Source organism: Longitalea luteola (assembly GCF_017356035.1).
In the GTDB taxonomy this organism is placed as follows: domain Bacteria; phylum Bacteroidota; class Bacteroidia; order Chitinophagales; family Chitinophagaceae; genus Niastella; species Niastella luteola.
Genome location: NZ_JAFIQX010000010.1, coordinates 202,542 through 284,480, shown reverse-complemented (window position 1 = coordinate 284,480; position 81,939 = coordinate 202,542). Strand labels below are relative to the sequence as shown.

At 45.7% G+C, this 81,939-nt stretch carries 57 protein-coding genes and 1 tRNA gene; 39 read left to right on the top strand and 19 right to left on the bottom strand.

Translation table 11 applies throughout. From position 1 onward, the window contains the following. Positions 1-121: 121 nt before the first annotated feature. Positions 122-182 (bottom strand) — tRNA-Phe (locus JUB15_RS22175). A 189-nt stretch (positions 183-371) separates the two neighbouring features. On the opposite strand from JUB15_RS22175, the gene JUB15_RS22170 reads away from it, so the two are divergent. The 8 genes from JUB15_RS22170 to JUB15_RS22135 all read left to right on the top strand — a co-directional run bounded on the left by JUB15_RS22170 (position 372) and on the right by JUB15_RS22135 (position 13,719). Continuing rightward, positions 372-941 (top strand): RNA polymerase sigma-70 factor, encoded by a 570-nt coding sequence (locus tag JUB15_RS22170; protein WP_207514837.1) that lies wholly within the window; start codon positions 372-374, stop codon positions 939-941. A gap of 137 nt (positions 942-1,078) precedes the next feature. Continuing rightward, complete coding sequence (locus JUB15_RS22165) at positions 1,079-2,209, top strand: FecR family protein (protein WP_207514836.1); 1,131 nt, start codon at positions 1,079-1,081, stop codon at positions 2,207-2,209. Positions 2,210-2,375: 166 nt separating this feature from the next. Next, complete coding sequence (locus JUB15_RS22160; protein WP_207514835.1) at positions 2,376-5,774, top strand: TonB-dependent receptor; 3,399 nt, start codon at positions 2,376-2,378, stop codon at positions 5,772-5,774. 17 nt (positions 5,775-5,791) lie between these two features. Beyond that, on the top strand, positions 5,792-7,309 hold the full coding sequence (locus JUB15_RS22155; RefSeq protein WP_207514834.1) for a RagB/SusD family nutrient uptake outer membrane protein: 1,518 nt from the start codon (positions 5,792-5,794) through the stop codon (positions 7,307-7,309). Positions 7,310-7,319: 10 nt separating this feature from the next. Continuing rightward, positions 7,320-8,792, top strand: coding sequence for a glucoamylase family protein (locus JUB15_RS22150; RefSeq protein ID WP_242696465.1), 1,473 nt, complete (start codon positions 7,320-7,322; stop codon positions 8,790-8,792). 59 nt (positions 8,793-8,851) lie between these two features. Then, on the top strand, positions 8,852-10,729 hold the full coding sequence (locus JUB15_RS22145; RefSeq protein ID WP_207514833.1) for a family 43 glycosylhydrolase: 1,878 nt from the start codon (positions 8,852-8,854) through the stop codon (positions 10,727-10,729). Between the two features lie 66 nt (positions 10,730-10,795). Further along, the gene (gene bglX, locus JUB15_RS22140; protein WP_207514832.1) at positions 10,796-13,072 is read left to right on the top strand and encodes a beta-glucosidase BglX; all 2,277 of its coding nucleotides are present in this window, start codon (positions 10,796-10,798) and stop codon (positions 13,070-13,072) included. A gap of 35 nt (positions 13,073-13,107) precedes the next feature. Further along, the gene (locus JUB15_RS22135; protein WP_207514831.1) at positions 13,108-13,719 is read left to right on the top strand and encodes an HAD family hydrolase; all 612 of its coding nucleotides are present in this window, start codon (positions 13,108-13,110) and stop codon (positions 13,717-13,719) included. A gap of 383 nt (positions 13,720-14,102) precedes the next feature. On the opposite strand, the gene JUB15_RS22130 is transcribed toward JUB15_RS22135, so the two are convergent. Next, complete coding sequence (locus tag JUB15_RS22130) at positions 14,103-14,360, bottom strand: hypothetical protein (protein ID WP_207514830.1); 258 nt, start codon at positions 14,358-14,360, stop codon at positions 14,103-14,105. Positions 14,361-14,642: 282 nt separating this feature from the next. Between JUB15_RS22130 and JUB15_RS22125 the strand changes: the two genes are divergently transcribed. The 9 genes from JUB15_RS22125 (at position 14,643) to JUB15_RS22085 (ending at position 30,148) form a co-directional block, all read left to right on the top strand. Then, the gene (locus tag JUB15_RS22125; protein ID WP_242696464.1) at positions 14,643-15,158 is read left to right on the top strand and encodes an LSm family protein; all 516 of its coding nucleotides are present in this window, start codon (positions 14,643-14,645) and stop codon (positions 15,156-15,158) included. Between the two features lie 43 nt (positions 15,159-15,201). After that, a complete protein-coding gene (nusA, locus tag JUB15_RS22120) occupies positions 15,202-16,449 on the top strand; it encodes a transcription termination factor NusA (RefSeq protein ID WP_207514829.1) in 1,248 nt (415 codons plus the stop codon). Positions 16,450-16,634: 185 nt separating this feature from the next. Then, positions 16,635-19,835 (top strand): translation initiation factor IF-2, encoded by a 3,201-nt coding sequence (gene infB, locus JUB15_RS22115; RefSeq protein WP_242696463.1) that lies wholly within the window; start codon positions 16,635-16,637, stop codon positions 19,833-19,835. A 177-nt stretch (positions 19,836-20,012) separates the two neighbouring features. Then, a complete protein-coding gene (locus JUB15_RS22110; protein WP_207514828.1) occupies positions 20,013-21,386 on the top strand; it encodes a peptidylprolyl isomerase in 1,374 nt (457 codons plus the stop codon). A gap of 295 nt (positions 21,387-21,681) precedes the next feature. Next, the gene (locus tag JUB15_RS22105) at positions 21,682-25,563 is read left to right on the top strand and encodes a PAS domain S-box protein (protein ID WP_207514827.1); all 3,882 of its coding nucleotides are present in this window, start codon (positions 21,682-21,684) and stop codon (positions 25,561-25,563) included. A gap of 15 nt (positions 25,564-25,578) precedes the next feature. Continuing rightward, a complete protein-coding gene (locus tag JUB15_RS22100; RefSeq protein ID WP_207514826.1) occupies positions 25,579-26,220 on the top strand; it encodes a response regulator in 642 nt (213 codons plus the stop codon). Between the two features lie 445 nt (positions 26,221-26,665). After that, positions 26,666-28,513 (top strand): amidophosphoribosyltransferase, encoded by a 1,848-nt coding sequence (locus JUB15_RS22095; RefSeq protein WP_207514825.1) that lies wholly within the window; start codon positions 26,666-26,668, stop codon positions 28,511-28,513. A gap of 246 nt (positions 28,514-28,759) precedes the next feature. Beyond that, entirely contained in the window at positions 28,760-29,395 is a 636-nt protein-coding gene (locus JUB15_RS22090) for a response regulator (RefSeq protein WP_207514824.1), read from the top strand. Positions 29,396-29,656: 261 nt separating this feature from the next. After that, the gene (locus tag JUB15_RS22085; RefSeq protein ID WP_207514823.1) at positions 29,657-30,148 is read left to right on the top strand and encodes a SixA phosphatase family protein; all 492 of its coding nucleotides are present in this window, start codon (positions 29,657-29,659) and stop codon (positions 30,146-30,148) included. A 112-nt stretch (positions 30,149-30,260) separates the two neighbouring features. Here the strand turns inward: JUB15_RS22085 and JUB15_RS22080 are convergent, their stop codons facing one another. Further along, positions 30,261-31,337, bottom strand: a complete 1,077-nt coding sequence (locus JUB15_RS22080) for a glycosyltransferase (protein ID WP_207514822.1) — start codon at positions 31,335-31,337, stop codon at positions 30,261-30,263. A 253-nt stretch (positions 31,338-31,590) separates the two neighbouring features. Between JUB15_RS22080 and JUB15_RS22075 the strand changes: the two genes are divergently transcribed. Further along, a complete protein-coding gene (locus JUB15_RS22075; RefSeq protein WP_207514821.1) occupies positions 31,591-31,839 on the top strand; it encodes a hypothetical protein in 249 nt (82 codons plus the stop codon). A gap of 103 nt (positions 31,840-31,942) precedes the next feature. Here the strand turns inward: JUB15_RS22075 and JUB15_RS22070 are convergent, their stop codons facing one another. Next, entirely contained in the window at positions 31,943-33,199 is a 1,257-nt protein-coding gene (locus JUB15_RS22070) for a pyridoxal phosphate-dependent aminotransferase (protein WP_207514820.1), read from the bottom strand. Positions 33,200-33,370: 171 nt separating this feature from the next. Here JUB15_RS22070 and JUB15_RS22065 point away from each other — a divergent pair, with 171 nt between their 5' ends. The 3 genes from JUB15_RS22065 (at position 33,371) to JUB15_RS22055 (ending at position 37,530) form a co-directional block, all read left to right on the top strand. Next, on the top strand, positions 33,371-34,810 hold the full coding sequence (locus tag JUB15_RS22065) for a DUF5106 domain-containing protein (RefSeq protein WP_207514819.1): 1,440 nt from the start codon (positions 33,371-33,373) through the stop codon (positions 34,808-34,810). A 4-nt stretch (positions 34,811-34,814) separates the two neighbouring features. Next, the gene (locus tag JUB15_RS22060; protein WP_207514818.1) at positions 34,815-36,761 is read left to right on the top strand and encodes a peptidylprolyl isomerase; all 1,947 of its coding nucleotides are present in this window, start codon (positions 34,815-34,817) and stop codon (positions 36,759-36,761) included. A gap of 70 nt (positions 36,762-36,831) precedes the next feature. Next, positions 36,832-37,530, top strand: a complete 699-nt coding sequence (locus JUB15_RS22055; protein WP_207514817.1) for a porin family protein — start codon at positions 36,832-36,834, stop codon at positions 37,528-37,530. A 158-nt stretch (positions 37,531-37,688) separates the two neighbouring features. Here the strand turns inward: JUB15_RS22055 and metF are convergent, their stop codons facing one another. Further along, entirely contained in the window at positions 37,689-38,642 is a 954-nt protein-coding gene (metF, locus tag JUB15_RS22050) for a methylenetetrahydrofolate reductase [NAD(P)H] (protein WP_207514816.1), read from the bottom strand. 270 nt (positions 38,643-38,912) lie between these two features. Between metF and lptB the strand changes: the two genes are divergently transcribed. The 3 genes from lptB to fabG all read left to right on the top strand — a co-directional run bounded on the left by lptB (position 38,913) and on the right by fabG (position 42,310). Then, a complete protein-coding gene (lptB, locus tag JUB15_RS22045) occupies positions 38,913-39,698 on the top strand; it encodes an LPS export ABC transporter ATP-binding protein (RefSeq protein WP_207514815.1) in 786 nt (261 codons plus the stop codon). Between the two features lie 161 nt (positions 39,699-39,859). Beyond that, positions 39,860-41,362 (top strand): GH3 auxin-responsive promoter family protein, encoded by a 1,503-nt coding sequence (locus JUB15_RS22040; protein ID WP_207514814.1) that lies wholly within the window; start codon positions 39,860-39,862, stop codon positions 41,360-41,362. Between the two features lie 192 nt (positions 41,363-41,554). Next, positions 41,555-42,310, top strand: coding sequence for a 3-oxoacyl-[acyl-carrier-protein] reductase (gene fabG / locus JUB15_RS22035; RefSeq protein WP_207514813.1), 756 nt, complete (start codon positions 41,555-41,557; stop codon positions 42,308-42,310). Between the two features lie 101 nt (positions 42,311-42,411). Here fabG and JUB15_RS22030 read toward each other — a convergent pair whose 3' ends face one another. From JUB15_RS22030 to JUB15_RS22020, 3 genes are all read right to left on the bottom strand, one after another. Continuing rightward, complete coding sequence (locus JUB15_RS22030) at positions 42,412-43,179, bottom strand: enoyl-CoA hydratase/isomerase family protein (RefSeq protein WP_207514812.1); 768 nt, start codon at positions 43,177-43,179, stop codon at positions 42,412-42,414. A gap of 150 nt (positions 43,180-43,329) precedes the next feature. Then, positions 43,330-45,375 (bottom strand): phenylacetic acid degradation bifunctional protein PaaZ, encoded by a 2,046-nt coding sequence (gene paaZ, locus JUB15_RS22025; RefSeq protein ID WP_207514811.1) that lies wholly within the window; start codon positions 45,373-45,375, stop codon positions 43,330-43,332. Positions 45,376-45,419: 44 nt separating this feature from the next. Further along, complete coding sequence (locus JUB15_RS22020; RefSeq protein ID WP_207514810.1) at positions 45,420-45,944, bottom strand: hypothetical protein; 525 nt, start codon at positions 45,942-45,944, stop codon at positions 45,420-45,422. A 125-nt stretch (positions 45,945-46,069) separates the two neighbouring features. On the opposite strand from JUB15_RS22020, the gene JUB15_RS22015 reads away from it, so the two are divergent. After that, entirely contained in the window at positions 46,070-46,555 is a 486-nt protein-coding gene (locus JUB15_RS22015) for a hypothetical protein (protein WP_207514809.1), read from the top strand. An 88-nt stretch (positions 46,556-46,643) separates the two neighbouring features. Further along, positions 46,644-47,639 (top strand): S1C family serine protease, encoded by a 996-nt coding sequence (locus JUB15_RS22010; protein ID WP_207514808.1) that lies wholly within the window; start codon positions 46,644-46,646, stop codon positions 47,637-47,639. 234 nt (positions 47,640-47,873) lie between these two features. Here JUB15_RS22010 and JUB15_RS22005 read toward each other — a convergent pair whose 3' ends face one another. Beyond that, positions 47,874-48,455: an adenylate kinase gene (locus JUB15_RS22005; protein ID WP_207514807.1), complete on the bottom strand. Its 582-nt coding sequence runs from the start codon at positions 48,453-48,455 to the stop codon at positions 47,874-47,876. Between the two features lie 290 nt (positions 48,456-48,745). On the opposite strand from JUB15_RS22005, the gene msrB reads away from it, so the two are divergent. The 6 genes from msrB (at position 48,746) to cysS (ending at position 55,984) form a co-directional block, all read left to right on the top strand. Next, entirely contained in the window at positions 48,746-49,339 is a 594-nt protein-coding gene (gene msrB, locus JUB15_RS22000; RefSeq protein WP_207514806.1) for a peptide-methionine (R)-S-oxide reductase MsrB, read from the top strand. Positions 49,340-49,717: 378 nt separating this feature from the next. Continuing rightward, positions 49,718-51,142 (top strand): 23S rRNA (uracil(1939)-C(5))-methyltransferase RlmD, encoded by a 1,425-nt coding sequence (gene rlmD / locus JUB15_RS21995; RefSeq protein ID WP_207514805.1) that lies wholly within the window; start codon positions 49,718-49,720, stop codon positions 51,140-51,142. Positions 51,143-51,359: 217 nt separating this feature from the next. Continuing rightward, positions 51,360-52,055 (top strand): rhomboid family intramembrane serine protease, encoded by a 696-nt coding sequence (locus tag JUB15_RS21990; RefSeq protein WP_242696462.1) that lies wholly within the window; start codon positions 51,360-51,362, stop codon positions 52,053-52,055. 137 nt (positions 52,056-52,192) lie between these two features. Continuing rightward, positions 52,193-53,119 carry a rhomboid family intramembrane serine protease gene (locus tag JUB15_RS21985; protein ID WP_207514804.1) on the top strand — a complete coding sequence of 309 codons (927 nt, stop codon included), beginning with the start codon at positions 52,193-52,195 and terminating at the stop codon, positions 53,117-53,119. An 8-nt stretch (positions 53,120-53,127) separates the two neighbouring features. Then, positions 53,128-54,264 carry an endonuclease/exonuclease/phosphatase family protein gene (locus JUB15_RS21980; RefSeq protein ID WP_207514803.1) on the top strand — a complete coding sequence of 379 codons (1,137 nt, stop codon included), beginning with the start codon at positions 53,128-53,130 and terminating at the stop codon, positions 54,262-54,264. A gap of 223 nt (positions 54,265-54,487) precedes the next feature. Then, a complete protein-coding gene (cysS, locus tag JUB15_RS21975; protein ID WP_207514802.1) occupies positions 54,488-55,984 on the top strand; it encodes a cysteine--tRNA ligase in 1,497 nt (498 codons plus the stop codon). A gap of 185 nt (positions 55,985-56,169) precedes the next feature. On the opposite strand, the gene mnmC2 is transcribed toward cysS, so the two are convergent. Continuing rightward, the gene (gene mnmC2, locus JUB15_RS21970) at positions 56,170-56,853 is read right to left on the bottom strand and encodes a tRNA (5-methylaminomethyl-2-thiouridine)(34)-methyltransferase MnmC2 (RefSeq protein ID WP_207514801.1); all 684 of its coding nucleotides are present in this window, start codon (positions 56,851-56,853) and stop codon (positions 56,170-56,172) included. Here mnmC2 and JUB15_RS21965 point away from each other — a divergent pair. Then, positions 56,852-57,568 (top strand): DNA-3-methyladenine glycosylase family protein, encoded by a 717-nt coding sequence (locus tag JUB15_RS21965; protein WP_242696461.1) that lies wholly within the window; start codon positions 56,852-56,854, stop codon positions 57,566-57,568. The two genes, mnmC2 and JUB15_RS21965, sit on opposite strands and share 2 nt — an antisense overlap. 52 nt (positions 57,569-57,620) lie before the next feature. Here the strand turns inward: JUB15_RS21965 and JUB15_RS21960 are convergent, their stop codons facing one another. The 3 genes from JUB15_RS21960 to JUB15_RS21950 form a co-directional block, all read right to left on the bottom strand. Continuing rightward, entirely contained in the window at positions 57,621-59,132 is a 1,512-nt protein-coding gene (locus JUB15_RS21960) for a reverse transcriptase family protein (RefSeq protein ID WP_207514800.1), read from the bottom strand. Positions 59,133-59,495: 363 nt separating this feature from the next. Further along, the gene (locus JUB15_RS21955; protein WP_207514799.1) at positions 59,496-61,157 is read right to left on the bottom strand and encodes an SWIM zinc finger family protein; all 1,662 of its coding nucleotides are present in this window, start codon (positions 61,155-61,157) and stop codon (positions 59,496-59,498) included. A 133-nt stretch (positions 61,158-61,290) separates the two neighbouring features. Further along, a complete protein-coding gene (locus JUB15_RS21950; protein WP_207514798.1) occupies positions 61,291-64,605 on the bottom strand; it encodes a hypothetical protein in 3,315 nt (1,104 codons plus the stop codon). Positions 64,606-64,870: 265 nt separating this feature from the next. Here JUB15_RS21950 and JUB15_RS21945 point away from each other — a divergent pair, with 265 nt between their 5' ends. The 3 genes from JUB15_RS21945 to JUB15_RS21935 all read left to right on the top strand — a co-directional run bounded on the left by JUB15_RS21945 (position 64,871) and on the right by JUB15_RS21935 (position 70,516). Then, positions 64,871-66,370: a DUF3375 domain-containing protein gene (locus JUB15_RS21945; RefSeq protein WP_242696460.1), complete on the top strand. Its 1,500-nt coding sequence runs from the start codon at positions 64,871-64,873 to the stop codon at positions 66,368-66,370. A gap of 5 nt (positions 66,371-66,375) precedes the next feature. After that, a complete protein-coding gene (locus tag JUB15_RS21940; RefSeq protein WP_207514797.1) occupies positions 66,376-67,008 on the top strand; it encodes a DUF4194 domain-containing protein in 633 nt (210 codons plus the stop codon). Positions 67,009-67,105: 97 nt separating this feature from the next. Further along, positions 67,106-70,516 (top strand): ATP-binding protein, encoded by a 3,411-nt coding sequence (locus tag JUB15_RS21935; protein ID WP_207514796.1) that lies wholly within the window; start codon positions 67,106-67,108, stop codon positions 70,514-70,516. Positions 70,517-70,609: 93 nt separating this feature from the next. On the opposite strand, the gene JUB15_RS21930 is transcribed toward JUB15_RS21935, so the two are convergent. Then, the gene (locus JUB15_RS21930) at positions 70,610-72,958 is read right to left on the bottom strand and encodes a family 10 glycosylhydrolase (RefSeq protein WP_207514795.1); all 2,349 of its coding nucleotides are present in this window, start codon (positions 72,956-72,958) and stop codon (positions 70,610-70,612) included. A 206-nt stretch (positions 72,959-73,164) separates the two neighbouring features. Here JUB15_RS21930 and JUB15_RS21925 point away from each other — a divergent pair, with 206 nt between their 5' ends. Continuing rightward, positions 73,165-73,590, top strand: coding sequence for a hypothetical protein (locus tag JUB15_RS21925; RefSeq protein ID WP_207514794.1), 426 nt, complete (start codon positions 73,165-73,167; stop codon positions 73,588-73,590). A 154-nt stretch (positions 73,591-73,744) separates the two neighbouring features. Here JUB15_RS21925 and JUB15_RS21920 read toward each other — a convergent pair whose 3' ends face one another. From JUB15_RS21920 to JUB15_RS21910, 3 genes are all read right to left on the bottom strand, one after another. Then, the gene (locus JUB15_RS21920) at positions 73,745-74,791 is read right to left on the bottom strand and encodes a nucleoid-associated protein (RefSeq protein WP_207514793.1); all 1,047 of its coding nucleotides are present in this window, start codon (positions 74,789-74,791) and stop codon (positions 73,745-73,747) included. A 107-nt stretch (positions 74,792-74,898) separates the two neighbouring features. Further along, positions 74,899-75,987: a 1,2-phenylacetyl-CoA epoxidase subunit PaaE gene (gene paaE, locus JUB15_RS21915; protein ID WP_207514792.1), complete on the bottom strand. Its 1,089-nt coding sequence runs from the start codon at positions 75,985-75,987 to the stop codon at positions 74,899-74,901. A gap of 19 nt (positions 75,988-76,006) precedes the next feature. Further along, positions 76,007-76,606: a TetR/AcrR family transcriptional regulator gene (locus tag JUB15_RS21910; RefSeq protein WP_207514791.1), complete on the bottom strand. Its 600-nt coding sequence runs from the start codon at positions 76,604-76,606 to the stop codon at positions 76,007-76,009. Between the two features lie 431 nt (positions 76,607-77,037). Here JUB15_RS21910 and JUB15_RS21905 point away from each other — a divergent pair, with 431 nt between their 5' ends. Beyond that, positions 77,038-77,961 carry a PfkB family carbohydrate kinase gene (locus JUB15_RS21905; RefSeq protein WP_207514790.1) on the top strand — a complete coding sequence of 308 codons (924 nt, stop codon included), beginning with the start codon at positions 77,038-77,040 and terminating at the stop codon, positions 77,959-77,961. 63 nt (positions 77,962-78,024) lie between these two features. Here JUB15_RS21905 and JUB15_RS21900 read toward each other — a convergent pair whose 3' ends face one another. Then, complete coding sequence (locus JUB15_RS21900) at positions 78,025-79,764, bottom strand: lamin tail domain-containing protein (protein ID WP_207514789.1); 1,740 nt, start codon at positions 79,762-79,764, stop codon at positions 78,025-78,027. Between the two features lie 389 nt (positions 79,765-80,153). Between JUB15_RS21900 and JUB15_RS21895 the strand changes: the two genes are divergently transcribed. Further along, the gene (locus tag JUB15_RS21895) at positions 80,154-81,161 is read left to right on the top strand and encodes an aspartate-semialdehyde dehydrogenase (protein WP_207514788.1); all 1,008 of its coding nucleotides are present in this window, start codon (positions 80,154-80,156) and stop codon (positions 81,159-81,161) included. A gap of 73 nt (positions 81,162-81,234) precedes the next feature. Here JUB15_RS21895 and JUB15_RS21890 read toward each other — a convergent pair. Then, on the bottom strand, positions 81,235-81,939 hold a 705-nt coding region (locus tag JUB15_RS21890), incomplete at its 5' end, for a DUF2461 domain-containing protein (RefSeq protein WP_369411577.1).

The window sequence follows — 81,939 nt, the reverse complement described above, 5'->3', positions numbered from 1 at the left end:
ATCGAACCAACGACCCTCCCGACTTTTAGTCGGGATGCTCTAACCGTCTGAGCTAAGGATCCAATCCGACGTTAGTCGGGTAATTATATCAATAAAGAACTTCAATTTAATCAGTCTAATTGGTTAGGGATCGAACCAACGACCCTCCCGACTTTCAGTCGGATGCTCTAACCGTCTGAGCTAAGGATCCAATCCGACGTTAGTCGGGTAATATTTTAAAATAAAGAACTTCCGTTTCAAAGAGCAGCAAAATTAGAAAAATTCATTCAGTACCCGGCAGAAATCTTATTTAATTTTTTAAATTACCTTGCGCAGCAGCTTTCATCTGACCTGTTTGGTCTTTTTTTCTGAACGTTTTGTGGTTTTTTATTATGCTTGCTAGCCTTCACATCCAGGAACTGCAACAGCGTATTGCGCTATATGACGACCAGTCAGCTTATAAGGAATTGTTTGCCCTTTTCTATAAGTCTCTGCAGCAATTTGCCATCTCCTTTGTTCGCTCACCAGAAACAGCCGAAGAGATCGTCTCCGATGTATTTATAAAGGTGTGGAAAAAACGGGCAGGCCTTCACCGCATCCAGAATCTCAAACTCTACCTCTTCGTAAGTACCAAGAACGGAGCGCTGAATTATCTCCGCACGCAAAAAAAGGTGTTCCTGCAACCTGAACAATACTTCATTCAGCTGCAAAGCATCTATTTTGATCCGGAAAAACTCATGCTCACTGCCGAAATGATGAACCGGGTTCAGAAAGCGATTAACGACCTTCCGCCACGTTGTCAACTCATATTTAAGCTGGTAAAAGAAGATGGATTAAAGTACCGGGAAGTAGCCGACCTGTTACAGGTCTCCCTGAAAACCGTTGAGAATCAAATGTCAATTGCTATCCGTAAGATCGGGCTGGCCATTCATTTCGATATTCGTACCACCTTGTCTTCATAAATAAAGCGGGGTACCATTTTCCCCATGGTGGAAATTACGACCCTATTGATAGCCAGCTACATAAAAAATCTTTCACTGCTTTAGGGGTATGACTTTTATAGTAGTGTCCTTATGGGTATATATTATCTATTATACACATGAGTAAGGATAGAATCTGGTTTTTAGTTGGCAAAAAACTGGCTGGTGAGGCAAGTGCAGAAGAATTGGAAGAACTGGAAGGACTGTTGCGTAGCGACCCCGACATGCATTATGCCCTTCAAAATATAACTGACTTATGGAACCTGCCAATACCTGCTAATAACGAGGTAGAAGCTGCATTCAACCGGCATGTTAACCGGTTGAAAGAAGCTGGTACCGACTGGAATCATACAGCAGATGCAGCACCTCAACCTTACTTCATACCTGCTCAAAAGCGTTCCGGAAAAAAATTAATGATCATAAGTGTAGCGGCCGCTATACTTGTGGCAGGCGGTATCTATTGGTATTACTCCATAACTGATGGGGCTGCTTCAGCCCGCCCTTTTGTGGCCGGCACAACCGGCGAAAAAAATGAAGTGAGTACCCGCAATGGTTCCAAAACCACCATCACCCTGCCCGATGGGTCCAAAGTATGGTTGAATGCAGGTAGTGTACTCACCTATAACAAAGATTTTGGCGGTGTAATACGGGAAGTGACGCTGAGTGGTGAAGCTTTTTTTGATGTGAAGCCTGCTGTATCACCGTCAACCCAGGAAAAAATTCCTTTTGTCATCCATACCCAACATCTCGATGTACGTGTGCTGGGTACAGCTTTTAATGTGAAATCGTACCCCGGCGACAAACAAACTGAAACGAGCCTGGTGCATGGCAAAGTGCAGGTGTTGATCCATAACCGCCCTGAAGAAATATTCACCTTGCGCCCCAATGAAAAACTGGTAGTAATGAATGAGGAGATGAATACGCCGGATACCGGAAGAACGAGTGAGGCAAAACATGAACCTTTTGTTTCGCTGAGTAAATTGAACTATACCGAAGCCGACAGCCTCCTCATAGAAACAGCCTGGGTGCAAAACAAACTGGTCTTTGACAATGAATCTTTTCTTGAAGTGGCTGCAAAAATGGAACGCTGGTACAATGTGGAGATTGAGTTCAAAGACGAAAAAATGCAGGAGCTGCGCTTTACCGGCGTGTTTGAAAATGAAACCATACAACAGGCACTGGATTATATGGCTATAACTGCTCCCTTCCATTATTCAATGCAAGGGAATAAAATAACAGTAGAAAGATGATTTTTTAATCAAAACGATGCCAAATGAATAACAATAGTTCCTAGGCCTGAAACAAAAAGCGGAACCTCATTGCAGTGAGATCCCGCCAGGTAAATACAGGCTGAATTACGATTTCCTGTTTGAGCCACAGGAAACACCTATTATTTAACCTTCCAATTAACAAAGTATGAAAAAAAACGGAATTCTGCTGAGTTTCGGCAGTGACCCGCTTTTGTTAAAGTTCATCCGGATTATGAAGCTTTCATTTGCTATAATACTGCTTAGTTGTCTTCATGTTGCTGCCGGTGGCTTTTCCCAGAACAGGATTAGCGTCGACTTTCAATCAATACAATTGAAGCGCGCGTTATCATTAATCGAAAAGAAAAGCGATTTCAGGTTTTTGTACAACGAAAGCCTGGTTAGCAATGCGCCTCGTATCACCCTTACCATGGTGAATGCCGAAGTAACTGATGTCCTGAACCGTATTCTGAACAATTCAGGATTATCGTATCAATTAATGGCCAATAAACTCATCATCCTCAAAACAGGCATCTCGCCCGTTCAGGATATCAGGGTCTCCGGCCGCGTTACCAGCACTACCGGAGAGCCGGTGGCAGGCGTTTCTGTCCTTGTAAAAAATACCACTATTGGTACAACCACCGATGGCGCCGGGAACTATGCATTAACAGTTCCCGATAGCGCTGTGCTTGTGTTTTCATCGCTGGGCTTCGAAACCCAGGAAATTCCTGTTAACGGCCGCACTACCATCGATGTCAGCTTGAAATCTGCCGACGCATCATCACTGCAGCAGGTGATAGTGATCGGTTACGGTACCAGCTCACGGCGAGACCTCACCGCACCTATCGGTGTAGTCAATACAGAAGAGCTGAATAAAAGAACCACAGCCAACCCAATGCAGGCATTGCAGGGCAATGCACCCGGAGTGCAGGTTGTTACCAACGGAACACCGGGTGGTTCACCTACCGTTCGTGTCAGAGGGGTGGGTTCTTTCAACAATACAAATCCCCTGTACGTGGTGGATGGCATGTTCGTAGATAATATCGACTTCCTCAATACCAACGATATCGGTGAAATGTCAGTGTTGAAAGACGCTTCTGCGGCGGCAATTTATGGCGTACGCGCTGCCAATGGGGTGATCATCATTAATACGAAAAAAGGCCGGTATAACATGAAGACCCGGGTAACGTACAACGGTTACTTTGGTGTGCAAAGACCTTCCGGCGAATTCAAACTGGCCAATGCCGCTCAGTATTCGGCTATGCAACTGGCCAAGGGCACAGCTACCGATACGGCCAGGGTGGCTTTATCAGTTTCAAGATTTGGAGGTTCGGGATTGAATCCAACTACAAACACCGACTGGTATGAAGAGATCCTGAAAAGCTCGGCCCTCATGCATAACCACAGCATCGATCTGGCAGGAGGCGCCAGTAAAGTGAACTATACCCTGGGATTGAATTACCTGTACCAGGATGGCATTCTGGAGGTGGAGAATAATTATAAAAGGTATAATATCCGTTTTCAACTCGAAGCAAAACCGTATGAATTCTTAAAGCTGGGCCTAACCACGCATTTAAGCAATTTTACCCAGCGGAATCCCAACATTGGCGCCTTTTCACTGGCTTACATGGCTTCGCCGCTATACCCGGTGTTTGACGAAACCAATACGCTTGCAAGACCCGAGAAATACGCATCTTCATCTACCCTGGGTTTTGCGAATGGCGTATTCAATAACCCGGTGGCTGCTTCCAACTACTGGTTCGATAAAACCAAGGGTTTTCAATTATTGCCTACGCTCTATGCAGAAGCAGATATCATAAAGAGCAAGTTGTCCTTCAGGTCGCAGCTTAGTCAGCGATATGGTTCTGACCTGAATCAGAATTACCTGCCGGAGTATTATGTAGATAATATTCAACGCCAGCAGGCTTCTGTTTTAACCACTACCGAAACCAGGACGGAAAATTACATCCTGGATAATTTAATAACCTATAGAGATAAAATCGGCAACCACGGCTGGACCTTGCTGTTAGGGCATTCCGTCCGGGATGAACGGTTCAGAAGTACCCAGGTAATTACCGACAGTGTGCCGCCGCAGCAGACTTTCTGGTATGCCGACCAGGGCATCCGCCGTACCGATGGATACAACGAAACCGGTTTTAGAAATACTTCAACAAGTCTGTTTGGCCGCATCAGTTATGATTTTGCCGACAAATATCTGCTCACCGCCACTTTCCGTGCCGATGGTACTTCCAAATACCAGGACAAATGGGGTTATTTTCCATCCATTGGCGTGGGTTGGGTCATTTCCGAAGAAGGCTTTATGAAAGGCCAGCAATTATTCGATCAGTTGAAGATCCGCGGATCCTGGGGTAAACTTGGTAACGATAATGTGCAGCCCAGCACCGGTTATGCAGTAGTTTCCAGCGGTAACGAATTTTCGGGTGTGTTTGGAAGCACCCCTGCATCTAATGGCGTTATAACACCCGGCTATCGCATACAACCCGTCTTTGGCTCTGTGAACTGGGAAGTGGTTACAGAATGGGATGGTGGTATTGATTTCTCCATGCTGAACAAACGGCTGAAAGGATCCATTGATTATTATCACCGCCAAACCGATAAACTGGCTTATGAACGAAGCCTGCCCTTCACCGGCATCCGCCAGTATGGCAACTGGGGTAAGGTAAACAATAGCGGAATTGAAGTTGATCTTACCTGGGATGACAAAGTGGGTGACCTTGGCTATCGCATCAGCGGTAACCTCACCACCTTGAAAAATGAAGTGGTTGACCTGCACACTTTGAAAAATCTGCCGGGGGGTGTTGCCGAATTTCCTACCCGCTCGCAACCAGGCGATCCGTTTAATTTCTTTTATGGGTATGAAGTAGCAGGTATTTATCAAAACCAGGCGGAAGTAGATGCAGATCCAATTGCCGTAGACAATGATGTAAAGCCTGGTTATTTCAAATATGTAGATCAGAATGGGGATAAAGTGCTCGATGAAAATGACCGGGTGAACCTGGGCAACTACCTGCCAAAGATCACCTATGGCTTTACGCTTGCGATGGATTATAAAAATTTCGACCTGAGCATTTTCTTCCAGGGCATAGGCGGTAATTCAATTTTAAATTATAACCGCGCATTAAGGCAGAAATTCCCTGACATGAATGGTGATGAAGAATTCGTAACCGGCTTATGGACCGGCGAGGGTTCTACCAACAAATTCCCTTCTGCTGAAGCCATTACCCAGTCATGGAATAACAATGCCAGTTCTTTTTATGTAGAAAATGGCTCGTATTTGCGTCTGCAGAATGTTCAGCTTGGTTACAACTTTAAGATTGGCAAAAATGAGGGTCCATCGTTCAGGGTTTATGCAACTGCCGACAGGCCCCTCATCTTTACCCGCTACAGTGGCGTAACCCCCGAAGTAACGGCGCCCACCCAGTTACCGAAAGACCGGGCTGCGATACCATCCAATACACCGGCAACATTTATTTCGGGAACCGGGTATGACAATAATGTATATCCTACCACCGCCGTCTATACGATCGGCGTAAGGATCACTTATTAATTTTAATACTTCGCATCATGAATACGATAAAAAATATTTTTCTTCTCTTATTAGTGATAGAGGTAGCGGGCTGTAGTAAATACCTTGACCGCGATCTGGAAGACCAGCCCAGAAGCACTGTCGTTGATTATGCCAATTTGAACTTGATGTATACCCCGGTTTCTGGGATGTACAGGGCCGCCGCCGGCGATAATCCGGGACTGGTTCACTGGGTAGATGCAGGTGTGCGCACCGTACGCGGTGATGATGTGGCCAAAGGTTCTGCGCCCAATGACCAGGGTACGCTGTCTGATATTAAGAACTTCCAGAACAATAACCCGGGTGTTGTTTCTTTCTGGGGCAACAATAACTATTGGAACGACCATTTCGGACTGATGTTATTTTGCAACGAAGCGTTGATCGAATTGGCCAAGTTTGCAGAGAACATCCCTGATGGCGATAACCAGAATATTGCTCTGTATAACCAGTACAGGTCTGAAGTGCGGGTGATCCGCGCCTGGGCCCTGATGCTTGCTTCACGCGTGTTTGGCGATGTGCCAATTGTTATTAACAACCAGGAGCTCACTACGGTGGGTAAAAGTACCGTTGCAGAGGTCAGGCAATGGATCATCAGTGAAATGGATACCGCAATTGGTTTCCTGGAAGATGCCAGGCCCAATCAGTCTGTGCACAGGGGAGCCGTTACAAAATATACGGCGTTGTTGCTGAAAGCGAAAGCAGCCGCCGACCTGGCCGGCAATAATAATGGAAGCCAATACTGGGATGTTGTGCTTGCTGCCACCAATGAAATTATCAATAGCAATAAGTTCAGCCTGTTCCCCGATTTTTATCAATTGTGGAAGATCCCGGGCAAACTGAGTGATGAAGCCTTGTTTGAATTGCAGTATACCGATTTCGGAACAAGCACCGGCACAGCCATAAAACCCGGCGCCTTCTGGGATTTTCAGGGACCTAACGGCGACCAGCGCGGCAGCCCGGTCGCCGGTTGGGGCTTTTTGTCGCCGACGCAGGCAATAGTTGACTTTTTCAATAGCCGGAACGATTCTGTTCGCCTGAAAACAAGTATACTTTTTGCAGGTACTTCAGAGGATAATTTTGTTACTACGCCCAGCGGCGATAACATTTATGGCAATACAAACGGGCAAACCCGGTTTATGGGGAAGGCTTACCTGCCCACCAGCCAGATGCCATCAGGAAGAAGAGATTATGGAACCAATAACAATGTAAGAGTACTTCGCTATGCCGATGTGCTGTTATTGAATGCGGAAGCAAAGGTGCGCAAAGGCCAGAATGGCGATGCGCCGTTTAACCTGGTTCGCCAGCGGGCAAAGCTGAATCCGATCACAGGTGTTACCTTACAACAGGTGTTGGATGAGCGCCGCGCCGAGTTTGCCTGCGAATGGTGGGGTGAACGTTACAATGACCTCATAAGAACAGGTCAGGCTGCTACCGTATTGGCGCCGCAAGGTTTTAATCCGGGAGAAGAATACCTGCCTGTGCCGATAACACAGCGAGATCTGAATCCGAATTTGTAAAGCTAATCTAATGGTAAGGTCAGCTGATCTGATGGTTGGAGCTTCAGAAGCGCCAGCCATCAGATCATTTACAGGAAGGATGATCCATACCCGCACATGTACCGAAACCAAACGAAACGCCGCAATGATACGTTACAGGTTAACCCTAATTACGATTGTTTTTTCTTTTTTATTGATCCGTTGTACCAATACGCAAAAGTCCGTAAACCATGAGGTCAAGTTTACTGCCGAAGACGAGGAGTTGTTCACCCTTGTGCAGCAACAAACGTTTCAATATTTCTGGGACGGTGCCGAGCCCGTCAGCGGTATGGCAAGAGAACGCATTCACGTTGATAATATTTATCCCGAGAAAGATAAGAATGTCGTCACCAGCGGTGGCAGTGGCTTTGGTGTAATGGCCATTCTGGTAGGCATCCACCGCGGTTTCATAACCCGTGACCAGGGCCGGGAACGGATCGAAAAAATGGTTCAGTTCCTGAAAACGGCCGACCGTTTCCATGGCGCCTGGCCCCATTGGTGGCATGGCCAAACCGGTAAAGTAAAACCCTTTGGCCGAAAAGACAACGGCGGCGACCTGGTGGAGACTTCGTTCATGTTACAGGGGTTATTATGTGCGCGCCAGTATTTCCAGAACGGCGATTCAACAGAACAGGTGCTGGCAGCAACTATCGATACCTTATGGCGCGAAGTGGAATTTGACTGGTACCGGAAAGGGGAGAACGTATTATACTGGCACTGGAGCCCCAACTACAAATGGGAAATGAATTTTCCGGTACGGGGGTATAACGAATGTTTGATCATGTATATACTGGCCGCTTCTTCGCCAACACACGGCGTGCCGGCCGAAGTATATCACGAGGGCTGGGCTCAGAACGGCCGCATTGTTTCACCATGTCCGGTTTATGATTACTCCCTGCAGTTGTATCACCAGGGCGATTCGCCCTACGGCGGTCCGCTGTTTTGGGCTCATTATTCTTTTCTCGGACTCGATCCCCGCGGATTGAAGGACCGCTATGCCGATTATTGGGCTGAAAACAGGAACCAGACCCTGATCAATTTTACCTGGTGTGTTAAGAATCCTAAACACTATATAGGGTATGGCCCTGATAACTGGGGGCTCACTGCAAGTTATTCGGTACGCGGGTATGCTGCGCATGCTCCCGGTAACCTTACGGATCACGGCGTTATATCGCCAACCGCCGCTTTATCCTCTTTTCCCTATACACCACAGCTATCCATGCAGGCCATGCGCCACTGGTACAACGATATGAAAGATCGCCTATGGGGACCGTACGGTTTTTACGATGCGTTCAGTCAAACCGCCAACTGGTATCCCGAGCGTTACCTGGCCATCGATCAGGGGCCTGCGGTTGTAATGATGGAAAACTATCGCAGTGGTTTGTTATGGAGATTGTTCATGAGCTGTCCCGAAATAAAGGCCGGACTGAAAAAACTGGGCTTTACAAGTCCGCATTTTAAGTAGCCTGAACGCATATCCGATGGGCGTTAAAGGTCTACGCCTAATAAAAAATAATCTGAAAAATGTTTACAAGAATTCTTTATATAATCTTTCTGTTTATTGTTATAGTACAAGCACCACAGGCGTTCCCTCAAAGCAAGGTTGATAATAAAGGTGGGTCTCTTTCTGACAGGGGGCCCACCTTACATGCTTCTCCCCGAACTTATTGCAATCCCCTGAATATTGACTATGGCTATACGCCCATACCGAATTTTACGCAATGGGGCAAACACCGGGCTACCGCAGATCCCGTGATCGTGTTATATAAAGGCGACTACTATTTATTCAGCACCAATCAATGGGGCTATTGGTGGAGCGACGATCTCAGCAACTGGCATTTCATTTCCCGTTTGTTCCTGAAGCCATACCACAAGGTGTATGACGAGCTTTGTGCGCCTGCCGTTTGGGTGCAGGGTGATACCATGTTTGTATTTGGCTCCACTTATACATCCGATTTTCCGATATGGATGAGCACTAATCCCAAGGGCAATGAATGGAAAGAAGCCGTGGACTCCTTTGAGATCGGCGGCTGGGACCCGGCTTTCTTCCTCGATGACGATGGAAAATTGTACATGTATAACGGCAGCAGCAACCGCTACCCGTTATACGGCATCGAAGTTGACCGCAAAACATTTGACCCCAAAGGCACCCGCAAGGAAATGTATTTGCTGGAACCGTGGCGCTACGGCTGGCAGCGATTTGGGGAATATCACGACAATACATTCCTTGACCCCTTCATTGAAGGGGCCTGGATGACAAAACATAACGGTAAATATTACCTGCAATATGGCGCGCCGGGCACCGAATTCAGCGGCTATGCCGATGGCGTGGTGGTAGGTGATCATCCCCTGGGGCCGTTTACCCCCCAATCGCTGCCCTTTAGTTTTAAACCTGGTGGTTTCGCCCGCGGTGCCGGTCATGGCGCCACCTTCAAAGACACATACAACAACTGGTGGCATGTATCTACCATTGCTATTTCAGTCAAAAATAATTTTGAACGGCGAATAGGCATCTGGCCTGCCGGTTTCGACAAGGATGATGTAATGTATATGAATTCGGCCTTCGGCGATTATCCTTACTATTTACCGGGAAGGGGCCCTTCCGCCTCATCTTCTGAAGCGGGCGGCGAGGGGGCTGCAAACACCTCCCGCACCGGGGGAGGCCTCGAGGGGGCTCAAGCCGCAGGCTTCACCGGCTGGATGCTGCTGAACTACAATAAACCGGTTACAGTTTCATCTACCCTTGGCAGTTACTACCCTAATTTTGCCGTGGATGAGGATATAAAATCATACTGGAGCGCAGCTTCGGGCAATAAAGGAGAATGGATAACAACCGACCTGGGCAATACCGCTACTGTACGCGCCATTCAGATCAATTATGCCGACCAGGATGTAGAATTCCTGGGTAAGACAAAAGATGTGTATCATCAGTATAAATTGTACCATAGTACCGACGGTAAAAAATGGAAATTGCTGATCGATAAAAGCAATAACAAAACCGATGTACCCCACGATTATATTGAACTGGAAAACCCTGTTCAAACCCGTTACCTTAAATTAGAAAATATCCATATGCCGGGCGGAAAATTTGCGCTCAGCGGACTGCGGGTATTTGGCAATGGCAACGGCAGCAAGCCCGACACGGTAAAGCAGTTTATTGTATTGCGAACAGAAAAGGACAAACGCAGCGCCTGGTTGAAATGGTCGCCGGTTGATAATGCCTACGCCTATAATATTTACATGGGCATTGAACCTGATAAATTATACAATTGTGTAATGGTGTATAGCAGCAATGAGTATTACTGCAAAACCATGGATAAAGAAAAGCCTTACTATTTCTCTATTGAAGCTATCAACGAAAACGGCGTATCGGCAAGAAGCAAGGTTGTAAAAGTGGAATAATGATAAAAGGGCCGTAACGCAGTCCTGTAGAAAAGATTTAACACAAAAGACTCAAAACACACATATATGCCGAGGATAATTTTAACGGTTGTAGGTTTATTCTTCCTTATAAAGCTGTCTGCACAAACCCCCGATGCCAAAATGAAGGCATACGTGGCCAGTCTCATGAGTAAAATGACCCTTGAAGAAAAGATCGGGCAGTTAAACCTGGTAACACCGGGTTGGGGAGTACCTACCGGTTCCGTTGTTAGTAAAGGCGTTGAAGACAATATCCGCAAAGGCCGGGTCGGTGGCTTGTTTGGCATTTTCGGTCCCGATAAAGTACGCCAGGCACAAACACTGGCAGTGAAGGAAAGCCGGCTGCATATTCCATTGTTATTTGGCCTGGATGTAATTCATGGTCATAAAACCATTTTTCCCATTCCCCTTGCCATCTCCTGTTCCTGGGACACTGTGTTGATCGAACGAAGCGCGCGCATTGCAGCAATAGAAGCCACGGCAGATGGCTTGTGCTGGGTGTTTTCACCGATGGTAGATATCGCCCGTGACCCCCGCTGGGGCCGCATTGCAGAAGGCTCAGGGGAAGATGCTTACCTGGGATCAAAGATCGCACGCGCGATGGTAAAAGGATACCAGGGCAATGACCTGTCGAAAGATAATACCGTCTTAGCCTGTGTAAAACATTTTGCTTTATATGGCGCCGCTGAGGCCGGACGTGATTACAACACTACGGATATGAGCCGCATCAGGATGTACAACGAATACCTGCCGCCGTACAAAGCAGCAGTCGACGCCGGGGTGGGCAGCGTGATGAGCTCTTTCAATGAAATTGATGGAATACCTGCTACCGGTAACCGGTGGCTGCTCACGACTTTGTTACGCAATCAATGGGGTTTTAAAGGAATGGTGGTTTCCGATTACACCAGTGTGAATGAAATGACGGCTCATGGTCTGGGCGACCTGCAAACCGTTTCGGCTCTGGCATTGAATGCCGGCCTGGATATGGACATGGTTGGCGAAGGCTTTTTAACTACTTTACAAAAATCATTGAAAGAAGGAAAGGTTACCACAAAACAAATTGACGATGCCTGCCGCCGTATCCTGGAAGCTAAATACAAGCTCGGTTTATTTGACGACCCCTATCGTTATATTAATGATGACCGGCCGGCAAAAGAAATTTTAACCGAAGAGAACAGAAAAGCAGCCCGCGAAATAGCTGTCCGCTCCATGGTATTGTTGAAAAACGATCGCCAGGTATTGCCATTAAAAAAGACCGGCACCATTGCGTTGATCGGCCCGCTGGCCGACAACCATTCGGAAATGCTGGGCACCTGGGCCGTATCGGGCGATAAAACAAAAAGCGTAACCATAAAGCAGGGCCTGCAAAATGTAGCCGGCAATGCCGTTCAGATCTTATATGCAAAAGGGGCGAACATTACTGATGACACGGCTTTTGCCAAACGGATCAGTCCGTTTGCAGAACCTACCGAGATCGATGCCCGCTCACCCGATGCCCTGATCCAGGAAGCGGTTGAGACCGCGGGCAAAGCCGATGTGGTGGTGGCAGTAGTTGGAGAAGCGGCAGAAATGTCGGGCGAATCGGCCAGCCGTACCAGCCTCGATCTGCCGGGCAGCCAGCGGAGATTAATAGAAGCCCTGGCAAAAACGGGCAAACCGCTGGTGGTGGTACTGATGAATGGCCGTCCGCTGGCTGTTCCCTGGCTGCATGAACAGGTGCCAGCCTTGTTGGAAGCCTGGTTTGCAGGCACAGAAGCGGGCAATGCCATCGCTGATGTACTGTTTGGCAATTACAACCCATCGGGCAAACTCACGACTTCATTTCCACGCAATGTTGGTCAGATCCCGGTTTACTATAACCACAAAAATACCGGAAGGCCGTATGAAGGCGGAAGTCCCAAGTTCAAATCGAATTACCTCGATGAAGTGAATGAACCGTTATATCCTTTCGGTTATGGACTCAGTTATACGACATTCACTTATGATACGGTTAAATTGAGCCAGACTGTCTTGCGGCCGGGTCAGTCGATAACCGCATCCATCATGGTTAAAAATGCAGGAAATGTGGCTGGCGAGGAAACCGTTCAATTGTACATCCGCGACCTGGTAGGTTCGGTTGCCCGGCCGGTGAAGGAGTTGAAAGGCTTCCAGAAAATACAATTGAATGCCGGAGAACTGAAAAAAGTGGAGTTCACCATTACGGAGAATGACCTTAAGTTTTACAACAGCGAGCTGAAATATGTAGCAGAACCGGGCGATTTCAAAGTCTTCATCGGCACCAACAGCCGGGACGTCAGGGAAGCCGCCTTCCGGTTGGTAAAATAATTTTGAGCCGTAACTTGCGCCCAAATCAACGATCAATGGCACCTGTGAAAAGTATAATTTTTGATTTGGGCGGAGTTTTGCTCAACCTCGATGTAGCTAAAACCAGCCAGACATTCAAAGAACTGGGCATTACGCAAATAGATGAACTGTTTCGTATAGGCTATGCAGCCTCATTTTTCAAAGACTATGAAAAGGGCACAATTTCAGATGAGGAATTTGTAAAAAGAGCCCTGGAGCTAACATATCCCGGCACTACAAAAGAGCAGGTCATCGATGCGTGGAACGGGATGTTGCTCGATTTTCCCGCTGAACGGGTCGGGTTCCTCAAAAAACTGAAAACTAAATACCGCCTGTTTTTATTCAGTAATACCAATCACATTCATTTGCTGTCTTTTCATAAAACGTTCCGGGAGGTATATGGCAGCGAAATGGATGAGTTGTTTGAAAAAGCATATTACTCACACCTCATTAAATGGCGTAAACCCGATGTGCCGGCCTTTCAGTATGTGATAAACGACAGCGGCGTAAACGCGGCGGAAACGCTTTTTATCGACGATGCACTCGTGAATGTGGAAGGAGCCCGGCTGGCCGGTTTACAGGCCGTTCATCTTACTGATGGCAAAACGATCCTGGATCTGGGTCTTTAAGTAGTCGTTCCTGTACTTCCTTTAGGTTGTGGTTTGGTTATGGTTTGGTTGTGGTTTGGTTAGGTTAACCTTTTCTTTACCCCTTAGGTAAGAAAAAGCAAATAAAAAGGTAAAGGCAACTAGACGCTAATATTGGCAAGACCAGAAGGAAAGGTAACCGGGAAGTAAAGAAGGGGTAAAGCAGGGGTAAACAAAAGGTAAGGAATACCTGCAGAACAGGTAACCAGGAGGTAAAGAATAGGTAAACAGGAGGTAACCACGGGCCCAAGACGAAAAGTGTACGCCATTGTGGATCTGGTGATTGCGACCCAAAAAGACCTCACCAGGTAAGAAAAGCCCTGCCGCGCCTGAACTTTAAACTTTGAACTTTGAACTTTGAACTATTACTCCTTTACTTCCTCAAAATCAATGTATTCGCCCGATTTAGATGTTGACGCTGTGGCGCCGTTGGCCGAAGATGGCCGGCCGGTATTGCCATTTTGTTGCAGCGGGTCCTCCTGCTGTTGCTGCTGACGTTGAAACTCTTTTATCTGACGGCGAACACGCCACGACATTTTGAGTACGGGCACCAGAAAGTTAAATACAAATTTGTACAGGAAGATGGCAAGAAATATATAGAATAGAATGCGGAAAATACTCATATTATAAAAAACTAAAGGTACAACCACAGCACCTAACAAATTGTTAAGGTAGCTGCTAGAAATTTGATCAGGCTGCAAATAACAGGCCCCTGTTTACGGGAATCCGGCAAAACTATATCAAATGAACAAGTGTGGCAGACTGAAAGTTCAGCAATGGCAATTTTTCGGTTCAGTCACCGTTTCCTGACGGTCGTCATGTGATATAATTTTCGTTTATCCAAAATTAACAACCAGTATTTTGGAAGTAATTGTCTATTTACCTTACCTTTGCCAAGGCAAAAGATGTTTAGAAAGGGAACGGAAATCGTTCCCTTCTTTATTTCCCATAAGGACATGGAAACACCAGTACAGGCAATTGAAAAAATGGTACAGGATATGCTGGCCAATGATCCGGCATACTTCCTGGTTGAGATCAAAGTAAAACCTACCAATAACGTAAAGCTTTTTTTGGATGGCGACCAGGGAGTGACCATAGAGAAGTGTATCTCCTGGAACCGGGCTTTATACAAGAAAATCGAAGAAGAAAATCTATTCCCTAATGGAGACTTTTCGCTTGAAGTATCCTCTCCCGGCGTTGATGAACCGTTAAAATTGTTACGCCAGTATAAAAAGAATCTGGGCCGCACGGTTGAGGTCATCCTCAAAGATGGCATTAAAATTACGGGTAAAATGATTGAGGTAGGCGAAGAAACCATTACTGTGGAAGAAACAAGAGGAAAAAATAAAAAGAAAGAGGTGATAACTCACCAAATTCAATTTGATCAAATAAAATCAACAACAATTCAAACCGTATTTTAATTGATCCCCGACGGGTAACCATTGGGGGAAAAAATTGTAGTATATGGCAAGCATAAACTTGATAGAGGCCTTCGCAGATTTTAAGGAAGCGGAAAATATTGATCGCCCTACCATGATGAAAGTGGTAGAAGATGTTTTCAAAACCCTGCTGCGTAAAAAATATGGCAGTGACGAGAATTTTGACGTAATTGTGAATGCGGAGAAAGGTGACCTTGAAATTATGCGCCGCCGGACGATTGTTGAAGACGGAAATGTAATGGATCCCCTGGCCGAAATAGCTTATAGCGATGCCATAAAAATTGAACCGGACTACGAAATTGGCGAAGATCTGTATGAGGAGGTAAATATCCTCGATTTCGGCCGCCGTGCCATCCTGGCAGCGAAACAAACCCTCGCCAGCCGTATCAGCGACCTGAAAAAGAACGTGTTGGTAAAGAAATATGGCGACAGGATCGGCGAAATCATCAGCGCCGAAGTATACCAGGTTTGGAAAAAAGAAATTTTATTGCTCGATGAAGAAGGGAATGAGTTAATATTGCCTAAGTCTGAGCAAATTCCTCAGGACTATTTCAAGAAAGGTGAAAATATCCGCGCCGTTGTAAAAAAAGTAGAATTAAAAAACAATTCTCCGGTCATTATTTTATCCCGTACCTCTCCCTCTTTCCTTGCAAAACTGCTTGAAATTGAGGTGCCTGAAATATTTGATGGTTTAATTGTTATTAAGAAAATAGTTCGTGAACCAGGTGAAAGGGCCAAAGTAGCGGTAGAGTCGTATGACGACCGTATTGACCCCGTTGGCGCCTGCGTTGGTATGAAAGGTAGCCGTATCCATGGCATCGTACGGGAATTGAAAAATGAAAATATCGATGTTATAAACTGGACCAACAACATCCAGCTGTTGATCCAACGGTCATTAACACCGGCCAAGATCACCACCATGGAGCTTGATAATGATAAAAAACAAGCCAATGTGTACCTGAAGCCCGACCAGGTGTCGCTGGCGATCGGTAAAAAAGGCGTCAATATCAAGTTGGCACAGGAATTAACAGGATTTAGCATCGACGTTTATCGCGATACTGAAGGCGAACCCCAGGAGTTCGATATCGATCTGGAAGAATTCAGCGATGAAATTGAAACCTGGATCCTTGATGAGCTCAAACGCGTTGGTTGCGATACAGCCCGCAGTGTGCTCGATCTCACTGCCGAAGAGCTGGAAAGAAGAACTGACCTGGAAAGAGAGACCATCAACGAAGTACGCCGGATACTGAACGAAGAATTTGAAAAAGGATAGGCAGAAAAGTCAGTTTGGTTATAGGCTGTAAGGATAAAGCAAGTCACAACCTTAAAGGTTATAGCAAGGTTATGAAACCGGCTTGCACGTATGGCTTTTAAATTGAATGTGATCAAAATGACTTTTTACAAGTAATTTGCTTATCCAAACAGCGAACAAAACAAAAAATTGTCTTACAATAACGAATGGCAGAAACAACAACACTTAGATTAATGGCCGCAGCCAAAGAGTTTAATATCGGCAAGGAAACGCTGGTAGACTTTTTGGTAGGAAAGGGATTTAGCAAAGACGATCTCAAACCCACGTCAAAGCTGACGGAGGATATGTATCGTGCTTTGCAGCAGGAATTCCAGAGCGATAAAGTGGCCAAGTTAAAAAGCGACCAGATAGATCTGCCGAAGGGAAGCCTGGAAGCAAAGAAGAAAAAAGAAGACGACGCTGCGGCTGTTAAGAAAGAGGTGGTTAAAAAACAGGAGCCAGCTCCGGTTGTAGAAGAGAAAAAAGAGGAAAAGGTTGAAAAAGTTGAGAAGGTTGAAAAAACCGAGAAGGTAGAAAAAGTAGAGAAACCGGAAGAGGTAACACCGGTACCGGAAGTTGTGCAGCCACCTGTAGTTGCTGAAACAGTTGTAACTCCGCCTGTAGAAGAAAAGCAGGAAGTGATCGAAGAGCCCAGGGCAGAAGAGAAACAACCTGAGATCACGAAGGTTGAAACGCCGGAAATAGAAGGGCCTAAAATACTTGACAAGATCGATCTTTCAGCAATAGACTCTTCGACAAGACCGAAGAAAGCTCCTATTGTTGTAAAGAAGAAGGAACAGGAACCACCGGTAAAGGCGAAAGAAGAACCAGCACCGGTGAAGGAAGAAAAGAAGGCGCCAAAAGAAGTACAGGAGCCAAAAGAAGAGCCCGCCACTACTCCCACGCCTGTAGCTGAGGAAAAAGTAGAAAAGCCAAAAGAAGAAGTGCCGCAACCTCAGCAACAGCAACCTGCCAAACAGGTGGTTGTTGAAAAGAAAAAAGAACAGGAGCCGGTAAAGGAAGTGCCAAAAGAAAAAGAACCGGAGAAAGAAGAAGCACAACCGCCGGTTATTGAAAATATTAAAGCCGATAAACTTACGGGACCAAAAATTCTGGGCAAAATAGAATTACCGGTTGGCGACGAAGCCCGCACCAAACCGAAGCCCAACGAGGAAAAGAGGAAGCGCAAACGCATTCCCATTGAAAAGAAGGACCAGCAGCAGCAAACTGCGCAGGAACGGGCTCAACATCTTTTCAAAAAACGAGACGGAGGTGGTCAGCACGGAGGACAACAAGGTGGTCATCACGGCGGACATCATGGTCAGGGACAGCAAGGTGGTGGCGGTCAGCACCGGCAAGGTGGTGGCCAGCAACAGGGCGGCGGCTTCAGAAGGGATAATCGTCCCAATAACCGTCCGGGTCAAAACCGCCATGTATCGCGCGAACCCAAAGAGATCAACGAAAAAGAGATCCAGGATAAAATACGTGAAACACAGGCCAAGCTGTCGGGTAATAAGGGCGGTAAAGGCATAAAAGCCAAACGCCGTCACGAAAAACGCCAGGGCATGGCCGAACGGGAAGGTGCAGAAGGACAAGACAACAAACTGCAGGTGACCGAGTTTATCAGCGTAAGCGAACTGGCCAACCTGATGGATGTAAGTTTTGCCGAAGTGATCAGCAAATGTATGAGCCTCGGTCTCATGGTGTCTATCAACCAACGTTTGGATGCGGAAGTAATTGAACTGGTGGCCGGTGAATTTGGTTACGAAGCCGAGTTCATTGATATGGAAAAGCAGATGGAAATGGAGGAAGAAGAAGAAGTGGATGCCGAAGAAGATCTGCAACACCGCGCGCCTATCGTTACCATCATGGGTCACGTTGACCACGGTAAAACTTCATTGCTCGACTATATCCGCAGTGCGAATGTGGTTGCCGGTGAGGCCGGTGGTATCACCCAGCACATTGGCGCTTACGAAGTAACACTCCCCAATGGTAAAAAGATCAGTTTCCTCGATACACCTGGTCACGAAGCGTTTACCGCCATGCGTGCCCGTGGTGCCAAAGTAACCGATATCGCGGTTATTGTGGTAGCTGCAGATGATGCAGTGATGCCCCAAACCAAGGAAGCCATCAGCCACGCACAGGCCGCAGGCGTACCCATGATCTTCGCCATTAACAAGATCGATAAAGAAGGAGCCAATCCGCAAAAAATATATGAACAGCTGGCCGGTATGAACCTGCTGGTGGAAGAATGGGGCGGTAAATACCAAAGCCAGGAATTGAGCGCCAAAAAAGGATTGAATGTAGACAAACTGCTCGAAAAGATCCTGCTGGAAGCCGAATTACTGGAACTGAAAGCCAACCCCGATCGCGAGGCTACTGGTACTATCATTGAAGCTACGCTCGATAAAGGTCGCGGCTATGTGGCCACTGTACTGGTTCAGAACGGAACCCTGAAACATGGCGATCTGGTCGTATCAGGTCAGTTCTATGGCCGTGTTAAAGCCATGTTCAACGAGCGTAACAAACGGGTAGACGAGGCACCTCCTTCTACACCGGTACTTATTCTGGGCTTGAACGGCGCCCCGCAGGCCGGTGAGAAGTTCAAAGTATACGAAGATGAAGCAGAAGCAAAAGAAGTAGCTAACCGTCGTGCACAGATCCTGCGTGAACAGGGTATTCGTACGAAGAAACATATCACGCTCGATGAAATTGGCCGCCGTCTGGCATTGGGTAATTTCAAACAATTGAACCTGATCCTGAAAGGCGACGTGGACGGTTCTGTAGAAGCCCTGAGCGACTCATTGCAGAAATTATCAACTGAAGAAATTGTTGTATCAGTAGTACATAAAGCCGTAGGTGCCATTAGTGAAAGCGACGTCATGCTGGCAACCGCATCAGATGCCATCATCGTTGGTTTTAACGTACGTCCTTCTACCCAGGCTAACCGCCTGGCCGAAAGCGAAGGCGTTGAGATCAAGCTGTACTCCATCATCTATAACGCCATCGAAGAAGTGAAGAGCGCGATGGAAGGTATGTTGGAGCCGAAGATCACTGAAAAGATCGTGGCCAATGTGGAAGTACGCAACGTGTTCAAATTCGATAAAGCCACAGTGGCTGGTTGCTATGTACTCGACGGCAAAATTCAGCGTAACTCCAAGATCCGGGTTATCCGGGATGGTATCGTTGAATATCCTAAAGGTGAAGGACAAAGCGCTGAACTGCAGTCTTTGAAACGCTTTAAGGACGACGTGAAAGAAGTACCTTCAGGCATGGAGTGCGGTTTAACCGTTAAGAACTTTGCAGATATCAAAGTAGGCGATATTATTGAAGCATTTGAACTGGAAGAAGTAAAGAGAACATTATAAAGGCATACAGGCAACGAGGCAACGAGACATAAAGTTATGTCCCAATGCCTCGTTGCCTTTTTGAGCCTTGCGCCTTCAGCCTTGCGCCTGCTTATTCTTTTGTTAAATAAACCATGCCTTACTGTAAATGGTATGGTAACGAGTAAATTTGAACCGGTCCCTTATAAAAATATTCAGATGAAATCTGTCTTTACACTTGTAACCGCCCTGTTTTTAGGCGCCATGGCCATGGGCCAGGCTACCCGAAAAGTAGTAGCCGATAAGATCGTAGGCATTGTGGGCGATAAGATCATTTTAAAATCTGACGTGTACAACGATATTCTCGATCGTCAGCGGCGCGGGGAACCCGTTCCCGAAAATGCCGATTGTTCGATCATGGAGCAGATCCTTACCCTGAAAGCATTGGTGCTGCAGGCCGAAAAAGACTCTATAGAGGTGGGTGATGATGAAATTGACGCCCTGCTCGATAACCAGATCCGCGGATTCGTTCAGATGTACGGTTCTAAAGAAGCGCTGGAAGAAATTGCAGGCCGTACCGTTTATCAGATCAAGGAAGATTTTCGGCAGACCTTCAAAGAAAGAAAGCTGGCCGAACGCATGCGCGATAAGATCGTAGAATCCATCAAGATCACGCCACAGGAAGTAAAGGAATATTTCCTCAAGAAAGATCAGAATAATTTGCCTTTTTACGAATCTCAACTGGTGATCGGCGAAATTGTATCATATCCTAAAGCAAGCCGCGACCTGGAAAAACTGACCATCGATGAGTTGAATGATTTCAAAAAGCAGGTAGAAGCCGGCACCCAAAAGTTTGAGACCCTCGCCCGTTTATATACAGATGATCCCGGCAGCAAAGAAAGCGGCGGGCAATATTCCATCAACCGCACTGAAAAGACCTGGGACCCCGCCTTTTTGAACAACGCATTCCGGCTTAAAGAAGGACAAATTTCCCCGGTGTTCAAATCAAAATTCGGTTACCATATTATTCAAATGGTAAGCCGTGCGGGTGACGATGCCATCGTTCGCCATATTTTACGTATTCCGAAGATCACCGATGAAGAAATTAACGAATCTATCAACAAACTGGATTCAGTGCGTGCTAAACTGATGGCAGGTACCATTGAGTTTGGAGAAGCGGTTGCCAAATACAGCGATGATGAGAATGCAAGATTCACCGGCGGTATTAAGCAGGGGCAAAATGGTTCAACATTCCTGGAATTAAGTCAGCTGGATAAAGACCTGGTTGAATTACTGGCCAGCAGCAAGATCAAACCCGGGGAGTATTCAAAACCTACTCCATTTACTGACGAAAGAGGTAAAAAAGGCGTGCGGATCATTTATCTGAAAACACGTACGGAGCCTCACCGTGAAAATATTAAAGATGATTATGACCGTTTGGCCAAAGAAGCGTTGGAATTGAAAAAGCAGCGGGCACTGGAAAGCTGGTTTGCTTCTAAAATTCCTTCCTATTACATTATGATAGATAATGATTTCAAAAGCTGCGGTACACTTAGTAAATGGATGCAATATGCATCTACAGGCAGCAAGTAAGGGTGTATAAAATAATTGTCAATATAACGTGCCCCGACGGTTTTGTCGGGGCTTTTTTATCAGGGTAATTGGGTAGAAATGACGGGATTCCTACATAAGCAGCCTGGTTATCTGCCTTTGAAAGAAGACATTACTCATTGCAATTAATAGTCATTTAAATGTAAGTGTAAACCCTTAAATGGGTTAGAAACGCATGCACGATTCTTGGCATGAAGCAGCTTTTAAGTATTTTGTATAAGTATTTACATGTAAATATGACGTAAATGCATACCATGTAATTGCTGCAAACTGCTGTATGTTAAAACAGTCGAAGAAATCCATCCCTGAAGTAACAACTGATTATACCGCCCTCAGCCTGCAAACAGATAAGGCGGGTATTATCATATCAGCTTCAGCTGACCTGCTTTCTTTTACTGGAAAGCATCAGGAGGAACTGATAGGCAACTCCTTTAAAAAAATCATTGACGCTGCTGATAAGACCAAACTGCAGGCCCTGCTGAATACCGGTATCGATGCCGGCCTCATCATACAATTAGCAATAAAAGGAAGATCAGGTGTTCACCACATCGGGTTCACCGCTAAATATCAATCTAACAGTCACAAAGCAGGTGAAATTATCAACTGGAATGCCGTTCCGGTATATAAGCCCACTCCCATTGCGGCATCGAAAAACAGTCTGCTTGACAATTTTTTCCGCTATTCCAATGATCTGTTATGTATTATTGATGGCGAAGGAATGGTGAAGCAGGCGAACACGCATTTTGCGCAACTGCTTGGCTACCGGACAGAAGAAATGTTTGGGCTACAGTTCATACAATTGGTGCATCCCGATGATCGGCCGTCATTCCTGCGCTCAGGGCTTTTACCCATAAGCACAAACAACAACGAATTTTTTGAAGCCAGATTCTGTGGTAAAGATGGCAGGGTAGAAGAACTGTCCTGGTCAACATCATATATTGATGAAGATTACCTGGTACTGGCAATAGGCCGTGCGGTAACAGCTAATGACGGGTTTGCCACCGATTTAAAAGAGGTTCGCCAGGAACTACAGGAAGTAAGCGACCGCTATAAAGCATTTGTACAACAAAGTTCCGAGATCATCTGGCGCTGCGAATTACAAACACCCATCGATATTAACGACCCGGAAGAAAAGCAATTACAACAATTGTTTGAAGGCTATCTGGCTGAATGTAACGAACAGATGGCCCATTTTTACGGGTTTGAAACCACTGCCGGTATAATCGGGCAGAAAGTATCTGTGTTCTTTGATCCAAATGAGCCGATAACGGAACAGGTTGTACGGGAGTTCATTCAACAGGGATATAAAATATACCGCCGCCTGTCAATGCACATCGATCACCAGGGCAACAAAAGATATTTCCTGAACAACCTGGTAGGAATAGTGGAAAACGGCAAACTGTTACGCGTTTGGACCACTCAAAACGAAATTACCCAGCTGCGAATGGCTGAAAAGGCCAATCGATACCAGGCCAGTGTATTGGAAAATGTGTCTGATGCAATATATTCTACCGATCGTGATTTCCTGATAAAGAGCTGGAACCATGCCGCTGAAAAACTATACGGGATCAGCGCAGAGGAAATAATGGGTCATACCATACAGGATTTTTTCAAATACGACTATCATAATACCAGCTTTGAAAAGCTGTTGGAAGAATTATACGCCTCGGGTACATGGAGTGGTGAGATCTCTTTTACCAGACCTTCAGACAGCAAAAAGATAATCTTATCGTCATCCATCTCTTTGTTAAGGAATAAGAAAGGCCATATAACGGATATTATTGCCATCAACAAGGATATTACCGAAGCCCGCCTGTCGCAGGAAAACCTGCGCATTAACGAAGAAAGATACCGGTCGGTCGTACATGCCCTGGGCGAGGGCATTTTGATGTACGACAAAAATGGTCAGATCATTGCCTGCAATCGCAGTGCAGAAATGATATTAAAAGTGCCCGCGAGCTACCTTAATGGTAAACCAACAGGCGTGGGTAACGCCTGTATCTACGAAGATGGCACACCTTTTCCGCCGGATCAATATCCGTCATTGGTCACCCTGAGAACCGGTAAATCGTTGCAGAATGTGATCATGGGGTATCAGCGATCAGATGGCAGCCTCGTTTGGATCTCGATCAACACCGAACCGGTTTATTATACCGAGCAGCGCGTGCATCCTGACGCCGTTGTCGCTTCCTTTGTAGACATCACGCAAAAAAAAGCGGCCGAAATAGAACTAAAACAAAGCCAGCAGCAGTTAAAAGAATATTCAGAACGCATTACAAATATATTAGCCAGTATCACCGATGGTTTTATTGCGGTAGATAAGAACCTGAAGATCTTTTTATGGAACCACGCGGTTGAGAATATAACGGGGTTGGATGCAAAACAGGTGATTGGTACGAGTGTTGAAAAGATCTTCCCCGATTTTATCGGAACAACGGCCTATCAGCAATATATAGAGGCTATTAATAAAGGTACTTCTTCGACCTTTGAACATTTTCTGCCAGCCTTTGCCCGCTGGCTGGAAACCAGTGTATACCCTTTTTCACAGGGCGCATTCATCTACTTCAGGGACATTACCGACCGGAAGAAGCAGGAACGCTTACTGGAGCTGGAAAAAGAAGTATTAGCTATCAATGCACAGCCCACTGCTTCGTTAAAAACGACCATCGATTATTTCCTCAATGGTTTGGAAAAAACGTATCCCGGCATGGTTTGTTCGGTGGTCATGCTGAATGAGGATAAACAAACCATGCGGCATTTGTCGGCGCCCGGCCTTCCCGATGAATTTGCTGCTGCAGTCAATGGCGTTAAAACAGGGCCCGCTGTGGCTGCCTGTGGTACGGCCATTTATAGAAAAGAGACTGTGATTTCGGTAGACATTGAGACCGATCCGCTCTGGGAAGGTTACAGAACACTCACCCGTAAATTCGGACTTCGGTCCTGCTGGTCTTTTCCTATTGTGAGCGCCGGCAATGAAGTGCTTGCCACCATTTCGGTGTATCATACGTATCCGGCTACACCCACTGATGCGGAATTACAATTATTTGACCGGGTGAACAGCCTGCTGCGGATCATTATTGAAAACAAGAATGCTGAACTGAAGATCAGGTTAAGCAATGAACGGTATTTGTTGGTAACCAAGGCAACCAACGATGCCATTTGGGACTGGGATGTTAATACCAACTCCCTGTATTGGGGAGAAGGCATTTATACGCTGTTTGGCATTAAACCCGGTTATGTAGAGAATGCCGGTCTCTGGGAGCACTGCATTCACCCGGAAGACCGTGACCGGGTGGTGAACGGAATAAACAAGTTCATAAAAGACAGCACCTCGAAAATATGGGAAGATGAATACCGGTTTATAAAACCCAATGGCGAATACGCATTGGTGTTCGACCGGGGCTTTTTGATCTTTGATCATTCCGGTAAAATAGCGCGAATGGTGGGAAGCATGCAGGATATTACCGGTAAAAAGGAACTGGAAAAGAAATTACTGAAACAGGAAGTTGATAAACATAAAATCATAGCCCAGGCAGTTGTGAATGCCCAGGAAAAAGAGAGGGCTGAAATCGGGAAAGAGTTGCACGACAATGTGAACCAGATCCTGTCAACGGCTAAATTGTATCTGGAACTGGCTCAGACAGACGATGACAGCCGGCTCGATCTTATTAACAGAAGCACCAAAAATATTTCAGATGCCATCAATGAGATCAGAACCATATCGCGCTCGCTGGTGCCGCCGAGTATCGGCGACCTGGGATTGATCGATTCGGTGCAGGACCTGGTTGAAAATATCAAAGCGACGAAGCGATTACACGTTGAGTTTTATTATTCAGGAACAATTGACAGCGTACTGGATGAAAAAAGAAAACTGATGCTTTTCCGCATCATCCAGGAACAGGTGAATAATGTGTTGAAGCATGCTTCGGCCAAAAACCTGGTAATTGAATTGATCGCAGACAGCGAAGGCTGTGCTGTAGACCTTACCATCAGCGATGATGGCCAGGGTTTCGAGCTGGATAAAGTGCGGTCGAAAAAAGGTGTAGGGCTGTCGAATATTGCCAGCCGTGCGCAGTTATTCAATGGCAGCGTACATGTAGTTACTGCATTGGGTGAAGGGTGTAAACTGAAAATAAATGTCCCTATTTCAAATATCTAAACCCCCTTATTGATTATGGAAAAAATCAGTGTACTGATCGCAGATGATCACAAATTGATACGGGAAACCTGGAGTTTTATCCTGAACAACGATCCACGTTTCACGGTAGTTGCCGAATGCGGCGACTCTGAACAGGCGGTGGAAATGGCAAAAAACAAAAAGCCCCAGATCGTGCTCATGGATATTAACATGCTGCCTATTTCGGGTTTTGAAGCCACCGAAAAGATCAGGAAGGTTTCACCTGCTTCCCGCATCATCGGCATTTCGATGCATTCGCAGCCGGCCTATGCCAAAAAGATGCTGCAGATCGGCGCCCGTGGCTATGTTACCAAGAATTCATCCAAGGAAGAAATGATTACGGCTATTATGGAGGTGCATGGCGGCAACAAATACATCTGCGATGAAATAAAGAATAATATTTCGGAACTGGTGCTGGAAGAAAATAAAGATGTCCCAAATGTAAATGCGCTCACTGAGCGGGAAATCCAGATCATCAATTTAATTAAGGAAGGGCAGTCATCGAAAGAGATTGCGATGACCCTGAACATTTCGTTAAAAACAGTAGAGGTACATCGTCATAATATTCTGAAGAAGCTGAAGCTGAAGAATTCAGCCTCACTGGTGAATTTCATCAACAATGTAGCTACCAGTATGTAAACAGGTAATTATATGTAATTAATGACTAATATTTATTGTTAGGCATACAAGGGACATTAATAATCAATTTGGGGGAAATACAACCTGCACCTAGGGGTAAACCTTTATTTATGGCTGAGAAAATTCATTAAGTGTTTAAAAGACATTGAATAAATTAAGATTTCTTTCAGAAAAATCGTCAATTTAGCGCTACCAATATCTATAGTTAAACAATTAAAATCCAACGTCCGAATCCAGATCCTACAGAAAACCGAACCGTCCAATGCCCGTTTAAATTAAAAAACAAACAGGCGCAGATATTGATCCAATGTCCTGATGAGGAACAACCCCCATACCTATGAAGACTGGGGGTTTTTTTCATTTTTCTCCTTTAACTTTCCGTTGTTTCTTCTTCTCACATATTCCTTGTAACTTTGCGCTTTCTTTTTATAATCGGGAGTAATACATGAGTGATGCAATCAAGCATGAATGTGGGTTAGCATTCATCCGTTTAAGAAAGCCGTTCTCCTACTATTTGCAACAATACGGTACAGTAATGTGGGGCCTTAACAAGCTGTACCTGCTCATGGAAAAACAACACAACCGTGGCCAGGATGGTGCTGGTTTGGCAGCTGTGAAGCTGAATGTTGAGCCCGGTTACCCGTTTCTGCAACGTGTTCGCAGCAGTGCTAACCAACCTATAGCAGACATTTTCTCAAAAGTAAGTCAGGAAGTGAAAGAGCTGGAGAAATACCAGCCCGATGTAATGAAACATCCCGGTTTAATGAAAGGGCATATTTCATACCTCGGCGAGCTGTTATTGGGCCATTTACGCTATGGAACACAAGGCAAAAATAATGTCGAGTTCTGTCATCCCTTTATAAAACGCCACACGATCCCTGCACGGAACCTGGCGCTCGCGGGCAATTTTAATCTGGTTAACACGGATGAGCTGTTCAACCTGATCAATATTGAGCCCGGCGAATTTCAAAAACAAAGCGATCTCGCTGCCATGATGGAAGTGATCCATCATTTCCTGGTAAAAGGTGATGAACAATCACCCAGTGATATGGATGTGTTGAATGTATTGCGCAAAGCAGTACCGCTTTTTGATGGTGGATTTACAGTTGGTGGTTTGTTAGGCAATGGGGATTCATTCGTGTTCCGGGATGCCCATGGCATTCGCCCTGCCTATTATTATATTAGTGAAGATGCAATTGTAGCGGCATCTGAGCGGTCGGCCATCCGTACCGTTTTCAATGTTGGTGAAAATGAAGTGAAGGAACTGATGCCCGGCATGGGATTGATCGTTAAAGCGAATGGCGACATCACCATTGATAAAGTAACAGAGGCCAAAGAACGCAGGGCCTGTAGCTTTGAACGTATCTATTTCTCCCGCGGCAGTGATGAAAAGATCTACCGCGAGCGCAACGCCCTGGGTTATAACCTGAGCCCGCAGATCCTGAAGGCCATTGATTATGACCTGAAACACACCATATTTTCCTTTATTCCGAATACAGCTGAAGTCGCTTTTTACGGTTTATGGAAAGGACTGGATGATTATTTGAAGCAGGTTAAAATTCAACGTATTTTATCCTGGGGCAACGATATCACGGAAGAGAAGTTGTCTGAAATGATCAATCGTAAAATACGTATTGAGAAGATAGCGATTAAAGACGTTAAGATGCGTACGTTCATTACGGAAGATGTAAGCCGTAATGAAATGGTGCAACACGTTTATGATGTTACCTACGGTACGGTGGAGAAGGGGGTTGATACATTAGTGGTGATAGACGATTCTATCGTTCGGGGTACTACATTAAAAGAAAGTATTGTGCGTATGCTGGCCAGGCTGGAGCCGAAAAAGATCATCATTGTTTCATCGGCGCCACAGATCCGCTACCCGGATTGTTACGGTATTGACATGAGCAAACTGGGCGATTTCATAGCATTCAAGGCAGCTATAGAATTAATGAAAGAGCATGGCAAAGAAGATTGTTTGAAAGAGTTGTACGACAGATGTAAAGAATTGCAACGATTAGACCAGCTACATACGGAAAACGTGGTTCAGCACGTTTATAAACCATTCACAACCGAACAGATCTCAGATAAAATTGCTGAATTGATTACCCCTAAAGGGCTTAATTTGCCAGTACAGGTAATTTTTCAGACAATAGAATCCCTTCATCAGGCATGCCCAACCAATACAGGCGACTGGTATTTTACCGGTAATTACCCAACCCCCGGTGGCAACCGTGTGGTAAACAAAGCATTTATTAATTATATTGAGGGTAAAAACGTAAGAGGATATTAATAAAGCTATTGGCTTGACAATTACCTAATTATTAATGCATTTTTAATCTTAAGTTTGATTATATCAGAAAAAATGCTTAATATCAGGTACGGGATTATATGTAACCTCTTCTATACCCCTAGGAAAACAAAGGTATAAGACTCATCCATTAGTAGTTGCACAAAAGCGCAAAAAACGGCTTTGGCTGTTTGGCGTGCGTTGTGCAGAAACTAAGCGCATTCTCACACTAATGAAAAAAAAATTCGTATGAGTAAAATTACCATCATGATTGTTGATGATCACACTTTGATCCGCGAAACCTGGTCGTATTTATTAGGAAGGAATGAAGATCTGGAGGTTATTGCAGAATTAGGGGATGGTCAACGAGCCATTGAGCTTGCAAGGGATAAACGCCCTAACATTGTATTGCTCGATATTAATATGTCGCCCCTCAATGGCTTCGACATACTGAAAATGATCCGTAAACTATCACCCGGTTCAAAAGTAATTGCCGTGTCAATGCACTCGCAGCCTGCGTATGCTAAAAAAATGCTTCGCCTGGGCGCCCGTGGATATGTAACCAAAAATTCACCCCGCAAGGAAATGTTGGATGCTATTCATCAGGTGACTGCCGGCAATGTTTATATATGCCAGGAGGTGAAGAACATTTTATCTGAACAGATGATGAGTGAAGATGAAGGTGGAGACGGACTGAATCAACTTTCCGAGCGCGAAATTGAAGTGATCAATCTCATCAGGAACGGTTTGTCATCGAAAGAGATCGCCGATAAACTGGCTATATCAATAAAAACAGTGGAAGTGCACCGCCACAACATTTTAAAGAAATTAAAAGTAAAGAACACAGCATCCCTGATCAACTATATAAATTCCAGCGGACTGTAAATTCACGCGATTACCCTATTCATAATATACAGAATTTAAACGTATTTTCCACGATGGATATATGCGTTTGGCAAAGTATTTGTGACAAATGAGCTTGCCGACCGTTTAGCTTCCTATGGGGAACCAATTTAACACAGGCCTGTTAAATTTCTGATTCCTTTGATCGAACTCATTATTTTTAGGGGGATTAATCCCCCTATTATTTTTTTATAACCTCCAGTCCGGTCGGGCATCTGGCCGAAAACAAATAATAAAGCTCAGATGAAATCAGTCATAATCGTAAGACATGCGAAAAGTAGCTGGGAGCACACAGATGTAAGTGATTTTGATCGTCCGTTAAATGACCGCGGTAAAGAAGATGCGCCTAAAATGGCCAACCGGTTATTGGAACGGAATATTAAAATAGATGCTTTCATTTCCAGCTCAGCGAAAAGAGCCCGAAAGACAGCCGCCCTCTTTATTAAAGAGTTCGGCGGTCATAAAGACGAGATCATACTGGTTCCTGAATTATACCTAGCGGGTCCCGATGCCTTTTACAATGCCATTGCGCAGGCGCCTGCAAAAGCAAACACCATTGCCCTGTTTGCGCATAATCCCGGGATTACTGAATTTGCCAACGAACTGACCGGCGTACGGATACACGACATGCCTACCTGTGCCATTTTTGCCGTCAAAGCTGATATTGATGACTGGGCAGCCTTTAAGGATGCTGAAAAACAATACTGGTTCTTTGATTATCCAAAGGCGAAGTAGGACCGGGATAAATGGGATTTATGTGGATGGGATGATGGACTGGAATAATTGGGATTAGGGGATGAACGGATGATGATGATGGATGAGAATGCCTATTTATTGCTGCTTTGGTCTAACGCCCTGCGTTCCTGATCTGCCCGATCAAACTTCCAATGGTTTTTTTATATACTTCCATATCAAATGAATGTAACTGGTAAGCAAAGGCCTTGGCTGCTGCCAGCACGTCGGGCAAAGAGAAATCGGTTTGTGAAACCGAGAAAGCCAGCTGTTGCTGGTGAAGATGCGCTGCTACATATTCCTGTTCAGCCTGGCCGGGCGTAGGCACCATAATACTTTTTTTGCCAAGCTTTAGCAGGTCCATGACAGTTGTATAACCCGAACGGCTGATCACCAGTGCAGAATCGCAGATCAATGTATTCAGCAGGCTGGCCGGCGCATGGTCGTAAATGGTAACATCAGCTGTTGAAACCAATGAATTCCCACCCTCCGGTAATCCCCGCACCAATACCGTTTTCCCTGGCTGATGTTTCAACGCTTTTAGTAGCTGGTCTTCAAACAGGCTACGCTGGGGCTCTGGTCCCGAAAGAATGATCAGTAGATCGATCGTTGCAGTACGGTCTTTACAGGTATTGAACCGGCTTAGGCCGCCTATGTATTGCACAGGAACAGCCGGTAAGTTGCCGGGGTTTGATAAACGGCCGGCAAGTGTTTTTTCTCCTTTGTAGTCGGGTATCCAGCAGGTGGAGAAATTTTTTATGCGGCGGTAATTGAACCATTGTGCCAGGTGGTCGGTAAATTTACCAAGCCCGGTTCTTATATTTAATTGATGCGTAATGAAAACTGAAGGAATGCCGGGCGCATAAAAACCGAACCGGTTATCTGAAATGATGAGATCAACGGCTTGCGATTTCAGGAAAATATTTATCCAGGTGTTTTCGGTATTGATTTTGGTCAATATTTTTGGTGTCTGGAGAATGATCCGGACAATAGTACCCCACCTGTTCTTGCCGTATTTCAAATTATACCCTGTTAAAGGCTCGTAAGTAAGCTGCGGAAACTCCCTGATCAATAAAGCTTTTTGCGTTGAATTACAGGCTATAATAACATCGCAACCCTGGTGTAGCAGTTCGTGGATGATGGGAATGCAGCGGGTGGTATGCCCTAGGCCCCAATCCAACGGCGATAGCAATACGATGGGATTTTTTCGAGTGGTGTTAAAATTGTTGCTTTCCCGCAATTTGAAATACTAATTTGTTCGTAAAATAGTTTAATTTAGTAAGAACCGAGTATATGAAGAAAGTAAGTTATTCTGTGATCCTTTTGTTAATTATTAGCCTGGTTATTGCCAGTTGCAGTTCAGGTAATCGCATTGGCGGTTCATCCAAAAAATGCGGCTGTGGTTTAAACAGGGGATTTGTAGGTTATTAAAGCCGAACCAGACAATGAAAAACTCAAATCGTGATCTGCTTGTCCTTGTAAAGGATGCCTATACAAATAAAGAAGCTATGCAATACGAGCTTCAGCAGTTGAATACGCTGTTGGTGAATTTTGAGACACTCGAAAGTTTTTGCATAGCACATGAAGTATTTGATATTCAAAAGTACCGGATACTCACCAGGCGATCACAATTGCAGAAGATCATTGAAAAGGATTCATTGAAGCCCTTTGTGTTTATCTGCAATAAGAATTAGAGCCAGTTTTTTCTCCATAAAAAAGAGAGATAGAGGATGCCCTTTATCTCTCTTTTCTTTTATAGCAGGTGTGCCGCACTTTCAAAGTGTGGCACACCTTGCATTAGCTTAATTTCTTCAGGGCGTTCCTCAGCTGATCGATCATTTCACCGATCTCTTCTTTTTTGCAGGTGCCAACACTCAAGCGGTACCAGGGCGAAGACCTGTCGGCGCCAAAGGCATAAAACGGCACCACGGCCAGTTTGGCTTCATTCAGCAGATAAGCGGTAACATCACTTTGTTGGGTGAGCTGTTTGCCGTCGGCTGTTTTTTTGCCAGTGAGGTCGATCTTGATAGTGAGGTAAATCGCTGCCTGTGGCGCAATGGCGTCTACCTGGAAGCCCTCGGTCTTCAGTTGTTGAAAGCCGGCATAAATATCCCGCAAACGCACTTCCACATCGCCTTTGAATTGTTTGAGGTAGCTGTCGATAGCTTCTTTATTGTACAGGAAACGGGCAACGGCCTTCTGTTCAGCCATAGGCGCCCAGGCGCCCACATGGCTCAGGATAGCCTTCATTTTATCGAGGATCACCTGCGGACCAAATGCCCACCCTACGCGTACGCCGGTGGCGGCAAACACTTTGCTGATAGCATCGATGAAAATGGTATAAGCATGCATTTCGGGCCGCAGCGATACGGGGTTGTAATGCACTATATCGCCGAAAGTAAGCTGCCAGTACATTTGGTCGTACATTACATACAGCTTTTTTTCTCCTTCGCCCCGCCGGCTATTCTCTTCCAGCACCATGTCGCAGATCGCCTCCAGGTCGTGTTTGGTAAAAGTAGTGCCGGTAGGGTTTTGCGGTGAGCACAGGGCCAGCAAACTTGCCCCTTTTAAATGCGGGCGGATGTCTTTGGCAATGGGCATAAAGTTATTTTCCGCCCTGGCTTCTATCACTACATGCTCGGCGCCTACAAAATGTGTATAATGGTTATTGTTCCAGGAAGGAACGGCATAGATGACCTTGTCTTCCTTATCACATATTGCCCGGTATAAAGAATAGATGAGTGGCCGGCCCCCCGAAGCTACCAGTATTTCAGGAACAGCATAATTCAGCTGTTCACGCTCTTTTAAGAAATGAGCAATGGCTTCCCGCAGGTCAAGATTCCCCTCTGCGGCGGGATAATTGGTGAAATGATTCCGGTAGGCTGTAATAATCTCTCCTTCCAACGCTTTAGGAATAGGAAAGATAGCAGGATCAAAATCACCCACAGTAAAATTATAGATCTTTTCTCCTCCCCGGATCTTATCGCGTATTTCGCCGCCCAGTTTTACAATTTCCGATCCAATCAAAGTTTCTGCAAGATGGCTGAGTTTCATCTGTAAGTATTAGTTAGTGCAAAAATAGACTATCATAATCAATCCCTTACTACCGTAACATGTAAGTTTTCACCCATGTTAACATCTATAACCCGTTAATTTTGCAAGTGATTAACAACTTAGCCGTTTTTATTTTCAATAATTCATCAATTTTTCTGTTATTGCAATACTATGAAAAGACTATTATCACTGGCTATACTATTGATAAGCTGTACGTTAGCTGTAGCGCAAGGTGGTTACAATATTCCTATAACCTTAAAACCTTATAAAAACGCCTATATCTATCTGGGTTATTATTATGGCAAGATGAAAGCCCTGGCCGATTCAGCCTTACTGGATGCGAATGGGAAAGGCGTATTTACGGGTAAAAAACCGCTCGACGGCGGCATTTACTTCATTGTTTCACCCAAAAAAGAGATCCTGTTCGAAGTACTTATCGACAAACAACAGCAGTTTGCCATAGCTGCCGATTCGGCAACCCTGCCCAATAATGTAGTATTTACAGGCTCTGCGGAAAACTCCCTGTTCCAGCTGTACACCCGGTTTACCAATCAAACAGGAAGCGAGATCAATTCAATAAATGCCAGTTTAAAAACAGCAAAGAATGACAAGGATTCTGCCAGGTTGAGAGCCCGGTTAAAACAACTTAGTGACAGAATGCAATTGTATCGCGACAGCATGATCGCTAAAAATCCCAATTCTTTTTTAACAGCCCTCTTCCAGGCAATGAAAGAACCGGTAATACCGCCTGCGGCGAAACATCCGGGCGGAAAATATGATTCCATGTATGCTTACAGATACTATAAAAAGCACTATTGGGATGGCGTATCGTTCAGCGATGGCCGGCTGGTAAGAACCCCCTTCTTTGAAGCAAAGCTGGAAAAATATTATAAAGAGCTTGTGGTACCTAATCCCGATTCAATAAAGAAGGAAGTGGATCATATGCTGCTGTACGCAAGAAGCAATACCGAGATGTTTAAATTCCTGATGGTGCACTTTGTTCAGAAATACATTAACCCCGAGTACATGGGCCAGGATGCGGTCTTTGTGCATCTGTTTGAAAAGTATATAAATACCGGCCAAACCGCGTTCTTTACAGAAAAATATAGAGAACACATCAACAAAAGGGCGTATAGCCTGATGGCTAACCTCATTGGACAACCGGCTGCCAATCTCGAGCTGGTAGACACACTGAACAAACCGGCTTCCCTGTACGATATCAAGAGCAATTTTACCGTGATCTGTTTCTGGGACCCTACCTGCAGTCATTGTAAAGAAGTGGTACCCAAAGTTGATTCCATTTACAAAGCCAAATGGAAGAACGAAGGTGTTGCCGTGTACGGTGTAATGGTAGATGGCGGCGTAGACCTTTGGAAAAAATTCATCAACGATAACAAGCTCACCGGTTGGACACACGTTCATCAATTACCGGCTCAGCAAAAAGAAGAAGAAGCTGCCGGCAGACCCAACTACCGCCAGTTATATGATGTGTACCAGACCCCTGTTTTGTATTTGTTGGATAAGGATAAACACATCATAGCCAAGAAGCTTACCTACCTGCAATTAAATGAAGTGATAGATCTTAAACTTAAAAATAAAAACTCCAATTAGCATTATGACTGTTATCAGTAAAGCGGCGGTTGCTTCGTTATTGATCTTCATGACTGCCACCGGGAACGCCCAACAGTTGTTCACTTACGGCGGAAAAACGGTTACGACCAGTGAATTCCTGAAGGCATACAATAAGAACAATTCAGACAGCAAGCCCACCGAAAAATCGTACAGGGATTACCTGGAACTGTACATCCGCTTTAAGCTAAAGGTGCAGGCGGCCCTCGATAGTAAGCTCGATACCACCAATAACCAGCGCGTAGAGCTGCAGGGTTTTCGCAACCAGATCATGGATAGTTATGTGCGCGATGAAGCGAGTATCAATGAACTGACCTCACAGGCCATTACCCGTAGCAGGAAAGACATTCAAATTGCACATATTTTTGTAGCTACCCCTAAAGAAGCAACAGAGGCAGACATTAAGAAAGCCCAGGAAAAGATCAATGCGGCCTGGAGCCAGTTACAAAAAGGACAGGACTTTGGAAAGGTAGCCATCAACTATTCAGATGACCCTTCCGTTTCTACAAATAAAGGCGAAATCGGCTACATTACGTCCTTGGTATTACCACACGAATTGGAGAATGCTGTTTACAACACCCCAACAGGAAAATATTCGGCTCCCGTTCGCAGCAAAGCAGGATTTCATATTTTCAAAAAGCTGGGTGAGCGCGAAGGATTGGGCAGAATGAAAGTGGCCCAGATATTACTGGCATTTAAGCCTGACGACACGGATGCGCTGAAAGAAGCAACCCGGAAAAGAGCCGATTCAATATACAATGTGTTGACCAATGGCAGCGATTTTAAAGTACTGGTAACACAGTTCAGCGATGATAATATTTCCTGGCGTACGGGCGGCGAAATGATGGAGTTTGGCGTGGGCGAGTATGAACTTCCGTTCGAAAATGCGGTGTTTGCCTTAAAAAAAGATGGCGACATCAGTAAACCGCTGTTGACGAGTTATGGCTACCATATCGTTAAGCGGTTGCAATGGAAGCCGGCCACCGGGGATACGGCCGATGCCCAGCTGCGGGATGAATACAAACAGCGCATATTGCAAAGCGACAGATTTCACATCGCGCAAAAAATGTTGTTGAAGAAAGTGCTGCAGCTCACCGGCTTTAAAAGGAATAAATTCAACGAGCAACATCTTTTTATTTTCGCCGATAGTGTTTTAGAAAAAAAGCGCATTCCCGTATTTGCAGATCTCAATGCAAAAACGCCCCTGTTCTCATTTGCTAAAAGAATGGTTACAGTAAAGGATTTTCAGGAGAACCTGGAAAATATCCGCAGTTTTGAAAGCATGAGATTTGGTAAGACCAAAGCCCAGCTGTTTGAAGAATTCATTGAAGTAAGCGCCTTTGATTATTACCGCCAGCACCTGGAAACGTTTAATAAAGAGTTTGCCCACCAGTTAAATGAGTTCAAAGAAGGCAACCTCTTGTTTGAGATCATGCAGCGGAAGATCTGGGATCCTGCTTCAACAGATTCAGCAGGGTTAATGAAGTATTATACCGCACACAAAGATAAATACTGGTGGGATGCCAGCGCCGATGCCGTTATTTTCACGGCTACCAATGAGCAGGCCGCCGAAGAGTTCAGAACTAAAATAAAAGAGAATTACAGGGACTGGAAAAAACTAATCGACAACAGCGGCGGGCAATTGCAGGGTGATTCTGGCCGGTATGAATTGGCACAAATACCTGTTGCAGGAAGAACCAATTTTACAGAAGGCCTGGTAACTGCCAATGTAAAGAATGAAACAGATAACACAGTGGCATTTGCTTATATAATTAAGGTATATCCCAACCGTGAAATGCGTGGCTTTGCCGATGCCCGTGGTTTTGTGATCAATGATTACCAGCTTGACCTGGAAGAGAAATGGATCGCTGAACTTAAAAAGAAATATCCGGTTAAAATAAATGAGGCGGCTTTAAAAGGACTTGTTAAATAACGATTAAACCTCATACAATTTATTTGGTCAAAAGTCAGTTTTATTCCTATAACCCTGTAAAACAAGCACAATGATCACAAAGCAATTGGTTTCTTTGTTTATTACCGGATGTATTAGTGTAACCTCTTTTGCTCAAACGGACGCAGCCTGGTTAAAAGGCGGAGCGAATTTCGCAAATGTGTCCTATAACAGTGATGGAGAAGTAGATGATGCCAGCCTGCTCACCTCTTTTCATGTGGGTATTATGGGCGACATTACCATTGCAAAGGTCTTTGCCATTCAGCCCGGCATCCTGTTCACCGGTAAAGGCGCCAAAATACAGAGTGGCAATCCAAGTGATATTACTTATTACAAAGCTACCACGAACCCTAAGTATATTGAGGTGCCGGTGAATGCGGTGATAAAACTTCCCCTCGCATCATCTGAATCAAATTTCTTTTTTGGTGCAGGCCCATACATAGCAATTGGCGTTGGCGGCAAACGTAAAATAGAAGGCAAATACCTGAATGTGGCCTTCAGCAGCAAAGAAAAGATCGAGTACAGCAACGATGACCCCGCTACCTTTGATAATGAAGAAGGCGCAGGCCTTGGCGTTATGCGGAGATTTGATTACGGATTGAATGGCACGGCCGGATTCCAACTTAAAAATGGCATGATAGCGCTTAATTATGGTTATGGACTTGCCAAATTGCAATCGGGTTCAAACAGCTCAGAAGACAACAGCAACAAGCACCGGGTATTAAGTATATCGGTGGGCTTTAAATTATAAAGGTATTTATTTGCAAAACCAGGGCTTCGGATCACTCCGGAGCCTTTTATTTTTTTCGATTATTGATACAGGAAGGTGTTTTCATGTATTAAAAGAAGAAAGGTTTAGCAAAGTAATAATACCAGCTAAACCCTTCTGGATAAAAAACGTTTTTTGATCTATCTGATCTCTTTTACCACATTATAGATCACTTTCGGTTTGCCAAGTGTGTAATAATGCAGTACCGGCACGCCGGCCTTTTTCAATTCTTTCGATTGCAATAACAACCACTCAGTGCCTACTTTTTCTACATCTGCATCTGTTTTACAGTTCATGATCTCGTTGCTGAGGTCATCGGGAATATCCACATGGAACGTACGGGGAATAACCGACAGTTGTTTTTTGCTGGTAATAGGTTTCAGTCCCGGAATGATCGGAATATTAATATCGTTCTCACGGCAACGTTTTACAAAATCAAAATATTTCTGGTTATCGAAGAACATTTGTGTTACTACATAATCGGCTCCGGCTGCAACCTTGGCTTTTAAAAAGGCCAGATCGGTTTGCAGGTTGGGCGCTTCAAAATGCTTCTCAGGATACCCGGCTACGCCAATGCAAAAATTGGTGCGGAAACCATCTCTTATATCTTCTTCAAGGTAAATGCCGGTATTCAGGTTTTGAACCTGTTTCAGCAGGTCCAGGGCAAACTGGTTCCCGCCTGGTTCTGGTTCAAACACAGTTTCATTCTTGGCTGCATCGCCCCGTAACACCAGTACATTATCGACACCAATGAAATGCAGATCGATGAGGGCATCTTCCGTTTCGCGCTTGTTAAAACCACCACAGATGAGGTGTGGAACCGCATCAACCCGGTAATGGTTCATCAGGGCAGCACAAATACCAACGGTTCCGGGGCGTTTACGCACCTCCACCTTCTCGAAAGTACCATCTGCTTTTTTCTTGAAAACATGCTCACTGCGGTGATAGGTAACGTTGATAAAGGAGGGTTTGAATTCCATCAATGGATCAAGGTGTTCGTATATCGAGTTGATGGTTTTTCCCTTTAACGGTGGCAATATTTCAAAGGAAATAAGTGATTCTTTTGCCTGACGAATGTGGTCAATGACTTTCATGTAAATTAAGACAGTTTTTCAAAGGCCTCACCATTATTCCCTGTTAACAGAACACCGGTGCACCTTGCATGTATGCTATTTATTAAGTTAATAACCCAATTTGTACCATTGAGAATTAGCACATTAGTAAAAATGCGCCGTTTTATGCCGTAAAACCGGCCTGCAAACATAACGCAGGAAATCCGGATGGCAAATACCTGTTAAATTACGGTACCGGAATCCTTCTATTTAAATTAGTTCTGGTATTTTTGCCGGAAACCTTAATTACAATTGGTCAGCGAGATTAATACACAGGAACTTGTAAAAATTTACCGTAACCGTACCGTGGTAAATCATGTTTCGGTAAACGTAAAACAAGGTGAAATAGTAGGGTTGCTGGGTCCGAACGGAGCCGGAAAAACCACTACGTTCTATATGGTAGTTGGCTTGATAAAACCTGATGAAGGCAAAGTATTCCTTGATCAGGAAGAGATCACCAAGCTGCCTATGTATAAACGGGCACAGTTGGGTATTGGCTACCTGCCGCAGGAAGCCTCCGTATTCCGTAAGCTGAGTGTGGAAGATAACATCAAGGCCGTGCTTGAAATGACAAAGCTTACCAAAGCCCAGCAACGCCAGAAACTGGAAAGCCTGCTCGATGAATTTCGCCTGCACCATGTTCGTAAGAACAATGGTGATTCGCTGAGTGGTGGCGAACGCCGCAGAACAGAAATTGCCAGGGCATTGGCTGTTGATCCCAAGTTTATCTTACTGGACGAACCCTTTGCAGGGGTTGACCCCATTGCCGTGGAAGACATTCAGGCAGTGGTAGCCCGCCTGAAATATAAGAACATTGGTATTTTGATCACCGACCACAACGTAAACGAAACACTCTCCATTTGCGACCGTGCCTATCTGCTGATCGATGGAAAGATCTTCCAGCACGGTACCGCCGAAGAGCTGGCCGAAAATGAACAGGTTCGCCGCCTGTACCTGGGCCGCAATTTCGAATTACGACGCAAGGATTACCTGCACGAAGAAGCGCTCCGCGGAATGGACCTTACTTCGAACAAATGATCCGGGGTTGGTCCATTAATTGCATAAAAGTTAGTACATCAATCAATTATTAAGAATTTAGGTCATATTAGACGGTTTAGGAAGTATATTCTCATTGTACTTCCATGACCTGACTTTTATTCCTTCAAATTCTTTATTTTGCCAGTGTTGAAACTCCTATTGTGAAACTATTATCGCCTGCCATATCATCTTTGGCCCGCATGCGTTTGTGGCGCATAGAGGGATGGAAAAATAATCCTGCAGATGCTCAACGTGAAGTGTTACAGGACCTGGTCACTTCTGCCCAATACACAGAATTTGGCAGAAAATACAATTTTTCCGGATTGTTCAATGTGAAGACCTTCAAACAAACGGTGCCTGTTCATGAGTATGAAGACCTGCAGCCCTATATCCAGCGCATCATGCAGGGCGAACAGAACCTGCTGTGGAATACGCCGGTGTACTGGTTCGCCAAAAGCAGCGGCACTACCAGCGATAAAAGCAAATTCATTCCGGTAACCGACGAAAGTCTGGAAGACTGTCATTACAAGGCCGCCAAGGATGTGCTTACATTGTATTACCAGTTCAATCCCAATTCAGACCTGTTAACGGGTAAGGGATTGGTGATAGGCGGAAGTCATACCATTAATCCCGTAAATGCAGAAGCCCAGTACGGTGACCTGAGTGCTGTATTGCTGCAGAATTCACCTTTCTGGGGGCATTGGCTGCGGGTGCCCGATCTGAGCATTGCCCTCATGGATGAATGGGAAAGCAAGATCGAAAAACTCGCCCACAGTACCATCAGGGAGAATGTTACCTCTATCTCAGGAGTACCTACGTGGACGCTGGTTTTGTTCAGGCGGATCCTCGAGCTGACCGGTAAAAGCAACATGGCCGAAGTATGGCCCCACCTGGAATTATACATGCACGGCGGCGTAGCTTTTACCCCTTACAGAGAACAGTTTGAAAAAATAATAGGCAAGCCCATTCATTACCTGGAAATGTACAATGCCAGTGAAGGCTTTTTTGCCGCACAGGATATTCCGGGAGAAGAAGGTATGTTGCTGTTTACCGACCATGGCGTATTCATGGAGTTCATGCCCCTGGAAGAATATGGAAAACCGCATCCCAATACCATTGGTTTGCAGGAAGTGGAGCTCGGTAAGAACTATGCGATGATCATTAGTACGAATGGTGGCTTGTGGCGGTATTTATTAGGCGATACTGTTCAATTTACTTCATTAAACCCGTTCAAGATCAAGGTAAGCGGGCGTGTGAAGCATTTTATCAATGCTTTTGGTGAGGAAGTGATCGTAGATAACAGCGATAAAGCCATAGCGGTTGCCAGTGAAAGAACAGGCGCCATAGTGAATGATTATACCGCTGCTCCGGTGTACTTTAGCGATAGCGGCAACGGCGGTCATGAATGGCTGATAGAGTTTGAAAAAGAACCGGCCGATCTGAATCATTTTGCTGATGAGCTCGATAACGCTCTGAAAAGTGTGAACAGCGATTATGAAGCGAAACGCCATAAAGATATAGCCCTGTGCAAGCCATTGGTAAGATCCCTGTCGAAAGGGGTGTTTACGAACTGGTTAAAAAGCAAGGGCAAACTCGGGGGCCAGCATAAAGTGCCGCGGCTGAGCAATGACAGGAAATATATTGAAGAGATCCTTTCATTGTAAGTCTGAAGTCGGAAGTCTGAAGCCAGAGGTCTGAAGTCTGAAGATTTCATGTATGCGAGCCTTAAAATTATTAGCCGCCTCAGGCATAGTATTTCATACTTCCGACTTCGTACTTCTGACTTCGTACTTCCGACTTCCGGCCTCCGATTTCCCGCTTCATTTCAGTACTTTTGCTCACCCAAATACAATACTATGAAATTATTAGAAGGAAAAATTGCTATTGTAACCGGTGCGGCCCGTGGCATTGGTGAAGCTATCGCTTATAAACTGGCTGAACATGGCGCTCATGTGGCATTTACTTACGTTAGCGACAGCAGTGCTGAAAAAGCGGCTCAGTTGGAGCAAAAGATAAAAGCACTGGGCGTGAAATCCAAAGCCTATAAAAGCAATGCCGGTAATTTTACCGAATGTGAAGCGTTTGTAAATGATGTGGTGAAAGAATTCGGTACGGTAGATGTTTGCGTGAACAATGCAGGTATTTCAAAAGATAACTTATTACTGCGCCTTACACCGGAACAATGGGATGAGGTAATGGATATTAACCTGAAGAGCGTTTATAATATGACCAAGCAGGTTATCCGCCCCATGATGAAAGCCAAAAAAGGAAGCATCATAAATATGAGTTCGATCGTTGGCATACGCGGTAATGCAGGCCAGGCCAGTTATGCTGCCAGTAAAGCCGGTATTATTGGTTTTACGAAATCGGTAGCACATGAACTGGGCAGTCGTAATGTACGTTGCAATGCCATTGCCCCTGGCTTCGTTGAAACCGATATGACCCATTACCTTAAAGATGGAGAGGGCGCAAAGGCATTCCTCGAAAAAATACCTTTAGGCCGCTTTGGAAGTGCAGAAGAAATTGCCAACACGACTTTGTTCCTGGCTTCTGATATGAGCTCTTATATTACCGGACAGGTGATCAGCACATGTGGTGGTTTAAATATCTAATTCGTTCATTGCCTCCGGGAGGCCGTGTTTAAATATCGTATCTTAAAGTAAATGCCTTCTGTAAAGAAGGCATTTTTTATCTGAGCAGTTCATGTTGACTCTTATTTCGTTTTTGCTTTGAATTTTTCAATAGCCATCCGGGTGAAGGAGCTCAATACAAGTTTACCACTGATGGCGGCTCTTTGCAGCAGCAGCTGGTCCCAGTTTTCGGTGCCCTTCCAGAACATTTTTTTCATTTCTTCCATGGCCTGTGGGTTGCTATGCGCAAGGGTATAAGACAAACGGTCTACCGATTCATCCATATCCTCAATGGACGCATGCAGTTCGGAATACAGTCCTTTTCTTTTTGCCCACTCGGCATTGCGCCACATGGTGGCATCGATGGCCAGGTTGTTGAATGCTGCCAGTCCTATTTTCCGTTCTACGGCAGGGCCCACTACAAAAGGCCCTATGCCAACAGCAAGCTCACTTAATTTAATATCGGCGCCTTCGGCGGCAATGGCGTAATCGGCGGCAGCCGCAATACCAACACCACCACCTACACATTTGCCCTGGATGCGGGCTATAATGAATTGCGGGCATTTGCGCATGGCGTTGATCACATGGGCAAAACCACTGAAGAATTCAAGACCTTCTTCCTCGTCTTTTATGGCCACCAGTTCATCGAAGGAGGCGCCGGAACAAAATACTTTTTCGCCCCCGCTGCGCAGCACGATCACTTTGGTGTCGTCATCGTTACCTGCACCGTGAATGGTTTGTGCCAGTTCTTCCAGCAGTTTACCTGGCAGCGAGTTGCTTTGCGGATGGAAGAATTCTATGGTGTTAACGCCATTATGGTCGATATGCGATTTTACATAACCTGAAGACATACAATTATTTTTTGCTGTAGGGTGAACGAAAAGAAAGGTGTCTGATATCAGCAGTGTTCCCTATATAAAGTTATTAAATACCGGGATAAAAAAGAGCATGTGTTAAGCCCTTGACTAACTGTTATCAAACACCTTTAAGCTGCTTTGAGTCTATTGATTCTTTTTGGCAACCATGGTGAGGATGGTGGCAATGGCTACGGGTTCGCCGGTTTCATCAGTTACCTGAACCAGCCATTTTACAATGCCTTTGGCAATGTCGTTCTCATCTTTCTTTTCCTGCTCTATCTTTTCTTTACACGTGAGTTGAACACCGATGGTTGTACCGGCATATACCGGTTTTAGGAACCGGCATTCTTCGAGTCCGTAATTCAGCATGACAGGTCCTTTTTTAGCGTCTACGAACAAACCTGCGGCAGCGCTTAAAATAAAATAACCATGCGCAACCGGTTTTTCAAAAACGGTTCCCTGTAAAGAAGTATGGTCGGTGTGCGCATAAAAATGATCCCAGCTTACATTGGCAAAGTTTACAATGTCGGCTTCGGTAACGGTTCTTTTATGAGTAATGATGGTATCGCCGATCTGCAGTTCTTCGAAATATTTTCTGAACGGATGTTTTTCTTCTTCCCTGGTTAATGCGCCGGTTTGATAAACATTGGTAATAGCAGTAATGGCTGTTGGTGATCCCTGCAGCGCTACCCGTTGCATATAATGGTGTACACCTCTTATGCCGCCCATTTCTTCACCGCCGCCGGCACGACCGGGTCCGCCATGTACCAGCATGGGTAACGGTGAACCATGTCCGGTATTCTCTTTGGCGCATTCATTATTCAGCACCAGTATTCTGCCGTGGTAGGTAGCAGCGCCCAGTACAAATTCGCGGGCAATGGAATAGTTTGCAGTAACAATAGAACAAACGAGTGAACCTTTTCCTTTTTTAGCCAGTGCAATAGATTCATCGATCGTGCTGTAAGGCATAATAGTGCTTACAGGGCCAAAGGCTTCTACGCTGTGCGCAGCTTCGTTATCGAATGGGTTTTCACTTTTTAACAGCAGCGGGCTCATGAAGGCGCCTTTTTTGGGGTCGGCATCAATGACCTGAACGCTGTCGAGCGAACCGTATACGATCTGGGAGGAAGCCAGTAATTTTTGTACCTGGGCGAATACTTCCTCGCGCTGGCTTAGCCCGGCCAGGGAGCCCATGCGTACTTTTTCATTTTCAGGATTGCCGATGGTTGTCTGGCTGAGGGCTTTACCCAAAGCGATCCATACGTCTTCCATTTTATTCTGCGGAACGAAGATGCGGCGGATGGCTGTACATTTTTGTCCGGCTTTCGTGGTCATTTCCCGGCGAACTTCCTTGATGAAAATATCCCACTCAGGCATGTTTGGCGTTACATCTTCTCCCAGGACGATGCAGTTCAGCGAGTCGGCTTCCATGGTGAAGGGCACATTTTCAGCCAGGATGCGGGGGTGCGATTTCAATTGCAAACCGGTGGAGGCTGAGCCGGTAAACGTAATTACATCCTGCGCCGTAACATGGTCGAGCAGGTCGCCGGCAGAACCACACAGCAGCTGCAAAGCGCCTTCCGGTAAAATGCCCGAGGCAATGATCTCCTGCACTACCGCTTCGGTAAGATAAGAAGTGATGGTAGCTGGTTTTACAATTGCCGGAACACCTGCCAGCAGGTTTACGGCGATCTTTTCCAGCATCCCCCAAACGGGAAAGTTGAAGGCATTGATATGAACCGCTACGCCTTCTTTTGGCACCAGGATATGCTGGCCCATAAAAGTGCCGCCTTTACCGAGGGCGTGCGCTTCGCCGTCGATGCAATAACTTTCATTGGGAAATTTGCGGCGCAGCGAGGCATAGGAGAACAGATTGCCTATGCCGCCTTCAATATCAACCCAGCTATCAGCTTTGGTGGCGCCGGTTTTATAACTGATGGAATAGAATTTATCGAGGTGATTGCGCAGGTGTAAGGCCAGGGCCTTCAGCATCAGGCCCCGTTCGTGAAAGGTAAGCTTACGCAGCGCCGGGTTACCTGTTTTTCTTCCGTAGTCGAGGATGGCTTTGAAATCGAGCCCGCGGGTAGAAGCATAACCAATCGTTTCGCCGTTCACGGCATTGTATAATGCCTGACCGTCGCCGTCGCCGGTGATCCAGCGGCCGGTAACATAATTACCCAGTTTTTTCATGCAAAAATGTAGTTTTTGTATTTTTCAAATGGCAGCGATCGACCCTATTTGATGATGATCGCTGCTGCTAATGTAGCATATCCGCGGCTAATACCATCATAGGGAAAGCCGGTATACGCCAGCTGAACGTTCAGGCGGTTGTTTTTTTTGGGCAGGTTGATGCCACCCGATAAACCATAGCCCAACCGCACGCGCGGTGATGACATATTGTTCAGCAGAAAGTAAACGGCGCCGGTCCGTAGTGAGGCGTAAATATTCGAGGTAGGATACGCTTTTATGCCGGCGAGTAGCGGAATGGCGTACGACTTATTTTTTGCATCAGCATATATGGTTTTGTCGCCTGTGAAGTAGTTATAGGAGGCTTCGGTTTCAACAGCGAAGTATTTTGAGACCATTTTTTCGGCGCCAACAAGTCCGCCAATGCCAACATGGTTAGATGTAAGATTTGATAATCCAAACGAAACGGTTGCGCCCAGCCTGAAGATGGGAGGCGCTGGTCTTACTTGAGCAGTACCGGTTTTTATAAGCAGGATGAGTGCTAAAAAGGTAAGCCGGACACAATTTACCATTGTTCTGCATGATTAATGGTGCGAAAATAGGTAAACCCGATTATTAAACGGATTTAAAACACCGTAGCGTATAAAAGAAGTTAACTTTGACCGGATTTTTTAAATAGCCAAAAACAAACATACTTATGTCGCGGTTTATTATAGCAGTTGTAAGCATGGGCCTGCTGGCCATCGCCTGTAATAATGGTGCTTCACAGAACGAAACTACCGATCGCAAAAACGGGTTTGCACCTGCATTAAAGACCCGGGAAGATTCATTATTTCACGATGTAATGCAGGGGCACGATGCCGGTATGGCCAAAGTAGGTGCACTACGCAGAAATATAAATGAAACGAACCGCCGGCTCGACAGCCTCAATAAATTACCGGCCGGTAAGGTCAATGCTGCTTATAAACAATCCTTAACCGATCTGCAGGCTTCCCTGAACAATGCCAATAATGAAATGAACAGCTGGATGGAATCATTTAAACTGGATTCAGCTTCTGATAACAAGGAATTGCGTATTCAATACCTACAGGGCGAAAAAGAAAAAGTAACTGTGGTAAAAGAACACATCTTTGCTGCCCTGCAGCAGGCTGATTCAATATTGAATCGTAAAGCCAATAAGTAACAGGCAAAAGCATTAGCATATTAGCATATCGGTTTCCGCCATTGTGTCACAAAACGCCTCCGGCAAATTATTTGCCGCATAGCTGTCTATGGAAACCATTGAAACACCTCCCGTTCAATTAATACAGCATACCGACCATGCGTTGTTGGATGCTTATTCAAAAACGATTACCGGCGTTGTAGGCAGTGTAGCTGAATCGGTTGTACATATAGAAGTATCAAAAAAAGTAATGGACAGGCGTACCCGTCAGGAACGGGTAGCCCAGGGCAGTGGTTCTGGCTTTATCATTTCTTCGGATGGTTTTATCGTTACCAATCATCACGTTATTGAGAACGCCAGTGCTATTAAAGTATCCCTGGCCGATGGACGTAAGGTAAGTGCCGAATTAAAAGGCAGCGACCGCAGCACTGATATAGCCGTTCTTAAAATATATGAGAACAGCCTCAAAGCCTTATCCTTTGCCAATAGTGATCAACTGCACGTAGGCCAGATCGCTATAGCCATTGGTAATCCGTTAGGTTTACAACATACTGTTACCGCTGGTGTAGTAAGCGCCCTGGGCCGAACACTGCGTGCTTCTGATGGAAGGCTGATCGATGATGTCATTCAAACAGACGCTTCGTTGAATCCCGGTAATTCTGGCGGTCCGCTCGTGAACTCGTTAGGGCAGGTCATTGGCGTTAACACAGCCATGATACCCACGGCACATGGCATCTGTTTCGCCGTATCATCGAACCTGGCTGCCTATGTAAGTGGCAAACTCATTATGCAGGGAAGGGTAAAACGGGGCTACCTGGGCCTGGCCGGACAATTAGTAAACCTCACTGAACGGATGGTGGCGGCCAACCGGTTGCAACGCCGTACAGGGGTTTATATCTCAGAGATAGAGGCTGATATCCCGGTGTATAACAGTGAACTTCATGTGGGTGATATTATAGTCGGATTTAATGAGCATCCCGTTGCTAGCATCGATGACCTGCATAAACAGTTGAACGAAAAAACCATCGGCCAACGGATCGCCTTGCAGGTATTACGTGGTGGGCATAAGGCAACCGTTACCGTTATACCGGGGGAAATGAGGTAAAGCTAATGTGATAATGTGATAATGAAATGCCTGGCCGCTTCAATAGTAAATACTTTTTCATGTTTTGCCGGTATTAAAATAAACAAGGCGCGCTTCGGTGGTAACCGAGCCGCGCCTTGCAATTATATTGGTAAATGTTCGAGCCGAAATTTCAAGAAAGCAGCAAAACCATTGCTTAACACAAAGCTGAAACAGCAGTGAACTTAGAACTTAAAACTTAGAACGTTAAACTCTTCACGCCGGTTGTTTGGCTTCAATTTCAGCTACCAGCGATTGAAAAATGTCATCGATGGTGCCTTCGCCTTTGATCCGGGCCACTTTGCCGAACTTAGCGTAGTAGTCAGCAACAATGGCGGTTTTGTTATGGTACTCCTGCAAACGCTTGCGAATAACATTCTCATCGCGGTCGTCGCTTCGTGAAGAAGTTAAACCTCTGTTCAACAACCGGGCTACCAGTTCTTCCTCACCTACTTCCAGGGCCAGCACCAGGGTTATTTCACTGCCTTTGCCGGCGAGTAAAGCATCCAGCGCTTCGGCCTGGGCTTCTGTTCTTGGAAAACCGTCGAACAAAAAGCCTTTGGCATTTGGGTTTGCGTCCAGCGCAGAACCGATCATGCCTATCACTACTTCATCAGGCACCAGTTGGCCTTTGTCGATAAAAGCTTTTGCTTCCAGCCCAAGCTGGGTGGCATTGGCTATTTCTTTACGCAACAAATCGCCGGTTGACAGATGGATCCAACCAAATTTTTCGATCAGTTTTTCTGATTGAGTTCCTTTTCCGCTTCCCGGAGGTCCAAATAATATAAGATTAAACATGTTTTCTGAGTCCCTTTGTGAGGCGGCAAATATAAACCAACCACAGAAATAATCCCTTTAGAATATGGGCTTTCTGATTAAAAATTATTTAATGAGAATGGTGTTTTTTTGCGTTCAATGCCGCCAACCCTGGCGGTTAACCTCTTTTTAGTTAATATGTTAGCCCGTAGGCAGGCGCCGGTTTTTGCAACTATCGTCTGAACAAAATGTTAAGCTCATAGAAGGTGTCGTTCAGCAGGCATCCAAACGGTACGCCGGCTACGTACATTTGGTAAATACAATCAACAGTTATGAAGCGTGTTCTACAGTGCCTGTCGTTATTGATGCTGACCGTTACTTTACAGCAATGCACTTATTCTCAACCTAATACAACGAAAAAAGAAAATATGGATACATCAAAAAAGAACCCGGTCTATTCCCGCACCGATTCGGCAAAAGTGAATATCAGCGAAGAAGAATGGAGAAAGATCCTGCCGGCGGATGTGTATGCCATTGCCCGCCAGAAGGGAACGGAAAGGCCCTGGACCAGCAAATATGAAGAGTCGAAGGAAGTAGGAACGTATTATTGCGCGGCCTGTGGCAATGCGCTGTTTAAAAGTGATACAAAATTTGAAAGCGGCTGTGGCTGGCCAAGCTTTTATCAGCCCATTACCAAGGGCAGTATTATTTATGCTCCCGATAATTCGCATGGCATGAGCCGCACCGAGGTAATGTGCGGCCGTTGCAAGTCGCACCTGGGCCATGTTTTTGAAGACGGCCCCCCGCCCACGGGCCTGCGGTATTGCATAAATGGCGTTGTACTTGACTTTGAAAAAGCTCAGGCTGCAGAAATAAAGTACAATGAAGGCGGCCAGCAAAAAAGTGGCGACAAAAAGGGTGAATAAAAGGCTGGTTCTCAATCTAAATTTTCCCCCAATTCGTCCGTAGGGGGAAAGATCTACCAAATATAAAATAATAAGCAAAAATGAAAATAACAGCAACCTTATACAACCGGTTTTTGTTATTTAAATAGCGACTGTGGTTCTTTAACCACTGGTCTATTTTTGCTTGTAATAATAGCGTGAAGGTGGCAGCCCTGGTAATTCAGGGCTGCCTTTTTTTACTCCGAAGCCGGAAGTCTGACACATAAGTCGGATGATTTTCGATATACTTGAATTCAGGCGAAGCATTTCAGCCTGCCGCACGCAGGTGCAGTATGAATTAGTAATTTTTCAGGCTGCTGACTTCAGGCTTCCGACTTCCGACTTCGTTATCTTTGCGCAATGAATAAAAAGAAGATGGTGTTACAACAGGTTACTGTTGAAGATTATGCGGCAGAAGGCAAGGCGCTGAGCAAAGTAGACGGTAAAGTGATCTTTATTGAGGGTGCAGTTCCCGGTGATGTGGTAGACGTACAGTTAACAAAAAGTAAAAAAGAATGGGGCGAAGGAAAAGCCGTTCGGTTCCATTCATGGAGCCCCGACCGGGTATCCCCGTTCTGCCAGCATTTTGGTGTTTGCGGCGGTTGTAAATGGCAGATGCTGCCCTATGAAAAACAATTGCTATATAAGCAGAATGAAGTGGTGCAGAACCTGAAGCGCATCGGCAAAGTGCAGTTGCCCCCGATTCAACCTATTATTGGTTGTACAGAAACGGCCCGCTACCGCAATAAGCTGGAATTTACTTTCAGCAACCGCCGTTACCTGTTGCCCGAAGAAATAGCGGCCGCGAAAGAAACGGTCATAGAGCAGGAGAACGCCCTGGGGTTTCATGTGCCCCGCCTGTTCGATAAAGTGATTGATATAACCACCTGCCATTTAATGGCCGAGCCGGTAAATGCCATCAAGAATACCATTCGCGAATATGCCCGCCAGCACAATTTGGCTTTTTATGACATCCGTTTTCACCAGGGCTGGTTGCGCACGCTGATCGTTCGGGTGGCCACCACCGGCGAAGTGATGGTGAATGTGTGCTTTGGCTACGAAGATGAAGCAGAAAGGATCCGTTTGTTCGATCACCTGTTACAACGGGTGCCGGGCATTACCACTTTGCTGTTTACCATCAATCCGAAAAAGAACGATACTATATACGACCTGGAACCAAAGGCTTATTACGGCAAAGGGTATATTATTGAAACCCTCTCGCGGGGAACTGTTGCCGAAAAACTGCAATTCAAGATCGGGCCCAAGTCATTTTTTCAAACCAATACCCGGCAGGGTGAGCGCCTGTACCAGGTAACCCGCGAGCTGGCTGAATTAACCGGTCAGCAAACAGTGTACGACCTGTATTGCGGTACCGGCAGTATCGGATTGTTTGTAAGCGATAAAGCCAAAAAGATAATCGGGGTTGAGACGGTTCAGGAGGCCATTGCCGATGCGAAGGAAAATGCTGCCCTCAATAATATTCAACATGCCGAGTTCTTTGCAGGCGATGTGATAGACGTTTGTACCAGCGAATTCTTCCAGCAGCATGGAAAACCAGATGTGGTCATTACCGATCCGCCACGGGCGGGCATGCATGAAAAACTGGTACGTAAGATCCTGGAAACCGCCGCACCGCTGGTAGTATATGTAAGCTGCAATCCGGCAACGCAGGCAAGGGATCTGAACCTGCTCGATGAAAAGTATGAAGTGACCCGGGTGCAACCGGTAGATATGTTCCCGCACACCCATCATATAGAGAATGTTGTTCAATTAAAGCTGCGATAATTGACAGAAAGAAACCTGAATAAGAAAGCTGAAGTACGAAGTAAGAAGTACGACGGGAGCGGTATGAAACAGTGATCAGGTTTGAAAAAAGGGAATTTTCATACTTACCGAATCTTACATCTTACTTCACAAATTATTCGCCCGGGCTTAAAAATAACAAAGCCGCTATCCTTTATTCAAAGAAACATACCGAAATTCACGTAATAAATTTAGAAGAATGGCAGATATCCGAATGCGGGGATTTCAATCAATTCCACCGGTAATTAAGAATCTGGTAATTATAAACGTTTTATTCTGGCTGGCAGAGTTAACCTTTAAAGAACCATTTATAAACGCTCTTGCGCTTCATCATCACGGAAATCCTTCTTTTGGAATATGGCAGTTGGTGTCGTACATGTTCCTGCACAGTCTGGCTCCTTTTCATATAATCATGAACATGTTTGTGCTGTGGATGTTCGGATCGCCGCTCGAAGATATCTGGGGAAGCAAGCGTTTCCTAATTTTTTACCTGATCTGCGGCGTTGGCGCCGCCCTTGTGCAACTGGGTGTTTTGGCCATTAGCATGAATGTGCTACAGGATAAATTAGCCAGCGGCAGCATATCATTAGAACAATTCAGGGAACGCGGCTCTGTTGTTTACTATACGACTGTTGTTGGGGCCTCGGGAGCTATCAATGGTGTAATGGCAGCTTTTGCCTATCTTTTTCCGAACACACCGCTGTTCATTTTTCCGTTACCGGTTCCGATAAAGGCAAAATACGTTGTCATCGGATATTTCCTACTCGACCTGTTCGGCGGAATTAACCCTTCGTACGGCGACAATGTAGCCCATTTTGCCCACGTGGGTGGCGCAATAGTTGGTTTAATTTTGGTAATGACTATGAACAGATCGAACCGGCGCACCTTTTATTGATCGTTTGCAACTTTAACACCTCTTTAGCTGTTATTATACCGGAATGGAGATAAAGGGAACGTAATAAATTCAGGAAGGCGGGGCTCGACGGATTGACCGAACACGAAGGAATTTGTAAATTCACTAAAATATATTCCGTGCTAAGAGAAGATAGGTATAAGAAAAAAGTAGGTCTGGGCCAGGATGGAAATTCACTGGTCCTGTTAATTGGTGCCATTGCCATCATCTTCTGTATTTTCAAATTCATCTGGCTGGTGTACAAAATAGCCGATAAGGATCTATCGGCCTATGACCAGAATATCTTTAACTGGCTGGTGGTACCCGGCGATTTCGAGAAAATGATGACCCGCCCGTGGACGCTGCTGTCGTTCATGTTCATGCACAGCAATCCCTGGGAGATGATAGGTAATTTATTATGGCTATGGGCTTTCGGCTATATTTTCCAGGAGATCACCGGAAATAGGAAACTGATCCCCCTTTTTATCTACGGAAGTGTAGGGGCCGGCATATTCTTCACTTTGTGTTACAATCTTATTCCAAAGCTGGTACCCATGGGGCCGGCTGTTACCCTGGTAGGCGCATCCGCCGGCATTTGGGCCATTGCAGTGGCGGCCACTACCATGGACCCCGATTACCGCATTTTTCCCATGATCAACGGCGGCTTTCCGTTATGGATAATGACTGTGATTTATTTGATCATTGATTTTGCACTCATCGCAGCACAAAAGAGTCCGCCCGGGTATTTTGCCCATCTCGCCGGCGGCTTTGTTGGATTTTTGTTCATTTATCAATTGCGGCGTGGGCACGACTGGAGCAACTGGATGAATAATTTCTTCGACTGGTTAGGCAATCTGTTCAATCCCGACAGGCAAAGCTGGAAAAAAACCGCAAGAACCGACCTGCATTACAATGCGAGGGGAACCCAGCCTTACAAGAAGATACCGAATATTACCCAGAAAAGGATTGATGAAATATTAGACAAAATCAATCAACAAGGCTATCGTTTTCTCACCGATGAAGAAAAAGATATTCTGAAACGGGCCGCAGAAGATGAAGAATTGTAATTTTAAATATGGCCCGGTTTGTTAGAACATTCACAAAGCGGTTATGCATTATATTGAACGTGGTTGTCGCCGGTCTGTTCCTGATAGCCTGCGCCAACGCCTGGCTGCATCCATCTAAATGGTGGTTTTTTTCAATTCTGGGCCTCGGATTCCCCGTGTTGCTGATCTTTTTATTTGCCTTCCTGGTCTTCTGGCTCATCTTTCGATCAAAATGGGCCCTCTTACCTGCCCTCGTACTGCTGATTGGCTTCAGTAATATCCGGGTTTTTCTGGGACTGCATTTCGCTACTTCCTTCACACCGGCAAAAAAAGAAAACGCCATTCGCGTGCTGACGTGGAATGTGCACTGGTTCGACGAACATAACCGGAAACTCAAGGAACATAAGGATTACCGCAAAAAAATGATCGCTTTCATCAAAGAGCAGGATGCGGATATCCTTTGCTTTCAGGAATTCCTGGAAATGGGAAAATCGTTCACTAACAGTAACACAAACGCCATTGTACAGCTAAATTATCCCTACTATTACCGGGTCATCGATTACGGCGCGGCCAGTGGCCGCTTTCAGTCGGGGGTGGCCATTTTTTCACGTTTTCCTATTGTTGACACCCAGCGGGTACGGTTTCCGGAATCAGGCAAAGTACGGGCGGCAGCAGAAAGCCTGATAGGAGTTGATGTACTGGCGAATGGTAAAAAGATCAGGGTATATTCTACACATCTGCAATCGGTTCTGTTCCAGAAGAATGATTACCGGAATATCGAGATCATAAAATCGGCCGACGATAGCATGGTCACCGCCTCCCGTTCTATTTTAAAAAAGCTGCGGAATGGTTACGCATCGCGCGGGTTCCAGGCCGACCTGGTACGCGGAAAACTGGATAGCTGTCCGTACCCCGAGATCATTTGCGGCGATTTTAACGATGTCCCCAACTCATATACTTATTTTCGAATAAAAGGAAACCGGCAGGATGCTTTTGTGAGAAAAGGCAGTGGCATCGGGCGCAGTTTTACGGCTATATCACCTACCCTGCGCATAGATTATATCCTGGCCGATAAAGCATTCGACGTGCTCCAATACAATCGTTTCGTGGTGCCCTATTCGGATCATTACCCGGTGGTGGCAGATCTCAGGTTGGCAGACGATTAAACGGGTGTTATTTTGGTGCTGAGGCCGAAGTTGGAAGTCGGAAGTCGGATGTACGAAGTACTAAGCCTGAGGCGACTGTTAATTTTGAGGCTGAAATCTGTAAAAGCCTCAGACCTCAGACCTCAAACTTCAGACCTCAGATTCGCCGTTCTGGCAGGATACATTTACTTTTGCAGTTACCGGCTTTAATTTAATTATCATCAGACTGATTTAATGAATTTTTATGAGTGAACTGAAAGTGCTCAACTCTTATACAAGGCAAAAAGAAGTATTCACACCCATTACACCCGGTCACGTGGGGCTGTACGTGTGCGGACCTACCGTTAGCGGCGAAAGCCATCTCGGGCATGCACGGCCGTATGTTACCTTCGATGTGATATACCGGTACCTGATGCACCTCGGTTACAAAGTACGGTATGTACGTAACATTACCGATGCCGGTCATTTTGAAGAAGAAGGAAGGGAAGCCGAAGATAAAATTGCCAAAAAAGCGGTACTGGAGAAGCTGGAGCCTATGGAGCTGGTTCAAAAATATACCAACCTGTTCCATTGGGGGATGAAACAGCTCAACAACCTGGATCCCAGCATTGAACCTACCGCAACCGGTCATATCGTAGAACAGATAGAAATGATCAAAAAGATCATGGAAGAAGGGTATGCCTACGAGATGAACGGCTCAGTTTATTTTGATGTAAAAAAGTATGCGGAAAGTTATCCATACGGCAAACTCAGCGGCCGCGTAATGGATGACCTGCTGGAAACCACCCGCGACCTGGAAGGACAGGAAGAAAAACGGAACAAGCAGGACTTTGCGTTGTGGAAAGCGGCCCCGCCAGAACACATCATGCGCTGGGTAAGTCCCTGGGGCGAAGGTTTTCCCGGCTGGCATATCGAGTGCTCGGCCATGAGCAGTAAATACCTGGGGGCTGAATTTGATATTCACGGGGGCGGCATGGATCTGCAATTCCCGCATCATGAAAGTGAAATTGCCCAAAGCACCATTTGCAATAAACATGTGCCTGCCCGGTATTGGATCCATAACAATATGATCACGATCAATGGCCGGAAAATGGGTAAGAGCTACAACAACGTGATCAAGTTAACGGAGCTGTTCAGTGGAGAACATCCATTGCTCGAAAAGGCCTATAGCGGACAAACCATTCGCTTCTTTATTCTGCAAACCCATTACCGCAGTACGCTCGACTTCAGCAATGAAGCATTACAGGCTTCTGAAAAAGGATTGAAGCGGTTATGGGAAGCCTATGAAGTCTTGCAGAAAATAGACGTTGGTGCATTTAAATCAAGCGCCGGTGATGCTGAATTGGAGAATAAGATCAAGACCTTATTGCTTGAGCTGGATGAATTCATGAACGATGACTTCAACACCGCAAAAGTGCTGGCCAATATCTTCGAGCTGGTGCCGGTGATCAACTCCATAAAAGATAAACATATTACCCCTGATGCCATCAGCGCAGATACGATGAAATTGTTGCAGCAGTATTTCAAGCAGTACCTCGAAGATATACTGGGGTTGAAAGGCGACGTAGAGAAGGAAGATGGCAAACTGGAAGGGGTGATCGGTCTGCTGATAGAAATAAGAAAAGAAGCCAAGGCCAGAAAAGACTATGCTACTTCAGATAAGATCCGCCAGCAATTGCAACAGCTGGGTATTTTATTGAAAGATGAAAAAGACGGCGGCATAAGTTATTCTTTTGCGTAATACGCTGAACGCTCAACGCAAAACGCAGAACGCTCAACCCTGAACGCTGAACCTGCCTGCCGGCAGGCAGGCGCAAAACACAAAGCGCAGAACGCAAGGACCTGTAAGGTGCCCCATTTAAGCTTGCCAGGGTAGTAAGTTTATGTGCACCTGACAGGTATTTGTCTGGCCTGAAGCCTTAGGCGTTAAGCATTCAGCTTTTTTGCTCTCAGCATTTCCCTTTTTCCGGGCGGCCCGGGGATTTTTTCTACATGGAATCCAGCAGCTATCATGGCCCGCCTAACATCCCCCTTGCTGCAATAGGTCACCAGGATGCCATCCGGCGCCAGCATGTTCAGCAATTGTTCAAACACCTCGCTGGTCCATAGGTCGGGTTGCGCGCCCGGCGCAAATGCATCGTAATAGATAATATTTACAGGTTCAACAGGGGTATAGTTGGCCAGAAGTGTATTTACTTTTCGTAAGGAAAACAGATCCGTAATCGGTTCCGTTGTGTTCCATTCGCTCGAATGCAACAATGCAAACACTGGTTGAGAAGCGGGTTGCTCCAGCGTTTTGCTATAATTCAATTGTTCTATTATTGACTGTTCGAGCGGAAAAGCCTCCACCGTTTCATACATTATTCTTACTTGCAGCCGTTCGGCCTCCAGGGCCGTAAGCAAGGCATTGAGGCCGGTTCCAAAACCCATTTCAAAGATTACACAGCGGCTGGCAGTCTTGTTCTGGTTGCGCCAGTACCGCAAGCCGGCTTCAATAAATACATGCAACGACTCCTGTACAGCACCATAAACCGAATGGTAAGCGACCTGCCACTCAGGAACAGCTATGGAATGGGAGCCATCTTTGGTAACGATCAAATTTCGTTGCATGGGAACAAAATTAACAGGTAAATTGCAAAGAGGCCGGAACAAACGCGTTATCAATCATCAGGGGTACGGCCTTAAAACAAATCAGCAAGCTATGGCCAGCGAATACACGGTACACCTTTCAAAAGATAAAAAACTGAAAAAGCTTATTGAACAGAATGGTGTTTTTACCCTTAAAAAGCAAAAGAATGTATGCACCTGGTTGTGTGCATCCATTATGAGCCAGCAGCTTTCCGCCAAAGTAGCCGACGTGATCTATAAACGGTTTTTGAACCTGTACCAGGGCATTGAACCAACGCCTGAGCAGATCATTGCTACACCGCCGGAAACCTTACGCAGCATCGGCCTGTCTAACGCCAAAGTAAGTTATGTGCAAAATGTAGCCCGCTTCACTGTGGAGCAGGGCATGGACCATCGCAAGCTGCATAAAATGAATGATGAAGAAGTTATAGAGTACCTGACGCAGATCAAAGGGGTTGGCCGCTGGACGGTTGAAATGCTGCTCATCTTTGCACTTCGCCGGGAAAATGTATTTGCTATAGACGACCTGGGTATACAGAATGCCATGATCGCCCTGTACAAGCTCGACCGTACTGATAAAAAACAATTCCGCGAAGACATGTTACGTGTTGCTCAAAAATGGAGCCCATATCGCAGTTATGCGTGTATGTATCTTTGGCGTTATAAGGACAACGCACCGCCGTTAAAGAAAACGTAGCCGGTTCATTAGGCCATTAGCACATTAGCTAATTAGCAAATTAGCACATTGGCTATACCACATTCCACCACGGTTTATCGTCATCTTCCTTTTTAGGAGTGTTATTATTTTGAGCAGGAGGTGTTTGCGGTTTAGTTTCGGGTTTGGCGGTAAGGGTAACAGGGTACTGCAGCCGGTTGGTTTGCAGCAGGGCCGCAATTTGTTGTTGAAAAGCAGCGCCCTGAACGGGTTTCACCATTTTTACAAAATTGGCGTAACCGGTTACAGCACTCGCCAGATTGCCATGACCCCAATGTATCGTTTCTGCTTCTTTTGTTTTTAACTGGTGCAGCACCGCTCTGAACCGACGCAGCTTTTTACGGGAGATACCTGCTTTTTCATTCACCACAATTCCGGTCACTTCCTGGCAGGTACCTTTTCGCATTATGCGGATCTTGTCGGGATGAACCGTAAAGCCTTCATCAGTGAGTATTTTTTTAATGCGCCAAACCAGCTGCTGTGCGTTGGTAGCAGCATCATTGAAAGAGAAAGTGATATCATCGGCATACCGGGTAAAACTGCATTGGTTTTTGGCAGCCAAACCCTGTAATCTTTTATCCAGCTGATAGCAAAGGATATTCGTAATGGCCGGACTTGTAGGCGCTCCCTGTGGCAATACCCGCTCGCCTTTCTGAACAAAATAATTTTTGCCGTCAATGCTCACTTCCTCAGTAACTGCTTCTGTGCATAACAGCGCAAGGATAACCGCTATCTTTTCAGAAAAGCCTAATTGCTGTAATAAACCTTTTACTCTTTTATAATGAATGGAGGGGAAGAAATCTTTCACGTCGATGTTCACTACTACTTCTTTGCCGATATGCGGCTGCGCATTGCTGATAATTGACCGTTGTAAAGCAAAACCATGTACGGCCGGGTGAACAGCTATTTTGTTGAAAATGTTTTCCAGGATCCAGTATTGTACCTGCTTTAACCGCGGCATGGGCGCTGAGATCAATCTTCTGCCGCCAGATTTTTTTGGAATGTAAAATTTACGGTAGTGTGAAACACTTGATACTTTGCGGGAAAATGATAAAAAACGCAGTTCTTTTAATGGGATGCCCATGGCCAGCGCCAGTTCATTTTCATTTTTAAAAACAGGCAGCTTGTGTTTTTGTAAAGCCGCTACATTGTTCGCGATATTGTTCAGTCCCACAGAAACCCCTTCACCCAGATAAATGATCTCTTTTTCTTTTTGTTTTTTCCAGGCTTCCGCTTTCTCGAAACGTTCTTTTTCTTTTTTCTTTTTATTTTCCTCGCGTTTCAATTTGGTTTCCGCCATCCGCTTCATGCGCATTTCCTTCAATACGGCTTCCTTGTTCTCGTATTTCCGCTTTTCTTCATAGAGTTTATTGAGCTCTTTGTTAAGCTCACCTTCTTTTTTGATCAGCAGCTCCGGAACGGTGGGCTGATCATCGCTCTTGCGCCAAAAGCCCATACGCTTCATTTCTTCCAGTATCACTTCGTCTCTTGATGTTGCGCGGATGCGGTCGTATAACTCCTGACGGATGTTTCTGTTATCTGCCATGTTGGGTGAGGAAAGGAGATCATGTTCTAACAGAGGGGAAACATGCTGCCTTCGTGCCTGCTGGTGACCAGATTAATCAACGCAAGGCATATGTGTACTACCGTACTATTTAGGCACATAGTGCCCGTACTGAAAATAGTACGGTAGTACATATATGCCATAGTAAAGATTACATTTGGTGATGCATGAAATATTCATGTTGCATGAGCGACGAAACATCGCTCTTTCCTTTCGGAAGCAAGGTGCATGTAATTATTTCCCCTCTGTCAAAGAACACGAAATGTGGTTAACAAATATAATTTCCTATTTTTTAATTTCTAAATAATTCGGGATTCTTTTTTTATTACTTATTCACGTTGGACCTTACCTGAAACCTTCTGTAATTCTTGTTTTGTTATACAGCTGGCGAATGGCCAGCATATGCTCACAAGGTCCTTTATATAACTTATTCTCGATATAATAACTGCAATCGCAACTGGCCGATCTTATTTTCTCATCGGCATCTATTAGTAATTGTGCTTTATACGTTTTACGGCTGGCTTTTACCGTACCGCTTAGCTGCAGGCTGCCATCGGCCTGGGGCTGTGCATTGAATGTTATTTCCTGAGATTTCAACAGTGCTGCCGCCATTTCTTCACGCGGGTTATCGAAACGCAGCTTATCAAAAGGCAATGGCTCCCGGCTTAATTCCCGCAGGCGGTAAACATTCCGGTTCAGATCATAAATGACGCGGCCGGCCTGCGTGTAAGCGCTTAAAGCGCCGGATACCTGGGCCGTATCCAGGTTCAGTTGTTGGGCGAATTGCTGCGAAGTGCCAAACAACTCTTTTTGTATGGCGGTAAATACTTTTGTTTTGATGGCATCATCTACGTGGAGTCGGGGCGCCAGCAGATCGAAATTGCCGGCATGACTCCAGTCGTTGGTCGTCCAGCCGCTTAAACCTAACGTGAAATTCATATCGCCCAGGTCGGCTATATAAAAAGAAGGTAAACCGGTACCCAGCAGATGCACGGTGAATTTTCTGGCAACCGGGATCAGTCTTTCCAGTATCAGTAACCGCCTTCTTCCCCAGGTCCTTACCTCCTGCCTGGTTGGCCCCGGATAAATGCTGCGCGCACAGATAATTTCCTTGCCCCAGGGCTCCAGGATGATCTTTACCGGTTGGCCGGGTTCCAGCACATAACGCAGCGAACGCGGGCCTCTCTTTTCTTTGAAGCGGCGTAACAATAAACAGATATTGTAAATATCCATCGGGTGCAGATCGAACTCGATGGTGGGCAGGGTCATGGCGCTGCTCACCTGTAAAAAGCCGCGTACCCAGCTGTCGGGCAGATCGATCTTTTTTTCCTTGTATAAATCCTCGTGGGTGGTTTGAACGGTAAATCCGGTCGGGTCCACTTTCAATTCTGTTTCTTTATAATCCCGGATCTTCTGAAATTCTTCGTACAGAGCGGAAGAGTAATCGACGTTAGTGGTTCCGCATTTATAATCGTCAATTTCCCTGAACACATTGTAATTGCAGCCCAGCTTGCCATAGGTAGATTCATCCTGGCTAAAGCATTCGAAGAATAGCTCATCGGGATGAATGGTGATCACCGGGTCAAACACGATCCAGGCGTCGCGGTCCTTTTCGTATAGATAGTTGAAATATTTGGACCGGGCAGTATAAAAGGGCGCCATCACCTTTTCTTTCTGCGTACGTACTTCGTTCAGCTCCTTCCATATTTGCTCGATGCGGTTGTTAGCTGCATTGGCGTCATATCCGGCCATATATTCGGCCAGGAATAAAGCTTCATTTTGCGCCACCCATTCTTTGTAGGCGGTTTTGTCTTTTGGCTTGAACCGCAGATCGCTTATCACCACATCGTGCAGGGCAGAGATAGCTTCGCGAAAGGCGAGCTTTTTATGCAGCTTGCCTACAAACCAGGCGCTTTCCCGCAGGGTATCGGGCGCAAACGACAATCCCGTCTTTCGCAATGTACTGGTTACAGTACTGTTACCGGCAAACCTGTAATTAAATAACATGGGAACCTTTTATTTTGAGAGTTCTGGATTCAATCGAAGCGTTTGTTGTTTATGGTTTGCGGTTTATGGTTCTCAATTTTCCAGGTTCACTACTGTCTTCTGCCTTCAACCGCCAACACAGCAAACCGATTAACTAACCTCTAAGTTCAATTTCCTTAACCGTCAGGGGGCTTTCTACTTCATATAAAGACTTCAGTTGCAGCAATATCTCAATACATTTCGCCTTATCGCCAATAGCTGCAATGGCCGATACATCGGAGAGCAGCGCGCCGATCAGTTTGGCGGCGGCTTCTGATTTACGGCCTTCGGTTAACAGGAACTGGTACAGCCTGTTCTTGGCAATGCGGCTTTTATTTACCCGCGTTAATACCGAGCGGAAGTAGAACTCCAGCGATTGTAACCTTTCTATATCATCAGCCGCAAATCGTTCAAGGTAATTGGTGGCGAACAGCTGCATACGTTCGCTGGGGTGTTGACTTAATTTCAACAAATAGGTGGTGCCATGTTCACTGGTAAAGAATTTAGTGATCAGCTCGCGGCCATACGCTTCAACATCGGGTTTAACAGAATCGGCAAGGGCGATGAGCGCCTCGGGCGACCAGTCATCAGCGGTGAATTGCTCGCGGAAGTATTGCATGGCAAACTGCCGGCTGTCGTTCCATTTACTGTCAAGTAGTTTAACAGCAGCCTCTTTTTCAAATTTGACGCGCGCTACCTGTTCTTTATAAAATTTCCAGCACCAGGAACGTACATTCAGGTTCTCGTGGCCACCCAGGGCAACTACCTGTGGTATGGTCAATTGAGAAGGTTCAGTATATTTTTCCAGAATAACAACACCCACATTCTGTGCAGCCGCATAATTACCGTACAACAGGTTTAGCGCTGTTTCTTTATTGGCATTCTGTAAGTAGTTGCTTAGTTCGTGGCATAACAGGTTGCTTATATCATCGTGCAGGCCTTCACTCGTTTCTTTTCTCAACAGGAATGGCATCAGCAGACCGGCCGCCTTTTCACCGAAAGTTCTGTTGTTTTGCGCCATGCGATAAACAACAGGGGCTATACCCCGCCTCACCTGCTGGTAGGGAGATGTGCAGCAAAGGATGACCTCATCAGCATATTTGAACAGGGTATCGTCTGGCAGGTCGTGCAGCAAAGAGAGCCCTGCATCGCGTACCGGTGCGTAACTGTGTTGCAGTAAACCGAATAACAACGAACTTTTCAATTCCTGCAGGTTGATGGATTGTTGTCTGGCTTTTAACAATTGCAAGCCGAACACCAACACCGGCGGTACATTGTGCTGCAGCAGATCGGCAATTACGGTCATCGATACCTGTTGCAATTCCTGTCCGAATAATTCAACCAGGTTTTCAGAAACCCGTTGAATGATGGGCTCATTTTCGCTGGTCATGCCTTCAAACGCCATGAGCTTCGCAATTGCTTTACCGATCACCGAATTTTTGATATCGCTGCCCAGATTGTAGTTCTTCAGAAGTCCTTTTCCCCAGGCTGCTATATCGGCGTCGACAGCGAAGATGAGGTCTTTGATAAAATCACTTTGCTGCAGGTAGTGCTGCAGGTATAAAGTGGTCCATTCTTTTCCTGTCTGGCGGGCATTTGCATTAGGCGAATTCAGCAAGGCCATGACCAGGTCCGCATCGGCCTGTTTGCCTGCAAATTTTTCTGCCGTGAGCCGTAAACCAAAAGCAGCCGGTATGTCGAACGGCGATAACAATAATTTTATGCAGGCATGTTTATCCAGCTTTTCTTTGATCTCATTCCATTGCGGATGGCTGGTTAAGCCGCCCAGTGCAAATTCATGGATCTCTTCCAACTGCGCTTCCATGAGCAGTTGTACATACGACTGCGGCAGTTTGTTCCATAAATGCAGGAATGGCGTTCCATTTTCATTCATGGGTGAAGTTGCTGGCTCAGCCGTGTTACCGGAAATCGTTTGTGCCGTTTCTTTTTTCTTTCCAAATAGACCCGACAGCTTTTTTAACAGACCTGAATCTTCTTTTTTAGCAGTGGCAGGATTATTCTTCCTGTGGGCGAGTAGTTCATGTTCTGTTTTAATACGCCAGATATCATTACTGAGCAGCTTCAGTTCCGGATGATCGCCGCTTAATATTTTATGCAGGAAAAAAGCATGTGCATTCTGGGGAAAGCGGAGCTCAGTTCTAACATAGCTGCGGCCGTTCCATTTATAGTCTGAAGTGGAATATGCTTCCTTACTGTCTGTTTCTTTATTATAAGAGAGCAGGATACCGGTAGCCAGTTTTACATAATCAAGGCTGTTGAGCTTGCCATACATTTGTAAACGGCGGTTGACGCGGTGACGTAAATAACGCCGGGTTCTTTGCGAATAGGCCAGCCGGCTGTTCTTCTTCCGCAGCTCCTGGTTCGGATTAACATATCCATTCACCTGAACATAGTAATTTTCGCCTTGCAGGTTCGTATTCGTAAAGTGATGAATGAATTGCTCCCGTTCCCGTTCAAACCGCAGGGCCAGCATACCGCAGAATTCGAAATCATCTAACAGCTCCGCCTGTTTGAATATAGCGCGGATATGTTTGAAGAACCCGGGTTTTAACGGCACTTGTAATAATAACTTTTTAACAACCGGGCGCATCCATTTCTTTTCCGTTGAAATCAGGTAAAGGGCTTCCAGCCAGTTATACTGCGGTTCCTCGTTCGTGATCCTTTCCATTACGATCGAATCCAGCACCTGCGGCTGATTGGCATCAACAGCCGCTTTTATTGCTTCTGGTAACGATCTGAGGAAGATACTCAGGTGCTCTTCTTTTGCAGTTCCGCTTAACACCTGCAGCAAACCGGCGCCTGCTATTTTTTTAATAACCGGGGATGGATGTTCGCGGAAAATTTGTTGTAAAGCCGAAGCTGCTGATTCATTGCCACAGCGTGCAAGGGCCCAGGTACAACAATATTGATGAACAAGGTCGTCATTGGTGTTATATAACCTGGTTATATATTGTGCTGCCTCGGCGATCCTGTACTCGCCCGCTTTCCAGATAATGCGGGAAAGTTTCCAGGGCGTGCGATAAGAAGTGGTGTTGCCCTGTACGGCGTTAGATAAGCGCTGCAGAATACCCCTGGAACGGCCGGGCGGCATCGACATAAAGTTGGCGCCTATGGTCGTTTCTGTCGTTAATTTGAATGCAGTGGTCTGTGGAGCCGAAGAGACGCCGCTTTCGGAAGCGGTATAGCCTTTTGATAATTTTTCATTTTCCACCTCGTGAAAAAGTCTTTCAGCTTCGGCGAGCGCAACGGGCACCGGGGTTTTACTGCCTTCTTTTAATTTGGAATACCTTCGACCATACCGGAAGTTCACCACATATTTATCATTGCCCACATCGCAAAGGTCGATCTCATATACTTTGTCGGAATTCCCTTCTTTAAAATACAGGATACTTTGTTTAACAAGGCGCATGGATAAGCTACAAATTAGGTGCGGGTAAGATATATAAAAACATTTGATAAAACCAGCACCTGATTATTTTATGTTTAATAAATAAATGGCAGGGGAAAAATACCCATTGCAATTTTATTTACAATGGAAAGAAAGTCACGCTAACACAGATATTCAGGTAAATGGGTACTATTATTAATTATAGGGGCAGGAATTTATACACAGGACGGGGAGATATTAGGAAAGGGAATTTGAATAATTGCCCTATTTTACGCCCTGCTGCTGTATGAACCTGAAAATCATTACAGGAGTTGTGAATATGAAACAGGAAGACATTCTGTATTTACTGACCGCCAATCCTGCCATACAAATGATCCGGTCAAGGAGCGCCCGTTGGTATTTGCCGTTTTTATACCATGTATATAAGGAGGAGAACCGGTTTGTTATTGGAGAAGAGCTTTTGATACAATTATTAACAGAAACGCTTTCGCACCAGGAAGATGGCACTGAGGACTTTGAAGAGGCTAAAATAGTTTTTGGTGAAGATGAAGAAACGCGCAGCCGCAAATACATTTTGAGCTGGGTACAAAAAAGAATTCTGCAAGACCTGCAGGATGCCGAAGGCAATATTCAATACCAGCTAAGCGCCCATACCGAAAAAGTTTTTCAGTGGCTGCTTACACTGCAGGCGCGTAATCACGTAGGAACGGAAAGCCGGTTCAAATTATTGTTTAACTCGCTGCAGGATATTGTTGAAAAAACCGAAGACGACCGGCCAAAGCGGTTGCAAATGTTGAAAGACCGCCGGGCAGAGATCGATAAAGAGATCAAGGCCATAGAACTGGGTGTGGCGCCCGATAATTATAGCAATGCGCAGGTACAGGAACGGCTCGATCTGTTCACCCGTCTTTGTTATGAGCTCATCAGCGATTTCAGGGAAGTGGAAGATAATTTCAAACAGATCCACCGCGCTATTGTAGAACAACATACAAAAGCCGAGCAGAACAAAGGCGCTATTGTTGGTTTTGCCTTTGCTGCGTATGACGCCCTGCGTAATAGTAACCAGGGAAAAAGCTTTTATGCGTTTTGGGACTTCCTCATCTCCCGGGCCGGTCAGCAGGACTGGAAAGAACTAACGGAACAATTGGTGGACTTATTAAAAGACCGCGGAATAGAAGCCGATGACCAGTTCCTGCAGAATATCAAATCGCTGTTGCTGGAGCAAGGGAAGACCGTATACGACGCCAACGATAAAATGGCCGAGAAGCTCAGCCGCATTATCTCTGAAAAAGAAATTGCCCGGCACAAACGCCTGCGCCAACAGATAGGTAACATCAAGGAGCTGATCTTTGATCTGATGGAAGACGAAAATGTAAATGCTGGCATTAGTTTGGATGAAGGCGTGGAAATAAAAATGTTGATGGAGCGGAAGTTGCAGTATGAACAGAAGAAAGCGGCGGTAGCGGTAAAGCAACCCGTAGCCGCCAGTGAAAAGATCGCCGATCCTGAAAGGTTCAGCCGCATTGTGAACACAAAACACATCGATAAAAAAAGATTATGGCAAAAAGTGGAGCATGCACTAAAAGAAAAGCAAACAGCTACCCTTAAGGAAGTGCTGGAGCAACAACCGCTCGAGAATGGCATTGCTGAGATCGTAAGCTACTTTAGCTTTTTGCGCGATAAGGCAAGCCGTGTGCAGGTGATCCATAATACCAGTGAGCATATTCCGTTAAATGAAGCTGCTACCAAATTTGTTGAAGTACCTTATTTATTATTTAGTAAATAACCGATATGAGCACCCAGCAAAGGATATTACCCTATACATCAGTATTTATAAAACTATTGAAAGGGCCCGTTGAATATGTGGAGAAAAGCACCTGGGAAAAATTGATACAATACAAAGCGGAGTTAACCGGATTTCTGCTGCAGATGGGCCTGGCCCTTGTACTTGATGAACAGGATGGTTACGCTTATATAAAGCATTACCCGTTCGAAGAGGATGAAAATCCCGTTAGCTGGACCCAGCGAAGAGCGCTCACCTATGAAGAAAGCGTGATGCTGGTATTGCTGCGTGAAATGATGGCCGAGTTTGAGGTAGGCGAAGCTACCAACCGGGAACTGATAAAAAAACGCCGGGAAATAAAAGAATATGCAGAACTCTTCTTTAAGGAAAATGCCAGCCGGGTGAAGTTCCTGAAAGAAATAGACCGGTTGATCGATAAAGCCGAAGAAAATGGTTTTCTGGATAAAACAGAAACGAATGACCTGGCCGATGAACAAAAGTTCCGGATAAAAAAGATCATCAAGGCGAAAGTCAGCAGTGAAGAACTGGATCATTTCTATCAGCAATTGGTAAAGATCAAAGAAGAAAAAGATTATAATGCCGGCGAGGAACAGTTGGAAGGCCATAAGGAACACTTGTAAAATTTGAACATCTAAAGGTTAAACCACGACCAGGCAGCGGTTAGGGCTCATTGCTGCAGTAAGGCGTGGTGTTTCGATAAAATCAGGAATAATATTTATGCAGTTAAGCGTTTTTAGTACTGATAGTCAAAAGAGCGGATTCCGGTTGCAATACATGGAGATATTTAACTGGGGTACGTTTGATGATGTGGTGCATAGCATCCGGCCCATGGGCGAAACCTGTTTATTGACAGGCGCCAACGGCAGTGGCAAAACCACTTTTGTTGATGCCCTGCTTACGTTGATCGTTCCTGAAAAAAAGTACCGCTTTTATAACCAGAGCAGCGGTAGTGAAAAGAAGGGCGACCGTACGGAGGAAACCTATGTTATGGGCGGCTATGGATCAATGAACAGCGAAAGCACCGGTACCCTGAAAACCCTGTATCTCCGCGAAAATAAAGACGAGGCATACAGTATACTGCTGGCCCATTTTGCCAATGAAGCAGAACAGGCCGTCACCCTTTTTCAGGTACGTTATTTCTCCAATGGTGAAATGAAAAGGCTTTTCGGTATAGCGCATAAAGCCTTGCGTATAGATGAAGATTTCAAACCATTCGACCTGAACGGTCAGTGGAAAAAGACCCTCGATCAACGGTACAATAAGGGTAGCCGTAAACAAATTGAATGGTTCGATGCAGCCAGCAAATATGCGCAGCAACTGGTACATGTATTGGGCATGCAAAGCGTGCAGGCCTTACAGTTGTTTAACCAAACCGTTGGTATTAAGGTGCTGGGTAACCTCGATGAGTTCATTCGCACCCATATGCTCGAACCCAGGAATATGGAAGAGTCTTTCCAGGACCTGAAAAAACACCTGGCTACCCTGCTCGATGCCCGCCGGAATATTGAAAAAGCTGAAGAACAGATCAAACTGCTGCAGCCGGTAGAACAACATTTCAAAGCATTTAATACTTTAAAAAGCGATATTGAAATAACGGAGCAGTTGCTACAAACCGCCCGCATCTGGAACAGCTATACCCGCAATGAATTGCTTCAGCAAGCCATTGAAGAAAGCGACACAACCATTAAAGACATTCAGCAAAAACAACAGGTTGTAAAGCTTGCCTACGATCAGCTGCAGGAAGAAGAACGGGTAATAAAAAACCAGATCGATCAGAACAAGGCGGGTCAGCGGATGCAACAGCTGGAAAAGGAAGCACAGCAATTGGAACTGGAAAAGCAGGAAGCTACCGAAGACCTGGCTTTATTTGCCAGCTGGTGCGAGGAATTGCAGGTAGAAGAAAAACAGCCGGCCGACGAAGCCGCCTACCACCGGATCGTAAAAGAAGTAAACAGGAAAAGGCTGGAGCTGGAAACGAAACAAAGGCTCAATGAAGAAGATGAATACAGTGCCAAACGCAATAAAGAAAAGGCCGATGCGGAGAAGAAAAAAGTGGAAGATGAACTGAATAACCTGTTACAGAGTAAGAACAACATTCCTTCCAATCTTATCAATGTTCGTAAAGAGATCTGCGATGCCCTGAATATTGATCAGAATGAACTTCCCTATTGCGGCGAGTTGATGCAGGTAAGAGCGGATTGTATAGAATGGCAGCCTGCCCTTGAGAAACTGCTGCGGGCTTTCGCGCTTCGCCTGCTGGTTCCGGATAAATATTACAAGAAAGTGAACAGGTATGTGAACAACAATACGCTGGGCATGCGGTTGGTGTATGAGCATGTAACGGATAATCCGCTGATGCAAAACCCGGGGAAGGATACCGTTTGTGAGAAGCTGGAGTTTCATCCCGATAATAAATTAAGCAGTTGGGTTGAGCAGCAGATCATCATGTATTTCGACCATGTATGTATAACTGATGAAAAGACCCTCGACCGGTACGATAAGGCCATTACGCTGAACGGATTGACCAAGAACAGATCGCGGCACGAGAAGGACGACCGCAGTGGGAAGAACGGTCCCGGTAAATATGTAATGGGTTGGAACAATGAGAAGAAAAGAGATTTTCTTATAAAGCGAAGGAACCAATTCGCCGATCAGGCCGTAAAAGCCGCTGAGACATTGGAAAAATGTAAAAGTAAAGCAGACCGCCTGCAGAAACAGTTCTATGCCATAACCCGTATTCGGGAACATAAGGGGTTTGCCGCTTTGGACATTGCCGGTATTCAGCGCAGTATTCATAAGATCCAGGAACAGATAAACGGCTTGCGCAAAGCGAATAAAGAGCTGGATAACCTGAAAGCCCAATTACTGGATATACAAAAGAAAAAAGAGGAAGCAGAAGCGCAACGCGGCCAGTTGCTGATCGATGAAACCAGGTTGAAAGACCGGATGGAGCAGTATCGTCAGCAGCAGGAAGCTTTACAGCCCCTGCTGCAACATATCAGCGAAACTGACAAGGATGGATTATTGCAGTTCCAGCAACAGCAGGCGGCCATATTATCAAATATAACCCTTGAGAATATTGATGACATATACGAAGGCTTAAAGGCGGAAAAGACGAGGTTACACGAAAGGCAAAAAGACGAACTGCACCGCGAAGAAACGCAGCTGAACAAATGTATCAATCGCATCAAGAACCCGTCTACAGAATTGAAAAGCAAATTTTCGCCCGAATGGGACGGCGATGTGCAGCACCTGCCCGAAGATGCGGCTTATGCGAATGAATACATAGATTGGCTGAACAAGCTGGTGCATGAGAACCTGCCCAAATACAAACGCGATTTCGAGAGCTATATCAACGATACGATTACGTATAAGATCGGTGGGTTGAACGAGGAAATGGAAAAATGGGAACGCGACATCAACAACAGCGTACAACGCCTGAATCAGTCGCTGAGCGGCATTAATTTCAACCGTCTGCCGGATACTTATATTCAATTAGGAAAAAGACCCGTGCCTTCCGGAACGGATATTAAGGAATTCAGGGGCCGTTTGCTGGATGCTTTGCCACAGGCCGCCAACTGGCAGCAAAGCAGTTTTGAAGAGAAATCAAAACATTTTACCCAGAAGGTGCAACCACTGATCGATGAGCTGGATAAAAACGAAAGTTACCGCAACAAGGTAATGGATGTACGTAACTGGTTTGAGTTCTGGGCCGATGAGAAATTCCGCAATACGGATGAATTGAAGAAAACCTACCGCCAGATGGGACAGTTATCGGGCGGTGAAAAAGCACAGTTGACCTACACAATTTTATGTAGCGCCATTGCATACCAGTTCGGTATCACCCGCGAGGGCAAGAACAGCAGGAGCCTTCGTTTCATTGCAGTGGATGAAAGCTTCAGCAACCAGGATGAAGAAAAAGCCACCTACCTCATGGAGCTGTGTAAACAGCTGCACCTGCAATTACTGGTGGTAACACCAAGTGATAAGATACAGATCGTTCAAAACTTTATTGCGCATGTGCACCTGGTACAGCGTGTTAACAACCGGCACAGCATACTGTACAATATGACCATCAAGGAATTGAAAGAAAAGATTGAAGAAGTGAATGGCGAGTTGGTGCAGTAAAAAAGGTGTGCCACACTTTGGAACTGTGGCACACCTTAGGATAACCCGCGACACGGTCTAAAACCAGGTCGCGGGTTTAAACCGCTGATTTTATCAATGTCCCAGTTTGATCAGCTTAATGGCTTCTTTTCTATTTCCCTGTTTCACTTCCAGGTAATAAACACCCGGCACATAACCGGCGCCCAGGAAGAATAAGCCGGTAGCCGGCAGCCCACTTCTTGCTTCAATAAGCTTTCCTGCATTGTTTACAACAGAAATGCTGAGTGGCTTGGGCGATGTGCTCAACGTCATAATGGTGAAATGGGCAGGCGTAGGATTCGGGAACGCCTTTACGGTCAGGATACCATCGTTTTCGCCCGGTAAATTGGATACAGTAACCGTGGTTGAACCGGTGCTTGTATTGCCTGCACTATCGGTAGCAGTGATAGCAATGGTATAGATCCTGTCTTTATGGAAATATGATTTCTCCGCCCTTAATTTAACATGGTGTTCATCTACAATTACCCAGTCAGGCTCGTGATGGCCGGTAGCCGGTTCATTGCTGGTAACGGCCAGGGAACTGGTTACAAAGCCGCAATTATCGGTAGTGGTATAGTTGATGGTAACATCATGCATTTTATGGTTCGGTGGCCATAACACTTGCGGCGTAGTTGAAATATCAGTAATAACTGGTGCAGTATGGTCAACTGTTCTTACATGGAACGTACAGGTGTCGGCATTACCGGCTGCATCGGTAGCTATGAGCGTAACCAGCGTATCCAACTGACCATTTAGGATACTGCCGGCTGCGGGCATTTGCGTAATCGTAACCGGCGCAGATGCGTGTACGGTGGCTGCCCCGGTGAAATCAGGCAGTACTACTGAACAGGAGTTGTTCAGCACCAGCAGCGTGTCGGCCGGACAGGCAATGACCGGCGGCAGGTTGGATACAATGGCCGATGCGGCGCTTTCATTATGGAAACGGTCTGTAGTGGTAATTGTATAATAATAGGTACTATCGGCAGTTACCGACGTGTCGGTATAAGCGGTTGTGTCGTTGTTGGTAATGTACAGGATGTTTTCAGCCTGGTTAATGTCGATCACCGGGCTGGTAGAGCGGTAGACCACAAATTGCCAGGCCTTATTCAGGGGATCGCTGGTAACGGGTTTGGTCCATTTCAATACAACCGAATCGTTCCCATACTTAACGGCGCTTACATCAGCTGGTTTGTCGGGCGCAACGCTGTCGCGCCAGGGCATGTTGGGCAGCAGGGCCGGCTTGTTATAAAAGAACAGGCGTAACGAATCGCGGAAACCCAGTTTGGTGGCACTGCGCATACTACTGGTATTGTAAACCGCCTGTCCGTGAATATTCGCAAGCGAACGGTTCAGTCGTACTTCATTCGGGATCATAGACGGGTTGGCCCAGTTAACGCCCTGCGCAGGATCATTTACTTTGTAACCTGCAAGGCCAATATACATGTGCCGGCCATAGGTGTTGTTATTCCACCAGGGAACCACTACGCCGTAATTGGCGCCGGGCTGGCCGATATACCAGTATACCTGGGGGCATAAATAATCAACCCAGCCCTGTTGTATCCATTTACGGGTATCGGCAAATAAAGAAGTATAATGTTCCAGGCCGCTGGTGGCTGAACCGATATCGGGATTGGTACTGTTGCGATAGATGCCTGAAGGGGACACGCCAAATTTTACCCAGGATTTTATGCTTTTGATGCTGTCGTATACCCGGGCGATCAGCAGGTTCACGTTATCCCTGCGCCAGTCGGCCTTAACAGTAAAGCCGCGCGGATCGGCAGCGAATGAAGCACTATCATTAATAGGTGTTACGCCGGCGCCGGGCGGTGAAGGATAAAAATAATCATCGAAATGGATGCCATCTACATCGTAACGGTGCACAATATCTGTGATCACGCTGGTCACATAATCGCGAACTGCTGGTAAACCCGGATCCAGGATGCGTAAGGTGCTTTGGCTTAACAGCCATTCGGGATGCGTTTTGGTTACGTGATTAGCCGCAAATGACGGAATGCTGTTTGCATTGCCCGCCGCACGGTAAGGATTTAACCAGGCGTGAAATTCAATTCCGCGTTTATGGCATTCTTCAATAGCGAACTGCATGGGGTCCCAGTAGGGTTGGGGTACTTTGCCCTGCGTGCCGGTAAGGTCTGCCGACCAGGGTTCAATGTTACTGGCATACATGGCATCGCACTGGCTGCGTACCTGGATGAACAGGGCTGTTAGTCCGGTCGCTTTGTGATGATCGAGAATGTTTAATAAAGCGGCCTGTTGTTGAGCCGGTGTCTGGCTGCGATTCGGCCAGTCGATATTAAGGTAAGTGGCAATCCAGGCGCCCCTGAATTCCCGTTTTGGTGCATTTTGTGCAAGCGCTGAAATACATAGCAAACAAGTTGCATAAACAGGTAGTAGATTTTTTAACATGGTAGGTTATTTTTGCAGATGTTGCCGAATTTACAGCCTCTGGTCCAAATATGCCGGGACTTTATAGCCGCAAAAACTTGCAAGCGGAAGCATTTAATGATTAATTCATTGCGTGAATTATTTTATGCAGGCCACAACCGATTGTAAACCGTGCATGCAAGGCACGGCTATCAGTAGGTGAAAGTCAAATAAGGAAACAGATTAATATGTATCGAAAAAGAATAGATGTAGATGTTGTCATGGATATCCTGAAAGCGTTGCTGGAAGCGCAACCGCATTCAACGTTTGTGGCAAGCCTGTATCAGCAGTACCAGGAGCGGGGTGGTTTAAGTAAAAAGCAACTGGAAGGATTGTATAATAAATCGCTGAAAGTAAAATCTATTCCGGCCAATAAGCTGGCTACGCTGGAAGCGATGATCCTCAAAAGACCCAACCGGTATAAATCGACTCCGCCACCCCCAAAACCGCTGTATGAAAAAGATGAAAGGATCGGTCAGCTGATGGAAGCCATACTGGCAAAATATCCCCAGCACAAGCGGGTGCTTTTTTTGAAATCGAAATATGATAATAATGAAACGCTAAGTTCCGCGGAAGTGCTGGAATTGGAACGGTTTATTAAGGTGCTTAAATAGTTATAGGATTACGTTACTTAGTAAAGCGTTTGTGGTTTGTTGTTTATGGTTTGTGGTTCGAAACCCCGAGATGAAGGAAAAGACTGCAAAAAATTAGTAGTGAATGCGGAAATAAAAGAACCACAAACAACAAACCATAAACCACAAACCCTGACTAGCTTTCTTCGTCAAAGTATAACTTATAATACTTTTTCCCGCTCATGTCATCAACTCCTTTTTCAATAAGGTCGCGGCGGCCATGAATATAGATGTGGAAGTTCTTGTCGAGCTTTAAAACGGACTTGAATGCCCGCTGTTGTTGTTTTACGGCAGAAACGTGTATGGCGAATTCATCCTGGATCTCAAAGTTGCGCGAAGATTCGAAGTTCTTTTTATAATCCATGAAAGTATCTACAACCTCCTGGTGATGGATCACCTCATTGGTGAATTCTTCTATACTGAACTGCTCTTTGGTTTTGAAGTATTCCATAGAGCGGTTGAGCATATCTATCTGGTCACTTTTCGATACATCGAATTTCTCGGGATACTCATTGGTGATAAAGCTCTTGCAAAGACTCAGGTATTTATCAGTATGATGGTAACTATCGGAATAAGGTGCTACCTGCAGAAAATCGGTGACCCAGTATTGAGCATCGTTTTGTTTATTGGTAGCATCCACTATGCATACTTTATACCCTTCATTGGTATTGGTGTTGAAGATCAGGCAGCCTTTATCGAGTTTATTGATGTTCACACCTTCTTCCTGTATCACCTCCCAGCTTTGACCATGCTGGAACACTTTTAGAAAAGTTTCTTTGGTCTCTGACTTGAACAATCCCACGGCGCGGGTAAAATCACCTTCGAAGGGCACATCGTCAAAAAGCACGACATAAAACTCTCCTTCCTTTACTTTTACGTGGGTTGATTTGCTGTACAGGAATTGCGCCAGCAGGGCAGATTGTTGCAGAAAGCTGTCCCTGTCTTCAAATATCTTACGCACAAAGGCGTACACCTCGTTCATTTGTACGTCGCTGATATGGGTAAAACGGTATATTTCGTTTTCATTGAACGGGCCCAGGAAGTATTTGGTGAGCAAGGCCCTAACTATATCATCGTTCAGGGTGAGCGGGTTGGCAGAAAGCTTTAAGTCTTCGCCTCTGGACGGATTCCCCACTTTATGAACAATAACCTGTTGCAACTGTACGCTGTCAATGCCGGTCATAACCTGTTTTTGAGGCCGCGAAGATAACAGGAAGAACGTGAAAATGAGAAGTGGCAAAACCGAAAAATATTGCTAAGGACGGGCTGAATGTTAATAAGTTTCCGGCGTTATTTGATATCAAAATCGATCACTACTTTTTCGGTGCGCGGGTGGCTCTGGCAGGTGAGAATATAACCGGCATCTACCTCCTCCTGTTCCAGGGCATAGTTGGTGTCCATATCAACCCTGCCTTCAATCAATTTGGCTTTACAGGTACTACATACGCCGCCTTTACAGCTAAAAGGCAGGTCGGCGCCCTGCTGCAGTGCCGCTTCCAGAACGGTGTCGCCATCAAACGGCAGGTCGAAGTCAAAGGCAATACCATCCAGTTTTACGGTAACCCTGCTTTTTTCTATGCTGCTTTCTTCTGGTCTGACTTCCGACTTCCGGCTTATGACTGCTGCATTCTCCCCCGGTGTGGTAAAAAGTTCAAAATGAATTTTCTTTTTTTCTATACCGCGTGCCTGCAGCCAGTTCATTACTGTGAAGATCATTTGTTCAGGGCCGCAGATGAAGATATCATCCATGCCCTTTACGTTGATCAGCCTTTCGCTCAGCTGGTTTAGTTTGTTGTCATCGATCCGGCCTGAATAAATAGCGGCATCCGTTTGTTCACGGCTCAACAGGAAATGAATAGCCAGCCGGTTGATGAATTTATTTTTTAAGGCTTCCAGCTGTTCTTTAAAAATTATGCTGCTGCGGTTCTGGTTGCCGTACACCAATGTAAAAGAGCTGTCAGGTTCGGTTAACAGCGTCGTCTTGATAATGGAGATAACGGGAGTGATACCGCTGCCGGCGGCAAATGCCAGGTATTTTTTCTTATGTGCCGGGTTGAGTTCAGTAAAGAAAGTACCGGTGGGCGGCATTACTTCCAGCACGTCGCCTTTTTTCAGCATATTATTCGCCCATACAGAGAATTTGCCATAAGGCGCTTTCTTAATAGCTACACGCAATTCATTATCGGTAGGGCTGCTGCAGATAGAATATGACCGGCGTACCTCTTCATTATTAATTACTGTGCGTAATGTAAGATTTTGTCCATGTTTGAAGAGGTAGGCGTGCTTCAGGTCATCAGGCACCTCAAATGCGATGGACACACAATCGGGCGTTTCTTTTCTGATATCAGCAATCGTCAATTGATGAAAATGCGTAGCCAACGGGCGAATTTTTAGTGAACTATACTTGTTTTCTGAGGCCATCAACCAGTATCTGCACCATATTATCTTCCAGGAGTTCACCCGGGATCTTCTTTTTACTGCGGTGCCATGATTCAATGCCGCTGACTGCATGCAGCATGATCAATACCGCGGTAGGTGCGTCTATTGGTTTTATTTCTCCCTTACGAATTCCCTCTTCAATAACGGAGGCTATGCGTTGCCGGTAAGCTCTGCGCTGGCTCTGCATATTCGATAAGTAAGGATCGGTAAGGTGTTTCCACTCCCGGTCGCTTACATACACTTCTTCGTAGTTGTCGAGCATTTGCTTTATATGGAAACGAAGGATGGCCTGTATCTTTTCAATGGCGGTCTTGTTGGGCGTGGCATCCACTTCCTCGATGTGCGACATGAAATTATTCGCCGTTTTAAAACAGATCTCCTGCAAGATCTCGGCTTTTGAACTGATATGGTTGTACAGGCTGGCTGCCTCTACACCAACATGTTCGGCCAGGTCGCGCATGGATGTGGCGCTGAAGCCCTTTTCGCGAAACAGCTTGGCTGCTTTGGCGATGATAACGTCTTTCCGTGTACCGTTTCTGTTTCTTTTAATTTTAGCCATATAAATCGGGGGTCAAAGATAATAAAATACTAACAATTGTTAGCGCTATTTACATGATTATCAGGTAAAAAAATAAAATTAGCCTACTAACGAATAATCGGCAATAACACTAAGTGGGCAGTAGTACGGAAACAGGTCATAATCATAGCCGCCGTAAAACGGCTGCAGTAGTCAATGTAGTTTAGCGTTGTATATATTAACGCAATTGGTTAGCGATCAGGTGTAACAAGATGGGGCAAGTTAATAAATAGTCCGTCAAAACCGCCGGGTTGTTTCAACACTTGCGGAATTTCGCGTACGTTTGCACGCCGCAGCAACCCGGTTCAACTCGGACGCAGGGTTGGCAGCGGTAATATCTGATTCCTTCATTAATAATTAATTAGTTACCCGGTACCCCCTGTAAGGATGGGCAAAGGGTTAAAAATTTACTTATGTCATTGATCGTTGTGGGCACCATGGCCTTTGATGCTATTGAAACGCCCTTTGCCAAAACCGACCGGATTGTAGGCGGATCAGCCACTTATGTTGCTTACGCAGCCAGCAATTTCATTCAGCCTATTCAGCAGATCTCCATCGTAGGATTCGACTTCCCGAAAGAAGAGATGGAAGCGTTGAAAAGCAGGGGTGTTGAATTGGAAGGCGTAAAAGTCGTGCCCGATAAGAAATCCTTTTTCTGGAGTGGCCGCTACCATATGGATATGAACAGCCGCGATACACTGGTTACCGACCTGAATGTATTGCTTGATTTTGATCCTGTGGTACCCCCCTCTTATCAAAGCGCAGAGTTCCTGATGCTGGGCAACCTCGATCCCAAGATCCAGATGAGTGTGATCAGGCAAATGAAGACCCGCCCCCGCCTGATCGTTATGGATACCATGAACTTCTGGATGGAAAGCACCATGCCTGAGCTGGAAGAGGTGCTGAAAATGGTTGATGTGCTCATGCTGAACGATAGTGAAGCCCGTCAATTGAGCGCCCAGTTCTCACTGGTAAAAGCCGCCAAGGAAATATTGAAAATGGGCCCCAAATACCTGATCATTAAGAAAGGAGAACATGGCGCTTTGTTATTCCATGGCGACCAGGTGTTCTTTGCACCCGCTTTACCGCTTGAAGAAGTATTTGATCCCACTGGAGCCGGAGATACTTTTGCCGGTGGTTTCATGGGTCATATCGCCCGCACAAAGGATATTTCATTCGACAATATGAAAACGGGCATTATTGTGGGTTCGGCTATGGCTTCTTTCTGTGTGGAGAAATTTGGTCCACAACGCCTGAAAGAGATCACCCGTGCCGACATCGATACCCGCATTCAACAGTTCGTTGATCTGGTGAATTTTGATATCGAGCTCGTGTAAAAGCACAATAAATAATCGTTTATAATAGAAACCCTGCCTTGGCAGGGTTTTGTTTTATTGCAATTACCTGCTCGCCAATGTAACCACCTGTTTGAATTTTCGGGTTTTGCCCTGGCCATTAAAAAGCTCTGTTAGCACCACATATATTCCAACGGGAAGTTTATTCAGTTTGTCGTCCAGTCCATCCCAGCGGAAACGGCCCTGCGCCGGCAAGGTAGCATTTTGCGCCAGGTGGCGAACGGTTCGGCCATTCGCATCGAAAATGCGGATGTTGGCCACATAACCTGGCTGCTCAAGCCGATAGTCAATCGCAGCGAAATCATTGAACCCATCATTATCGGGAGAAAATACAACCGGCGTTATTGTCACCTGGCCGGAAACCTGTGCATCAGTCATGAGTTGCGAATTGGGATAACCCGGCGTGCCAAAACCAGCCGTAGAAGCGGCCGACGACCAGTTTGATCGTTCCTGGGTGGGCTGGTTGTAGTTGATGCGTTCAAGTGCAATCCCTTCCTTATCGCTAATAAGCCCGAAATGCCAGCTATGGTCGTAGTGTAATTCGTCAACAACAGCTCCCTGCAGGTTCATCAAGACAACTGTGCCTTTATCATCGGGCAAAGATGGAAGGGCGGACAGTTCCATGATCAGCGCCGGATCTTTCACCAGGTACCGTTGTTGCAACCAGAACTTGTTTTCGGTGAGAACAAGGTAATCACCCGGAAAAAATGACCAGGGAACGGGGCTTACCGGCATGGCGCCGGTTACCTGCCCCGTGCCGTTGCGAGTGGCCACATAAAGTTGTTTCAGGTCAATGACACGGTTGCTCCGGTTGTATATTTCAACGTAATCAACACCATCGGGGTCGGGATTGAACAGGACTTCATTAATAATAATGTCCTGGTTGCCGGCCATGACGGGCAATCCGGCTTTGGCGGTATTGAATTGATGAATGAGGTTACCTGCACAGTCTTTCACCTGTTGAACGGTTAATTCATATTGGGTATTACTGTTAAGTGGCGTGGCCAGTTTTAGAGCAACCTCAGTGCATAAGGGCATAATAACGCCAGCGCTCACCGGATGCGCCACGCCGTTATTAAAACTATAGTTGTAAGGAGAGGCAGCCGTTGCACTGTCGAGCGGTTCATCGAACAGGGCTGAGATCGTAAGGCTGTCGCTGGTGAAGCTTCGGATCAAAGCGGGTGGTTGTTCATCGGCATTATTATCGTTCACGGCATTTACCTGTCCGGGCGACCCCCCCTGTAAGCTGGTGCTGGCTTTCCAGTTGTTCATTCCGGCGCAGGGATTTTTAGTATCGATCATTTCGAGGCTGAAACCGCCATCGCTTTTGACGGCATTTTGATACCAGCTGCTATTATAACCAACGGCATGTACCAGGCTGCCATTGGGCGCATACAGGGAAATGATATCGGCATCATTGTTCAGGGAGGGGAAATTGCTTACGCCTACTGTTGGGCCAAATGAGGAGAAGGCAGCCGCTGCACTGGCCGCACAAACAATCACAAAGCTATCGGGTTTCAGCTCGAAAGAGGTTGTTATGGTTACGGTAGTGCTGCCATCGCTCAATTTCCAGTTGCGTATATTAAAAGCCGTTGCAGAAACATTTTTCAGTTCAATAAACTCTGCATTAGGTAGTTGTACAGGTGGTGCCGGATCGGGCAGTATTTCATCGATCACGACATCGAAGCGGTTTGGCAGCTGGGCAATGGAGCTGGTGGTGGTAAACAGGCAGCAGCATGACATTAAGGACAGCCGTAAACATAATAGCACTGTTGAAATGGGCATATTTTGTTAAGTTTTAATGCCACCGGAACAGAGCCATTTGAAAGTTGTGCAATATATATTGCTGATTGAAATAATGTTAAAAGCTCACGTTTTCTTCCTCGTTTTATTGATAAAGATTAAGAGCAGTGCGCCATTCAGGCCGCTATCGTTAAAAAATTAATTTGGGTATAATGCGTTTGGTGACTAATTTTGGCCACGAAATGCAAAAAATAAAGAAATATACAAAGGTTACCAAGACAAGCTCCATACACGGGGAAGGTTGAGGACTACTTTGTATATCAACATATTCAGGAGCCTTCCCACAAAATGGGAAGGCTTTTTTTATTTAAACATACGCTGCCTGTAAAAGGGAGCGTTCAACCAAAAAAACAAAACAAAAGGAGCAAAACATGAAAGTCGCGGTTGTAGGTGCTACCGGTTTAGTAGGTACCAAAATGTTACAGGTTTTAGCCGAACGCAATTTCCCGGTTACAGAACTGCTGCCAGTAGCCTCTGAAAGATCAGTTGGAAAAGAAGTAACCTTTAAAGGAAAGAAATTTAAAGTGGTTAGCATGACAGATGCTATTGCCGCAAAACCTGCCGTGGCTTTATTTTCCGCCGGTGGCAGCACATCTCTGGAATGGGCGCCTAAATTTGCTGAAGCAGGCATTACCGTTATCGATAACTCTTCGGCCTGGCGTATGGACCCTACCAAAAAACTGGTGGTTCCCGAAGTGAATGCGCATGTACTGGGCAAGGATGACAAGATCATTGCCAATCCCAATTGCTCTACCATTCAAATGGTTGTGGCATTGCAACCTTTGCACAAGAAATATAATATCAGCCGTGTGGTAGTATCAACCTATCAAAGCGTTACCGGTACTGGTAAAAAAGCGGTTGACCAGCTGATGGGCGAACGCAACAAAGCGGTTCAACAAGCCAATGGCGAATATCCCATGGCGTATAAATATCCCATTGACCTGAACGTTATTCCCCAGATCGATGTGTTCCTCGATAACGGTTATACGAAAGAGGAAATGAAAATGGTGAATGAAACCAAAAAGATCATGGGCGATGATTCCATCCGGGTAACCTCTACGACCGTTCGTATTCCGGTTATGGGTGGCCATAGCGAAAGTGTGAATGTTGAGTTCACTAAAGATTATGAGCTGAGTGAAGTGAAGCAACTGCTGGCAGCTGCGCCTGGCGTAGTAGTGGTAGATGATCCTGCCAACCAGCAATACCCCATGCCGATGGATGCGCATGAGAAGGATGAAGTGTTTGTTGGCAGATTGCGCCGTGATGAAACACAGCCCAATACCCTCAACATGTGGATCGTTAGCGATAACCTGCGTAAAGGGGCTGCTACCAATGCCGTTCAGATCGCTGAATACCTGATGGGCAAAGGCCTTCTGTAATAGTCTAAATTGATTATAATGTCGAATGTCGAAGACTAACTTCTACATTCGACATTTTTATTATTGGGCTATGCTAATCTTCTATTGACCGGTTGATGAACCGGATCATGGGCAGCAGGGTCTCAAAAGCTATGAGGGTCTTTTTAACAAGGTCTTTGGCCGTGAGCTCTGCATCTTTTACTGATTGCATGGCGATCCAGCTTTTCAGTTTTAAATAGTCGGCAGCGGGGTTGTCTTTATCGAAGCCCTGCGGTACCCTGCTTAAACCGATCCCTTCTTCTTTATACAGGTCGCCATAAACGGTGGTAAACTTCTTTGACTGAACGATCTTTTTGAACTCATCGTAACAATAATCTATTTCCTGTCTTACTTTCTTCATTTCTGCAGGCATTGGCATCCAGATGCCGCCACCTACAAAACTTTTGCCTGGTTCAAGGTGAAAATAATAACCGGCATAGATCGACTTGCGGCCGCCCCGGTTAATGCTGGCGCCCATATTCGTCTTATAAGGCGATTTATCTTTTGAGAAGCGGACGTCGCGGTTTATGCGGAAAAGGCACTTTTTGGCTTCCTGTTCGCGAATGGTCTCATCTTTTTGGGCAAACCGGTCAATAACAGCCTGAATAAAGGTTTCAAAATCTTTTTTGGCATCCTCGTACTGTTTACGATGGGCATCGAACCAGGGCTTGTTATTGTTCTTTGAAAGGTCTTTAAGGAATTTTAATGTGGCAGTTTGAAGCATAGTCAAAGATAAGGAAACAAGGCGCAAAGCAGAAGG

What these genes read in the sequence shown, in the direction of transcription:
- JUB15_RS22170 (WP_207514837.1), top strand. Translation starts at nt 372, where the DNA reads ATGCTTGCTAGCCTTCACATCCAGGAACTGCAACAGCGTATTGCGCTA.
- JUB15_RS22165 (WP_207514836.1), top strand. Translation starts at nt 1,079, where the DNA reads ATGAGTAAGGATAGAATCTGGTTTTTAGTTGGCAAAAAACTGGCTGGT.
- JUB15_RS22160 (WP_207514835.1), top strand. Translation starts at nt 2,376, where the DNA reads ATGAAAAAAAACGGAATTCTGCTGAGTTTCGGCAGTGACCCGCTTTTG.
- JUB15_RS22155 (WP_207514834.1), top strand. Translation starts at nt 5,792, where the DNA reads ATGAATACGATAAAAAATATTTTTCTTCTCTTATTAGTGATAGAGGTA.
- JUB15_RS22150 (WP_242696465.1), top strand. Translation starts at nt 7,320, where the DNA reads ATGGTAAGGTCAGCTGATCTGATGGTTGGAGCTTCAGAAGCGCCAGCC.
- JUB15_RS22145 (WP_207514833.1), top strand. Translation starts at nt 8,852, where the DNA reads ATGTTTACAAGAATTCTTTATATAATCTTTCTGTTTATTGTTATAGTA.
- bglX (WP_207514832.1), top strand. Translation starts at nt 10,796, where the DNA reads ATGCCGAGGATAATTTTAACGGTTGTAGGTTTATTCTTCCTTATAAAG.
- JUB15_RS22135 (WP_207514831.1), top strand. Translation starts at nt 13,108, where the DNA reads ATGGCACCTGTGAAAAGTATAATTTTTGATTTGGGCGGAGTTTTGCTC.
- JUB15_RS22130 (WP_207514830.1), bottom strand. Translation starts at nt 14,360, where the DNA reads ATGAGTATTTTCCGCATTCTATTCTATATATTTCTTGCCATCTTCCTG.
- JUB15_RS22125 (WP_242696464.1), top strand. Translation starts at nt 14,643, where the DNA reads ATGTTTAGAAAGGGAACGGAAATCGTTCCCTTCTTTATTTCCCATAAG.
- nusA (WP_207514829.1), top strand. Translation starts at nt 15,202, where the DNA reads ATGGCAAGCATAAACTTGATAGAGGCCTTCGCAGATTTTAAGGAAGCG.
- infB (WP_242696463.1), top strand. Translation starts at nt 16,635, where the DNA reads ATGGCAGAAACAACAACACTTAGATTAATGGCCGCAGCCAAAGAGTTT.
- JUB15_RS22110 (WP_207514828.1), top strand. Translation starts at nt 20,013, where the DNA reads ATGAAATCTGTCTTTACACTTGTAACCGCCCTGTTTTTAGGCGCCATG.
- JUB15_RS22105 (WP_207514827.1), top strand. Translation starts at nt 21,682, where the DNA reads ATGTTAAAACAGTCGAAGAAATCCATCCCTGAAGTAACAACTGATTAT.
- JUB15_RS22100 (WP_207514826.1), top strand. Translation starts at nt 25,579, where the DNA reads ATGGAAAAAATCAGTGTACTGATCGCAGATGATCACAAATTGATACGG.
- JUB15_RS22095 (WP_207514825.1), top strand. Translation starts at nt 26,666, where the DNA reads ATGAGTGATGCAATCAAGCATGAATGTGGGTTAGCATTCATCCGTTTA.
- JUB15_RS22090 (WP_207514824.1), top strand. Translation starts at nt 28,760, where the DNA reads ATGAGTAAAATTACCATCATGATTGTTGATGATCACACTTTGATCCGC.
- JUB15_RS22085 (WP_207514823.1), top strand. Translation starts at nt 29,657, where the DNA reads ATGAAATCAGTCATAATCGTAAGACATGCGAAAAGTAGCTGGGAGCAC.
- JUB15_RS22075 (WP_207514821.1), top strand. Translation starts at nt 31,591, where the DNA reads ATGAAAAACTCAAATCGTGATCTGCTTGTCCTTGTAAAGGATGCCTAT.
- JUB15_RS22070 (WP_207514820.1), bottom strand. Translation starts at nt 33,199, where the DNA reads ATGAAACTCAGCCATCTTGCAGAAACTTTGATTGGATCGGAAATTGTA.
- JUB15_RS22065 (WP_207514819.1), top strand. Translation starts at nt 33,371, where the DNA reads ATGAAAAGACTATTATCACTGGCTATACTATTGATAAGCTGTACGTTA.
- JUB15_RS22060 (WP_207514818.1), top strand. Translation starts at nt 34,815, where the DNA reads ATGACTGTTATCAGTAAAGCGGCGGTTGCTTCGTTATTGATCTTCATG.
- JUB15_RS22055 (WP_207514817.1), top strand. Translation starts at nt 36,832, where the DNA reads ATGATCACAAAGCAATTGGTTTCTTTGTTTATTACCGGATGTATTAGT.
- metF (WP_207514816.1), bottom strand. Translation starts at nt 38,642, where the DNA reads ATGAAAGTCATTGACCACATTCGTCAGGCAAAAGAATCACTTATTTCC.
- fabG (WP_207514813.1), top strand. Translation starts at nt 41,555, where the DNA reads ATGAAATTATTAGAAGGAAAAATTGCTATTGTAACCGGTGCGGCCCGT.
- JUB15_RS22030 (WP_207514812.1), bottom strand. Translation starts at nt 43,179, where the DNA reads ATGTCTTCAGGTTATGTAAAATCGCATATCGACCATAATGGCGTTAAC.
- paaZ (WP_207514811.1), bottom strand. Translation starts at nt 45,375, where the DNA reads ATGAAAAAACTGGGTAATTATGTTACCGGCCGCTGGATCACCGGCGAC.
- JUB15_RS22020 (WP_207514810.1), bottom strand. Translation starts at nt 45,944, where the DNA reads ATGGTAAATTGTGTCCGGCTTACCTTTTTAGCACTCATCCTGCTTATA.
- JUB15_RS22015 (WP_207514809.1), top strand. Translation starts at nt 46,070, where the DNA reads ATGTCGCGGTTTATTATAGCAGTTGTAAGCATGGGCCTGCTGGCCATC.
- JUB15_RS22010 (WP_207514808.1), top strand. Translation starts at nt 46,644, where the DNA reads ATGGAAACCATTGAAACACCTCCCGTTCAATTAATACAGCATACCGAC.
- JUB15_RS22005 (WP_207514807.1), bottom strand. Translation starts at nt 48,455, where the DNA reads ATGTTTAATCTTATATTATTTGGACCTCCGGGAAGCGGAAAAGGAACT.
- msrB (WP_207514806.1), top strand. Translation starts at nt 48,746, where the DNA reads ATGAAGCGTGTTCTACAGTGCCTGTCGTTATTGATGCTGACCGTTACT.
- rlmD (WP_207514805.1), top strand. Translation starts at nt 49,718, where the DNA reads ATGAATAAAAAGAAGATGGTGTTACAACAGGTTACTGTTGAAGATTAT.
- JUB15_RS21990 (WP_242696462.1), top strand. Translation starts at nt 51,360, where the DNA reads ATGGCAGATATCCGAATGCGGGGATTTCAATCAATTCCACCGGTAATT.
- JUB15_RS21980 (WP_207514803.1), top strand. Translation starts at nt 53,128, where the DNA reads ATGGCCCGGTTTGTTAGAACATTCACAAAGCGGTTATGCATTATATTG.
- cysS (WP_207514802.1), top strand. Translation starts at nt 54,488, where the DNA reads ATGAGTGAACTGAAAGTGCTCAACTCTTATACAAGGCAAAAAGAAGTA.
- JUB15_RS21965 (WP_242696461.1), top strand. Translation starts at nt 56,852, where the DNA reads ATGGGAACAAAATTAACAGGTAAATTGCAAAGAGGCCGGAACAAACGC.
- mnmC2 (WP_207514801.1), bottom strand. Translation starts at nt 56,853, where the DNA reads ATGCAACGAAATTTGATCGTTACCAAAGATGGCTCCCATTCCATAGCT.
- JUB15_RS21960 (WP_207514800.1), bottom strand. Translation starts at nt 59,132, where the DNA reads ATGGCAGATAACAGAAACATCCGTCAGGAGTTATACGACCGCATCCGC.
- JUB15_RS21955 (WP_207514799.1), bottom strand. Translation starts at nt 61,157, where the DNA reads ATGTTATTTAATTACAGGTTTGCCGGTAACAGTACTGTAACCAGTACA.
- JUB15_RS21950 (WP_207514798.1), bottom strand. Translation starts at nt 64,605, where the DNA reads ATGCGCCTTGTTAAACAAAGTATCCTGTATTTTAAAGAAGGGAATTCC.
- JUB15_RS21945 (WP_242696460.1), top strand. Translation starts at nt 64,871, where the DNA reads ATGAACCTGAAAATCATTACAGGAGTTGTGAATATGAAACAGGAAGAC.
- JUB15_RS21940 (WP_207514797.1), top strand. Translation starts at nt 66,376, where the DNA reads ATGAGCACCCAGCAAAGGATATTACCCTATACATCAGTATTTATAAAA.
- JUB15_RS21935 (WP_207514796.1), top strand. Translation starts at nt 67,106, where the DNA reads ATGCAGTTAAGCGTTTTTAGTACTGATAGTCAAAAGAGCGGATTCCGG.
- JUB15_RS21930 (WP_207514795.1), bottom strand. Translation starts at nt 72,958, where the DNA reads ATGTTAAAAAATCTACTACCTGTTTATGCAACTTGTTTGCTATGTATT.
- JUB15_RS21925 (WP_207514794.1), top strand. Translation starts at nt 73,165, where the DNA reads ATGTATCGAAAAAGAATAGATGTAGATGTTGTCATGGATATCCTGAAA.
- JUB15_RS21920 (WP_207514793.1), bottom strand. Translation starts at nt 74,791, where the DNA reads ATGACCGGCATTGACAGCGTACAGTTGCAACAGGTTATTGTTCATAAA.
- JUB15_RS21910 (WP_207514791.1), bottom strand. Translation starts at nt 76,606, where the DNA reads ATGGCTAAAATTAAAAGAAACAGAAACGGTACACGGAAAGACGTTATC.
- JUB15_RS21905 (WP_207514790.1), top strand. Translation starts at nt 77,038, where the DNA reads ATGTCATTGATCGTTGTGGGCACCATGGCCTTTGATGCTATTGAAACG.
- JUB15_RS21900 (WP_207514789.1), bottom strand. Translation starts at nt 79,764, where the DNA reads ATGCCCATTTCAACAGTGCTATTATGTTTACGGCTGTCCTTAATGTCA.
- JUB15_RS21895 (WP_207514788.1), top strand. Translation starts at nt 80,154, where the DNA reads ATGAAAGTCGCGGTTGTAGGTGCTACCGGTTTAGTAGGTACCAAAATG.